The sequence below is a fragment of the Symmachiella dynata genome, assembly GCF_007747995.1.
In the GTDB taxonomy this organism is placed as follows: Bacteria; Planctomycetota; Planctomycetia; order Planctomycetales; family Planctomycetaceae; genus Symmachiella; species Symmachiella dynata.
In genome coordinates, this window is sequence record NZ_CP036276.1 from 2716665 (window position 1) to 2832007 (window position 115343).

General features: G+C 55.7%; 101 protein-coding genes, 1 tRNA gene and 2 pseudogenes (2 of these 104 cut by a window edge). 56 read left to right on the plus strand and 48 right to left on the minus strand.

Features of this window, described 5'->3' with window-relative positions:
- Positions 1-854: the 5' portion of a hypothetical protein gene (locus Mal52_RS10450; RefSeq protein WP_197534806.1), read on the minus strand. 226 nt of this gene lie to the left of the window's left edge; only the first 854 of its 1080 coding nucleotides appear in the window; it begins with the start codon at positions 852-854; its stop codon lies beyond the left edge, outside the window.
- 341 nt (positions 855-1195) lie between these two features.
- Entirely contained in the window at positions 1196-1522 is a 327-nt protein-coding gene (locus Mal52_RS10455; protein WP_145375992.1) for a hypothetical protein, read from the minus strand.
- Positions 1523-1530: 8 nt separating this feature from the next.
- Between Mal52_RS10455 and Mal52_RS10460 the strand changes: the two genes are divergently transcribed.
- Positions 1531-2493 (plus strand): hypothetical protein, encoded by a 963-nt coding sequence (locus Mal52_RS10460; protein ID WP_145375994.1) that lies wholly within the window; start codon positions 1531-1533, stop codon positions 2491-2493.
- 67 nt (positions 2494-2560) lie between these two features.
- On the opposite strand, the gene Mal52_RS10465 is transcribed toward Mal52_RS10460, so the two are convergent.
- The gene (locus tag Mal52_RS10465; protein ID WP_145375996.1) at positions 2561-3214 is read right to left on the minus strand and encodes a histidine phosphatase family protein; all 654 of its coding nucleotides are present in this window, start codon (positions 3212-3214) and stop codon (positions 2561-2563) included.
- Between the two features lie 190 nt (positions 3215-3404).
- Complete coding sequence (locus tag Mal52_RS10470; protein WP_145375997.1) at positions 3405-4118, minus strand: site-2 protease family protein; 714 nt, start codon at positions 4116-4118, stop codon at positions 3405-3407.
- 356 nt (positions 4119-4474) lie between these two features.
- Here Mal52_RS10470 and Mal52_RS10475 point away from each other — a divergent pair, with 356 nt between their 5' ends.
- The 6 genes and pseudogenes from Mal52_RS10475 to Mal52_RS10500 all read left to right on the plus strand — a co-directional run bounded on the left by Mal52_RS10475 (position 4475) and on the right by Mal52_RS10500 (position 8549).
- Positions 4475-4687, plus strand: coding sequence for a hypothetical protein (locus tag Mal52_RS10475; protein WP_145375999.1), 213 nt, complete (start codon positions 4475-4477; stop codon positions 4685-4687).
- Positions 4688-4716: 29 nt separating this feature from the next.
- Positions 4717-4986 (plus strand): annotated as a pseudogene (locus Mal52_RS30470) (type II toxin-antitoxin system RelE/ParE family toxin); the annotation flags it as partial.
- 276 nt (positions 4987-5262) lie between these two features.
- Positions 5263-6390: a Gfo/Idh/MocA family protein gene (locus Mal52_RS10485; RefSeq protein ID WP_145376000.1), complete on the plus strand. Its 1128-nt coding sequence runs from the start codon at positions 5263-5265 to the stop codon at positions 6388-6390.
- A 299-nt stretch (positions 6391-6689) separates the two neighbouring features.
- Positions 6690-7718: a Gfo/Idh/MocA family protein gene (locus tag Mal52_RS10490; RefSeq protein ID WP_145376001.1), complete on the plus strand. Its 1029-nt coding sequence runs from the start codon at positions 6690-6692 to the stop codon at positions 7716-7718.
- Between the two features lie 40 nt (positions 7719-7758).
- Positions 7759-8346, plus strand: coding sequence for an ATPase (locus tag Mal52_RS10495; RefSeq protein ID WP_145376003.1), 588 nt, complete (start codon positions 7759-7761; stop codon positions 8344-8346).
- Positions 8343-8549 (plus strand): hypothetical protein, encoded by a 207-nt coding sequence (locus tag Mal52_RS10500; protein ID WP_145376005.1) that lies wholly within the window; start codon positions 8343-8345, stop codon positions 8547-8549. Before Mal52_RS10495 ends, Mal52_RS10500 begins: the two co-directional genes overlap by 4 nt.
- A gap of 8 nt (positions 8550-8557) precedes the next feature.
- On the opposite strand, the gene Mal52_RS10505 is transcribed toward Mal52_RS10500, so the two are convergent.
- Positions 8558-9031, minus strand: coding sequence for a hypothetical protein (locus Mal52_RS10505; RefSeq protein WP_145376006.1), 474 nt, complete (start codon positions 9029-9031; stop codon positions 8558-8560).
- Between the two features lie 202 nt (positions 9032-9233).
- Between Mal52_RS10505 and Mal52_RS10510 the strand changes: the two genes are divergently transcribed.
- The gene (locus Mal52_RS10510) at positions 9234-12239 is read left to right on the plus strand and encodes a PVC-type heme-binding CxxCH protein (protein ID WP_145376008.1); all 3006 of its coding nucleotides are present in this window, start codon (positions 9234-9236) and stop codon (positions 12237-12239) included.
- 179 nt (positions 12240-12418) lie between these two features.
- Here the strand turns inward: Mal52_RS10510 and queA are convergent, their stop codons facing one another.
- The gene (gene queA / locus Mal52_RS10515; RefSeq protein WP_145376010.1) at positions 12419-13474 is read right to left on the minus strand and encodes a tRNA preQ1(34) S-adenosylmethionine ribosyltransferase-isomerase QueA; all 1056 of its coding nucleotides are present in this window, start codon (positions 13472-13474) and stop codon (positions 12419-12421) included.
- Between the two features lie 153 nt (positions 13475-13627).
- Between queA and Mal52_RS10520 the strand changes: the two genes are divergently transcribed.
- The 11 genes from Mal52_RS10520 to Mal52_RS10570 all read left to right on the plus strand — a co-directional run bounded on the left by Mal52_RS10520 (position 13628) and on the right by Mal52_RS10570 (position 26778).
- Complete coding sequence (locus Mal52_RS10520; protein WP_145376011.1) at positions 13628-14773, plus strand: glycosyltransferase; 1146 nt, start codon at positions 13628-13630, stop codon at positions 14771-14773.
- A 178-nt stretch (positions 14774-14951) separates the two neighbouring features.
- On the plus strand, positions 14952-15389 hold the full coding sequence (gene mraZ / locus Mal52_RS10525; RefSeq protein WP_145376013.1) for a division/cell wall cluster transcriptional repressor MraZ: 438 nt from the start codon (positions 14952-14954) through the stop codon (positions 15387-15389).
- Between the two features lie 421 nt (positions 15390-15810).
- On the plus strand, positions 15811-16713 hold the full coding sequence (gene rsmH / locus Mal52_RS10530; protein ID WP_145376015.1) for a 16S rRNA (cytosine(1402)-N(4))-methyltransferase RsmH: 903 nt from the start codon (positions 15811-15813) through the stop codon (positions 16711-16713).
- A complete protein-coding gene (locus tag Mal52_RS10535; protein WP_145376017.1) occupies positions 16710-18752 on the plus strand; it encodes a LysM peptidoglycan-binding domain-containing protein in 2043 nt (680 codons plus the stop codon). Before rsmH ends, Mal52_RS10535 begins: the two co-directional genes overlap by 4 nt.
- A gap of 99 nt (positions 18753-18851) precedes the next feature.
- Positions 18852-19154, plus strand: coding sequence for a hypothetical protein (locus Mal52_RS10540; protein ID WP_145376018.1), 303 nt, complete (start codon positions 18852-18854; stop codon positions 19152-19154).
- A gap of 124 nt (positions 19155-19278) precedes the next feature.
- On the plus strand, positions 19279-21030 hold the full coding sequence (locus Mal52_RS10545) for a peptidoglycan D,D-transpeptidase FtsI family protein (protein ID WP_231962597.1): 1752 nt from the start codon (positions 19279-19281) through the stop codon (positions 21028-21030).
- Positions 21031-21656: 626 nt separating this feature from the next.
- Positions 21657-21974, plus strand: a complete 318-nt coding sequence (locus Mal52_RS10550; RefSeq protein WP_145376020.1) for an MTH1187 family thiamine-binding protein — start codon at positions 21657-21659, stop codon at positions 21972-21974.
- A 65-nt stretch (positions 21975-22039) separates the two neighbouring features.
- Positions 22040-22534, plus strand: a complete 495-nt coding sequence (locus tag Mal52_RS10555; RefSeq protein WP_197534807.1) for a flavin reductase family protein — start codon at positions 22040-22042, stop codon at positions 22532-22534.
- A 47-nt stretch (positions 22535-22581) separates the two neighbouring features.
- The gene (locus tag Mal52_RS10560) at positions 22582-24045 is read left to right on the plus strand and encodes an FAD-binding oxidoreductase (protein WP_145376023.1); all 1464 of its coding nucleotides are present in this window, start codon (positions 22582-22584) and stop codon (positions 24043-24045) included.
- A gap of 46 nt (positions 24046-24091) precedes the next feature.
- Positions 24092-25342 carry an FAD-binding oxidoreductase gene (locus Mal52_RS10565; protein ID WP_145376025.1) on the plus strand — a complete coding sequence of 417 codons (1251 nt, stop codon included), beginning with the start codon at positions 24092-24094 and terminating at the stop codon, positions 25340-25342.
- A gap of 29 nt (positions 25343-25371) precedes the next feature.
- On the plus strand, positions 25372-26778 hold the full coding sequence (locus Mal52_RS10570) for a hypothetical protein (protein WP_145376027.1): 1407 nt from the start codon (positions 25372-25374) through the stop codon (positions 26776-26778).
- A 241-nt stretch (positions 26779-27019) separates the two neighbouring features.
- Here the strand turns inward: Mal52_RS10570 and Mal52_RS10575 are convergent, their stop codons facing one another.
- Positions 27020-28453 (minus strand): serine/threonine-protein kinase, encoded by a 1434-nt coding sequence (locus Mal52_RS10575; RefSeq protein WP_145376028.1) that lies wholly within the window; start codon positions 28451-28453, stop codon positions 27020-27022.
- Between the two features lie 350 nt (positions 28454-28803).
- Between Mal52_RS10575 and Mal52_RS10580 the strand changes: the two genes are divergently transcribed.
- Positions 28804-29976 (plus strand): CPBP family intramembrane glutamic endopeptidase, encoded by a 1173-nt coding sequence (locus tag Mal52_RS10580; RefSeq protein ID WP_145376030.1) that lies wholly within the window; start codon positions 28804-28806, stop codon positions 29974-29976.
- 25 nt (positions 29977-30001) lie between these two features.
- Here the strand turns inward: Mal52_RS10580 and Mal52_RS10585 are convergent, their stop codons facing one another.
- From Mal52_RS10585 to Mal52_RS10595, 3 genes are all read right to left on the minus strand, one after another.
- On the minus strand, positions 30002-30721 hold the full coding sequence (locus tag Mal52_RS10585; RefSeq protein WP_145376032.1) for a hypothetical protein: 720 nt from the start codon (positions 30719-30721) through the stop codon (positions 30002-30004).
- 62 nt (positions 30722-30783) lie between these two features.
- Positions 30784-32073 carry an ATPase, T2SS/T4P/T4SS family gene (locus tag Mal52_RS10590; RefSeq protein WP_145376034.1) on the minus strand — a complete coding sequence of 430 codons (1290 nt, stop codon included), beginning with the start codon at positions 32071-32073 and terminating at the stop codon, positions 30784-30786.
- 270 nt (positions 32074-32343) lie between these two features.
- Positions 32344-33546, minus strand: a complete 1203-nt coding sequence (locus tag Mal52_RS10595; protein ID WP_145376036.1) for an FAD-dependent oxidoreductase — start codon at positions 33544-33546, stop codon at positions 32344-32346.
- Between the two features lie 247 nt (positions 33547-33793).
- On the opposite strand from Mal52_RS10595, the gene Mal52_RS10600 reads away from it, so the two are divergent.
- Positions 33794-36559, plus strand: coding sequence for a CehA/McbA family metallohydrolase (locus Mal52_RS10600; RefSeq protein WP_145376038.1), 2766 nt, complete (start codon positions 33794-33796; stop codon positions 36557-36559).
- 39 nt (positions 36560-36598) lie between these two features.
- On the opposite strand, the gene Mal52_RS10605 is transcribed toward Mal52_RS10600, so the two are convergent.
- A complete protein-coding gene (locus Mal52_RS10605) occupies positions 36599-37174 on the minus strand; it encodes an RDD family protein (RefSeq protein WP_145376039.1) in 576 nt (191 codons plus the stop codon).
- 350 nt (positions 37175-37524) lie between these two features.
- Between Mal52_RS10605 and Mal52_RS10610 the strand changes: the two genes are divergently transcribed.
- Positions 37525-39120, plus strand: a complete 1596-nt coding sequence (locus Mal52_RS10610) for a hybrid sensor histidine kinase/response regulator (RefSeq protein ID WP_145376040.1) — start codon at positions 37525-37527, stop codon at positions 39118-39120.
- 23 nt (positions 39121-39143) lie between these two features.
- Here the strand turns inward: Mal52_RS10610 and Mal52_RS29710 are convergent, their stop codons facing one another.
- The 3 genes from Mal52_RS29710 to Mal52_RS10630 form a co-directional block, all read right to left on the minus strand.
- Positions 39144-39749 (minus strand): hypothetical protein, encoded by a 606-nt coding sequence (locus tag Mal52_RS29710; protein ID WP_197534808.1) that lies wholly within the window; start codon positions 39747-39749, stop codon positions 39144-39146.
- A gap of 193 nt (positions 39750-39942) precedes the next feature.
- Positions 39943-40515: a hypothetical protein gene (locus Mal52_RS10625; protein WP_145376044.1), complete on the minus strand. Its 573-nt coding sequence runs from the start codon at positions 40513-40515 to the stop codon at positions 39943-39945.
- Positions 40516-40618: 103 nt separating this feature from the next.
- Positions 40619-42043: a DUF1501 domain-containing protein gene (locus tag Mal52_RS10630; protein WP_145376045.1), complete on the minus strand. Its 1425-nt coding sequence runs from the start codon at positions 42041-42043 to the stop codon at positions 40619-40621.
- A 173-nt stretch (positions 42044-42216) separates the two neighbouring features.
- Here Mal52_RS10630 and Mal52_RS10635 point away from each other — a divergent pair, with 173 nt between their 5' ends.
- The 7 genes from Mal52_RS10635 to Mal52_RS10660 all read left to right on the plus strand — a co-directional run bounded on the left by Mal52_RS10635 (position 42217) and on the right by Mal52_RS10660 (position 47282).
- Positions 42217-42633: an acyl-CoA thioesterase gene (locus Mal52_RS10635; RefSeq protein WP_145376047.1), complete on the plus strand. Its 417-nt coding sequence runs from the start codon at positions 42217-42219 to the stop codon at positions 42631-42633.
- Between the two features lie 3 nt (positions 42634-42636).
- The gene (locus tag Mal52_RS10640; RefSeq protein WP_145376049.1) at positions 42637-43116 is read left to right on the plus strand and encodes a hypothetical protein; all 480 of its coding nucleotides are present in this window, start codon (positions 42637-42639) and stop codon (positions 43114-43116) included.
- Between the two features lie 301 nt (positions 43117-43417).
- Positions 43418-43762 carry an RHS repeat domain-containing protein gene (locus Mal52_RS10645; RefSeq protein WP_197534809.1) on the plus strand — a complete coding sequence of 115 codons (345 nt, stop codon included), beginning with the start codon at positions 43418-43420 and terminating at the stop codon, positions 43760-43762.
- 9 nt (positions 43763-43771) lie between these two features.
- Complete coding sequence (locus tag Mal52_RS30475; RefSeq protein WP_420824942.1) at positions 43772-44032, plus strand: DUF6966 domain-containing protein; 261 nt, start codon at positions 43772-43774, stop codon at positions 44030-44032.
- Between the two features lie 369 nt (positions 44033-44401).
- Positions 44402-45445, plus strand: a complete 1044-nt coding sequence (locus tag Mal52_RS10650; protein ID WP_197534810.1) for a Tle-like phospholipase domain-containing protein — start codon at positions 44402-44404, stop codon at positions 45443-45445.
- Between the two features lie 33 nt (positions 45446-45478).
- Positions 45479-46339, plus strand: coding sequence for a transposase (locus Mal52_RS10655; RefSeq protein ID WP_145376054.1), 861 nt, complete (start codon positions 45479-45481; stop codon positions 46337-46339).
- 226 nt (positions 46340-46565) lie between these two features.
- Entirely contained in the window at positions 46566-47282 is a 717-nt protein-coding gene (locus Mal52_RS10660) for an ankyrin repeat domain-containing protein (RefSeq protein ID WP_145376056.1), read from the plus strand.
- Between the two features lie 605 nt (positions 47283-47887).
- Here the strand turns inward: Mal52_RS10660 and Mal52_RS10665 are convergent.
- Together Mal52_RS10665 and Mal52_RS10670 are read right to left on the minus strand one after the other, a co-directional pair.
- Complete coding sequence (locus Mal52_RS10665; protein ID WP_145376058.1) at positions 47888-49510, minus strand: ArnT family glycosyltransferase; 1623 nt, start codon at positions 49508-49510, stop codon at positions 47888-47890.
- Positions 49459-50241, minus strand: coding sequence for a glycosyltransferase family 2 protein (locus Mal52_RS10670; RefSeq protein WP_197534811.1), 783 nt, complete (start codon positions 50239-50241; stop codon positions 49459-49461). Before Mal52_RS10670 ends, Mal52_RS10665 begins: the two co-directional genes overlap by 52 nt.
- Positions 50242-50431: 190 nt before the next feature.
- Here Mal52_RS10670 and Mal52_RS10675 point away from each other — a divergent pair, with 190 nt between their 5' ends.
- The 4 genes from Mal52_RS10675 to Mal52_RS10690 all read left to right on the plus strand — a co-directional run bounded on the left by Mal52_RS10675 (position 50432) and on the right by Mal52_RS10690 (position 54083).
- On the plus strand, positions 50432-51175 hold the full coding sequence (locus Mal52_RS10675; RefSeq protein WP_197534812.1) for a phosphatase PAP2 family protein: 744 nt from the start codon (positions 50432-50434) through the stop codon (positions 51173-51175).
- Positions 51172-53004 carry an ArnT family glycosyltransferase gene (locus Mal52_RS10680; RefSeq protein ID WP_197534813.1) on the plus strand — a complete coding sequence of 611 codons (1833 nt, stop codon included), beginning with the start codon at positions 51172-51174 and terminating at the stop codon, positions 53002-53004. The genes Mal52_RS10675 and Mal52_RS10680 overlap by 4 nt, the downstream gene beginning before the upstream one ends.
- 466 nt (positions 53005-53470) lie before the next feature.
- Complete coding sequence (locus Mal52_RS10685) at positions 53471-53758, plus strand: hypothetical protein (RefSeq protein ID WP_145376064.1); 288 nt, start codon at positions 53471-53473, stop codon at positions 53756-53758.
- Between the two features lie 40 nt (positions 53759-53798).
- A complete protein-coding gene (locus Mal52_RS10690) occupies positions 53799-54083 on the plus strand; it encodes a hypothetical protein (RefSeq protein WP_145376065.1) in 285 nt (94 codons plus the stop codon).
- Positions 54084-54369: 286 nt separating this feature from the next.
- Here Mal52_RS10690 and Mal52_RS10695 read toward each other — a convergent pair whose 3' ends face one another.
- The 3 genes from Mal52_RS10695 to Mal52_RS10705 form a co-directional block, all read right to left on the minus strand.
- Entirely contained in the window at positions 54370-55191 is an 822-nt protein-coding gene (locus tag Mal52_RS10695) for a glycosyltransferase (protein WP_145376067.1), read from the minus strand.
- 162 nt (positions 55192-55353) lie between these two features.
- The gene (locus tag Mal52_RS10700; protein ID WP_145376068.1) at positions 55354-58623 is read right to left on the minus strand and encodes a spermine/spermidine synthase domain-containing protein; all 3270 of its coding nucleotides are present in this window, start codon (positions 58621-58623) and stop codon (positions 55354-55356) included.
- A gap of 352 nt (positions 58624-58975) precedes the next feature.
- On the minus strand, positions 58976-59893 hold the full coding sequence (locus Mal52_RS10705; RefSeq protein WP_197534814.1) for a calcium-binding protein: 918 nt from the start codon (positions 59891-59893) through the stop codon (positions 58976-58978).
- 283 nt (positions 59894-60176) lie between these two features.
- On the opposite strand from Mal52_RS10705, the gene Mal52_RS10710 reads away from it, so the two are divergent.
- The 9 genes from Mal52_RS10710 (at position 60177) to Mal52_RS10750 (ending at position 67994) form a co-directional block, all read left to right on the plus strand.
- Positions 60177-61223: a TauD/TfdA family dioxygenase gene (locus Mal52_RS10710; RefSeq protein WP_145376070.1), complete on the plus strand. Its 1047-nt coding sequence runs from the start codon at positions 60177-60179 to the stop codon at positions 61221-61223.
- Positions 61224-61954: 731 nt separating this feature from the next.
- On the plus strand, positions 61955-62326 hold the full coding sequence (locus Mal52_RS10715; protein WP_145376071.1) for a hypothetical protein: 372 nt from the start codon (positions 61955-61957) through the stop codon (positions 62324-62326).
- 115 nt (positions 62327-62441) lie between these two features.
- Positions 62442-63044, plus strand: a complete 603-nt coding sequence (locus Mal52_RS10720; protein ID WP_145376073.1) for a YdeI/OmpD-associated family protein — start codon at positions 62442-62444, stop codon at positions 63042-63044.
- A 107-nt stretch (positions 63045-63151) separates the two neighbouring features.
- Complete coding sequence (locus Mal52_RS10725; protein WP_145376075.1) at positions 63152-63787, plus strand: DUF4304 domain-containing protein; 636 nt, start codon at positions 63152-63154, stop codon at positions 63785-63787.
- Positions 63788-64069: 282 nt separating this feature from the next.
- Positions 64070-64621 carry a hypothetical protein gene (locus Mal52_RS10730; RefSeq protein WP_145376077.1) on the plus strand — a complete coding sequence of 184 codons (552 nt, stop codon included), beginning with the start codon at positions 64070-64072 and terminating at the stop codon, positions 64619-64621.
- A 475-nt stretch (positions 64622-65096) separates the two neighbouring features.
- Positions 65097-65771: a TFIIB-type zinc ribbon-containing protein gene (locus tag Mal52_RS10735; RefSeq protein ID WP_197534815.1), complete on the plus strand. Its 675-nt coding sequence runs from the start codon at positions 65097-65099 to the stop codon at positions 65769-65771.
- A gap of 251 nt (positions 65772-66022) precedes the next feature.
- Positions 66023-66346: a hypothetical protein gene (locus Mal52_RS10740; protein ID WP_145376081.1), complete on the plus strand. Its 324-nt coding sequence runs from the start codon at positions 66023-66025 to the stop codon at positions 66344-66346.
- Between the two features lie 426 nt (positions 66347-66772).
- Positions 66773-67042 (plus strand): hypothetical protein, encoded by a 270-nt coding sequence (locus Mal52_RS10745; protein WP_145376083.1) that lies wholly within the window; start codon positions 66773-66775, stop codon positions 67040-67042.
- Positions 67043-67331: 289 nt separating this feature from the next.
- Positions 67332-67994: a class I SAM-dependent methyltransferase gene (locus tag Mal52_RS10750; RefSeq protein WP_197534816.1), complete on the plus strand. Its 663-nt coding sequence runs from the start codon at positions 67332-67334 to the stop codon at positions 67992-67994.
- Between the two features lie 438 nt (positions 67995-68432).
- Here Mal52_RS10750 and Mal52_RS10755 read toward each other — a convergent pair whose 3' ends face one another.
- The 11 genes and pseudogenes from Mal52_RS10755 to Mal52_RS10805 form a co-directional block, all read right to left on the minus strand.
- Entirely contained in the window at positions 68433-68930 is a 498-nt protein-coding gene (locus Mal52_RS10755; protein ID WP_145376086.1) for a hypothetical protein, read from the minus strand.
- Between the two features lie 478 nt (positions 68931-69408).
- Complete coding sequence (locus tag Mal52_RS10760) at positions 69409-70008, minus strand: PEP-CTERM sorting domain-containing protein (RefSeq protein ID WP_145376087.1); 600 nt, start codon at positions 70006-70008, stop codon at positions 69409-69411.
- A gap of 208 nt (positions 70009-70216) precedes the next feature.
- Positions 70217-70315 (minus strand): annotated as a pseudogene (locus Mal52_RS30480) (PEP-CTERM sorting domain-containing protein); the annotation flags it as partial.
- A gap of 746 nt (positions 70316-71061) precedes the next feature.
- Positions 71062-71694: a PEP-CTERM sorting domain-containing protein gene (locus tag Mal52_RS10770; protein WP_145376089.1), complete on the minus strand. Its 633-nt coding sequence runs from the start codon at positions 71692-71694 to the stop codon at positions 71062-71064.
- A gap of 249 nt (positions 71695-71943) precedes the next feature.
- Complete coding sequence (locus Mal52_RS10775; RefSeq protein WP_145376090.1) at positions 71944-72288, minus strand: DUF6122 family protein; 345 nt, start codon at positions 72286-72288, stop codon at positions 71944-71946.
- A 256-nt stretch (positions 72289-72544) separates the two neighbouring features.
- Complete coding sequence (locus Mal52_RS10780) at positions 72545-73231, minus strand: PEP-CTERM sorting domain-containing protein (protein WP_145376091.1); 687 nt, start codon at positions 73229-73231, stop codon at positions 72545-72547.
- A 338-nt stretch (positions 73232-73569) separates the two neighbouring features.
- Complete coding sequence (locus Mal52_RS10785; RefSeq protein WP_145376092.1) at positions 73570-73923, minus strand: cupin domain-containing protein; 354 nt, start codon at positions 73921-73923, stop codon at positions 73570-73572.
- Positions 73924-74277: 354 nt separating this feature from the next.
- Positions 74278-75474 carry an aminotransferase class V-fold PLP-dependent enzyme gene (locus tag Mal52_RS10790; RefSeq protein ID WP_145376093.1) on the minus strand — a complete coding sequence of 399 codons (1197 nt, stop codon included), beginning with the start codon at positions 75472-75474 and terminating at the stop codon, positions 74278-74280.
- An 82-nt stretch (positions 75475-75556) separates the two neighbouring features.
- Positions 75557-76537, minus strand: a complete 981-nt coding sequence (locus Mal52_RS10795) for a 3'-5' exoribonuclease YhaM family protein (RefSeq protein WP_145376094.1) — start codon at positions 76535-76537, stop codon at positions 75557-75559.
- Between the two features lie 445 nt (positions 76538-76982).
- On the minus strand, positions 76983-77645 hold the full coding sequence (locus Mal52_RS10800; protein WP_145376095.1) for a hypothetical protein: 663 nt from the start codon (positions 77643-77645) through the stop codon (positions 76983-76985).
- 216 nt (positions 77646-77861) lie between these two features.
- The gene (locus Mal52_RS10805) at positions 77862-78485 is read right to left on the minus strand and encodes a GNAT family N-acetyltransferase (protein WP_145376096.1); all 624 of its coding nucleotides are present in this window, start codon (positions 78483-78485) and stop codon (positions 77862-77864) included.
- A 349-nt stretch (positions 78486-78834) separates the two neighbouring features.
- Here Mal52_RS10805 and Mal52_RS10810 point away from each other — a divergent pair, with 349 nt between their 5' ends.
- Positions 78835-79803: a hypothetical protein gene (locus tag Mal52_RS10810; protein ID WP_145376097.1), complete on the plus strand. Its 969-nt coding sequence runs from the start codon at positions 78835-78837 to the stop codon at positions 79801-79803.
- A 150-nt stretch (positions 79804-79953) separates the two neighbouring features.
- Here Mal52_RS10810 and Mal52_RS10815 read toward each other — a convergent pair.
- The 3 genes from Mal52_RS10815 to Mal52_RS10825 all read right to left on the minus strand — a co-directional run bounded on the left by Mal52_RS10815 (position 79954) and on the right by Mal52_RS10825 (position 83135).
- A tRNA-Cys gene (locus tag Mal52_RS10815) sits at positions 79954-80027 on the minus strand.
- A 435-nt stretch (positions 80028-80462) separates the two neighbouring features.
- Positions 80463-81815, minus strand: coding sequence for a mandelate racemase/muconate lactonizing enzyme family protein (locus Mal52_RS10820; protein ID WP_145376098.1), 1353 nt, complete (start codon positions 81813-81815; stop codon positions 80463-80465).
- 135 nt (positions 81816-81950) lie between these two features.
- Complete coding sequence (locus tag Mal52_RS10825) at positions 81951-83135, minus strand: ATP-grasp domain-containing protein (RefSeq protein ID WP_145376099.1); 1185 nt, start codon at positions 83133-83135, stop codon at positions 81951-81953.
- 277 nt (positions 83136-83412) lie between these two features.
- On the opposite strand from Mal52_RS10825, the gene fae reads away from it, so the two are divergent.
- The 4 genes from fae to Mal52_RS10845 all read left to right on the plus strand — a co-directional run bounded on the left by fae (position 83413) and on the right by Mal52_RS10845 (position 87719).
- On the plus strand, positions 83413-83910 hold the full coding sequence (gene fae / locus Mal52_RS10830; protein ID WP_145376100.1) for a formaldehyde-activating enzyme: 498 nt from the start codon (positions 83413-83415) through the stop codon (positions 83908-83910).
- A gap of 219 nt (positions 83911-84129) precedes the next feature.
- On the plus strand, positions 84130-84993 hold the full coding sequence (locus Mal52_RS10835) for an NAD(P)-dependent methylenetetrahydromethanopterin dehydrogenase (RefSeq protein WP_145376101.1): 864 nt from the start codon (positions 84130-84132) through the stop codon (positions 84991-84993).
- A 296-nt stretch (positions 84994-85289) separates the two neighbouring features.
- Positions 85290-87182: an alpha/beta hydrolase family protein gene (locus Mal52_RS10840; protein WP_145376102.1), complete on the plus strand. Its 1893-nt coding sequence runs from the start codon at positions 85290-85292 to the stop codon at positions 87180-87182.
- A 111-nt stretch (positions 87183-87293) separates the two neighbouring features.
- Positions 87294-87719 (plus strand): hypothetical protein, encoded by a 426-nt coding sequence (locus tag Mal52_RS10845; RefSeq protein ID WP_145376103.1) that lies wholly within the window; start codon positions 87294-87296, stop codon positions 87717-87719.
- A 122-nt stretch (positions 87720-87841) separates the two neighbouring features.
- Here Mal52_RS10845 and Mal52_RS10850 read toward each other — a convergent pair whose 3' ends face one another.
- Positions 87842-88417, minus strand: coding sequence for a DUF447 domain-containing protein (locus Mal52_RS10850; protein WP_145376104.1), 576 nt, complete (start codon positions 88415-88417; stop codon positions 87842-87844).
- Positions 88418-88841: 424 nt separating this feature from the next.
- On the opposite strand from Mal52_RS10850, the gene Mal52_RS10855 reads away from it, so the two are divergent.
- The 3 genes from Mal52_RS10855 to Mal52_RS10865 all read left to right on the plus strand — a co-directional run bounded on the left by Mal52_RS10855 (position 88842) and on the right by Mal52_RS10865 (position 93304).
- The gene (locus tag Mal52_RS10855) at positions 88842-89498 is read left to right on the plus strand and encodes an RNA polymerase sigma factor (RefSeq protein ID WP_197534817.1); all 657 of its coding nucleotides are present in this window, start codon (positions 88842-88844) and stop codon (positions 89496-89498) included.
- Between the two features lie 153 nt (positions 89499-89651).
- Complete coding sequence (locus Mal52_RS10860; RefSeq protein WP_145376106.1) at positions 89652-90356, plus strand: hypothetical protein; 705 nt, start codon at positions 89652-89654, stop codon at positions 90354-90356.
- Positions 90357-90790: 434 nt separating this feature from the next.
- On the plus strand, positions 90791-93304 hold the full coding sequence (locus Mal52_RS10865) for a BamA/OMP85 family outer membrane protein (protein WP_197534818.1): 2514 nt from the start codon (positions 90791-90793) through the stop codon (positions 93302-93304).
- A gap of 237 nt (positions 93305-93541) precedes the next feature.
- Here the strand turns inward: Mal52_RS10865 and Mal52_RS10870 are convergent, their stop codons facing one another.
- The gene (locus Mal52_RS10870; protein ID WP_231962602.1) at positions 93542-94339 is read right to left on the minus strand and encodes a glycosyltransferase family 2 protein; all 798 of its coding nucleotides are present in this window, start codon (positions 94337-94339) and stop codon (positions 93542-93544) included.
- A 606-nt stretch (positions 94340-94945) separates the two neighbouring features.
- Here Mal52_RS10870 and Mal52_RS10875 point away from each other — a divergent pair.
- Positions 94946-96034: a TAXI family TRAP transporter solute-binding subunit gene (locus tag Mal52_RS10875; protein ID WP_145376108.1), complete on the plus strand. Its 1089-nt coding sequence runs from the start codon at positions 94946-94948 to the stop codon at positions 96032-96034.
- 12 nt (positions 96035-96046) lie between these two features.
- Positions 96047-98020 (plus strand): TRAP transporter permease, encoded by a 1974-nt coding sequence (locus tag Mal52_RS10880; protein WP_145376109.1) that lies wholly within the window; start codon positions 96047-96049, stop codon positions 98018-98020.
- Between the two features lie 132 nt (positions 98021-98152).
- Here Mal52_RS10880 and Mal52_RS10885 read toward each other — a convergent pair whose 3' ends face one another.
- From Mal52_RS10885 to Mal52_RS10895, 3 genes are read right to left on the minus strand one after another with little or no spacing between them, the layout of a single operon-like run.
- Positions 98153-99583: an ATP-binding protein gene (locus tag Mal52_RS10885; protein WP_145376110.1), complete on the minus strand. Its 1431-nt coding sequence runs from the start codon at positions 99581-99583 to the stop codon at positions 98153-98155.
- Positions 99584-99629: 46 nt separating this feature from the next.
- Positions 99630-100835 (minus strand): RidA family protein, encoded by a 1206-nt coding sequence (locus Mal52_RS10890; protein ID WP_197534819.1) that lies wholly within the window; start codon positions 100833-100835, stop codon positions 99630-99632.
- Between the two features lie 38 nt (positions 100836-100873).
- Positions 100874-102250 (minus strand): aspartate aminotransferase family protein, encoded by a 1377-nt coding sequence (locus tag Mal52_RS10895; RefSeq protein ID WP_145376112.1) that lies wholly within the window; start codon positions 102248-102250, stop codon positions 100874-100876.
- 314 nt (positions 102251-102564) lie between these two features.
- On the opposite strand from Mal52_RS10895, the gene serC reads away from it, so the two are divergent.
- From serC to Mal52_RS10910, 3 genes are all read left to right on the plus strand, one after another.
- A complete protein-coding gene (gene serC / locus Mal52_RS10900; protein ID WP_145376113.1) occupies positions 102565-103644 on the plus strand; it encodes a 3-phosphoserine/phosphohydroxythreonine transaminase in 1080 nt (359 codons plus the stop codon).
- Between the two features lie 109 nt (positions 103645-103753).
- Entirely contained in the window at positions 103754-104035 is a 282-nt protein-coding gene (locus Mal52_RS10905; RefSeq protein WP_197534820.1) for a DUF962 domain-containing protein, read from the plus strand.
- Between the two features lie 215 nt (positions 104036-104250).
- Complete coding sequence (locus tag Mal52_RS10910) at positions 104251-106566, plus strand: TolC family protein (protein ID WP_145376115.1); 2316 nt, start codon at positions 104251-104253, stop codon at positions 106564-106566.
- Between the two features lie 310 nt (positions 106567-106876).
- Here the strand turns inward: Mal52_RS10910 and Mal52_RS10915 are convergent, their stop codons facing one another.
- The 3 genes from Mal52_RS10915 to Mal52_RS10925 are packed head-to-tail and all read right to left on the minus strand — an operon-like array spanning position 106877 to position 108824.
- Entirely contained in the window at positions 106877-107344 is a 468-nt protein-coding gene (locus tag Mal52_RS10915; RefSeq protein ID WP_145376116.1) for a hypothetical protein, read from the minus strand.
- Positions 107345-107382: 38 nt separating this feature from the next.
- Positions 107383-108177 (minus strand): hypothetical protein, encoded by a 795-nt coding sequence (locus Mal52_RS10920; protein WP_145376117.1) that lies wholly within the window; start codon positions 108175-108177, stop codon positions 107383-107385.
- Positions 108174-108824, minus strand: a complete 651-nt coding sequence (locus Mal52_RS10925) for a MotA/TolQ/ExbB proton channel family protein (RefSeq protein ID WP_145376118.1) — start codon at positions 108822-108824, stop codon at positions 108174-108176. Before Mal52_RS10925 ends, Mal52_RS10920 begins: the two co-directional genes overlap by 4 nt.
- On the opposite strand from Mal52_RS10925, the gene Mal52_RS29715 reads away from it, so the two are divergent.
- Entirely contained in the window at positions 108823-108984 is a 162-nt protein-coding gene (locus Mal52_RS29715) for a hypothetical protein (RefSeq protein ID WP_197534821.1), read from the plus strand. The two genes, Mal52_RS10925 and Mal52_RS29715, sit on opposite strands and share 2 nt — an antisense overlap.
- Here Mal52_RS29715 and metW read toward each other — a convergent pair.
- From metW to Mal52_RS10960, 7 genes are all read right to left on the minus strand, one after another.
- Positions 108981-109649, minus strand: a complete 669-nt coding sequence (metW, locus tag Mal52_RS10930; RefSeq protein WP_231962122.1) for a methionine biosynthesis protein MetW — start codon at positions 109647-109649, stop codon at positions 108981-108983. The genes Mal52_RS29715 and metW overlap by 4 nt on opposite strands.
- A gap of 261 nt (positions 109650-109910) precedes the next feature.
- A complete protein-coding gene (gene metX / locus Mal52_RS10935; RefSeq protein WP_145376119.1) occupies positions 109911-111086 on the minus strand; it encodes a homoserine O-acetyltransferase MetX in 1176 nt (391 codons plus the stop codon).
- 162 nt (positions 111087-111248) lie between these two features.
- Positions 111249-112130, minus strand: a complete 882-nt coding sequence (gene prpB, locus Mal52_RS10940; protein WP_145376120.1) for a methylisocitrate lyase — start codon at positions 112128-112130, stop codon at positions 111249-111251.
- A gap of 66 nt (positions 112131-112196) precedes the next feature.
- Entirely contained in the window at positions 112197-112580 is a 384-nt protein-coding gene (gene acpS / locus Mal52_RS10945) for a holo-ACP synthase (protein ID WP_145376121.1), read from the minus strand.
- Between the two features lie 363 nt (positions 112581-112943).
- On the minus strand, positions 112944-113780 hold the full coding sequence (locus Mal52_RS10950; protein WP_145376122.1) for a hypothetical protein: 837 nt from the start codon (positions 113778-113780) through the stop codon (positions 112944-112946).
- 43 nt (positions 113781-113823) lie between these two features.
- Positions 113824-114798, minus strand: coding sequence for a tryptophan--tRNA ligase (trpS, locus tag Mal52_RS10955; RefSeq protein WP_145376123.1), 975 nt, complete (start codon positions 114796-114798; stop codon positions 113824-113826).
- Between the two features lie 95 nt (positions 114799-114893).
- Positions 114894-115343, minus strand: the 3' end of a protein-coding gene (locus tag Mal52_RS10960) for a dihydroorotate dehydrogenase (RefSeq protein ID WP_145376124.1). 468 nt of this gene lie beyond the right edge of the window; the window shows 450 of its 918 coding nt (coding positions 469-918); its start codon lies beyond the right edge, outside the window; the stop codon is at positions 114894-114896.

Sequence of the window (115343 nt, forward strand, 5' to 3'; positions counted from 1 at the left end):
AAGTTCCGAACCGTGTGCGACCGCAGTCCAGCAGGACCGCCGTACGGCAAGTGCGGAGGACCGGGCAATCCGATCGGCGTACTGGTCATCGGCTGACCCCAAATCGGAGTTCCGTTGACACCACTGACCGGATTGTAGGCCGGAACGCCACCCATAGCGCGGGGGGCACCCATCATCATCGCTGTCGGCACGCCATCGGCACCAATGTATCCAATCGGCATCGGCGGAGCGTGCTGATCGTTTTTACCGCTGATGTGGCGAATGTGCGAAGCGGGGAGGACTTGGCCATTGGCACCCGCAACGGGCATTCCATCGGCCATTTCCAGATCCATGTTCCCGATGCGAATCACAGCCATGATCGAACCACGACGGCTGGCTTCACGGACGGGATCAACACCCGGGTCAAGTCGCGTGGAGACCAAGGTTTCCACACCGGCAATCGCCAATTCTTGATGTTCCGCATCCGGCAAGTAGATGACTTTGGTCACGAAGTTGTTGGCATCGACTTGATCGATGTCTTCATCCGTGAGCTGGATCGGAATCGGATTGTGCGACAAGTACGCATCGGTGGTCGGCTGCGACATGTAAACTTGCAGCGTGGGATACAGCACCATGCCGGCGCGATCCGGAACGTTGGTCAACTTCAGGCGATAGGTCGCGCCTTGATTGAAGTTGTACCGTCCCGGAGCCGTCAACTGCTCTTCGGCGAATCCGCCGTTGATCTGCCAGCCAATGCCCATACCGGCCGGGCCAATAAAGCGGAGTTGCGAAGTCTGCGTCGAAAACGGTCCGCCGGCTCCCATGCCCATGCCACCCATCATCGGCAGCACGCCCGGGCCAGGGCCATCAACCATGGGTCCAGGACGCAACAGATGTTGGGCCGGGGGCGCGTGGTATTGGTTGGAATCGACCGAAGGATACCCTCCGGATCCTCCAGGTCCACCGCCATTACAGTCGTCTGGACATGTGTCGTAAGAGCTGCAGCCGACGCTCACGACGACCACAGTGCTTAATGCCAAAAAGTAGGATCTCATCATAACCCCCTCGGGTACTTAAGTAATGTGACTGGTGCCAACAGGATTCGTCTCAGTGAAACGTTTCCCAAACACCCCGCTCCCGCTGCGACTCAAGCGCCGGATCCAATCGTATTCCTGCGCCGTTGTCCCGATTTTGTTTCTTCTGGATTGCGGTCGACCTACCTGCGGCCTAGCGAATACACTAAAACCATCAAACAGATCGCCCAAAAGCGGCATACGTACCAACAGGCAGCATCACCGCCGATTTGTTCACGCAGTCGAATGGCAATTTCCGTACGGCATGCGATCACAATCAGTTTTTTCGGAATAACCCGCCCCGTTTCTTTGGTGAATTCAGTATTTTCGTAACATGACAAAAACCTTGCCCATTTTATGTGTGGCTGCAACTCTCGTTGCAGCAATGGCTTACGGTTATGCTGCACCGCCAGAGCTGCACCGAGCAATTCTTCCGGATTTGCCAACCGGGCCGCAAAATCAACAGCCACGAGCCGATTTGACGCTCGCTCAGGCGGAAACCGCGCCCGAAGAGTCCGCGGAAAAACCTGCTGAAACTCCCGCAGAAACCCCGGCGGAGAAACCGCCTGAGAAGGGGGGCAACAAAGCGACGGCGACCGATGCCCTCAGAAAATCACGGGAATTGCTCTCGCAGCACCAATCCATACGTGCCAACGTCATCGAGACGGTCGAAATCGGGAATCACGGATTTACAGCCACCGGACGCTACCTGCAGCGGGGCAAAATGAAGCTGCGTTTGGAATTCGACCTGCAAATCGGACAGACCATCGGTGCGATGATGGAAGTCTGTGACGGCGAGGTTTTGCATACTCGGCACATCATCGGCGAAGAGGTCCAACTCACGCGGCGCAATGTGCGTGAAATCTTAGAAGCCGCCAGCGCTAGCAAGGTCGCGACAGCGGACATGTTTATCGCTGAAATGGGCTTTGGAGGACTTCCCGGCTTGTTAGCAGCCATGGAACAGTCGATGACCTTCGACAACCTCAAGGACGATTCACTGGGCGACAAGAGCGTCTGGATGATTCAAGGGACCTGGAACCAACAATTTCGCAGTCGGTTCCTCCCACCGCAACAAGCCAACGCTGGTCCCCAAGGTGGGCAAAAAGAGGGACAGCAGCCCGCGCAGGCGTTGCCATCGCTGGTTCCCGATTTTGTGAAAGTCTACCTCGACCGGCAAACAGGATTTCCCCTGAAAATCCAGTACCTGAAAAAAGTGGCGGGACGCAATCACGCGCGGCCCATGCTCACGTTGGCGTTTCGCGATATTGAACTCAACGGCGTTATCGACGATAGCGAGTTCACGTTCATTCCGCCGGAAACACCCACTCCCGTCGATCTCACGTCGCTGTACAAAGAACGTATTCGCGCCGCCGAAGAGGCTGCGGCACAACGAAACGCACCCGGCGCGCCGCAACCCATTCAACAACCGCCGCAGAACTAGTGAGATGGTGTCGGTGGGAAGCACTCATCGCTTTCCGACTCCGAGCAGAGCCGTTCAAAAAGCGGCATCACCCAACCGTCAATCCATCGAGATGAAACGCGGCGTTCATCGTGGTGACCACCGTCTCCTGTGGATTGTGGCGGATAATGTTCACGCCGCAGTTCGCTTGCCGGATCGTGGGAGCCAGTTCCAGCGGAACGCCCAGCAGGGTCGCCAGATAGACGCGATTGACGACGTTGTGAGCCACCACGACGATCGATTCGCCCCGGTGTTTCTCTAACAACCCGTTGAGCACCGGCGTCACCCGGGCTGCGACGTCGCCGTACGACTCGCCTTCCAGATAGCCATGTTTGGCCGGGTTTTCGCGAAAATAGGCATACGCCTCGGCAAAATCCCGCTCGATCGAACCCCAGTCCAACCCTTCCCAGCGGCCCACGTCACATTCGTTAATGTCCCCGGCTGTCTGCACCGGCAACTGGTGCGGCTTAGCAATGGCCGCCGCCGATTCCTGTGCCCGCAGCATGGGGCTGGCGTAGACTTGTGAGAGAGGAAACTCGCTTAACAACGCGCTACACGCGGCAGCCTGTCGCACACCCAATTTGCTCAGCGGCCCGTTAATCCCTTGCCCTTGCAAGATATAAGGCTGCTGCAAATTGGCATCCGTCGCGCCGTGTCGTACCAAAAACAAATAGGTCGTGTCCGAGGGGGGAAGAGTTTTCATCGATGAAATGATGGAGAATCCATTCTGGGAGTAGGCTTGGGGCTTGAGGGGACTGGCTTGAGTGTTGGCAGGGGGACGCAGTGTGAAGTGGGGACGTCTAGTGTGGCTTGAAAGATAGGCAGGAGCGTTGATGAACCATCCGGTCCCTCTTTCTGCTCACGCCTGTCCCCTCACGCCTCACGCCTCACGCCTATTGAAGCAACGCTTGCACGTCGCCATAGGTTGCGTAAACCATCAAACCGAGGATCAGCACAATGCCCGCAATCGTCAAGCGTTCGTGCAACCATAGCAACCGACGGTCGATCGATTCGAGCAGATACATCATAATCTTGCCGCCATCCAGCGGAGGCATCGGCAGCATGTTGAAGACAGCCAGACTAATGCTCAACGCGTTCAGGAATTTCAGCATCCCGATAAATCCACCGGAGACAATTTTGTCCCCCACAGCCACGATGCCCACGACGCCAGATACTTCACCGGCACCTGTGAACAATCCCCCGATAGCGGCGATCATCGCCATGATCATATTGCCGATCTGCACGACCGGTTCGACTGAGATGGCCGACAGGCTCAACCCGCCCTGCAAGACGTTGTAGATCGCCAAGCAGACAAATGAGAGCAGGATATTGGCGACCGGACCGCCAAAGGCAAAGATCAAACGTCGCGACACGGGAATCTTCACAAACTCGTCGTGATCTTCCACCGCCGGCAGGACATAGCCTCCCAGCGGAATCGCAGACAGCCAATAGTCGGTCTCGCCCCGCCGCCAGCCCCAAACCTTGGGGCCGATCCCTACGGAAAACCGGGTGACCGGAATCTTGGTCCACCAAGCGGCGACCAAATGGCCCATCTCATGAATTAAAATCGCCAGTCCGATCAACAAGGCGCTAACAATATATCCCATCTCACAACTCCTAAACGAGTTTCAAAACCTGGTTGCGCTTGTTCCGGAAACTTACACATCAGTATCAGCGGCACGCGTCAGAGGGTTTTGAAACAACCTGTAGCGAGTATTTTGTCAATTTGATCCTCAATTATCACGCGCGGCCGATGCATGTAAAGGCGGGTTCATTGAATTCGGGATGAAGAGGGGTGTTGATTTCTCGAAACAAACCGGCGCAAACGTTGCCTTACGAAACCATTGCGGCAAGTTGCCTCTCGAGATTCCATCACTTACCAACAAATGCCCTCTTGGCGACCTATCTCTGGATACTGTACAATTGATTTGTTGTCCTTGGCGAAGATCATGTAGGGGATCGAATGTCACAAACACCGAATGAATTGTTAGATGCAATTTTGAAATTGTCCGAGCCGGAGCGACTAAAGATCGTCGAAAGGCTGATGGACGATATCTCCGAGGACGCACCCGGTCTCTCTTCGGACGATCCCGAGTTTACCGACGAACTCCGCCGTCGTTCCGGCGACTGGAATCGCGCCAAATCATGGGAGCATGTCCGGGAACAGCTTCGGTAAACGTTATGGTCGTCTAATTTCATCGCGACGCAGAGCGAGAGCTACGTGAGGTATGGGACTGGTATTCCCAACGCGATTCCGCAGTGGCAACACGATTCCTTCGCGCAGTGGACAACGCCGTCGAACGCATCAGGTCCAACCCACCTTCTCATCCGATCGAATTTGACGAATTTCGGTGGGTACGCGTACGGCAATTTCCGTTTCGATTGATCTTCGAACAGCCGGATGAGGATCGAGTATTGGTTTTGGCAGTCGCTCATTCCAGCCGTGAACCGGAATACTGGCAGGATCGCATTTAATTTGCTCGATGGCAGTCTGCGATGTCGCTTTGATTATCTTGTCGTCAGAAGAAAACCCGCCGGGTGCCACGACTGGCTTGTCCAGCAGTCTGTTTCCATCGCACAGTTTGCATCTGTCTGAACAAACCACAACGCGCGGTTTCGGCCCTCCCCGCAAAACCCATCGCGTTTGATTGGCGTTTGCCTGCCAAACCGTTATCGTGAAGCCGTTGTCCTAGCATTTTTAGCGGCAACATCCAAGATTTTCATCACTCACGACGCGAGAGGAAATAGACCATGGGTCGGCAACAGGTGAACGTCGCGATTATCGGCATGGGCTTTGGGGCGGAGTTTATCCCGATTTATCAACGCCATCCGCAGGCCAATATGTACGCAATCTGTCAACGGTCCGAGGCAAAGCTCAACGAAATTGGCGACGCTTTTGGGATCGAAAAACGCTATACCAACTACGACGACGTCCTCGCCGATCCGGACGTCGATTTCGTGCACATCAACACACCGATCCCCGACCACGCACGGCAATCGATCGCCGCCCTCAAAGCGGGCAAGCATGTCATGTGCACGGTGCCCATGGCGACCAGCATCGCCGAGTGCGAGGAAATCGTCAATCTGGTGAAAGAGACCGGCCTGAAATATATGATGGCCGAAACTGTGGTCTATGCCCGCGAATTTCTCTTCGCCAAGGAACTCTACGAAAAGGGCGAGTTGGGCAAAGTGCAATTCCTGCAGGCCAGCCATGTGCAGGACATGGACGGCTGGCCCGACTATTGGCCCGGATTACCCCCCATGCACTACGCCACCCACTGCGTCGGTCCCTGTATGGCACTGACCCGCGACGAGGCGGAATACGTCTCCTGTTTCGGATCGGGCACGATTCGCGAAGAGTTGATCCCGAAATACAACTCTCCCTTCGCTGTGGAAACCACGCACATCAAGTTCCGCAATTCGGACCTGACCGCCAGAATTCACCGTTCACTATTCGACGTCGCCCGCCAATACCGCGAAAGCTTCGATGTGTACGGGACCAAGCAAGCTTTCGAATGGCCATTGATCGAAGGCGAAGACCCGGTACTGCACACCGCTAAAAAACCAGAGCCGGAAATCCCCGAGCGGGTCAAGGTCCCCGACTACGCGCATCTCTTGCCGGAAGAAATCCAACCCTTCACCACCGGCGGTGTCTATGATGCGGATGATCACCAACACCTCTCCTTCACACAAGGAGCCGGCCACGGCGGATCGCATCCGCATTTGGCCCACGAATTCATCTCCGCCCTGATCGAAGACCGCGACCCGTATCCCAATGCCGTACAATCAGCCAACTGGACCTGCGTCGGCATCTGCGCCCACGAATCCGCCCTCAAGGGCGGAGAAATCGTCCGCCTGCCGGAATTCACGCTGTCTTAGTTACGCGGTGTGAGGTTTATTAAGCCACAGATTGAACACAGATTGAACACAGATCTAAAAAAATAACTGGTTCCCAAACTCTGTTTGGAACCCATTTTCCCGAAGCTCTGCTTCGGATCGTTGAACTTGTATGGGCCTCGCGTTTGGAATGCGAAGCAGAGCTTCGCTGAGGGCGTTCCCAAACAGAGTTTGGGAACGAGGGAAGCTCGTCTACTCTTTGAAAATCTGTGTTTGATCCGTGTTCAATCTGTGGCAAAGAATCCTAACCAACCTAACTAACAACTCCCACGGAACACCTCATGACCGCCGTTCGATTTGCCGTTGCCGGGTTGAAGCACTTTCATATTTTGACGTTCGTCAACGGCATGCGTGCTTTGCCCGATGCTCAGTTCGTTGGGTTTTATGATGACGACCCAAAACTGCGCGACCAATACAGCCAAGAGTTCGGCGTGCCCGCGTTTGCCTCGGTAGGTGAGTTGGTCGAGGCGACTGAACCGGAGGTCGTTGGGGTTGCTGTCGAAAACAGCAAAAAGGGAGCGGTGATTAGCGAATTGGCTGAGCGTGGCTGTCACGTCCTGGTCGATAAACCGTTGGTCACCAGCTTCGCGGATCTCGACGACGTCGAAGCGGCGCATGTCAAAACCGGTATGCAGATCGGTCTGATGCTGATGGAGCGTTACAACGGACCGACGCGGGCGGTGCGGGAGTTACTGCAGTCCGGCAAGTTGGGCCGGATGGTCAATTTCACCGGCCTGGCGCCGCACAAACTCAAACCGGCTGGGCGTCCGGAATGGATGTTTGATGCCGAACTCTATGGCGGCGTGTTGAATGACCTCTGCATTCACAACATCGATCTGAGCCGTTGGATGTGGGATGAGGAACCGGTCGCTGTGACCGCCGCCGAAGGTTGTTTACGATTCACGCAGTACGACCGGTTCACCGACCATGCGGAGGTCTTCTTAGAATTCGCCGACAGTTCAACAGCCATGCTCCGCGCCGACTGGCTCACCCCCGAGGGCTTTCCTGCGCACGGCGACGGCCGACAGTTTTTTGAATGCACTGAAGGAACCCTCGAAATCCTGGCTGCGCCCGACATCCATCGTTTGGGAGAAGGCACCATCCACTACGACGCTTGGGACGCCGAGCGGACCCAATTGGCCCCCGCGCCGCCGGAAAAATCCGCCTTCGCCGATTTCGTCGCCCTCTGCCGCGGCGCTCAGCAGGCGGAGTTATTCCCAGAAGACGGTTTCCGCTCCACCCGCATCACCCTCTACGCCCGCGAAGCAGCACGCACGGGGACGAAGATTGACCTGCGTGATAAACTGTAGTGTGGAAGAGCATTAATTCCTGAAGTAAGGATTTCATCTCGTGACAAGCGCGCCAAATGTCATCGTGGTGGCCGGTCCCAACGGCGCCGGAAAATCTACGGCGGCGCCGGCACTGTTGCGGGATTACATGGAGGTAACGGAATTCGTAAATGCCGACGTCATTGCGCAGGGGCTTTCGGCATTTCATTCAGAAGGAGTTGCCATAGAGGCCGGGCGCGTTATGTTGCGCCGATTGGATGAGCTTACCAGGGAGCGTCGTGATTTCGCCTTTGAAACCACTTTAGCATCAAGGTCGCTGAAGCGGCGTCTCATGCAATTGTCGAGAGATGGTTACAGAATCCATCTGATTTTCTTGTGGCTGCCTACGCCGGAAATGGCAATTGCGAGAGTATTATCTCGGGTTCAACAAGGCGGGCATGACATTCCCGAAGAGACGATTCGACGTCGGTATTTCTCTGGTTTGAATAACTTTATGAATTTGTACCTTCCTATTGTCGACTCATGGACAATGTTGGATAATACACTGCTAAACAAACCCGCCCTGATTGCATTTCAGAATCCCCATGGTCCGACGGTCATCAAAAATGAAACCGTCTGGAACTATTTGGTGGAGCGATTCCAGTCATGATTGATGATGCGAGAAGTCGATCTGAAAAACATGCGGAGATTTCCGCACGCGCACAGGACGCCGCGAAAATCGAACAAGTCCTCAACGAAGTTGCCCGCAAGACCGTTCAGGAACACGCCCGTGCGGGGCGGAAGATTCCCGTCTGGCGCGATGGGCAAGTCGTCTGGATTCTGCCGGAGATCGAAGACGACGGCGAGAAGTGAGCGGCGGTTTACACAATTTTCGTCCGTCGATGCGCGCGGCTGGGCCAGTTGATGACCAGGGCGGCGATCACGACCACGACCACAATGGTGGAATTGCCGTGTTTCGAGGCTTCATGCAACGAGCGAAACGCACCATCGAGTGTCCGGTCCGTCATCATTTTTTCTAGCGGGCGATACACCAAAAAGTAATCCGCAATCGCTCCCGCCAGCGCGAGTGCCACCAAGCCCAGTCCCAACCAGCTGCGGATCGTTCCCAGTTCACCATGCTTGCGGGCGAAGAAACCGGCTACCAGCGCGGTTCCCAGTAGTCCGAATTCCAACACGTAATAGTAGGGAAAGCGGATCAGCGACAGTTGCATCCGTAGCTCCGAATCAACCTCCGGTGACCGGGTCAGTCCGACCGTGATCAACACAAACAACGCAGCTGCCCCCGCCCATGCAGCGGGACACAGCCGGAATAACATCAAACAAAATCCCCACATCGTCGTCACCTTTCCGGTCACAAATCTCGTCTCGCCAACCGCTGGGCTTTGCCATTCTCCGCATCGGCGGCGATAATGGAAATCCGCCGACGGTGTTACTCAAGCCAGTGGTAACAGTGTACACGATTGTTGCCGAGGGATGCGATCGTTGGTTGGTGCTACGCAATTATTTCGCCATAGATAAAATACAGATCGAACACAGATGAACATTTATGTCGCCAAACTACTTCGTTTCTCACTGTTCGCTTGCGGCTGTTTATTCGTCGCCGCTCAGCTCGATTTGCTGCTGGCCACAGAAAAACCGGCTGCCACGACGCCCATCAAAAGTCCGCTGACGATTGCCGACTCACTGGCGAATTTTCAGTTGCATCCCGATCTGAAAATCGAATTGGCCGCCGCTGAGCCGGATGTGATTGATCCGGTTGCCATTCGTTTTGACGAACAGGGGCGGATGTGGGTCGTTGAAATGCGGGACTATCCCAACGGCCCGGGAGAAGGCGAGCCGCCTAGATCACGGATTTCCGTGCTCGAAGATCGCGACGGCGACGGCCGGTTTGAAACCTCACAAGTATTCGCCGACAATTTGCTGTTTGCCACAGGCATTCAACCTTGGCAGGGGGGCGTGATTGTCACCGTTGCCGGAGAAGTCATCTACCTCAAAGACACCACCGGGGATGGAGTCGCTGACCTGCGCGAGACGTGGTTCTCCGGTTTCGTCGCCAAGAATCCACAGTTGCGGGCCAATCACCCCACGCTGGCACTCGACAATCACGTTTACGTCGCCAACGGCCTGCGTGGCGGAAGCGTTGTCACAGAACGGCAGCAATGGGCCGGGGACGCCAAACCGGTTTCGATCAGCGGCATGGATTTTCGCTTCGATCCGTTGGCGGGAAAGCCCGAAGGGGTTTCGGGGGTGGGGCAATTTGGATTGTCTTTCGACGATTTCGGCAATCGTTTCACCTGCAGCAATCGCAACCCCTGCATCCACATCGTACTGGCCGACCGGTATATCAAACGCAATCCCTTCTTGGCGGTCGGGGCGGTGGTGAATGACGTTTCACCTGCCGGGACAATCTCGCGGGTCTATCCCATCAGCAATTTTTGGACGACCTCGACCCTGCACGAAGGGCAATTCACCGCCGCCTGCGGCGTGACCATCTATCGCGGCGATGCCTTACCCGCCGCGTTTCGTGGAAATAGCTTCACCTGCGAACCGACCGGCAACCTCGTCCACCGCGACGTGCTCACGCCCAGCGGAGCAACGTTTGCCTCGACGCCGGGGCGCGACAAAGTCGAATTCTTAGCCTCCCCCGACACCTGGTTTCGCCCCGTGAATCTAACCGTTGGCCCCGACGGTGCGTTGTATGTCGTCGACATGTACCGGGCCGTCATCGAGCATCCGCAATGGATGCCGGAGGAATTACGGGATCGCACCGACCTGGAGTACGGCAACGACCGTGGCCGCATTTGGCGGATTACGCCCAAGAATTGGAAGCGTCCGACCGAACAACCACAACTCGCGTCAGCAACGTCCGAGAAACTCGTCGAATACCTCACCCACAACAACGCCTGGTGGCGCGAAACATCGCAGCGACTGCTCATCGAACGCCAAGCCCGAAACGTACACCCACAACTCGAAAAACTCGTGAGCGGCGACGCAAAACCAACGGCTGCCGTGCATGCCCTCTGGACGCTCAACGGCCTCAGTCTACTGTCCGACGACGTCATCGCCACGGGGCTGGCACACAGTTCACCCCGTGTCCGCGAACAGGCGGTCCGGTTGTCGGAGTCGCGGCAGAGCAAGTCGCAGTCGCTACAAGCCGCCGTCATGAAACTGGCTGACGACGATGATCCCCGCGTGCGCTTTCAAACCGCGCTTAGCCTCGGCGATGCAACGTCGAACGAGGAACGTCTCACCGCTCTGGCCGATGCCCTGGCCGTTGGCGGGGCAGACCCTTGGACTCGTCTGGCCGTCTTCAGCGCCGCTCCGAATCACGAACAGGAATTGTTAAAACGCTTATGGACCAAATCCGTCGCTCCGGAAAAACTAGCGCCACTGGCTACAGAAATCGCCGCCTTAGTCGGTTCTCGCCAGAAGCCTGAGGAAATCGGCGGCGTGTTGCAAAACCTGACCACATTGCCTGCAGACATGCCGGACGCAGCGAAAAGGCAATTGCAAGCGGCGCTGATTAGCGGCCTCGGGCAAGGACTCGGGCGACGCGGTGTGAAATTGGACGCCATGCTCAACAAACTCCCGGCAGAATTCGCCGGCACACAAGCGGCAGTGCAGAATGTCTTCCAGCAAGCCAAGTCCACCGCAGCCAACGCGGAGCCAGACCTCGCTGCCCGCACCGCTGCCATCGAATTATTGCAGTACACAACCTTCGCGGACGCTGGTTCGACGCTGATGGAGCTGATTGAAAACGATCCGGCCCAAGCAATTCGCCTGGCCAGCATCGATGTGCTGGCTGGATTTCACGACGACTCGATTGGACCGTTTTTGCTGACCGGCTTCAGCGGACAGACCCCAGCGGGGCGGCGTGCAGTAATTAACGCGCTTTTGCGAAACGATTCCCGTGCCACGTTATTGCTCGATGAAATCGAAGCCCAAACCATCGCGGTCGCCGAGTTGGGAGCCACCAACGTCAATCGGCTGACCAAGCACAAAAACCCCGCACTGAAAACCCGCGCCGGGCAGTTGCTCGCCAGCGCGATCCCCGCTGATCGCAAAGAAGTGCTCGCCAAATATCAAGCGGCGTTGACACTCAAACCCGATCCCCAACAAGGCAGGGCGTTGTTTGAGAAGAACTGCAGCACCTGTCATCGCGTGAGCAATATCGGCGTGGAAATCGGCCCCGACATCGCCGACTCCCGCACACGGCAACCGGCCGCTTTGTTAACCGACATCCTCAATCCCAATCGCGCCATCGATGCCAACTACGTCAGCTATTCCATCGTGACAGAGCAGGGGACCACAGTGACCGGCATCATCGCCGCCGAAACCGCTTCGTCGATCACCATCAAACAACCCGAAGGCAAACATGTGACCGTCCTGCGGCAAGACATCGACGAAGTCATCTCCAACGGCATCTCGCTGATGCCCGAAGGCCTCGAGAAAAACCTCACCCTGCAACAAATGGCCGACCTCATCGCCTTCATCAAAAACTGGCGCTACCTCGACGGCAACGTCCCGCTGCGCGAACGTTGAAAAAAATCACCACGGAGGCACGGAGGACACGGGGAAAGAAAGAGGCTGTAGGCTTTAGGCCGTAGTCTGTAGGAATAGCACGGGCAGTCCAATCCTACAGTCTACGGCCTATGGTCTACAGCTTTTTGTACTCTGTGTCCTCCGTGCCTCCGTGCCTCCGTGGTGAATTCCTAAAAAAATTACAAAATCAACATCGCATCGCCGTAACTAAAAAAGCGATACCGCTGGGCAATTGCTTCGGCGTAGGCTTGGCGGATTAAGTCGTAGCTGGCAAAGGCGCTGATCATGACCAGTAGGCTCGACTTGGGGAGATGGAAATTGGTCAGTAGGGCATCGACCGCTTGAAAGGTATAGGGCGGGCGGATGAAGAGGTTTGTTTGATCCTGGTAGGCGGCGATTTCGCCGTTGCGGGCTGCTGACTCCAACGTGCGAACGCTCGTGGTTCCGACCGCCACGATGCGGCCGCCTTGCGATCTTGTGTTTCGCAACTGCTGTGCGACGGTTTCATCCAGTTCGCACCACTCCGCATGCATGCGGTGCTCGTCGAGGTTTTCGACGGAGATTGGCCGGAAGGTGCCGATGCCGACGTGGAGCGTTACGAATTCCTGCCCCACGCCTTGCTGTTGGCACTCCGCTAACAGTTCCGGGGTAAAGTGCAATCCGGCCGTTGGAGCGGCGACGGCTCCGTAGCTGCGGGCGTAGGTGGTCTGGTAGCGTTGCCAATCGTCGGAGTTCGCTAATTCGCGTTCAATGTACGGCGGCAAGGGAACGGTTCCAAATTGCCGCAAGATCTCGACCGGATCCCCCTCTCGCTCAGGGCGGGCGAACCACCCCCCCTCGTCATCGCGTTCCAACAGCGTCAAATGAAACTCGGTCGTCGATTGCGCGGGATGCGCTGGCAGTAAGGTGATCGATTCGCCCGGCTGCAATTTGCCACGCGTTTTGCTCAGTATCTGCCACCGCTGGTCGGCATCGCAGCCAAGATACAACCCCTCCCAGGCCCCTCCAGTGGCGGTCCGCTTGCCGAGTAATCGTGCGGGGAGCACTTTGGTGTCATTCAACACCAGCGTATCTCCGGCTCTCAAATACCGCGGCAGATCGGTGATGTGCGCGTGTTCGATCGTACCTGTACTGCGATCCAGGACCAACAACCGTGACCCATCTCGCTTTTCCGCCGGTTGTCGCGCAATCAATTCGCTCGGCAAATCGTAGTCATAATCAGAAAGCTGCTGCATGGATGGTTTTCGTATCTGTTGGTGGGCGGCCGGTTTGATCTCGTCTTTACCCGGTCTGGCTGCGACAGTATATACAGCGCCCCTTCGGCAAAAAATGCCCGCGCGAAGTTTTCGCAGTCGGAAAATGACTCCCTTCAAGACAAAGGCTGACACGTGTCGCCACCATCCCCACCGATTCGCTTGGCGTTTTGCATCACGGATCTTGATCCGGGAGGAGCCGAACGGGCGTTGGTGCAGATCGTGACCCGCTTAGATCGCACCCGCTGGGCACCGGTCGTTTACTGTCTGTCTCCCCCCGGCGATCTGGTTGCTGTCTTAGAAGCGGCCAATATCCCGGTGACCTGTTTCGGAGCCAGCGGCTTGCGAAGCATTGGTGTGATACGGCAACTGGCCCGCGCCTTGAAACAGAACCGACCCCAATTGCTGCAGACGTTCCTGTTCCATGCCAATCTCATCGGACGGGTCGCTGCACGCTGGGCGGGCGTTCCGCACATCGTTTCGGGCATCCGTGTGGCTGAGAAGCGGGCGAACCTGCATCTTCGTTTGGATCGAATGACCAACGCGCTCGTGGCGTGTAACGTCTGTGTCAGCCAAGCGGTGGCCGATTTTTCGATTCTTCGCGGCGGACTGTCGCCGGAAAAAACGATCGTGATTCCTAATGGCGTGGACTACGAAAAGTTCGCGCACGCGCAACCGGTGTCACTGACTCAGTTCGGTATCCCATCGGGCAGCCGCGTTGTCGTAACGGTGGGACGTTTGGATCCGCAGAAGGGTTTAACGTTTTTGTTGCCGGCGTTTTCAGAAGTACACGCGCAACACCCCGATGCGCATTTGCTGTTAGTGGGCGAGGGACCTCAGCGCGAGGAGCTTCAAACATTGACAAGCGAGTTGGGTTTGAACGCGTGCGTGCACTTTGCCGGATGGCAGGCGGATGTGCCGGGGATTTTGAAGTCGTGCGACTGCCAGGTGTTGGCCTCGTTGTGGGAAGGGATGGCCAACGTGGTTTTGGAGGGCATGGCGGCTGGGATTCCGATGCTTGCCACCGCTGTCGAAGGCGTCGCCGAGCAAATCGCCAGTGGGGAAAATGGAATTGTGGTCGAAGCTGGATCGGCCTCGGCATTGGCTGTGGGGCTAAATCAATTGCTTGCCGATCCCCAAGGCGCACAGTCCATGGCTGAACGCGCACAAGTGGTTGTGGAGGAAAGGTTTACGTGGGACAAGGTTGCCGCGGAGTACGACCGTTTGTATGCGGAGATTGTGGGCATTCCATCGCTCGCAGAGAGTGAAGCTGGGAAGTAGACAGGTGGTTTTTCCGGTTATTGAGAAATTTACATTTGCCGCAACTTATGGTTTAGCAATGTTTTAGGAGCAGTTCTTGATTTAGGAGTTATAAAACTCACCAAATTTCCCTTGACCAATGAGATTCCCTTGGTAGATTTGGCAACCGATGGGGACGAGTGGGGAAAAGTGGTGAAAAATGCCTCTGACCGGGACTTTTAACAGAAGCATGGATGACAAGAGTCGATTCGCCGTCCCCAAGCGTTTGCGTGAACAATTTGGTGAGGAGGAACTTCGCAGTATCTATGTGGCTCCGGGAACAGAGTGTTCCTTGGATCTTTACTCAAAGATAGCGTTCGAAGAATTAGCGGATCGAGTTGCTACCATGTCGCCAACGCGGGCCGACATCCGCAATTACAAGCGGTTGTTTTATGGGCGAGCGGAAAGAGTCGACCTCGATTCCCAGGGACGGATTCGGATTCCCGAACGTCTCGTGACTTTTGCCGGTCTCCAAAAGGAGGTTGTCCTGATTGGTGTCCACGACCATGTTGAGGTCTGGGACTCTGCGATCTGGCAACAATTTTTGGAGAAACACAGTACAGATTTTGACAGCATGGCGGCTGGCGTGTTCGATTGATCGACAATGGCATGGATGCCAATTTCAAGATCAGGGAACAGAACCCGGCAGCTCGCACCCGCATCACTGGGAACAACAGGCTTGGAGCTTGCTGACCCCAACGATGCACATGGAAACTCCGCTGGCTACCGGGCTGTGCGGAGAACGGTCGACAAGGATGCATGACCGGCGTGGGACGGCGTGGTTTACGAGACTGAGCCCTACTGCGGATCATTCGCCTCACTAGGGTAGCATGGATGCTGCCCGAGGGGATGATTCCTCGAACTTGCCGAGGAATTTGGTTTTTAAACCTATTGGCATTATAGCCACCCTCGCTGCGCTAAGGAACATCTGCTCAGGTTTTTCCCTAGTTGGCCGTATTTGCTCAGCGGCACCGCTTCACGACTTGAGATCGCCAGCGCTGCTCCCCATACTGCACAGCATGTCCAGCTCCTCTTCTTCCGACTCAACGCCGCTATCCGTCCATCTCCCCGTGCTCATGCGCGAAGTGCTTCGTGCGCTCGATCCGCAACCGGGGCAAATCATCGTCGATGGCACCGCCGGTGGCGGCGGGCATAGTCGCGAGATTCTCAAACGCATCGGCGACACCGGAACGCTGATCGGCTTGGATCGCGACCCGATGATGTTGCAGTTGGCCGCCCAGAAGGTCCAAGGCGACAATGTCCATCTGATCCACGCGTCCTACGCACTGCTGCCGCAGGTGTTACAAGATTTGGGGATCGCCCAAGTCGACGGTATTTTACTTGACTTGGGATTGTCTTCGGATCAATTGGCCGATCGGCAGCGGGGTTTCGGGTTTGCCGCCGAAGGCCCGCTGGATCTGCGGTTCGATACCTCCGCAGGGGAACCGGCTTGGCAACTGTTGGAGCGGCTCAACGAAGAAGAGCTCGCAACGATTTTTAAGGAATTCGGCGAGGAGCGTTTCGCCTCTCAAATTGCCGCACGCATTGTCGAGACCCGGAAACGAAAACCGATCCTCACTGCGCAGGATTTGACGGCAGTCGTCACCGCAGCGGTTACCTCAAAACGCTCCGACCGCCAACCGGCGACGCGCGTGTTCCAAGCGCTGCGAATCGCTGCCAATGAGGAGCTGGGGCAATTGGAGGTTTTTCTCAAATCGCATCTCCAAGATTTTTTAAAAACTGGCGGCCGAGGAGCCATAATTAGCTTCCATTCGCTGGAAGACAGGTTGGTGAAAAACGCGTTTCGTGATAAACACCGCTTTCGTTTATTGACACCGAAACCGGTGATTCCGGCGGCTGTGGAGCAGAGGGCGAATCCGCGGTCGCGATCGGCCAAGTTACGAGCGGTGGAAAGATTATGACGGATGACAATCAACGGCAGGATGCCGACGAACGCCCCGATGAAGATATGGATTTTGAAATGGACGACGATCAGTCGACCAGTGCGGCGGCCGATTGGGGTTTAAAAAAGCCCAAATCCGGCATCGGCAAGGAAATCAAAATCGGTGGAGCGATCTTACTACTGATTTGCGGAATCTTTTGCTACGTGCTGTATAAGAAATCCACAGATGGGATCCCTGAAGTCGCAGTTGAAGGCAAGCAAAAAACAGACGAGGAAACTCCGCCTGTTGCCAAGGGAAGCGGTATTGTCCAAGCGAGTCGTACGATTCCGCCCGAAGAGACATCCCAAGATCCTGCAAATACAGTCGCGGGTGCGCCTGGTGAATTTCCAGCAAGCAACTCTCGTCCCGCCGCACGGCAACCCGCTGCGTATGCCGCGAATCCTCCTGCGCAAAATCACCAGCAACCGCCCGAAGACGATTACGACCTGATGGCCGAAGCGGATGCACTGGCCGATGAGCGCAATGCCAGCACCGGCCTGCTGGAAAACGATGAATGGGAGACCGATCCGGCTGCGGGACAGTTGTCCGACAATGCGGACCTTGCCGCTGAGACCTATAACGAATTTCCGCCTGCCCAGGATTTTCCACCTTCTCAAACCGAAGAGTTTCCTGAACCGAGCGCAGACGAAATTACGAGCCTGGACGATACGACGAATCCATATGAAGTGACAGGCAACGACAGCGAAATCACCTCGTTCGACGATGATTCGTCAACCTTCGCCGATCCAGTCGCTGAGCAATTTACTCAGGATGAAACGCAGCTCGACGAGTTCTCGAGTCAAGAATTTGCAGAGAGCACGGAATTCTCCGGCGATCAAGAATTCGCCAACGAACAAGAATTTGCCGAAACTTCAGAATTCTCCGACACGCAACAGTTCGTGGATGAACCGGCTATGGGAAATCAGGAACCGCTTGTCGGCGAACTCGAAGAGAGTACCGAGGAATTTGGTGAGTTGGCTGAGCCTCAGGTCGCTGAGATGAACGATTACCGCACACCGGTGAATGAGGAATTGGGCGGTCAGCTTGAAGAAATGACCGAGACCGATTTCGGTGAGCCACAGCAAGCCGATCCCCGTGCCGGTGAATTTCAGAATGTGACGCAACACACCGGACAGGCAAGTAGCACGACGATGGTGCAGCGGACCGATGAATCGCCGTTGGAACCGGAACAGTCGTTTGATAATCCGGCACCGGTCCAAGACCGCGTGAACGGGTACCATGCTGTCGGCAGTTACCAAAACGAAATCGAAAGCACCAACCGCGCCGCCGCTCCCGATCAATTCACGGTCGAAGAATCCGAGTTTGATGAATCGGGATACGTCGGATCGACCGATGAGGCGCCCCCCATTCCACAGGACAACCAGACCTATGGTTTCGACCAACGGCAACAAGTCGAGGAAACTTTTGACACACCGGTTTCCAACAATAATCCAAGCTACGTCGTTGAATCGAACGACAGTTTTTGGTCGATCGCTCGGCAGACCTATGGCGATCCCAAATATTTTCAAGCATTGGCCAAATACAACGAACGAACGATTCCCAATCCCAAAGCCATGCGGCCCGGTATCGAAATAGCGACACCTACAGCCGCTGAGCTGGAACAGTTGTATCCCGAACTGCTCGGCAAGGTCGAACAGGCATCACAGCACGTGCCGGCGGTTGAGACCCCGATCGCCTCGGGCGACTTTTTGGAAGATGAGGAATTTCGCGGTCGCGTCGGTTACGGAACCGGCGAAACCATTTCTCGCGCAGCCGCCAATGCCTCGGGTTACTCGATCGCCAGAGACGGTCGTCCTCAGTATCGAGTCTCTTCGGGCGACAACCTCGGCACGATTGCACGACGGCATTTGGGGAAAGCTTCCCGTTGGGAAGAGATTTACCGGCTGAACCAGGACCGCCTCGCAGACCCAAATCGCCTCAAAATCGGCACAGTCTTGCGACTTCCCGAAGATGCCCGCCAGGAAGCGGTCGTCAATCGCCCCACATTCAGTCGATAACCCTAGTGGGGTTCGTGCGATGAATTCAGCGCCGACCGTCTGGTCGTCGCTGCGCGCGTACCGCCGTTTTCTTCCAAAATGGGCGGTTTCGGAGGCGGCATGTTTGTTCGATTCGCGGGCGCCATCGTGGTGATCGTGCTGATCGCGTTGGCCGGGATTCGTCTGGAAAAAGAGAATCTCGAACTGCGCCGCGCAGTGAGTCTGCAGCACTACCGGCTCGAGGTCTTGGAGCGACGCCATGCGCTGCACCGTTTGAAGGTCCAGCAATTGGGGGCTCCGGCGCGAATGATTGAATCGTTGGAGTCGGGGGAACTGCAAGTCATGGTCCCCCCGCGCAAACCAACAAAATCGGCCAACGAGCTTATCGCCCGCGACCCGGAGCAGGCACGGCGATTGCACTAACTGTGATTCGAGGGTGCCACTGGCTTTGCCAGTGCTGAACGAAATCTCGAAAGTATTTACAAAGCACTGGCAAAGCCAGTGGCACCCAGGTGGTCTGTTTTGTGTGTGAGGGAAGAAGATAGCGATGTCTGAAGACCGACAACACAACGCCGCCCACGATCCTGTGCGTGCCAGTTGGCGGGAATGGCTGTTGCGCTCGATGCTTGTCAGCGTGTGGTTGGTGCTGGCTGGGCGGTTGGTCTTCTTGCAGATGATTCAAGGCCCGCGGCTCAGGCATCAAGTCGAAAAGCAATGGGCCGCGCACGAAGTCTTGCCGGCGCGACCGGGCGATATTACCGATCGCAACGGCCGGCTGTTGGCGACAACGGTCTCGGTGCGGAGCCTGTTTGTCGTTCCCGCGCGGATCGAGCAGCGTTGGCAATTCGCCGCCCAATTGGCCGATGCTCTAGGACGCGATCGTGACGGGGTGTTCCAGCGCATCTCCGCACACGGCGACAAGCAATTCCTTTGGATGGCGCGGCGATTGACCGATGAACAAGCCGCCGTCATTCGCGATTTGGACCTGCCCCGCGATTGCTTCGGATTTCGCGACGAATTCCTCCGCGTCTATCCCCAAGGCGAAATTGCCGCTCAAGTATTAGGAATACGTGACATCGACGGCATCGGTCGCGGCGGGTTGGAGGAGCACCTCAACGAGGCCCTGCGCGGCCGCGATGGCCGACGCTCCGTGGCGCGGGATGCGCGGGGCCATGTGGTCGAGGTCAGCGAACGCATTACCCGCCCGCCGCAGCACGGCCAAACCGTTCGGCTCACCTTAGATGCGGTCATTCAGCTGCATGCGCAACGAGCGCTGCAAAAAGTCATGCAGGACTGGAAACCAAAGTCCGCTTGCGCCATCGTCCTCGAACCCCATACCGGCGGCGTGTTGGCAATGGCCAATTGCCCCACGTTTGACCCCAATCAACTCGACAACGTTCCCGATGAGGCTTGGAAAAATCATGCGATTGCATCGATCTATGAACCGGGATCGACGTTCAAACCATTCATCGTCGCCACCGCGCTTGAGCAGGGATTGATTCAGCCCGACGAAATGTTTGATTGCGAACATGGCGAATACCGCATGGGACGTCGGGTTCTGCACGATCACCATGGCTATGGCGAGTTGAGCGTGACGGACATTCTGGTGAAGTCCAGCAATATCGGCATGGCCAAAATCGGTGAGCGGCTGACAAATCCGGGAATCCATGCCACCGCTGTGAAATTCGGATTCGGCCGCAAGACCGGCATTGAACTGCCCGGCGAACTGAAAGGGATGTTGCGTCCGTTGCGAAAGTGGAACAGCTACTCGACCGGTTCCGTTCCCATGGGGCAGGAGATCGCCGTCACACCGTTGCAGCTCATCTCAGCCATGGCGGGATTGGCCAATGGCGGACGGCAATGCACACCGCACTTGGTGGAAAATCAGCGATCAGGAATCGCGGGGCCGGCAACTGTGATCGTCTCGCAAACGGTCGATGCCAATGTTGCGGATTGGATCGTGCAAGGTCCCATGACCGAGGTGGTGCGACGCGGCACAGGCCGAAACGCAAAGTCGAAGGATTACACCGTCTTCGGAAAAACCGGCACCGCCCAAAAACCCGATCCGCAGACCGGTGCGTATTCCAACAAGTTGCACGTCAGTTCCTTCATCTGCGGCGCTCCTGCGGAGAACCCGCAAGCGCTGGTGTTGGTCGTCGTCGATGAGCCTTCCGTCGGTCCCAACCATTACGGCGGAACCATCGCCGCCCCCGCCGCAGCTCAAATCCTCAAAAAAACGCTCGAACAATTGCGCGAACGCGAAGTCGAATTGGCCACCCAACCCCGCCAGTATCGCTAGCGGCACAGCCGCTTGGTGCGAGCTTCCGCTCGTTGGGGTTAGGCCGCTCCCGTTGGTCGCTACACACTGCAAGTACGGTCGCCGGGAGGGCGAGGCTCCTGCCGAGCCGCGCGCTAGCGCAATACGCCATTTGCCCAACACGTTGCCAGCCATCCTACAGGTACCGATGCGGCTCAGCGGGAGCTTCGCCCTCCCAGCGACCGTGTTCACAATGCGTAGGAGCCGCGCGCGGCAAATAGGTTCCGTAGCAAAATGTAGGGTGCGTCGCGACGCACCTTTCGATGTAGGACGGGAGACGAGCCTCTAAAAAAAGCCTCGCGCAGAGACGCGGAGCCGCAAAGAAAGGAAAAGAGAAACCATTTAAAATCTTGAAAATAAAACAATAATACCCGTTTCCAACCAAGCCGCACGCGACCAATCAGCGTCATACAACACGACACGTTCTCAAGACAACTCTTCGCGGCTTGGCGTCTTTGCGCGAGGCCTTTCTTTCGTAGGGCGTTTCGCGACGCTCCACATTTTATCGGCAACTCCTCGCTCAGCGAGTGTGGATCATTGCAAGGTGCGGCTGCCTCCCTAGAATAGAAGCATTGCGGTTACCGTTTATTCTTCGGGGAATCCTCAGCGTGGTTTTATTAGAATTCAGCATGACGCCGTTGGGCAAAGGCGAAAGTGTGAGTCCCTATGTGGCGCGGTCTGTGGAAATCATTTCGCAGAGCGGTCTGGACTATCGCTTGCACGCCATGGGGACGGTCATCGAAGGCGAATGGGACGAAGTGATGGCCGTTGTGACCAAGTGTTACGAAGCCATGAGCGTCGACTGTGACCGCGTGACCTGTTCAGTCAAAATCGATGCCCGTCGCGGTGCCAGCGGTCGGTTGGTCTCCAAAGTCCGCAGCATCGAAGATAAAGTCGCCGGCGATCTCAAGACCTCCGAATCCTAAACCCAATCGACATTCGACATCTTCTCCCGGCATGGCCTGGAGCGATGCGTTTCTCAAGGAGTATCATGGCAGACGAAAAAAACAGCGAACTGGCCCAGGTGTTGGGGAGAATTCCCAGCGGGGTCTTCATCCTCACTTGTGGCGACGACAACGGCAACACAACCGGCATGCTGGCCAGTTGGGTTCAACAGGCGGCCTTTGAGCCGCCCATGATTTCCGTCGTCGTCAAAGAGGGACGCTACGTGAATGATTGGTTGGGGCAAACCGGTCAAGCGGTCGTGAATGTGATCAGTGAATCGCAGAAACAATTGCTGGGCCATTTCGGTCGCGGTTTCGAACCGGATCAACCGGCGTTTGAAGGTTTGGAAATCACCACCGGCGAAACCGGATTGCCGATTTTGACCGACGGCCTGGGGTATCTGGAAGGCGAAGTCGTCGAGAGCCTTGCCGCTGGAGATCATCGCGTCTATCTGTTGAAGGTCATCGCCGCTGGCAGTGGTCCCCGCCTGGCGGATGAGTCGCCGATGATTCACATCCGCAAAAACGGTTTCAACTATTAACAGCGGCGGTTCGTCCAGTTCTTGAGTTTGTGTCTGCGAAAAACAATATGCCTGAAACAGCAACGATATCGACAATCCCCGCCGAAGCTCTAGAGGCCCTGCGTCGCATCGTGGGAGAATCCAGTGTGCTCAGCGCCCACGAGCAAGTGCTGGTCTACGAGTGCGACGGGTTTGTGATTGAGAAAAACACACCCGACTGCGTTGTCTTTCCCGAGACGACAGAGCACGTGGTCGCCATTGTAAAACTGTGCAACGAATACAAGATTCCCTTCGTCCCGCGTGGTGCGGGAACCAGTCTCGCCGGCGGCTGCCTCCCCGTGGGCGGCGGCGTGATGATTGCTTTAACGCGGATGCGGGGAATCCATGACGTCAATTTGCGGGATCATTACGCAGTAGTCGGTCCCGGCACAGTGAATGTGCATTTGACGCAGCACCTCAAGGGAACCGGATTTCATTATGCCCCCGATCCGTCCAGCCAAGGGGCATGTACGATTGGCGGCAATGTCGCCACCAATTCCGGCGGCCCGCACACTTTGAAATATGGGGTGACAGTCAATCACGTCCTCGGCGCCGAAGTGGTCTTGCCCGATGGTGAGGTGGTGCAATTCGGCGGATATACCGAAGACAATCCCGGCTTCGACTTAACCGGCCTGTTCGTCGGCAGCGAAGGAACATTCGGCGTCTGTACCAAAGTCATCGTACGGCTCACCCGCGATCCGGTCGCCTATCGCACGATGTTGGGGGTCTTCGAAACCGTTGAAGATGCGACGCAAGCAATCAGCGGCATCATCGGGGCGGGTATTGTGCCGGCGGCGTTGGAATTGATGGACCAGGGAATCATCGAAGCGGTCGAACCCGCATTTCATTTTGGATTTCCACTCGACGCCGGAGCAGTTCTGCTGATCGAAGTCGACGGTTTAGAAGTCGCTGTTGATGGTGAAGCGGAGCAGATTGTCGCGTTGTGCGAACAAAACAACGCCCGCGAAGTCCGTAAAGCCGATTCGCCGCAGCAACGCGATTTGTTGTGGAAGTGCCGCAAAAAAGCGTTTGGCGCAATCGGCCGGCTCAGCCCCAGTTACTGCACGCAAGATGGTGTGGTGCCGCGGACGAAACTGCCGGAGATTTTAAAGTTCATCACCGAAGCAAGTGCCCGTCACGACATTCGTATCGTCAACGTGTTTCACGCGGGCGATGGCAACATCCATCCCATTTTGCTCTTCGACGAACGCGATGCTGAGCAAATCAAACGCGTGCTGTTGGCCAGTGACGAAATCCTCAATCGCTGTATCGAACTGGGCGGCAGTGTGACGGGCGAGCATGGAATCGGTGTCGAGAAGATCAACTTCATGAACAAACTCTTCACCGAAGCGGATTTGGAAACCATGGAATCCGTGCGTCTCGCCTTCAATCCCACGGGATTGTGCAGCCCACAAAAAATGCTTCCCACGGCCGGTGCCTGTGGGATGGAACACATCGAAAAATCGCATCCCGCCCGTCGGGCCGCTCTTTAAACACAATACTGACGATTGACCCCCATTCCGGAATTTGCTGCTGATCATGACTACGACCGAGTCGTCCGACGAATTCACACCCGCGACAACCGATGAGGCCCGCGACTTTCTCGCAGAAAATGCCGCTGGGGCAGGGCGGGCGATTTTTCCGGTCGGTGGCCGGACAGCGCTGCATTACGGTTATGCCTCCACGCAACCCGGGATCGCCTTTTCCACATTGCGGTTGAATCGCACCATCGATTACCCAGCGCGGGACATGACAATCACCGTCGAAGCCGGGATTCGGATGGACGAGCTGACCGAGATTCTCAAAGCCGAAGGGCAGCGATTGCCGATCGACGTGCCGCAATCCTCGCGCGCCACATTGGGAGGCGTCTTGGCCACCAACACCAGTGGGCCGCGACGATTCGGTTTTGGCACGCTGCGCGACTATCTGATCGGCATCTCATCGATTGACGCAACTGGCAAGACGTTCAGCGCCGGTGGACGCGTTGTCAAAAACGTGGCGGGTTACGATTTGTGTAAGTTGATGATCGGTTCGCTCGGGACCTTGGCGGTCATCACCCAAGCCACGCTAAAAGTGATCCCGCAACCGGAAGCGTCAAGAATACTGTGGTGTGCGGCTGCGGATTGGCAGGCCGTGGAAACCGCGCTCGAAAACCTGCTGACTTCTGCAACCCGACCGGTTGCCTTGGAGGTCCTCAACGCCAACGCTGCTCACGAAATTGCCGCCGAAGCCCGCTTGGACTTGCCGGCCGACGGACCGGTCTTATGCATCGGTTTCGAGGGAGCGACGCGCGAAACGGAATGGGAAACCGAAACCATGACGGCTGAGTTGCAGACAGCGGGGATTCGCGACGTGGCCGTCGTGGCCGATGCGGAACCGCTGTGGTTCGCACTGACCGATTTCGCCACCTCATCCGACGAACCGCTCACATTTCAAGCCAACTTGCGACCGTCGCGGCTGGTCGAGTTTGCTGAATTGGCAACCTCCGCTGGAGTCTCGCTCGCCGCGCATGCCGGCAATGGAATTGTGATAGGCCATCTTCCCGACACCGTGACCACGCTCGACGCGGCAGTAAAGATTTTGTCTCCACTACAGACGTTGGCGCATGAGGCAGATGGCAATCTGGTGATTTTTGATTGCGATGAAACGTGGAAACAGACGATCCCGGTGTTCGGCCAATCACGGCAAGATCGGGCGTTGATGCAGCGGATCAAACAGCAACTCGACCCGCGGGATATCCTAAATCCCGGGCGAGTGTTTACAAAAAACGCAGTGTCCGCCGCCCAATGACGGGCGGCGCTAATTAGCGGGGAAGCACGATGCAGCATCAACGGACCGCGGGGACAGAACAACCGGGCTGGCGTTGGGGACCCTTTACGTTTCGCCTGCCGTTTTATCATACGGGCATCTCGTGGCCGGAATTTTGGCAAGGCATCTTCGTCGCCGGAGCCACCGGCTTAGGACTGGTCCCGCTGTTGGTTGGTTATTTCGGCCTCTCTTTTGAAGAGGCGGTCGCTTGTATTTTTATCCAATCGATGCTCATCAGCAGCGCGCCGATTCTATTCGGTGAGCCGTTCGCGCCGGGCTGGATCACCCCCGCATTGCCGCTGGCCATCGCCTTTATTTTAGCAGTCGATAGCGGCGGAAATCCGGTTTATGGAACTCCCGAAGCGAAGTTCCAAATGATGACGGCGGTCTCGCTGAATTTTGCGGCCATCCTCTTATTTATGGGTGCCACGGGGCTAGGCCATCGATTCATCCGCTGGCTACCCGATGCGCTAAAGAGCGGCATCATTTTGGGCGCTGCGATCGCCGCTTTAATGCGGGTCTTGATGGATGAGAAAAAAGAACTGCTGCTGAAACAACCGATCACCACCACTGTGGCGGTTTCGATCTGTCTGATTCTCACGTTTTCGCTGCCCGTGCAGCAACTCAAATTGCGCTGGCGGTGGTTGGCGAAATTCGCGGGGTTGGGTTTGCTCCCTGGATTCCTCATTGCTGCTATTGTCGGTCCCTTGGTCGGCGAAATTAGCTACAAAGAAGCGATTGATTCGATCGGAACCAACTTCGACGACATCATCTTGATCCCGCCATTTGCCGAGCTGTACCAAAAGGTCTCGCCGTTCGCCATCGGTTGGCCCAGTGCCGAGATGTTTCTCGACGGGCTTCCACTGGCCATCATGGGCTATGTGATTCTGTTCGGCGATCTGATCACCGGTGCGGAAGTCCTGCAAATGGCGCAGCCTGACCGGCAGGATGAAAAGATCGTGATCGACGTCAACCGCAGCCACTTTTCGTTGGCCATTCGCAACGCTTTGATGGCGCTGTTTTCACCGTTTTTTCCAACGCAGGGCTGCCTGTGGACCGGGGTGCATGTGATCATCGTGCAGCGTTGGCGAGAAGGGCGACAGGCGATGGACTCTCTGTACACCGGCATCTCGTCGTACTACGTGTTTGGCGTCCCGCTGTTGTACATGATCCTGCCGCTGCTGTACGGACTACGGCCGTTGATGGGCATCGCCCTATCGTTGACCCTGGTCCTCACCGGATTCGCCTGTGCGTATGTCGCCATGGGCATTTCCAAAACACCCATCGAACGAGGCGTCGCCCTGCTCACCGCAGTCGCGCTGGTGGTGTTTCCCAATCCCTGGGTCGGCATGTCCGTAGGGATCGCAGCAACATTATTACTAGTCGGCCTACCCAAACGCGATCCCGACCCAGCGTAGGATGCGTCGCGACGCACCTTTCTAGGTAGTCCGAGAGATGCGCCTTTGAAAAAAAGACGCGCGCAAAGACGCAGAGCCGCAAAGAAGTAAAAGAGGGAACCGTTGAAAACCCTTGGCAATCAAACAGGAAAACTCGTTCCTCGCCAAGCCGCGTCACACAACAGCGTTCTTTCAGAAAAAACTCTCTGCGCCTTCGCGTCTCTGCGCGAGACCTTTTCTTTCGTAACCGAGATCGATCCGCTCAGTGATGGTCTTCCCCGGTGAGCCGGTTTTCGATTTCATCGGCGCGGGTGGAGACTTCGAGGATGCTGCGGCGGATTTCTTCGACATCGACCGTGGAGCGTAGGTGTGAGTTGACCATCACAAACATTTCTCGCCCGTCGACTTCGCGAATCGCCAAACTACCGTGTGGAATTTGCGAATTGAGCCGCAACGCCGTTTCAAAAAATTCCGGATCGGCCGGGCAACAGATGCTGTAGATCAATAGCAAACATTCCCCGGCATGATGGTCGCTTGGTTCGACAAACAACACCTGCCGGCGGCCATCGGGCAATTCATGATCGATACGATACCGCAGGTCTTGTCGCGTCCAACGAATCGACGGATCGTTGAGGAAAGCATCGGTCAGCAACGATTCCAAATCGCGCGTCTGACCTAAAACCGCCTGCAGCAATTGCGCCGCTTCGATCCCGTCGCAAGGCCGGTTGCGCGGGCTTTTGGCCAACAGCAAGCTGAGCACTTCGCCCATGACCAGACTGACACGGGGATTGAAATCGCGAATGTTCGGCAACGCTTCAGTCGCAACCTGTGCCATCAATTCATCAATCGACTTGGCCACATAAGGCAGGCGGCCGCTGAGCATCAAAAAGTAACAGACCCCCAGCGCATAGACGTCGCTTGCGGGGCTGGCTGGTTCGCCGTGGAACAATTCCGGCGCCATGAAGTTCGGCGTGCCGGCCAAATCTTTGGGAAATTTCCGGAGTGTGGATATCCGTTTCGCCAATCCAAAGTCAGCAAGCTTGGCAATGCCTTGATGGTTCAGCAAGATATTGTCGGGCTTGAGGTCGCGATGCACGATCCCTGCGCGATGCGCCGTTGCGAGTCCGTTGGCAATTGTCGTCGCCAAAGCGGTGGCCCGAATCGGTGTCAATCGTTGTTCATCGCGGAGCAATCGTTGCAACGAGCGCCCGGCGATAAATTCCATTTCTAAAAAATGAAACCCGTTTTCTTGTCCAATCGCGTGAATTGTAACCACATTGGGGTGGATCAATGACGCCGTGGCGCGGCCTTCGTTGACGAAGCGTTCAACGTAGTCTTGATCGATTTCCGCGGATTTGGGAGACAGAATCTTCAGCGCGCAGTACCGATCCAAATCACGGTGCTTCGCCAGATAGACCCGTCCCATACCCCCACTGCCAATCAACGATTCCAATTCGTAGACGCTCAGCGCACTGCCCAACAGGTCGTCGAATTCTTCCGAGGGCTCCTTGTAATACGTGCCGTTGCCGTGCCAGTCGTGAATCAGCAATGTTTCCTGCAGCTGATCACCCATGATATCGGGCAGGGCCGCGCCGCATCGCGTGCATTCGCCATCCACAGTGGCCAGCCGCTCATTGCAGCCCGGGCAAAAGACGACATTGGGAGCGGCATCGGATTGTTCGGTGATGGAATTCACGAGTCAGTCACGGTTGGGGAAGCAAAAGTGTGCCAACGATTAAGGAGCGCAATTCGTTCCATTTCAACAAGAATGGACGGCAGATTCCAATAAACGGACAATTTTGGCGAATCACGAGTGTTGCTTTATGGAGTGATTCGCCGACGAGGCGAGAATCTTGAGGAGTTTCATCGCCATCGGGCAATGGTTGCTGAGAGACTAATTGACCCCATTTGGATTGCGCGGTATACCAGACGCGCAGCGGAGAGACTGCCACCTTTTGCTGCGCGGTACTCACCTTAATTTACTATGTCCCGTCCCGGAGTACAGCGCCGGAAACGGTCATTTTCCCGGTAAGGGGCCCAGAATCTATGTCGCACACACCGCCCGAGGGTACCGATGAGCCGACACCGCTGGTGAATTTTGACCCGCCGGTCGAAGAAACCCCAGGCGCTGCGGGCGAGACAGAGGCGGCGTTGACCGATCAGGATCAAAAGGTCGAAATCAACGTTGCGCCGCAGCCGACATGGTTCATGCGGACCGTTTTTCCCGGTCTCGAAGCCGTTGGCTGGATGGTGGGTACGCTGATTGCAATATTCACCGGCTCTATTGCAGCGGCCATAGTGGTGAGTGTGGTTTGGATAGTGGCTCACCCCAACAGCGAGTTCTCACCCACAATTATCGAACAACAGGTCATGTTGCCGGCGTTGGTTGGCTCACAAGTCTTTTTGATCGGCTTTGCGGCGTTGGGTGTCTTTGTGCGGTTCGGCACAAAATTTCCCCGCACGTTGGGACTGCGGGGCTTGTCGCTGGGTCATTTGCTGGTCGTGCTCGGATTGACGTTGCCGGTTCAGTTTCTCGCGCATGCTTGGTCGAGCTTGGCCAGTGGCCTGTTGGAGTCGGTCGGCATTACCATCTCCTCGCAAGAGTACATGGAACAAATGCAACAAGTCCTCGGCGCCGGTCCGCTCGTCATCATGTGGCTGTTGATGGCCGTTTGCCCAGCGGTGGGTGAAGAGTTGGTCTTCCGCGGCATCATCGGAAACACGCTCGTGCGCAATTGGGGGGCATGGTGGGGCGTGCTCGCCACATCGGTGCTCTTTGGCGTGATACACCTCATCCCCATTCAGGCGATTGCCGTCATCCCATTGGGCATGGCGATGCATTACGTCTACTTGATGACCAAGAGCTTTTGGGCACCGGTCCTGTTGCACCTTGCCAACAACTCCTTGGCGCTGCTCATGATGGAAGCCACCGGCGAGTTGACCGCGGCGGAAGCAGAGTCGCTTGAGGAACCGTTGTCGGGGGGGATCCTCGCCGCTTCACTGCTGACCGCTGCCTGTCTATTCGGTATCCTCTGGCAAACCCGCCGCCTGTCGGGTAGCGCGAGCGCGGTGGAGGTTGACGATGCGGCACACATCGACACGGTCACAGGCGGCGAAGGGAAATTGACGTCAAACCCCGCGACGCCCATGACCTATCTGGCTGCTGCAGTCAGCCTAGCCGGAGTGGGTGTGCTGACATATTTGATGATCATGGAATAACGGTCGGCACAGGAATCGCCACTCGCTATTGCTTGGGTTTGTCGACTTTCTTGCCGTACAAGAGGATATCGTCGAAATTCCCCGTGTCGTCAAACGAACCGATGCCGACTTGGCCCCAAGTGAAGTTCTTGTCGACGGCCGTCATCACGGGCGTTTCCATGTCATCGAAATAAATATCGATCGTGCCCGATTCGACATTGCGAATCACGCGGGCGTGATGCCAATCGTCATCCCAGTTTGTCCCGTCGGTCGTTTTGGTGGAAATCGATTTTCGGTCGGCGTCGTTGACGATAAAGATGTTGTTGGCGTGCGGATCCATCTTCTTGCCCAAGTGCACATAATACAGATGCGACGGATCTTGGTATCCGAAAAACATGCACAAGTCGCGGTGGCCATAATCCTTGATCGTCGATTGCAACTGCACATCCAGCACGAAGTCGCTGACGTATAAGTCCTTGATAAACGCGCGGTTGTAGGGCGAACGATAGGGCGTCTTGAGCTTAATGCTTTTATGTTGGCTATAGACGTGGTTATCCCCTTGGTGCGTAACCTTCCAACCTTCAGCGTTCGCCGGCAACCAACGCTTGGCCTCACCTGTTTCAAAGTCATCTTCAAAGATCAGCGGCAAGCCATCGAGCGTTTTGGCCGGTTTCGCTTTTTCATCGGCCAAGCCCCATGAGGCGAGCGCCGCAGTGACGACGAGCAAAGCAGTGGAAATCCGCGTGAGAGATTTGGGCGATATCATGTGATGTTTTCCTAAGTTAAAAGTCTGTTGTCGTCAGCGGTTGTTCATACTCTTGTGGCGGATCAGCGCCGTGCGCGAAACGCCCGCTGTAATTCATCCAAACTGGTCACGCCTTCGGCTACCAGCCGCAAACCGTCCTTTTGCAGGCTGTGCATGCCTTCTTTTTTCGCTTGGGCGCGGATCGCTTCGGTTGTGGGGTTTTCGAGAATGACTTTTTTCATCCCCTCGGTCATTTCAATCAATTCAAACAACCCCACCCGTCCCTGAAATCCCAATGCATCGCATTCTTCGCAGGGATCGAACTCCTCTCCTTGCGGCGCCCGTCGACACAATTGCGTCAGATCCTTGGGCAAACCCGCTTTGGCCAGGAAGGTCGGATTGGGACGAAAGACCTGTTTGCAGTCGTTGCACAAGCGACGAATCAGCAACTGGCTGACAACGCCGCGCACCGCATCGACGACCAATTGTGGACTCTGGGTCCATTCAATCAATTGCACCAGGCCGGCGGCAGCATTAGCGGCGGGGAACTCCGAAACCAGTTTTCCTTCGTTGTGGAAACTGAGGAACGTTTTCGTGGTTTCCGCATCGGTCAATTTGTTGAGATAGATGATGTCCGCTTCTTTGCGAAAGCAACGCGTCATTGCTTCCTTTAACGTTTCGTCGGGGTTGAATTCGAACGGCGTAATGTTCGGCAATTCATCGCAGCCCAGGTCACCCATGGAAAACATCTGATTCAAATACGGATCCAAGCCGCTCATCACGCCGTGTGCGGTCGTGGTGGTTCCGGAATTCGGTGGCCCAGCGATACCCAGGAAGCCGTTGGAAGAGAGAACTTCTCGGAGTTTCAGTTTGAACTCCTCGTCCCCTCCCAGATCTTCGATCGTGATCAGTTCGTGCGACAAATCTTGCACGCGGATCACTAACCGTTCGCCGCTGGCTGTCGGGGTGACGGCGATGTCGAGGACGTACTTAAACCCCTCCAACTCAGCTCGCAGACCGCTGGATTGTTTTTTGTCGCGGACTTTCACGTCCAGCCCCGCCAACATTTTCAACATCTGAGTGATGGCGTTTGCTTCCTGTTTACCCAAGCGTCCGCCGGAGTAGGGCAGGCCGTCAATATATAACGTCAACTGCGACTGAGCACCTTTGGGATCGATCCGCATCATTTCCGCACGCCTTAGCAAGGCGTCGGTGACCAGTTCTTTGGCTGGAATCAGACCCACGTCGACTAACCGCTGGGCTTTGGCCAAGTTCGGATTCTTGTCGTTGGTTGCCCCTTTGAATTTGACGTAGTCATACTCTTCGTCAACTGTTGGTTCATCGTCGTCTTTTTTTCCAAATCCAAAAATCATTGCCGGCTCCCGGCTGCTAGCAGCCTCAATCGTCGAGTACGGTCACGGGTCTTCGAAAACGGCACACCGCGATCCATTCCCTGGCGGAGAATGAAAGGACACGACGTGCGCACCCTGACCGTCTGTTCGTCTTCTTTATGTCTGACTCCCTGCCCACGGCAGAGATGTAGCAAATCCCAAGCGGATTTCCTCTAAAATACCCTTTTGTGCGCCCGACGACAACGCTGTGCCATTGGCAAACCGGCCGTCTCAACGGTTGGAATCCGCAAGTTAGCCCTTCGACGCCTCATTGGGGGGCAAGGAGTCCGTATTGGCCGCTTTTTCCGGCAGCGGGGCGTCAACTTGGTGCAGCTTCATGAATTTGCGATCCAGGTAATCCTTCCATTTCCAGGCCCAGCGGCTGTGGAAGGCTCGGCCGTGGTATTGTCCGATCGCTTTGCCATCCCCGGTCGCCAGCAATGACAAAAAACTGGACTGCGGATGAAACTCCTGCAACGGCTGGTTTTGAAAAGACCGCCTAAGATTCTCCCAAAGCACCGGCCCTTGCCGGACCGCATAAACGCCCGCTTTAGGAACGGGGTTGGCGGGAAATGTCGCCGTATCGCCCACGACAAACACGTTCTCTGCGCTTGTCGATTGCAATGTCGGGCGCGTCGCCAGAAATCCGTCGTCCGCCTTGGCCAAATCGAATCCGCTCAACACCGGCGGCGGCGCTGCTGTGGTGGCGGTAATGATGATGTCCGCGGCGAGACTCCGGCCGTTTTCCAAGATCAATTGACGGCCATCAAAATCCGCGACGCGTTGTTGCAGATGGGGCACAATACCACGTCGCTGTAATTCCTCCCGAGCGAGTTGCTGAGTTTTGGGCAGGGAACCTCCAAGGATTGTCTCGCCTCTCTCAATCAAATGCAGCTGGGCCGAGATCAATCGCTGGGCCAGATATTCATGAAGGCAAAACGAAACTTCCACCCCCGCCGCGCCGCCACCGACAATGACGACGGACACCGTCGCTGTTTCATTTCCATCCTGCGTCACCTCCGCGAGCCGTTCCTGCAAACGATGGTGAAACGTCGCCATCGGTTTGATGCTCAGTACCGCAGGCTGTTGCCGCAACGGGTCTGGAATCTTCGGCACCGAGCCAATGCCAATCGCAGCCACGTCGTACCGCAGCGGCGGACGGTTGGCCAACAGGACGTGTTGTTGTGCGGAATCCAAACCGACCGCTTCTTCATAAACCACGCGCACACCGCTCGCCGCAGCAAGCCGATCGAGGTCGATTTCCATCTCTCGCGGCTCATACAACCCCGCCAAGGTACCCGGCAACATTCCACTATAGGTCGCGCGGTTGAAGGCGGAAATCAAGGTCACGCTCACACACGGAATCGGCTGTTCCCGCCACATGCGCACAATATGCAGATTCGTATGCCCCGCGCCAATCAGCACCAGATTTTGAGCAGGTAACGTTTCTTGCATGACAGTGCCAGCGATTGGATGAACTGTGCGTAGTGGGTCTTAACCCAACGATCATCCCACAATCAAAGCAGCGCGGCAATCGATGGCCTTGAGGAGACTACAAGGCAATCGCCAATCCAACACCCTCAAGCCTCACCCCTCAAGCCTCACCCCCCCCGGCGACTTGCCGTGAGGCGGCCGATGTGTCACGATTTCAGTATCAAAGAATCCCCCAAGCCCCAACGCCCCTTAGCGAGGAACCCTCCTCATGCGTGCTGTCATTGCCGTCGTTTGTCTGGCGATCATGATCGTCGTGATACTGCTTGCACCCTCCAGCAAAGCAACGGACGATGGTCCGGCGACAATCACAGTCAAAATTGTCTTCGGCGCTGATGAACAGGCCGCTGTCTGGGATGGTCGACTAGAAGTGTCTGGCGGCGAAATTCTAGACGTATCTGCGGCGATGCTGGAAGTGGCTGATCAACTCAACGCCGACACACGCAGTTGGAAGATCAAAACCGGCGTCAGTCAAGGAAAACGCGTTTCATTCGCTGAACCGCAGCGAGAGATCTTCGTCAAATTGCAGTGCACCCCCGAGACGCTGCTGCGAATCACAACTGAGCAGGGGGATTTCGAGGTCGCGCCGTCGACTCTCACCGCTGGCCGGCCGGCGTCTTTGCTTGACGGGCGGGCTGAAGTGCATCGGTTGGGCAACGAGAAAATCGTTGCGAAAACAGAAACCGATGACGACTTCACTGCCATCGCCCTCGACGCCAACGGGCAGCGCCACGTCGCCTGGATCGCGTTCGACACAACAGCACAGACCGACCGACTGTGGATTCAAAACATCGACAAACCGGGGGAAAAACCGGAGTTGATTACCGATGCCGTTGAAGTCGCTGACCTGCAACTGCTCAATATCGACGGCACGCTCAACGCGTTCTGGAGTTCCTCCGGGACCGACAAGAACTGGGACCTTTACACAGCTGTCCGCGAAGAACGGGGTTGGCGCTCCCAACGATTGACCACCGCAACGGGAACCGATTTTCAACTCTCCGTCGCTGCGGGAACCGACGGGAGTGTTTGGATGGCCTGGCAATCCTTCCGCAATGGCAAGGGCGATATATACGCCAAGGTCCGCAACGGCGAGACCTGGTCTAACGATTTTGTCGTGGAGGACAATCCGGCCAATCAATGGCAACCATCGATCACTGTCGATACCGAGGGCCGGGCGTGGGTTGGTTTTGATTCGTATGAAAACGGCAACTATGACGTCTATCTGACGAGCCTGACCGCCAGCGGCGACAAAGTTTCTGTCGGCGAACGCATCGCCATTGCGCAGTCCGCCGACTTCGAAGCGCATGCGAATGTTTTGGCCACCCGTGACGGCCGTGTCTGGGTGACGTATGACGCAGCGGGGCCGAATTGGGGCAAGGATTTTCGCAACGGGCCGACCATCGAAAACGGCCGCTACGCCGAACCGCTGCACGCCTCGCGCCGTATGGAATTACGCTGTGTTCACAACGGGCAACTTGAACAACCTACCGAGCCGCTGCCGCAGATATTGCCGCCGGAAAAAATCGCCCTCATCGACCGAGATCCAACCAGCAAACCGTCGCGCTATTACGACTTGCCGCAGTTGGCGACCGATGGCGATGGTCGTCTGTGGTTGTTGTTCCGCATCTGCCGCCAAGGCTTTTGCCGACATCCTCCGCTCGGAGCGCAGTGGAACATTTATGCCACCACGTATACCGAGCAGGGTTGGTTAGAACCGATACAATTGCCACACAGCCAAGGCCGACAAAACCAACACGTGGCAACCGCTGCCGGAACCGCCGGTCCGTTGCAATGCGCCTGGGCCGAAGGAAATCGCTTTGCCTCCGTCAATCGCAAATACGCCGTCCGTGCCGGTGCACTTCCCCCGATCACTGAAGCAGCCGCCGGGATTCCCTGTGAGCCGCTCCAACTCGACCCGCCCGGCACTGCCGAACCCGCTCCGCAAATCGATTGGACGATCACCCGCGGCGGCGATGAGTTCCGAGTCTATTTTGGCGACCTGCATCGTCACACGAATATCAGTCGTTGTATGCCCACGCTGGATGGCTGTCTGACCGACGCGCATCGTTATGCATTGGACGCGGTCGAGCACGACTTTTTAGCAGTCACCGATCACACCCGCGACGTCGACGCCTTCTCCTGGTGGCGGACGCAAAAGGCATCCGATCGGTTTCATATTCCGGGTCGCTACGTGCCAATCTATGCCTACGAACGTAGCAACATGACGCACGGCGGCGGGCATCGCAACGTCTTTTTCCTGACCCGTGGAGCCCAGGTGAGCCGCAGCGATCACTGGTATGCCGGTCGCAAACTGAAACGTCCCGACAACAACCCCACCGACACGCTCTACCCCTGGCTGCGCGAACGCGGCGATGCCCTCACGGCAGCGCACACCCCCGAATACGATCGCAAAGCCAATCTCGGCACCTGGACCTACAACGATCCCCAAGTCGAACCGGTAGCGGAGATCTTTCAAGGACTCCGCGAATCGTACGAGCGTCCCAATTCGCGTGTCAAAGAGGAAGCCTCGTTGCAATATGCCCTGCATCAGGGATACAAGCTCGGCTTCATCGCCTCCAGCGATCATCTTTCCACGCACATGTCCTACGCCTGTGTTTGGGCAAAAGAAAAAACACGGGAAGCACTGTTCGACGCCATCCGCGCGCGACGCACCTATGCCGCCACCGACCGCATCGGTTTAGATGTCCGTATTGGTGAAGCCCTGATGGGAGAAGAAACGCAAGTCGCGGGGGAGACCGTGACCCTTTCGATCCATGCCGAAGGGACGGCTCCGATCACCGACATTGAAATCATTCGCGATGGCCAAGTCCTCGACACCCTCCGCCCCGGCACGCCGTTGGTGGAAACCACCTTCAAAGACCCCGCGCCGCTGCCGGGCAAGAGTTATTACTACGTGCGGTTGCTACAAGATAACGGCGCAATCGCCTGGGCGTCACCGATCTGGGTCTCAAGGTGATGTCGCACAAAGGGCACGCGAAAGAGTCCTCCACACAAGTCATGGAGCCAGCTGCGCCGCTTGCGCTTTCGGGCGGATGTGCGACACGTGTTCATAGGCAAAGTTGTAGCCGAGCACCGTGTAGCGTGCGATGTGGATCTCGCCTTTTCCGATCGGTTCAGCGCCGGCTTTGACAACGTACGTTCCTGCAAATCGGTCGCGTAATGTTTGGCTTTCATCGTCGACGGTTGTCCACAGCAAGTCGTAGAGCAGATTAAATGGACCCAAGATCCACAGGCTGCTTCGTAGCGTCATCCGAAATATCGAGGGCTGTTCCCCGCGGAGCGTAATGATTTTGGCCCCGACCGCGCGATATCCAAGCGTCCGCGTGGGAGACGCCTTGATGGCGGTCAAGTACAGCCAGATCCAAATCAAACACGCCAGCACGTAAAGTGGTTCGACATCACCGAAAAATAGGGAGGCAATCACTCCCATCAATAACGATGAAACAATTGATGCAGCCACGACAAGTAAATCAACGACCAAGATCACCAGCCGTTTCCCGAGTCCGATGTAATCCTCGGACTTGAAATAAACGCCGGATCCTAAACTTGTGTCGCGCGGGCGAGGGCTCATTGCGGCGATCTTTAAATGGGATGTCGTATTGGGGATTGGCAAAAAACAGTCAGGCTTATATCACAACAAAAAAACTTGCCAATGTCCAACTTCTACCACGCAACCAGCGGGATTGGCAGACTGTAGCAGGACCGATGCGATTCAAACTGCGCGAACGCCCCCGCGCCGCTGCCGGGTAAAAGCTATTGCGATGTAAGCCTAATGTAAGACAACGGTTCAATCGCTTGGGCTTCACCAATTTGGGTTCGCTGTGATGTCGGAATGTTGTGGTCTTCAGAATATCGTGTAAAGTCTGGGGAAACCAATTCGGCGCTCGAGTCATTTAGCGGGATTAATACAAAGTTCAAAACATGAGTTCGACGAAACAGGATACTCAATTCGCCTGGAGAGCCATGTGCATCTTCCTGGCCTTGGGAGGTTGGATTTGTTTGCTCAAGTCCATCGAGCGATTTGGGCTGATATCTGCGATGAACGTCAGCCTGTTGCGGTTGATTTCCAGCGTGGTCTGTTTTGCCTGGCTGGCGAAGAATTCGCTCAATCGTCGTATTTCGACAGCGATTCGAGCCACATTTCTGGTGTTTGTTGTCAGTATCACCCTGGAAATGTTCTTCGGAGTCACTGAGGATGTTGCCGCTTGGAAGGAGGTGGCGATTGTCGGGCAGAATAGCGAAACACGTCGGTTTTTCGAGCAAATCCTTTCCGGGCTGTGGTTTGGCAGCGGCTTGTTTTTAGTCTATTTGATGGTCAGGTCACTCGAACAAACCACGCGAAAACTCGAAGCGACCGTCGTCGAATTGCACGAGTCGCAAGAACAAAATATTCGCCGGGAACGCTTAAGCGCTTTAGGCGAAATGGCCAGTGGCGTGGCCCACGATTTAAACAACACACTGGCCCCGGTGGTCGCCTACACCGAATTGCTTTTGATCGATACGACACTCTCGTCCGAGCAACGCCGCCGTTGCGAGTGCGCACTGCGAGCAGCCACCGATGCGGCTGCTGTGATCAAACGGCTGGGACAATTTCATCGGGGGCAGGACGCGCCCGCGGAGAATAAACGGGTCCATCTCAAGGAATTGGTCTCGCAAATTCCACTACTCACCCGGCCAAAATGGCGAGACGAGGCGCAACTCCACGGTTGCACGATCAATATACGGCTGGATTTAGAAGAGGTGCCCCCCGTGCGGGGCAGCGCCGCTGAATTGCGGACCGTGCTAACAAATCTTGTCTTCAACGCCGTCGATGCCATGCCCAACGGCGGCCTGATTACGCTCAGACTCTTCGGGCAAGGGGAGTGCGTCGTCATGGAGGTCATCGATACCGGCATCGGGATGGACGCTGAACAGGCCGCACGCTGTTTTGAACCGTTTTATAGCACCAAGACCGAAAAATCCGGCCTGGGGCTCAGCGTCTGCCATGGCATTGTGGTGCAACATGGCGGGCAGATCGAAGTCGCTGCCAACGCCGGGGCCGGTTCGATCGTTCGCGTGTCGCTGCCGATTGCCGATGTGGATCAGCTTTCCACCATCGTTACACCCGTCCCCCAGGAGCAGGGCACGCCGCTGCGTTGTTTGTATATCGAGGACGATGCCGTCGTCCGCGATGCATTTGCCACAATGTTCGAAGCAATCGGTGTGAATCTGAACGTCGCTGCCACCGGTGCCGACGGTTTGAAAATGGCGCAAACGAATCACTACGACGTGGTCTTCACCGATTTGGGAATGAAAGATACGGATGGCGCCGACGTCCTGGCAGGTATTAAAGACCAAAATCCAGAAGTACCGGTCGTGATTATTTCCGGATGGCCGCGCGAAGAGGTCGACGCTTGGTTTACCGGCAATGTGAAACCGGACCACATCCTCGAAAAACCGGCAACCCTCAAGAACATTCAACGCATCCTAGCAGCGATCAAAGCACCGACCCGCAGCGACGAATCGGTCAAAGTGTGATGCAGATGTCGCTTTCAGTGCAATCACTCCTGCGACGTTTCCGCTTTCCAGTTGACCGTCTTCGCCAACTTCCGGTCTAGAGTCGCCCACTTTCCGGACTGAGCACTGAACGTGGAAACGAAATCTCCATGGATAAACGTGATGTATTCCATACCAAATGACTGATTTATTCCGTCGCCAACCGGGATTTTGAGTTCATCCCAATTTCCGGTCACCGCGCTATAGGCATAAACCCGTTTGCCAACAGCTAAGCTCACCATATTTAGACCGACTGTGGGAGTGATCGGCCCTTGCTCACCCTTTTCAATCTCCAACGGTTGAATGCTCCAAAGACCAAGCTGAGAACTGTACGCGGCAATCCGTGCTTTATCCTCGGAAACGACCACCGCTGTCGTCAGCGACTGAATCATGCTCCCGTTTTGGATTGGCGGAGCCCCACCAAAACCACCGCCGCCGAATCCACCGCCACCGCGACCACCAAAGTCGCTGCCGCGACCGCCTTGAGCTGGATTGCCTTGTAATCCGTTCGCCCCCTTGCCACCAAACTGCGCATTCGCCGGCAGCATGGCCCAGGTCACTATCACACCCATCGCAGCAATGGCCGTCAAACCGTACGCGAGTCGCTTCATCGTCTTCTCCTTACCAAAAAAGAGGCCGGCGCAATCCGAGCGTTGCGTCCTGGAGAATGAAACGCGATTTCGGCGAGGAATTCACTTTGAAATTGCGAAATGAGGGGGAGGGGGTAGAGAAATCGCCCTCGATCGGGTCAGCTTGCGTTACTAAGTGCGCATGTCAGCTAAACTGATCCAACACCTTCCGGTATTAGGCTTCCTGTGCGTCCGACGTGTTGTAAGTGCGCTGGCGTAAAAAGAACTTCCAGTACGTGTAAATCATATATCCGCCGACGCAACCGGGAATTACCCAGGAAACTGGTTCGATAGCGCTCATGTACCACGGCGGTTCGGCAAGGTCGGCCAACAGAAGCATGAAAGACATGCTCAGAATCATGAGCATGAATGACAATGCGAAGACGAACATCAACCAACAAAAAACGAATCCGTAGAGGAAGGCGTGCGAAAACTTTTCAGGCTGCGGATAGCGGAGATGGCAATAGCCGAGCACGGTGACCATCGGCCACCAAAACCAAAACACGACAGCTGCCAAATACCCGTGCGGGCGATGCCCAAACATATCTAAGAACGTCGCGGTGATCGAGGGATATGTGCTATACCCGAAACGTGCGTGAATCAGCGCCGGGAATTCCCAAACAACCACTTGCAGAAACAGGCCAACAAGAAACAAAGTCAGCCCGCTGACAGCGACCATTGCAATGGCCGCATCGCGCCGTTGATGGAAAGGAACTGCCTGTAGGAGCGCGTTTCTAGCTGTTTGCATGCGACCAGTCCATGCGCGAGGAGGTGGTGGTCCATGGGGGAGCTATGATCAATAACGCGAACGCTCAGCGTTATTCACTCCGCACAGAGAATTCGCCAGCAAATCACCCAAACAATTCCACCACCGGATGGCCTTCACTAATGCGCGTCGGGCGGCCCGCTTGGCTGTAGACCGCTTCGTCCGGTGAGAGTCCGAACGCGTGGTGAATTGTCGCCCCCAAATCGTCCGGGCTGACCGGGTGGTCTTGCACATAGGCGGCATGCGCATCGGTGCTCCCATATACCTGTCCGCCGCGCACTCCGCCGCCGGCCAAGACCGTTGATTGGCAACCGGCCCAATGATCCCTCCCGGCCAGCTTATTGATCTTCGGTGTTCGTCCAAATTCTCCCGTCACCACCACCAACGTTTCGTCCAACAGACCGCGATCGTCAAGGTCGTCCAACAAAGCAGTGAACGAACGGTCAAACGACGGCGTGCAGTACTCGTGCCGCAACATCGTATTGCCCCGATTCGGCCCCCCGCAGACCGGCCCGTCGATGCCGTGATTGTCCCACAAATTGAATTGACAACCATCCGGCCCGAAGAAGGTCCAAAACAGATTTACCATCCGCACACCCGCTTCGACCAACCGTCGCGCCATCAAAAAACTTTGCCCGTATTCATTGCGCCCGTAACGTGCGCGCGTCGCGTCCGATTCGAGCGACAGATCAAACGCTTGTTTAGCTCCTTTGTCCGACAGCAACGAAAACGCGTTGCGGTAATGTTTGTCCAGATCGGCACCTGCGGTCGAATGCTGGTGCAGGTCCGTTGTCCCCTCAATTTGCTCAAGTAGCTTTTGCCGTCCGGCGATGCGTCCCGCGGGGACAATCGGTTGAATCGCATCCACCTGGAACAACTCGTGCGACAGCGAATCTTGCTTTGGTTTGTTGAGCATGAACGGATCGAACGCCGGTCCCAAAAATCCGCCGGTTTGCCCTTTGAAAAATACCGAGCCGGTCGTAAATGGCCGCGGAACCGTAACCCACGCCGGCAAATCCCCGCAGCCTCCCAACAGATTATGCAAGATCGCACCAAACCCCGGATGATCGCTGCGGGTGGGGAAGGTCTCATTGGGACGCGGGTTCTTTTGCCCTAACAACGAGTCCATAATCGCCACGCCATGCGCTGCGGAGTAGGCGTACTGTGAGCGGAGGATCGCAAATTTATCCGCCCGTTGCGACGTCAACGGCAACAGGTCGCCGATCTGAATCCCCGGCACATTGGTATCGATCGGCTGATATTCGCCGCGGATTTCCAACGGAGCATCCGGTTTAGGATCCCAGAGATCAATCTGCGAGGGCCCCCCGCACAAAAAGATGTAGATACAATTCTTAGCGGTCGCTGCCGGACGGGGGTGGGCCGATGGCGTCTCTTCGGCCCGCAGCAACTTCGGCAGACTCAGCCCGGCCACGGCGAGTGGACCCATCCGCAATAGGTCTCGACGCGATATCCGCGGCAGACCGCCAACAGCCGGGAACAGATTCAGCATCGCGGCCTCCCTTAAGGCTTGAGGCTTGAGACGACAGGCTTGAGAAAACGTGCAGGCCGGCTCGGCAAACGCCCCTTGCCACACCTGCGGCCGACAGCCTAAAGTCTACAGCCTGAGAGAATTCGCTGTCAAAGCCAAGCCCGGCGGACAGTTGTCGCATATGGAGATCGAACATGCCGGCCGTTTATGAACATCATCGCACTGTGCTCGATGCGGAAATCGATGGATTGGGACATGCCAACAACGTGGTCTACCTGCATTGGATGATTGATGCCGCCGTCGCCCATTCCGCTGCCCAAGGTTGGACCGGCGAGCGGTATCAGGAATTGGGGACCGGCTGGGTCGTGCGTCGTCACGAGATCAACTACCTGCAACCCGCATTCGCCGGTGAGGAAATCGTCGTGCGCACCTGGGTAGCCGATATGCGGCGCGTGCAATCGCAAAGACGGTTTGTCATCGAACGCATCCATGACGGGGTGAAACTGGTCGAAGCGACGACGAATTGGGCGTTCATCAATTTCAAAACCGGAGCCCCGGCACGCATCCCGGCCGAAGTCACCGACTCGTTCGAGATTGTAAAGGCCGAGTGAACCATGCGGGTGCATGTCGAATCCCAACTGGACTGCTCCGCCCAGACCGCTTGGGAGCACGTGAAAACCAGCGCCATGCTGGTCGCCGTCTCGCAGCCGATGGTGGATCTGCGTCCGTTGCCGGGCGAGGAGTTCCCGGAAATCTGGCAACAAGGCATGACCATCCGCTGCCGGTCGTTCTTGTTCGGTTTTTTACCGCAAGGCACGCGGGAATTGTATTTCGAACGGGTGGATGACACGGCTCGCGAAATCCAGACCCGCGAACACGATGCCATGATTCGCCGTTGGGACCACCTGATTCGCGTCCAATTCGTTAGTGAGGAGGCTAACCAAAAATCGACCTGCCTCTATTCCGACACAGTCGAAATCAACGCGGGCTGGCTGACACTGGGCGTTTGGCTGTTTGCAAGCTGTTTTTACCGTCATCGCCAACGTCGCTGGAGACGGATGGCGGCGACTTTTTCGAGCGGCGAGAATTCTTAAACAACTCTTTTTTAATTTTCTGTGAAAAATTTGCGAAGAAATTGTTGTTTTTTGATTTGGCCTGCCTATGATTTAACTGACCCGGCTAGAGCAAACAGTCCAGTTTAATCACTGGAGCGAGCGCCTGTTTGTTCGCCGGGTTATTTTTATGCGCTGACCGCGGGGCTGTGTCAGCGACGCCGGACAACAGTTGTTCGTTTGAAAAATCTCAACCCCCAATGTAGACGTCACACTGAGGCCGCCCAGCACACAATGTGTCAGCACCGTCCGTCGCAACGGCGTCGACCTGGCCACAGCGGAGGTGACGACCTACAGCTACGATCTCGTCGGAAACCTGTCCCGCGTCGATTACGCCAACGGCATGATCACCACCTACGAGTACGACGCGCTCAATCGGCTGGACGTGATGACGCATTATTCGCCGGACGAAACGCCGGAGAACCTGGCCGACAACGAGAAACTGGCCGAGTACGACGATACGCTCTTAATCGATCGCACACTATTCATGGGGAAGTCCACTCACGTGTATGTTGGAGAAACCGGTACACAGGGTGGCTTTTACGTTGGTGGAACACAACAGATAGCGATTCCTCGATCGTGGGCGATTCCCAGATCTGAAGTAGTTGTTAACAATCCCCTTCATTGAGAGTTCAATATGACGATAGAATCATTGCTCACGAACATCGCCAACCTGCTAGACGCCCATGGACAAACCGAGTGGGCTCAGTCCTTTCGCCGGCTTCACTCTGACTACAAGTACGATCCAGAAATGACAAAAGGTCGAATACGTTCCATCTACGGCGGGTCGGGGTCTTTCAATGACATCGTCCTCCATGACCCGAATGGCGTCCCTTTGATCGATGAGAACAATGAATTAGACCAGATGCGGTCACAGTTGTTTCAGTCGTGTCGATGACGCTCAAGTACTTTTACGACAGCCACAACAACGCGGGTGGCCCCGAAAGATTCTGCTTTCGGGGCGGCGAAGCCGCAGGAGATGTTTGAGAATAGGCAGCAACGTTACGGCAAGACCACCCACCGACTTCGTCACCCAGCAAGAATCGACCTGGGCCACCCGGGACGACAAGTTCGCCCGTACTGCAGACAACGAGCCGCTGGACCCTGTTGTGACGACCGGTGAGAGGGGATGTGACTGAAGCCGGTCCAGCGGTTCGTTTTCCCCACAGCATCACACATAAGACGCCCCCCAACAACCAGCCCGTGCACGCTCCGCCCCAATAGCCACGGCAGCACCCACACCGTCCTCGACGCAACAGCGGCGTTCGTGCAGCACTACGCCTACACCGCCTACGGTATAGCGATCGGCTTCGACGAAGCGCAGGCGCTAACAACCCTACTCTACAGCGGCGAAGCGTTCGACAGCCGCGTGGGGCTGCAATTCCTGCGGGCCAGATGGTATGATCCGAATGCCGGGCGTTTTAATCGCCTCGATCCGTTCTCTGGCAATTTGAGTGACCCGCAGTCGCTGCATAAGTACTTGTATACGCACGGCGATCCGGTGAATGGGATTGATCCTGGTGGCCGTGAGTTTACCCTTCCCTCAATGTTGGGCGTGCCTGGTGGAGCAGCTATGGTCGGGTCAGTCACAGCCTCAAAATCGGCCAATCGCTGGAAGACTGCGGAGTCTTGGCTGGATTTTCTATTTCCCGATGCTAATCTGAAAGTGTTTGGTCTATATCGTGGTCCAAGTGAGCCACTTCTCCGTAAATCACGGGAGCATGCTAAACTGGCAGAGGCTGTGTATGAAGAAACTCGTCCATTAGCTGGAGTTGATGGATGGAAGTATTTAGTAGACACGAACGCATCAATTGTTGATGACTTTACAGGATTCAAGTCAGGGCTATTTCACAAAGATGGAGAATATGTTTTGTCCTTTGGTGGAACAGATGGTCCCGACTGGAACGATATTATCAACAACGTTAGTCAAGGCGTCCTTGGGATTTCAGCGCAGTACACACAGGCAATTGAGACTGCAAAGTATGTGATTGACTCCTACGGAAAGAACGGAGAGAATGTGATATTCGTTGGTCACTCGCTCGGAGGCGGGCTTGCTACCGCTGCTTCAGTAGTTCACAGTAAAACTGCATCGAGATTCAACGCTGCAGGGGTCAATGAACATACGGTAGCAGGCCATGATCTCAGTATGGCGACACACTTGGTGAACGCGTGGCGGGTTCGTGGTGAACCGCTTACAACACTACAGGATTATGGTGGCTCTCCTGCCCCAGTTGGCTGGCTGCTTGGTAAGATCCCTTATGTTGGAAAATCGCTTCAGATCTTTGATTGCTTTGTTGAAAACACCGCTTGAATTGTTGTTAGCGGCGCGCTAAATGTACCTGCTATGAGCAAGACACATCAACCAAACGTGCTGTTGGAAGTCGCCTCGCTGTCGATGCGACTATCTACGAAATTCGTCCAACCTTATTCGCACCCCAAAAGCCCGCAGAAATTCACGCAGTCGCAACTGCTGACGATCCTGATTCTCAAAGCCTATTTGAAGACGACCTATCGCGGCATCATCGAAATCCTCGGCGCATCCGACCAACTGCGAGAACGGATGGAACTCACGCGCTTGCCGCACTACTCGACGCTGAAATACTTCGCGGATCGCTCGCACGTTCTGGAAATCACCGACGCCATGTTGGCGGAGATCGTCAAGGAATATGCTGCCGATGCGGACGAGGCGTCGATCGATTCGACCGGTTTGGAAACATCCTCCGCCAGTGCGCATTTTCGTGTGCGGAGCGGAAAAACGCGAAAGAAATACGTGAAACTCTCGGTCTGCATCGTGGCCGGTTCGATGTTGCCAGCCGGCCTGGTAGTGGGTTGGGGGCCGGGCAACGACAAATGCGAAGCGCCCGAATTGCTCGAAAAGGTGCGGCACGTCACGCAGCCCAAACGCCTGTTCGCTGACGCGGGTTATGATGCCGAGTGGATTCATATGTATTGTCGCGAAGGTTGGGGCGTGCAAAGTTGGATTCCGCCGGCGGTGCATCGTACGGACGGCAGCGTTGGCGGCGAGTATCGCCATCAGATGACGAAACGGCGGCTGAAGAAAAACGGTTACGGTCGGCGTTGGCTGGTGGAATCATTCATGAGTGGCTTGAAGCGAACGATGGGCTGTGCGCTCGCTGCCCGCTCCGAAAGCAGCCTATTCATCGAAGCCGGCCTCAAAGTCCTGGCATACGCCCTGCGGCGTTAGCTGGCGGTGAGACATAATTAGTCAGTTTTCAACAAAGCAATCTTTGATAAAGTACTGAATCTTATAGGTGAGCTCGCTCCCGACTCGAACGGCACAACGTATTGGTTGGAAGACTATGGCACACCGTTCTACGGAAGACACAGCATTGGGGATTCAGTCATCCCTGCAATGGAACGACTTTATGATCGGTTATACACGTGACCATGCTTAATCTGGAGGAGTGTACGTGCGATTTCTACAATTGTTGGCTCTACCTGTGATCTCTATTGGAGCTTTTTCAATGATCGGATGCGACGCCAGAAGCGGAGGTGTAGACATCTGGAACGCAGTCGCAGCTGACAGCATCGATGACGTGCGGGTATTTGCGCAGTCTGGCGGCAATCTCAACCAAAAGAACGCCAGCGGGGAAACTGTGTTAATGCATGCGTTGGAGAAGGGAAGTCTCGCGAGTTATGGAGAATTATTGGCACTGGGTGCAGACCCCAATATTCCCATGAGCGACGGTAGAACAATCACGGCGTGGGCTATTTCGAAAAAGGAGACTGACTGGTTGCGACTGGCATTGGAGCATAAAGCAGATCCAAATATGCTGTCGATGTCGCGAGCATCAAAGTTCGATCTTCCGCCACTGCGATTCGCAACGAGCAGTGGCACTCTTGCCCATGCTAAATTGCTTGTGGAGTACGGTGCCGACGTAAACTACCTTAATGCGGCCAAGCAACGGCCTTTGATTTTCGCAATGGGAATGGGACGCTACGATGTCGTGATTCTACTGCTCGACGCGGGCGCTGATTTCAATGCAGCAGACACCGAACCCCATTCATTCCTAGATGAAGTTCGAAGATTGAGCGAGGACAAGGAAAGTTTGCTTGTAGTTCCGAAGTTACGGCAGCAATTTGAAGAAGTCGAGGCATGGCTAAATGCTCACGGCGTAAAATTCTAGTCCGTTATCAGTTTTCGAGGTTTGTCACGAAAGATTCTTTCGGCGCACCAGAATCGCGGGAACAGTTTGCGAATAGCCTGCTACGCTCCGGCAAGACCACCCACCGACATCGTCGCCCCAGCGAGAATCAACCGGGGCCACCCGCGACGACAAGTTCGCCCGCCCTGCAGACAAGGAGCCTCTGGACCCTGTTGTGACGTCCGGTGAGACGGAATGTGACTGAAGTCGGTCCAGAGGCACGTTTACTCCACAGCATCACACGTAAGACGCCCCCCCAACAACCAGCCCGCGCACGCTCCGCCCCAACACCCACGACAACCCCCACACCGTCCTCGACGCAACAGCGGCGTTCGTGCAGCACTACGCCGACACCGCCTACGGCCGGGCGATCGGCTTCGACGAAGCAGCCGCCCTGACAACCCGACTCTACAGCGGCGAAGCCTTCGACAGCCGCAGACCATCCCGCGTGCCGATGCCGTATTGACCTCCTAAAAAGGCCGCCAATGATTTCAGGGATCCAAGAGTCCCCCCTTCTCGACGCAATTTCCTGAGAGCGATTCCAGACCTTGCCAAATGGTCACCCCCGCTCGCCTTTGGAAAGCCGGTTACCTGTGGGCGATTGAATCTTCTGCTTCCGTAGCCGTCACCAGCGGCGTCGATTCCACCCGGTACAGCGTTGCATCGATTTCGCGTAGGCCGTGGAAGCTGAAACTTCGCTCTGGGGTTAATTTCCACCGCGTCCAGCTTTCGATGATCGGAACCTCCGGTGCCGGGGCGATCAGCCATTGCGGGCGTCGCTCCAGCAGGTCGCGGGGGTCGGGGAATTCTTCGTGCAGGTCGAGTTCGTAGGAAATCAGCGGATGCGAATGATAGACCAGGACCGGTTGCCCGTCGGTCTCTGTTTTCACATCTCGCACGAAGGTGGCGAATTCTTGGTAATCCACGCGCGGTCCGACATTCGCGTAGTGATAGTACAAGCCGTGCGCGCCGAGAAACGCCAAGGCCATCACCGGCATGGCCAGATCGCGCCGCCAACGGATCGCGGCAATCGTCAACCCGCCCGCCACTGCTGTGGCTACGGCAATCGCGATCGCCAACTTCCCCTCCGCCCGGAAAGAGACGACCAAGCCGCCAATCGCCAAAACCGCTCCGGCCGCCAGTGGAAACCAGGCCCTCTCGCGTCGCGCGAGCAGCACGGCCATTTGCTCCAGGGCCAACCCGGCCAACATGAACATCACCGGATAAACCGGCAACAACAAGTCATGTCGCTTCGAGGGGATTGCGCTGAAGAACACAAAATACGCCGCCGCCCAGATCACTAAAAAACGAATCTGCGTCCAGTTCTCTTGGCGACGATACGCGGCAATCGCTGTCAGCACCCCAATGAGCGACCAGGGGGCGATCCGTGTGAATAGGTGGCTGATGTAATAATAAAACGGCTGCGTCTTGACCGACGAACCGGGCAACCGCCGCGCCAATTCGTTATTGAGTACCGATTCCCGAAACTCCGGCAGGCGCATCACAATCAGCAGCCAAGTCGCTGTCGCAATGGAAAAGATAATGAGGCCCGGCAGCGCCACACGCAGCTTGGCCACCGACGGACGTTGCCCTTCACGAACCGCCCAGAGCACCAGAAAAATCCCAAACAAGCACGGTCCAACCGGTCCCTTGGCCAGCACCGAGGCAGCCATGATGATTCCCAGCACCGACGATTTCCACCACACATCCTTCACCGCCACCAAGACATAAATCGCGGCATAGACCGTCGCCGTCATCAGCATATCGGTCCGCGCGAACCACATCAATTTGGTGAAATGATGCGAAGCAATGCAGGCCATGCAAGCGAAGAACGCCGCCGGCTGTCCGAGAAATTGCGAGGCCAACCGGTACAGTAACACCAGCAACAAACCCGCTGCCAACAGCGAGGGCAGTTTGATCACCCACGGGGCCGTCGATCCGGCCGCGCGGCAGAAACCGGCGGCCATCCAGTTGTAGAGCGGCGGTTTGGTGGCGATCAGGCCGTTGACTTCAAATTGGGTCTCCCAATGTCCGTGATGCAACAGGTCCATCACGTAGCCGACCTGCTTGTTTTGATCGCCTTCGAAAAAATCATTAGGAGCGGACAGGCGCAGCATCGCCGCAACCGCGAATAACAGCACCAGCCAATAGGGATGCGTCAGTCGTCGCAACTCTTGATGTGGTAACTCAGTCGAGCCGATCGCATCCATCGTACAGCCAACATGTCTAAAAAAGGGCCGATAAGACGATTGAAAAAGCCGTACTTACTTTGGCCCGCCACGCGCGGGCGGTCCGTCACATCGACCTCCACCACGCGATAACCTTCAATCGCAAACAGGACCGGCAAAAAACGATGCATGCCGCGATACAGTTTGACCGACTTCAGGCAGCGGCGGCGAAAGAGTTTGAATCCGCAATTCACGTCGCGCAACGTATCGCCCAGCACCGCGCGGCGAATGGCGTTGGCGAGTCGTGACGAGAACCGCTTGCTGAGCGTATCGCGGCGGCGCATTCGGCGGCCGCAAACCATGTCGGCGGTCGCGGCTGCTTCGACCAAGCGGGGAATGTCCCGCGGATCGTTCTGGCGGTCGGCATCCATCATGATGACCCACTTGCCGTTGGACAGCGTAAAACCGGCGTGCAGCGCGGCGGTCTTACCGCAATTGGTCTCCAGCCGCACAACGCGGACCGTCGGGTCGGCGGCGGTTAACCGTGCTAGAACCGAACCGGTGTAATCCCGGCTGCCGTCGTCAACAAATACGATCTCAAAAGTCCCTTCGACCTCCTGCATCGCCGCGATGATTTCGGCGTAAAGCGGCTCGATATTGTCCGCTTCGTTGTAGGCGGGAATCACAATCGAATACGCAGTCATTTGCGCATCGAGCGGCGTCGCCCGTGCGAAGGGGCGTTTGATGTCGGCGGTTTGTGAAGAGTCGTGCATGACGTCCGCGGCCTTGTGGGAATCCGTTCCGCAACCGTTTTGAGGCGGTAAGTCCAACAGAGTTTCAAGATCGTGTCAAGGTGAAATCCATCGACCCCGGAACTGCGGTTGTCCCTCTTGGAGAGAGTGTGTATATGGTCGTCTCCAAACCGCTATTGCCGACTCTTGCTGAGCCAATGATCCTATGAGTATGCCCGTAGAAAGTGACATCGTGCGGCCGGTTCCCGGTGCGTCAGCATCACCGGTCTCCCTCTCAAAAGAGCAGGGGGGCACTCCGTTATGTTCCGCGCAGTTCCTGCGCTGGTTCCTCGTGCCGGCCACCTTACTGATGGCAGGAGCGGCTGCGTTCTACGTCGATATGCCGTTGGCCAAGTTCTGTTACGCGCGCGAATATCCCGGTTTTATACGACATATTCTCGATAATGCTGAACCGTTTGGAGATGCGTACGGGTTATTGTTGATTGTTTGCGGCTTGTTCCTGCTGAATCCCGCTGGACGCTTTGCCGTGCCTTGGCTGATCGCCTCGGGGCTTTGTTCGGGATTAGCGGCCGATGTCGTCAAATTGCTCGTCAGCCGCACGCGGCCCCAGAGCTTCAATCTGAACATCACCAACGTTGCCGCAACCTTTAACGGCTGGTTGCCCGAGATGGGGGCCAAGTCCGAATTTCAAAGCTTTCCTTCGGCTCATACCGCGGTCGGAGTCGGTTTTGCCATCGCTCTGTGCCAGTTTTATCCCCGCGGCCGCGTGTTGTTTATCGCCATGGCCGTGATGTGTGGGATGCATCGCGTGCAAAGCTGTGCCCACTTTCTCAGTGACGCCTTCATCGGCGCCGCTGTTGGTTGGCTCATCAGCCATCTCATTCTTCATTCCAAATGGTGTCCCGCCGGACCTGCGCCGCTGGGGTTATCAACGACGGAACACGCCACAACATGAAACGCATTTTTCGCCACGAGACGTGGATTCTCATCGCCGCCCTGATTGCCTTCTTTACCAACCTGGGCGCCACGCGACTGTGGGACGAGGATGAGTCCTTCTTTGCCGCCACCGCTGCTGAGATGCACCAGCGCGGGGAATGGACTGTGCCGTATTTCAACGGCGAACTCTTCTCGCACAAACCCCCCTTCATGTATTGGATGATGCTCGTCGGGTACGAGCTATTCGGCGATAGCGAATTCGCCGTTCGCTTCTGGTCCGCGATTTTCGGGACCGCAACCGCTCTGTTGACCTATTACCTGGGTCGGCGGCTATTTAATGCCGAAGTCGGACTCTGGGCCGGACTGGCGATGACGTCGTCGTTGATGTTCGATGTCGTCGCCCGCGCCGCTACCGCCGATAGCTTTCTCGTCTTCTTTTCCGCCTTGTCGCTGTATGCCTTCGTCGTGGGTAGCCAACAGCGAAACCCGGCGGTCTGGTCCGGCGACGATCCCGAAACGCCTAGCGACGGACCGCACCCATTGTTGCCAAGCACCTGGTGGACGTTCGCCGCTATGTACGCCGTCATGGGCCTGGCCGTGTTGGTCAAAGGGCCGATTGGTGTCCTGCTGCCGACCGCGACCATCGGATTGTTTCTGCTCTGCACATCGCCCGGCAAACCACTCAGCGAAAGCTCCTCCTGGATTTCTAAACTCGGCGCCGCTTTGGCGATTTTTCATCCGCGACTGTTTTTTAAGACCATTTGGCAGATGAAACCGCTCACGGCCATCGCCATGGTGACGCTGGTGGCCGGGCCTTGGTTCTTGGCTGTTAGTATGCAAACCGGTGGCACGTTTGTGCTGGAGTTCTTAGGCATTCACAATTTCGGCCGGTTCATGAATTCAATGGACGGCCACAGCGGACCGATTTTCTATTACCTGCCGGTGATCATGATCGGGTTTTTCCCCTGGTCGATTTTCGCCCTGCAAACCTTGCGGGATACCGCGCAGCGGATTGGCAGTCGGGACCACTGGCGGATTCCGTGCCTGTTTTTGGCTTGCTGGGCCAGCGTGTTCATCGGCTTCTTTTCGTTGGCAAGCACCAAACTGCCCAACTACACACTCACCGCTTATCCCGCCTTGGCGCTGCTGACAGCCGTATTTTTGCATCGCTGGATTCATCAAACCGCAACGGTGCCGGTCGGTTGGATTCGCTCGGCGTTGGGCACCTTCACCGCCGTCGGTGTCCTGTTGGTCGTGGTTTGCCCCGTGTTGGGCCTGTGGCGCGTCGAGGGTGTGCCGCTGCTGACCACGGTCGGTGTTTCCACAGCAGTGAGCGAACAATTGCCGCTGGCCGGTTTGATCCTCGGCATCGGCCCACTGGTTGGTGGGATTGCCGCAATGATGTTGGCCAAACGGGGCCGCCCACAGCAGGCAGTCGCTAGTATCGCAATGGCCTCGGTGGTCTTTGTCACCTGCGTGCTGGCCGTTGTCGCCGTGCGTGCGGATCGCCATCAGACCAGCGCCGAAATCGCCGATACGATCAAATTCTTAGACCGGCAAGGGGAAGTTCCCGTCGCCCAATACAAATACTTCCGCCCCAGCCTGATCTACTACACCCGCCGCCCCGTAGCTCCCTGCAAGACCCCCAAAGACATCCGGGATTTCTTCGCCAGTTCCGAGCATGCGGTCATGATCACCACCGCCAAAAAGCACGAGTCGATTAAAGAACTCTTGCCGGCCGACGTGGTCATTCTCGAGCAACGCCCACAGTTTCCCAAGCAGGGAACCGTCCTCCTGTTGGGCAAACAACCCCAACGCCTCGCCGGCCGCAACCGCCCCACGTATTGACGCGACCTCTGCGTGCGTCATAATTTGAAGATTCAGCAGTTGGCCTCCATTCGGTACACGCACTGAACGGGGACGCTCCCTGTCGACCCGCCAACTTCAAATTCGTACGCCGCTCCGAGGTAACCCATGACAACGGACAAGCCGAAGTGGTGGCAGGATTGGATTGTGTACGCACTCATCGGGCTGTTGCTAATACTGCCCGCGTACGTAGGGGGGTATTATTTATTGGGCGACTGTAGGTCTTATCTTATGGAAGGCCCTAGTATTGTTGAGCCAGATCTGGAGATATGCCATTTTCGTCATTTCGATTCCGGCTTTCTGCGGATTGCGTTTGGTCCGTTGGGTTGGGCGGAAGCTAAACTGCGGGGCGAGCGTGTCAGGCTCTCGTCGCCCGGTGCCTCGAATGACTACGAAACCGGCGGGTGAGAAAGTCCATTCAAAGTAGCACGCGACCCCGAGGTACCCCATGACAACAGACAAGCCGAAGTGGTGGCAGAGTTGGATGGTCTACGCGCTCATTGGGCTGCTACTGACGCTTGGTCCGTATGTGGGCGGGTATTTTCTGTTGGGGGAGCACGAGTTTTTCTCAAGGGAATTGGGTTGGCACTTTCGTGATTTTGAATCTGTCGTATCGCGAAAGTTGTTTGGCCCAATGGGCTACGTTGAAGCCCAGATTCGTGGCGAGACCGTCATAGTTTGGGGACCAGGTGGGTCCGGCCTCGGCGATCTTGATATTTACGAACCCGGCTGGTGAGAATGACCATATAAAATAACACGCTGCACCGAGGTAACGCATGACAACAGATAAGCCAAAGTGGTGGCAGAGTTGGATGGTCTACGCGCTCATCGGGCTGCTACTGACGCTCGGGCCGTATGTGGGCGGGTATTTCTTGCTAGGACGATATGATTCGGTCCCAGAAAGTCCATTTGACACTAGCCCCGTCACTGTCCGTCAATTCGATTACCAAATACTGGGGATTGTATTCGGTCCGTTGGGCTGGGCGGAAGCTAAAGTGCGGGGCGTGAGAGTCAGTCTCTTTACGCCCGGTGAATCTGATCTCTACGAACCCAGTTGGTGAGAAAGCCAATTCAAATAAGCACACGCCCCAGACCACTCCACATCAACCGGGCGCTCCCATGCTAAGAGTGTGTCCTCAAAATGGGAGGGCGAGGCTCCTGCCGAGCCGCGCTGAACCCTATCGCTTGCCACCGGCACGAAAATCTTCAATCGCGGGACCAACTGAAAGCGGCTCAGCGGGAGCTTCGCCCTCCCGTGACGCGGGATAACAATTGCGAAAACCTATTTTTGTAGGCAGGCTCCTAGGTGTGACGAAGCACAAGCACCCCGTTTTTGCACAGGCATCCCTATGCAGCCCGTCGTGGGGCCTGGGACGGGCGGGGTTGGGCGACCGGTTTCTTGGCCGGTTTCCATTTGGGCAATCCGGGACGTAGGTACCGCCAATAGATCGCTGCCAATTCGCCTGCTGCTTTGAAGAAATCGGCCGGTTTCACGCGGGAGCCGGCGACGTCTTCCCAATGCTCCAGCGGTTGCTCGTAAATCAATTCCTTCACAGCGGGCTGCGTGCCGCGGCGGCGGTCGATCAGTCGCGCCAAGATCTCAACATCGAAGATCCACCGCGAAATGAACGCATCCTGCAGGACGTTGGCCAATTCGGGCGAGGTGCGAAACAGCTTGGCTCCGCACTGGGTGTCGTAAATGCCGATGCCCAGCGCCAACGACGCCACATTGGCAAAAACGCGGCCGAGAAACTTGCGTTTGGCGAGTCGTTTGATCGAGCGTCCCAGCAACGGAATCCGTGTGCCGACGACAATATCGATGTCATCGCGGCGGAGCATTACAAAGCGAAACACCGGAATCGCCTCCAGCGGCGTCGCCAGATCGGCATCCCAAAATCCCACGAAGTCCGCCTCGGAGTCGAGAGCCGTCAGCAGCCCCCGCCGCACCGCTTCAGCTTTGCCGGAGTTCACATCAAGGTTGAGGACGTCAAAATGCGCCGGCTCTTCCTCGTGGAGTTGTTGCAAAATCTGCAACGTGCGGTCACTGCTGCCATCGTTGACGAACAAGAACCGCAGCGCATGCTGATTGACGGCAAAACGCCGAAACCGTTCGACATCCAACCGCTCAGCTTCATTAAAACAGGGCACGACAATGGTAGTATTATTCACGGGGTCATCCTTGACTATCCGTGGTGAGTCTCATCAGTTTTCAGATCGAGGCGGGAGTGTATGGGAAGGGCATTTTTGCAGCAACCGGACTTGTACCGGGTCTTCATAGCGCCGTTTTGATCAGCTTTCGGCCGTGCTTGAAAGGCGCTGTCTGCCCGTGATTCATTCCCCCGCGCCACCTTCCACACGGTCACGAATCAATTGCCCGGTCGCTTTCGCCTTTTCATATTCCGGTTTCAGCGCCGCTCGATAATCGCGTAGCGGTTTGACCAACGTCCGTTTGAGCACCCGTTCGCGCTCTGTCCAGACTGCGGGGTCGAGACCAGCGTCGGTCGTTAAAGTCCGCATCGCCTTCAGTGAGCGGTCAGCAGTCAGGAGCGTTTCAGAAACATCGCTGATCATCACCGTAAACGATTTCGGTTGCACCGAGCCGCGATCGTACCAACGAGTTTGTAGGATCTGTAACAGTCCGTTGATGTGGTCCCAACGCGCCAGCGGATCCGGCGCGGCTTCGGGGTGTTCGATCAACAGGTTCAAGGCATCCACAATGGTGCGGACCGAACGATCGCCCGGAACGCTGTAATAGGTGGAGTACAACCGGTGTCGCAGTTCATTCGCCGGGACACGCTGCTCGCCGGCGCGGGAGTACAACTCGGCCGCTTCGCCATGCAAGAAGTACGTGATCATCGGATCGTACGGAAAGGCGAAGTTCTCCAACTGCCGAATATCGGACGGCGATTTGGTTTTCTGCGCTTGGCCCAATGCGGCGAAATAACGCATGCGACGCTGGTCGCGAGGATGAAAGTCGTGCCCCGCCAGTTGATGTTTGACCTGCTGAATCACCGACCGCCCGGAGGCCCCGGCAGTGACTTGTTCACGGACCGAAGCGCGATAGGCCCAGTATTGGTCGGGATAATCGCGAATCAATTTTTGCTTACCGGTCACCTCTGCCAGATGCTCTAACACTTCGGGATTGTCGGCATCCTCACCCATTTGCTCCAGCAACCGCCCCGTACGGGGCATCAAGGCGACGCCGACTTCTTGCATTTTATTCGCCCAACGAATCACTTCCCGCGGCAAAGTGCAGTGGAAATGGCCGCCGGAAATTGTATTGGCCACGGTGGGGGTATCGGACACGAATTCTGTTAGTTGTTCTTGGCTATGCGTCGAGAGATTCAATACGATCGACCAATCCCAACCACAGCCCGCCAATGCCGCTTGCACGTGGGGCCGATCTACACGCGCCAGCAGACCAGGACGTACCAAACCCGCCTCGGAGTTGCTACCCAACAGCAGCATTTCTCCCGCAGCTGTTTGCAGAAACATCACATGCGAAAATGCTTGCGAGAGCGTTTTGGCGGCAACACGCAACGGTTCAGCACCGTAATCGATGTAGCGAAAACGTTGGGCAAAAATTCCGTCCGCCGTCAATTGACTGGCGAAGTTTTGATAAAACTCAGCGGTGAAATAAGCCGCGTTGTACGGCCGGGAACTGTATCCCGGTTCGGAGACAATCACGTCATACAACTTGCGACCGGCCAGCGCGACTAAGGCCGGGTCGGCCTGCCGCAGGGACACGCGGTCATCGTCCAGCGGGTTTTCAGTGGTTGTGGGCAGAATCTCATTTTGCATCAGATCCAAGTAGGCCCCGTCCGCTTCGACACAGACGATTTCCGTCAAGGGAAAGTGCAGACTACTCGAAAGAGCACCACTGCCCCCCATTCCTAAAAAGAGTGCCGTCTGGGGATGTTCATGCAGCAGAAACGGTACAATGCCCGGCAGAACCTCTGCTGAAAATTGCGGGTGCAGTTCCGTATCGCCAGGCAGGACCGTATTGGACAGACCATTTTCACGAATTTGCCATTGCGACCCCCGCCGTTTCCACAGCGTATAGGTCCCTTGTTTTCCTTCCACAAGTTTATGGAGCCGCGCGTCATCAAATTGGCTCAACTCGTCAATCGCGAATTTGCTGCGATACGCCATAAAGATTTCGGTCGAGAACAACGTCCGCGCCGCAAGAGCCGGATCGTAGGCCGCTCGCCAAACCGGACTGATGGCAATAACCGCCAGACTGGTCACCATGATGCCGCGTCGCCACCACCCGGCGAAGAGATTTCCCGCCGAAACAGCAGCGATCCCAGCTGCCAGCCAGAGCAATCCAGCCGTGAAAGTCGCCAAAACCGCCGGACCCAGCTCCGGGAGATCCAACCAGCGATAACAACAAAATCCCAGTGCGGCGGGAATCAAGGCGAAACGTTTCATCAACAACGCCGTCCGTGTGCTGCGGGTCAGGGCCGGGGCGGCGATGGCCAAACCCCAGGTCAGCCCGGCCGGCAGACAGAACAGCCAGAGAATGCCGCCGCGACCGGCCGTTAACCAGAACCGCGACGATTGATAAGCGTTCATCCACAATGAGCCTTTGACCAACAGCGGAAACGCCGCCGTCAAACAGACAGCCCATGCAGCAAACAGAAAACAAGCATGTACGCCGAGACGACTTTGACCCGCCTGTCGACGGCTGTGCCAAATGCCCAAGCCAACTCCCGAGGCCAACCCCAGGGCGATTCCACCCCAGGCAATGCACTGCATTTCAGCGGAGATCAAAAACAACTGCCCCGTCATCCGCATCCAGTTCGCCGTAATCAATCCAAACACCGCCAGCGCAATCCAGGTGGCGACGCGGACTAGGTTGAGTGTCAGAAACGTCGGAGCAACATCGGCATCATGTTCCGTGGTCGCCTCATTATTGAATTCGACCGGATGGACCGATTGCCACAGGCAGTACAATCCGGCCACGCCCGCAAACACGGCAGCCGTCATGGCGGTGGTTTGAATTCCCAGCCAAGGCGCCAATCCGCAACCTGCCACCAGCAATCCACACCCAAACCCACCAACCTGCCACGCCAGCGGCACCCGGCTGTAACCGACAAATTTCAATTGGCCCGCCTGTTTCACAAACGCCGCATCACTGCCGGCTGATTCGGCCAGAATGGACCATGATTTGGCCAAGGCGAGACAGGGAATGCCCAATGCGACCAGCGCCGCACAAAAAGTGAAGGTAAATGCCGCTGTCGGAGAATCGATCAACGACGTTCCCCAGCGATGCCCCGCCCAACCAATCCGCTGGATGAGATAGGGAAAGGCCCACGCCCAAGTCGCCGTGGCGAACAACAAAGTCCCGGCCACGGTTAACAGTTTCGTATCCTGCGCCGGTCCCGTTTTGAGACGAAACCCAATCGCAATCGTGATTGCGGCGGCCAACAACACGGCCGAGGAGACGGCGGGGGTATTTCCCAAGAGTGCGGCAAACTGTGCCTGCCAAGCCCACAGAAAAACCCCGGAAATGCCACCGACGAGGAGACACGCTCCTTTGAAGAGCGAACCCGGCGAGACGGCGGCGCGAGCGAACTTCTTAAGATGACCGATGATCATGGCGTCCTTGCCAACTGAGAATTCGGCGAATGTGCAACGTGCGGCACGACTGGTCTAACAGTATCACCAGAGTGAAAGCCCCTGCCTGCACGGATTTTAAGATGATTTCAAAACGTTCTGAGTCAGATTTTGAGAGCGGTGTTGTAATCGATCGGCAGATTTTGCCGCAAGAGCAGTCTTTCGGGCACAATTGGCAGGGGCCAGAACGACAAAAAAACCGCCCCAGTGCCGCGTAATGCGGGCGACCGGGACGGTTCGGTTTTGCCTGGTTTGTCATGAAAAATCAACGCCCCGCCACCGCAAGGCACGGGGACGAGGCGTCGGAAACGTCAAATCGAGTTGCTTTGCAGATCTAATACTTCAACTCGATGCTGTAAATCCCCTCAAAGTACCAGTCGCGGGCACGGTCGAAACCGCTACCGCCGTGGAAATAATCACGGCCGGCTCCTCCCCACATGTTGTCGTTGCCGCTCCCGCCGGAGAGGTAGTCGTTTCCGCTATCTCCATACATGTTGTCGTGACCGGCTTGGCCATACATCACGTCCCGGTCAGCGCCACCACGCATGAAGTCGTTGCCGTCACCCCCTTGCATGATATCGCTTCCGGCATCGCCGTACATGTTGTCGTTACCGTCCTGGCCCCACATCTCGTCGTCGCCGGACCCGCCAAACATGTTATCGTTGTGATCCCCTCCGACGAGGTAATCGTTACCGTACCCTCCGTAGAGCGTATCGTTACCGTTCGATCCGTAGATGGTGTCGCTTCCGGCAGCGCCATACATCAAGTCGTTCCCGGTTCCACCGACCAGTTGGTCGTCACCGGAGGCACCGTAGATGGAGTCGTTACCGTTTCGGCCCCAGATTCTATCGTTGCCAGCATCGCCGGCGAGCATATCGACATTAAATCCACCGACCAGGGTATCGTTTCCATTCCCCCCGTAGGCGTACGAACGGATGCTCGTGTCATTACGGAAGTAGTCGTTGCCGTCACCTCCCACGAATTGAACGAGATCAACGTCGGAAGTTCGAAAATAGCGGGTATGCGTATGTCCGCTATGTGTCCTCATGACCAGGATATAGTTGCTGTCGTTTTCGTAATACTGAACTTGAACCGTATCGTTGGCCGAAGTTCCTTCGATTCGTAGCGTACCACCCTCGAGGTCGACTGATCCGGCCATCAAGCGACGGTCTTCTAGGTTTTCAAAGCCCAGGTTGGCCTTGGTTTGCTTTTTCGATAATTTTCTGTCGGTCTTGTTCCCAAATAATTTCATCCGTAGTACTCGTTTCATTTTGAATCTGAAACCGATTCCCACCGTATTACTCCGGCTGGGACGCGTCTCAGATCGTTACCGTGAATGGCGAAAGTGTCACACAGACATTTCGCTCGCACGAACCCAAGCGCGAGAACCGCAGATCTGTTACACCCTTTCCTCAGAAAAAACGAAATAACGTCCAATTGAGTGAAAAACAGCCAAAAACAGGGAAATACAGCGAATTCCAGCAATGTTACAATGAGCACAACATGAGAGGCATTCGTTACAGAGGCTTACTGAAATGAACAGCAACCGCAGTCCGCAGCCCGGGGAATTGCCGGGGCCATTCACCATTCCAGCCGCTTGGCGCGGCGCAGAGCTCTTGCAGCGCGACGACTGGCTGATCGAATTGACCGCCGGCCACATCGGCGAAATCGAAGCGGCGCTCAGCAGTGCGGAAGCGAGCGGACGTCCCGTTGAGCAGGGGACGATCGCAGAATTCCCGCTGCCCGAGTTAGGACAACTCTTATCCCGCGTCCAAGATCAACTCGAACACGGGTCGGGCGGGTGCATGATCCGTGGCTTGCCGGTTAAGAAATTCAGCGAAGAACAACTCCGCCGGATCTTCTGGGGCATCGCCCTGCATTTGGGGACACCGGTCTCGCAGAGCGCCGCGGGAGAACGGATTTTCAGCGTTCGCGATGAGGGTTTCAAAGTTGGCCAACCGCAGGCCCGTGGACCGAATACCAAAAAGCGGCTCAGCTTCCACACCGATCGTTGCGATGTCATCGGATTCCTCTGCCTGCAACCAGCTGCACAGGGGGGCGACAATCAACTAGTCAGCTCGGTGACGTTGTACAACGTAATCCGCGAGAAGCGTCCCGACCTAGCACGGGTGTTGATGCAGCCGTTTTACTACGCGCGGCACAATGTCGATCAGGGCAATGAACTCCCTTATTGCCGGCAACCAATCTTCGCCTTTCACGAGGGATATTTCGCCGCCGCCTATCTACGCGTATTGATCGACCGCGCCTACGCACTGCCCGAATTACCCGACATGACCGACGAACAACACGAAGCGCTGGCCTATTTAGAGGAGACGGCCGCCGACCCACAATTGCACGTCACGTTCCGGCAGCAAGCGGGCGACCTGTTGTTCTTAAACAACTGGGTCACATTTCATCGCCGCGACGAGTTCCAGGACGCAGAGGAACTGGAATTGCGGCGGCACCTACTAAGAATCTGGCTCGCCGTCCCCAACAGCCGCCCCCTCGACCCACTCTTCGAAGCCAACTACGGCGCCACCGCCGCCGGCGCTATCCGTGGCGGGATGAAACCCAAGGGGTGAAGTTCAGCGACGCTGCCGCCCAAACGAAAAATGTTTTGCTGCAATATGATCTGCCAGAATCGAGTGATTGCGCGTCGGGCTGCATGCCTATAGTATACAAGTGATACGTTGATCATTTTAAAAACAAGTTATGCCACCAAGCTCACTTCATGATACGCTCATGCCCTCAATGTGAAGTCACGCTCAGCAAAGTCTGGTGGCATGGCGACAGCGAGATGGGGTATTGCAAACACTGCGGAGTATTATCATTAGCAACGGTGTGCGACGTAGCACAAGAAGAGATTGCCTATGAGACGGAGTTTGAAGCGACTGCGGTCAATGACAATTCCAGTGATTTCCTCCTGCGACTGTCGCGACTCGTCTCAGATTACAATGTCATTCAGTTGAAAAAGATGGAAATAACTTCGAACGATCGTCGTATCGTGCCTCTTGGAATTCGGACGAATACGGTTGACCTTCACAGATTCATGGACCGAGTGAATGATCTCCGCCTCACGATTGAACTTCGGCCTGTCAATGAGGATTGAGGCTCACGAATCGGCTATCCACGCCTGCGAACGAACTGCGTAACAATCGCATGCACCGCTGCCGGGGCCATCCGTGGCGGCATGAAACCCAAGGGGAGAGGTTAAGCGACGATCGAGTGGCTGCGCGTTGGGCTGCGTACCTAACGCCTTCAAGTGAGACGTCGATTAATCTAAAATGACGTTATCCAAACCGGAGTTCGCACGATGAATCCGCGAACGGAATCAGACTCCCGCCTCATTGCCTCGCAATGGGCGGCCGAACTACTCGACGCCGATCAGACATGTCGTTTTATTGTCGTTCGATACGAACGTCGATCGTCGGGTGGCAAATGCTATCGAAAAGATCTTCACGCTGCAGACCAAGCATTGTTTGCTGCCTGCAAAGAGGGTGATCTACCTGTTGCCGCTGCGATCGCTCAATCTCTATCTCACTACGATGACTCTGGATTCGCATTTGCCGACACCGTTGAGACCTTAACCGAAGCACTTATTCCACGCGTTCAGGCTCGGCAAGACTGCTACGATCTTGCTGATTGGGGTGGCGGCGGCGCAGTGCTCACCGTGTGGTCGGATTAAACGGCGGAACACCACGAATTGCACCGAAGCACGCGATTAAGGTAAATTGGCTATGACAACGTTCACCACGCGTGCCCGGTGAATTCAACCGTTCCGCCAGAGCATATCTAGATTCATGCCTCAACCCGATCCAGCAAGTATCAAGACCTTTGCATCGCCGAAAGATCTCGGCCGGTGGCTCGAGGTGCATCACGCCACCGAAAGTGAATTGTGGGTGAAGATCTTCAAGAAGAAGTCTGGGATTCCGAGCGTGACTTGGGACGATGTCGTGATTGAGACGCTGTGCTGGGGCTGGATTGACGGCATCAAGAAGTCAATCGATGACCAAGCCTATCTCCAGCGGGTCACTCCCAGAAAAACGCGAAGCAACTGGTCAAAAAGGAACAGAGAGCATGCGGAGCGTTTGATCAGCGAGGGCCGGATGAGGGAGTCAGGACTCGTGCATGTTCATGCCGCCCAAGCGGATGGCCGGTGGGAGAACGCCTATACGGCCAGTGAAATGAAAGTACCAGCGGATTTCCTAGCAGCACTGCAGAGCAATCCGCAGGCGAAACAGTTTTTTGAAACGCTCAATAAATCGAGCCGTTATGTCATCGCCTACGGATTGACAAGTGCGAAGAAATCCGAAACCAGACAGAGGCGATTTGAAAAATTCATGAACATGCTAGCCTGCGAAGAAAAGCCGGACGTTGGCTTCAAAAAGACGAAAAAAGCATGATAATGCAATGCGTTGCATAGGAGCTGCGGGCCGCGCGGGGTCTAAATTCAATGTCGTTCGCCGCGGCCCGGTGAACGAGGACGTTCTGCGGTAAGGTCGCGTCTCATATGGCTCGTGAAAAATCTCCAGCACAAACACGTTTCGACGACATCATCAAAAGTGCGGTGACATCGGTCCTTAAACCACTGGGATTCCGCAAGTCCGCGCTAAACTTTCATCGCCGCCACAATGACGTCGTTCAGGTTGTCAACTTTCAATCCAGCCACAGTTCGTCCTGGGACGAGAAGCTATTCTACATCAACGTTGGCCTTGCGTTCGACGCTGTTTGCCAACTGGCCAGTATCGAGATCCTCGAAAAGCCCAAAGAATACGAATGCGATTCCCGGGGGACGCGAGAGCGTCTCGAAAGACTCTTGGACAATGTGCCTGACCGATGGTCAGTACGCGCCAATGAGGATTCGAGTCCCATTGCCGAGCACCTGAATTCGGCGATTGAACAACTGGCCAAAGACCTTGAGTCAATTGACGGCCTTCAGGCATACCGCACTCATCGGTGGTTTAATCAGTTTCGCCCAAAGCCAGTGAATGCCCAGATCCTCTACATCCTGGGTGATCTGGATGGCTCGTGGAACGAAGTGACTCAACTCTGTGAACACTTCGCTGATCGGCAGGCGATCAATCAGCCGAAATGGTGGATCGAAGAATTGGGACTTACAAAACTTGCGGCAAAGTGCTGTCCATAGAACCGCCTAACAATCCGCTGCACCGGAGCCGCAAGCCGGTGAACGGGGACGTTATCTACCACAGACTCAGGACGTGTCATGGATGAAAGCTCGTTGATCGCAGCGCTTAAGGAATCCCCATTTCACCAAAATCTTCTTGTGTTCCCGGGCGCAGCAGCAGACAATCATCAATTAGTCAGGTGCCTGAGAAGATGCATAAGCGAATGATTGCCCCTGATGTGACGACAATGAGGAAGCCAAAACCCCGTTAGCCAAATATCGTAATTTCAGAGCAACAGTCATATGTCAGACTTCAGTGATTTACCGCAGAATCGCCGCGAGACAGCCATACCACCTCGACGGTCGCGTGCGATTTGGTGGCTCTTGGGTGGGGGCGCTGCCGTCACGTTTCTTTGTTGCGGCGGCGTCATTGCATGCATTGCCTATCTGGGGGTCTTCGCTCCAGAAACATCCGTCTATACCGGCAACCGAATTCCGTCTCAATTCTTGCAGACAATCGAAAGCGTCGGCGCTTTGGACGATGGTGAGACAATTCTCTTTTTCTATTCCGACGGCATCACGGACATTCGCAATGGTTTCTACTTTGTCAGCGATAAAAAAGTCGTCATCTATTTGCAGGCTGCCCCCGATACGCCACTGACAAAAATCCCGTTTGAAGACATTCGTGAGGTCGAACTCTATCGAAACGAGTCATTTTTTGAGGACAGCGAAATCACGCTTTCCTTAGAAGACGGCCAGGTGCTCTCGTTCCCGGTTTCAAGTGAATTCGATCGTGATCAAAAGTTCTTCGAGGCGATCAAAGACCGTACGGACAAGGCATCCAAGAGTCAGTAAGTGTCGGCCAACCAGGCAAGGACGCAAGACAGTCACAACCACGCGCCCTCGTGACTAACGATCCCAGCGAATTTGTATCACCACCGTATCGGCCGGGCGAGGTTTTTGGCAATGTCACATACCGACCGGATTCTCAGACCAAATGGGGTCTAACGGACGAAAGTCTAGGGAGTGGCCAGATGAAAGAGGAAATCACTGCTTTGAGTCAGTCCCGCGATTGAAGATATTTGTGCTGGGGGCAAGCGATAGGGTGCAGCGAGGTTCGGCCGAAGCCTCGCCCTCCCAGTTTGAAAACAAGCCCTCAGCTGCAAACTAACCGGAGATCAGTGTTTCGGCGAATCATTCTTGCATCCCCAACGAGAGAGTCGGATAATCAGGCGAATATGACGTGTCTGAGAAGACGCACAACCGGATGGTCACTCCTCTCTTTACGGCACTTTGTCTGCCAAAACACTGTTGTCCGCTCGAAAATAACATGCATTGCCCATCCTGCGAAACTCCTTTGGAACGCTCGTTGTTTCAGGGAGTAACCATCGACAGTTGCACCACATGCGACGGAATGTGGTTCGACCCTGACGAACTTCGTACTGCCCTCCAGCGGGCAACCTCGCCGCCGCCCGCTGGACCAAAATCACAAATCAACGCAACGCCCCTGCCGTGCCCGAAATGTCAGACTGAGATGCCTGTCGTTGATTACGCATACCACTCGGGAATCGATATCAACCGCTGCAACCGTTGTTTGGGAGTCTGGCTTTCACGCGGCCAATTCGATCAGATTGCGCAATATGGTGTGGGCACCCCGACCGTCAATCGATTGGCTGCGAACCACATCGATATCATCAAAGACGCCAACCGAAGGCTATTCGGTCGCGAACTGCTCCGCTCCCGTTTTGTTTCTGGTTTTGTCGCCGTCCTCTACTTGGTGAGCGCGCTTGTTTTTGGCACCCCTGAGGTCGCTCTGAAGTTGGTCCGCTTCTTGCTGTTACCCCTCTTGTGCATTTGGTTCGCGGATGGAATTGGCAACCTCACCGGCATTTCATTAGGCCTTGGGCGGCCAGTCATCACCGAGAAGACGCCCGGCGACTTTGTTGCAATTGGCGGCTGGCTGTTGATGCTTTGTCCTGCCTTTGTGGCGCTTGTTGCTTGGTAACGACGGACAACATGACTTTACGCAAGGTCCCTTCGGGATCATCTTTGCTCTTTTGCAGCGGACGATCACGATGGTACACTGCTTGGGAATTCAGTGGGACTCGCTTCGGTTGCGGCGGTGACGTAAAAACTTCCCGTTCGATGGCTGGTCGTTGTGATCTTCAACAACCGGCAGGCGAGCGCGTCCTGTCGCGACGCGAGTTGAATTCTTCGGCATGGAGTCTAACGGACGAAACTCTAGGGAGTGGCCAGATGAGTGAGAAAATCACTGTCGAACTTGACTCGAAGTGGGAGCGCCGCGTGAACTCACCGCTATTCTGGGTAGTGTCAGCACTAACCGGCGTCTCGATAACCTATGCCCCGTTTTACCTCCATTGGGCTGGCCAAGGCGGTGATTCCGAATCTTCAGGGTGGCTGGTTCCGGCCTGCTTTGCCGTCATCTACTTGGTTCCACTCTTTTACATCAAACTTGGCGCTGAAGTCATCAAATCGATTCATGCAAAACGGGATCAAGACAAAGTCGACTGGTTTCCCTTGATGATGAATCGCCTTGGTCGTTTGTTTCGGCATCGCTGAACTAGGGCATGCCCACCGTTCGCTTCTTTCATCGCCGACGTTTAGAAGTTCCATTGAGCCAAATCGCGCCCATGGCACGGGACGATGGCACGTTGATTGATAAGCTACGTTTTTCGCACTTCTCACTGTGCCGAATGGCAATGTGATCAGCCGACGCGCGATGAGATCACGAATGGAAAGTTTTGTGACATACGAGGTTTCACCTTCAGCTCCCCAGTTGTTCAATGTTATAAATACCTATCTGCAATATGAAAATTTACGGTTATATAGTAGTTCACCGAGGTCGAAGCAGCCTTGGTCCTTGATTGACCGTTCGGTCTATTAAACATGGTTTTTGTCTGGTAAACTTATTGAACGGTTGTTCGACGTTTTCCGCCTCATTGAGGGGCGGCGTCGGGTGTGTTGTACGAATCGACGAGGTTGAAGATGGCTTCCCAAATTCATGCGGATGTTGACCCGACGCGAACTCCCCAGCGTCTTGGTTCCGCGAATTACCTTCTCTACATCGTGTTCGGCATGGTCCTGTTCGGAGCAATCGCGAGTGCTTTTCAGGATGCCAGTTCTCAGACACAATTATGGCTCATTATACTGGGACCAACCATCTGTTGCTTGGGAGTGTATGTCATCAGACTCGAAAGTCGGATTGCCGGTTTGGAGTCGCAAATGGATCGTCGCCAACCTGTGGACGACGCCTAACGTTGACTGCCACGCGGAGTCTGAAGACTTGAAAATGGGGGCAGCCAAAATACGTCGGCAGTCCGCTCTGCTCCCCATGCCGAAATGATGGTCTCTCAACGAGTGACAGCGGCCTTTTGCGAGCTTTCATCCGACTCGCTAACGTGCTTTCGAGCGCGTAGGCGTGCTTGTGGCTCTCAATAAAACGTTGCGCATGAGACACGCCAGAAAACACACGGATTCTCGGACCAAGCCTCATCGTACCCAATCCGAATCACGTTTCGGCTGTTACACCATGAGGTTTCGTATCATGCGCACCAACTACGAAGCTCACGACATTCCCTACAGGCGTAAGAAAGCTGCCGGTTGGCCTGGGTGGAATTCTGCGGAAGAAGTCCACGATTGCATTCAAACACTCAATGGGCTGTTAGAACCGCTTGAGGTTGCTTCAACAGCGGACGTCTGCGAGATCGGCTGCGGAGCAGGAAACCTGACAGATACTCTCGCCGATCGCGGCTGGTCTGTAACCGGTGTCGATGTGTCGAATGTGGCAATTCACTGGGCTCGGGAACGGTGTCGACAACAAAACGTGACATTTCTCCGAGGGAACATCTGTGAACGGGAGTTGTTCGCTCCCGCGTCTTTCGACTTAATCATTGACGGTCTCTGTCTGCATTGCATCATCGGAGAAGACCGTGATCGCGTGATTTCTAATCTTAGCTACTGGCTGAAGCCGGGCGGGAGAATCGTTGTCTTCACAATGTGTGGTGAGCCAAAAGGAAAAGATCGTGCTGGGTACGATCCAAAATCACGTTGTGCATTCTCGGGCGATATTGCAGTCAGGTATTTCGCGAAAGCGGAAGAGATCATCGATGAATTCCGCAAGGAATCGCTCCAGTGCACATTTCAGCAGGTCGTGGACCCGCCCAACGAGCAAGCGTCCTTGCGGGCGCTGTTCGAGAAACCGAGATAGACCGGAGAGCCAAACCCCGCCGACCGCGTCTGACTGCGGGCAGGGAAGTAGCTTTTAGTTGAGCGCACAAAAAAAACCGCCGACGTATGCACGTCAACGGTTTCCCTGCCCCACAAGGTTCTTTGACCAGCTATTCTAGACGGACTGCTGCCGTTTGCGTCGCCAGCCAACTCCGGCCCGAGCCAAGCCGCCTATTTAAACTAGACGTATAAAGGTACGGCGAGCGTATGCACAATCTTCCGAAAATCCTTGAGTTTCAGAAAATAGCTGAATGCGCACAAAAAAACGCCGACGCTTCACGCCGACGGTTGGAAATTTAAGTTGCAATCTGTTCCGCGCAGTCTGACACCGGTTGTGCCGCCACGAGCAGTGATACGCCGGCGGAGCCCGGGAGACCGGCCAAGGGGTTGGCTTTCAAGTCGGGCCTGCAGAATCAAGTCATTCGCCCGGCAGGGAGTCCACGATCCCCAGAAACTTGCCGCCACTCATCAGAAACTTTCCACAACCGGGGAAGGGCTGTTCCCAGCCCGCAGCTGTCCAGCAAATTTCCAACAACAGCGAAATGCTTTCTTCCTCAGCCGGAGCGTAGGTGAGGACGGCATGTGACGTTTGCAGCGGCTCGGAGTGGAGAAAACTGATCCCCCGTAAGGTCACGTCTTGCGAGTAGACTTGGATATCGCCCAGCGGGCAATCGACGTACTCAATCACGCCTTCATCGAAATTCACCGGCAGCACTTCGATGGGCCAACACAGCGGATAGCGATCCCGAGCACGACGTTCATCCTGTCGCAATTGGTCATTCGGGCAGCGCCGCTTGAAGAGGGACAGGTCGGCGAAACGCTCGTCGTGACGAATGCGTTTGAGCAAACGTTGAATAGCGGGCACATCCTGCCGCAGAACCTGTTTGACGCCATAGCTCAGCGTTGAAATGACCATCGCCTTGCTTCCCGTATTTGGTTGGGGATGGAATGATGAACCGCGGATTGGGAACCCTCAGCGCCGCAAGATCGTGGTCACCACTTTAGCCCAGGCAGCGTGACCGGTCTGTCATCGAAAGGGCCAGTCGGTTTTCGAACGGCCCAGTCGGTTTTCAAAAGGCCCGGTACAGTCCATCTTGAACGACCAATACAAACGTAGTCCACGGATTTCCACGTGTCAAATTTACTCAATACGCAGGGATTCCCTGAGGCTTTGAACCGGTTTGCAAAACGGGTGATGCTTGGACCAAAGGCTTGCAATTTTGTGTCCGCAGACCACGTCTCAGGGATGTATCAGCAGGTTTGGAAACGATAAGTAGGAACTATCCCTTAGCTGACCAAAAATTCCCGGAGATTATTAAAAAAACAACAGCGCACGAAAAAACCGCCGACGTTTTTACGCCGACGGTTGGAAGGTCAATTGAGCGATTCAAACCTCAAGCAGCTTGTTGCCGCTTACGCCGCACTCCGTATCCGACCAAGGCCAAGCCGCCGATGCCAAGCAGGGCAAACGTGCTTGGTTCGGGGACGGTCTGCACGACGATATTGTCGAACTGGTGGCCTTCTTCGTTATGTGTTCCCTGTACCCAGGAGACCGAGGTCAGATTGGAAAACGTGCTGTTGAAATTGAATTGCGTAAAGCCGAATACCGTTGGCGTGAAGGTCTGCATCGTTGTACCCCCGCCTGACAAGTTGCCAGTAAATGTGACCGGCGGTGAAGTGCCTAAAAAATGACCAAATGAGAGTTCGATGCTTAATAAATTAAAGGGCATGTTGTTGACATTCGACAAAGTCGCTACTCCGCCATCTATCGCCTGAAGAAGACTGGCCGACCCTGCATAGAAAACGTTTGCTGGTCCTCGAGCACGTAAATGGGTGCCCACAATTTGGAATCCGTCTTCGACGTATGGGCTGGGTACAATAATGCTATCGGGATCGGGGGTCTCAAAAACATCGAAGTCAATCGTGACCATCCCCGCCTGAGCAGAGGAAACCAAAACAAGAGTGACCAAACCGGCAATAAGAACGTGTTTCACGAGAAAGAACCTCTGAACCGAATGTGGTGATGAAAATAATCCACTTGCCTATTCCTAGTCACCATTGTGCCCCAGGAAAACCGGCATATCAAGCAGAAACGTCCCAAATCCTATAATTTCCCCAAAACTGACCAGCGGCGCTCGCGCACGAAAAAACCGCCGACGTTTTCACGCCGACGGTTGGAAGGTCAATTGAGCGATTCAAACCTCAAGCAGCTTGTTGCCGCTTACGCCGCACTCCGTATCCGACCAAGGCCAAGCCACCGATGCCGAGCAGGGCGAAGGTGGACGGTTCAGGGACGACGACGTGATCGTCGGTCCATGTTGCTTCAAAGGCGATGACAGAAAGCGGCTGAGAAAAACTGACATTCACAAAGAAGTTTTGCCCCGGCTGTAGAATCAGCGAAGGATCGGGAGCTTCAAACCAAATCGTGTTGCCGTTCATGACGGTCATGTCCCAATCATCTTGCCCACCGCTGAATGGAGCGAGTCGAAAGACGTCATTGAATCCAGTTTGATCAATGACAACCCCCGTCGGCAGGTCAAATGTGATATGAAAATCACTGACCGGCACATTGCCTCCCCAAGGAATATTCCCTTCGCCAACACCGGGCATTCCCCAACCATCTGAATTCAATAACCAGGGATTTCCAAAAGGATCCGTTCCGGATGTTCCAGCTCCACCCCAAGCTGAGACCACACCGGCGTTGGCAGTCGCTGAGGTGAGAGACATTGCAATCAGAGCGAGACTTAAAAGAATGAGTTTTTTCATGAGCTACCTCTTGGGCTGATGGGAGTCGAAACCGTTGTTACAGCGCGCTCTCCTCTTTCAATTTGCCATTGTGCCCCGCCACAATCAGAATATCAAGAAAAATCGGCATGATCCCTATAATAATTCCAAAGTGAGTTATCCGGACGGATGAGTCGGAGGAGAGAGGAAGTTGGAAACAATCGAATCCGGCCCGCGCATCAACAACCACCCCCACAGCGCACGAAAAAACCGCCGACGCACCCGCGTCGACGGTTTGAAGTTCAATTATAGCAAATCAAGTTTCAGGCTGCTTGTTGCCGACTGCGACGGACTCCGTATCCGACCAAGGCGATGACACCAATGCCGAGCAGAGCGAAAGTGCTCGGTTCGGGGACGGCAGCAGTATTGCCGAAGCTAAGATTGTCCATGATAAATAAATCATTATTAGTGGTCGCGGTCTGATTGTGATCCAGAACGAAGCTCGAAAATGGTGTGTCTGAAATAACGCCAAAGAATTGGACTCCAGAATCAGTAGGTACTGTGACTGTCATGCCACCAGCAGTCAGAGTTGATCGTTCTGCACTAGAGAAATCAGCACCGACTGCCGTCACCGCACTAGGAAGTCCAAACGTGTGCGGTCCTGTTTCTGAAGTTCCGCCTCCTGAGGAGACACTCCAAACATCACCTACGAACTGATTTGAACTCACTTGAGGAAAACCCTGAGAGCTAACCCCCGGGTAAGAGAATGTCACAAGCCCCAACGTATGTGTCACATTTGCGGCAAGCGTTCCGGTATCGGGGAGGGTGAAGCTTTCTGTTTGGAATGCGGAAAGTTGTGCTTCCCAAGTCGCACGGTCGGTAAACGTAATCAGTCCCGCCTGAGCAGACGTAACGAAGCTAAGACTGACCAAACCGGCTAGGAGAATGTGTTTCATGGGGAGAATCTCAGAATTAAAGGTAATGGTGAAATTGAGTCGCTTGCCTATTCCAAGTCACCATTGTGCCCCAGGATTACCCGCATTTCAAGAAAAAGCATTGCAATTCCTGCAAACTTCCCAAACAACATATGCTGGCCAGCATGTTGGGAAATGTCGTGCAGCACAGAAACAGCCCGCGAATTGGCAGCCGTTGCCAGCCGTCACTCAACCAGACGTAAACGTTGATGTGGAAAATCGCACGCAGCGCTAAATCAGGCAGTCGATCCCGTCCAGCGCCATGTGAATCAGCAGACCAAGTCCCACGAGATGCACCAAGTCGATTGCACGTCGCCAACCCGAAGAGCTTTCCTTCTGTGCCACAAGCAGAGGAAGTGCAAACATCAAGGCATAGACCACAATCGCGGGGATTGAGTGCAGTGGATGGAAGCCGATTGAACATCGCTCGGGATCGTAGATGGGATCGGCCAGCAAGTGATCCAAGTCGACCAGCATCGTCGCGATGAGAATCAGAAAGACATATCGCCAGCGGCTGCGATAGAAGGTGAGCGCTACGATTAACGGCACAGCGAAATGGGAGGCCAAGTGCAACATACCAGCAAATTACAACCTTCGATTCCGTCCTTCAAGCAGAGGAACGGCGGGCAAACGTATTTGCGAAAGAAATGGTCGTGTCGTCCTCAGTACGACTAGGGCAACCGCACAGGACGTTTGGTGGTTTGGTGGCGCAGTGTCCCACTCGCTGGCCCATTCATAGCCATAAGACGACGCGATGGTTTGCACAACAGCCAATAAAAAACGCCGACGTTTTCACGCCGACGGTTGGAAGGTTTATTGAGCAGTTCAAGCCTCAGGCCGCTTGTTGCCGCCGACGCCGGACACCGTATCCGACCAAGGCTAGGCCACCGATGCCGAGCAGGGCGAAGGTGCTGGGTTCGGGGACGGCGACCATCCCGTTGACGACCAGGTTGTCAAAACCAGCGTTGTTGCCAAAGCTACCGGGGGTGTTGCTGGCCGTGATGCGTAGGATGTAGTTCGTATTCGCGGCGAGTATGTTCCCCGACAAGTCAAAGGAGACCGGTTGGGGCTGAACTGGCGGATTATCGTTTTGTGGATAGATGTTGTTGACCGAGTCGGAATCAAGAATCCCGCCGTTCAACAGATCAATCCGCAGGTCCAGATCTCGGTTTTTCGGCTGAAAAATCCCGTTCCGATCCAGAATGTAAGCATCGAGTGTCACCGTGTCCAATTGCAACGCGGACGAACCCACGTTGAGTGCAATGTCGACTGTCCATTGCCCCGCAGGAGCAAAGTTTTTATTCACGGCAAAGATGTTTTGAGCATCAGGCGTGTCAAACAGGTTGTCGGAGGCCGTCAGTGACCCAGGATCAGCGACACCGTTGACCGTCCAGGTCAGATTCGAAGCGGTTGCTCCGCTGACCGTACGTCCGTCAAAATCCGTGGAAGCAATAATTCCAGCCTCGACGTTTCCTACCAAACCAAGCGCGACCATGCCGGCAAGAAGAAGGTGTTTCATTCGTGGGTATCCTCGGGGCAATTCTTATCCAAGTTAACTTCTGAGGCACTTAGATTAACGCATGGCAAAACGAGTTGTTATACAAATTCGCTGCAATTCGACAAGAATTCCAAAATAGTACAGCTGCCGGTCCCGATTCGAGTTCTCCGAGCGGCAATACGGCACAAAAACGGCCCGCAATTCGGCACACAGCGCACAAAAAAACCGCCGACGCCCCCGCGCCGACGGTTGGAGTTCAAATTGCCGGTCAAAACTCTAGCCGCATGTCGCTGCTTGCGACGGACTGTATCCAACCAAGGCCAAGCCACCTACAGCAGATCACCCTGATCCTACCCAAATCACACCGGCGGAATGTACTTGTTAAACAACTCCGCATAGTCCTCGCGGACCGGGCTAAAGACGTCCAGCACCACGGCGGGGCCGTTCACCGCGACGGCTTTGTGCGGTGTGTTGGGGGGAATGATGAACAGCGAACCCGCTTCGCAAATCCGCGTCTCGTCGCCGATCGTCAGTTCCACTTGCCCCTTGATCAGCATGCCCCCTTGTTCGTGCGGATGGTCGTGCAGCGGGACAACGGCGCCCTCGTCCATTTCCAGATACGAGAGCATCAGCTTTTCGCCATAAGGCGTCCGCATACGGCAACCGGGGACCGGTTCGATGGCCTCAATGGTATTGATGTCAATAAACGGCATGGTATCCCTTTCCGGCGTGCTACTTTCTATCCCTAAAAAAATTAACCACGAAAAAGACGAAAGACACGAAAAAAGAAACTGCGTTGTTTTCATCCCAAGCTGTTGTATTGAGTTGAAATACAGCGCCGCAAGTCTTAGTCGTTGGCATTGGGATATTTCGTGTATTTCGCTTCTTTCGTGGTGAGTTTTATCTGCACCCGCTTCGCAGTCAGGGGATTAGCCACAGAGTTCACAGAGGACACAGAGAAAAAAGGCTTTAGTCCTTAGGCTTTAGACTGTAGGGTTGGGAATTCGGAAATTGGGCGTTTTCCTACGGTCTAAAGCCTACAGTCTAAAGTCTCTGTGTCCTCAGTGTTATAACGCATCGCGCAATGCGTCGGCCAAGGCATCGATGTCGCGAGCGGTGGTGTAGAGGTGGCAAGAGACGCGTAACATGCGTCGCCCGTGCCAATGGATCACCGGGACTTCGATGCGGTGTTTCTTCCAGAGCAATCCTTGTAGTGGATCGCGGACCCCTTTTTTCATTGGGGGTTCATCGCCCGCGGGGAGGGGCAGGGCGATCATCGAACCGTACCAAGCGGGGCTGTCGGGTAGGTCGCAGGACAATCCCGTTACTTCGGCGATGCGATACCGCGCGTATTGAGCCAGATCATGCGAACGCCGGCGGAAATTGCAGACACCTGCCCGGCACAGAAAATCGATGGCTGTGGGAATCGTCAATTGCGCTGCTGCATCGCGGGTCCCCGGCCAGTGGAATTCGTCCTGCCACCGCGCCTCGGCCCCCGCCAAGCTGCCGCCCCAACTGATGACCAACGGCTCGAGTTGTTTTTGAACCCGCGGATGGGCATACAGAAAGCCGGACCCGAACGGTGCCGCCAACCATTTGTGCCCGCTGGCAACGTAATACTCACAACCCAACGCATCGAGGTCCAGCGGTAACATGGCCAACGCGTGCGGACCGTCGATACAAACCGGCACGCCCTTTTTCTGCGCGCGGTTGCAAATCTCTGCGACGGGAAAAATCACCGCTGTCGGCGAGGCAATGTGGTCCACGACCAACAACCGCGTCTTCTCCGTGACGGCGGTAAACAGCGAGTCGACCAGTTCTGTGGTGTCGGTCAGGGGATCGGGCAAGGTGTGGACGATGAGTTTCGCGCCCGCTTGTTTGCAAATCGTCCGCCAGATTCTGAGCACCGCGCCGTAGGCATGATTCGTGGTAAGGACTTCGTCGCCCGGTTTCAGGTTCAACGACTTGGCCACGATGTTCATTCCGGTCGTCGCATTGTCGACGAACGCCAAATTGTCGGCCGAAGTCCCGACGAATTCGCCCAGGTATTCCGCCGCATGCATCAGTTCCGATTCCATCTGCCGCACGAAGAAGTCGAACGGCTGAGCTTCCAATTGGTCGGTCCAACTGTGCCGCACGTTTTGGACTTCGCGGGCAGCGGGACCGAAGGAGCCGTGATTCAAATAGATCACATCGGGCGGCAACGACCATTCCCGCCGCCAATGCCGCCAAGCAATATCGTTCTCAGCTGAGGTGTAGCTCATGGAAGACTTCGGAAATATCAAGGGGATGTAGGAATCGTTTGTGGATAGCTCAGTGGGAAACAACGGGACCGGCGACCGGGAACTATTCGTTCGCCTCGTCCGTGGACCCCTTAAACAATTTGCGTCCCAATCGTTGATTGTAGGCCGTCCAACGGGATTTGACGTTGGGATCGTCGTCGATGTCGCGGAGAAATTCGTTCACCTTGGCATCAAGGTTGTCGATGTGATGTAGCACGACCGCTTCGGGCGTCATCGGGACTTTGGGGCTGCCAAACTCGTGCGTGCCATGATGGCTGAGAATTAGGTGTTTGATCCGCAGGGCGGTTTCTTCGGGGAAGGGAGTCTCGTTTTCGGCGTTCCATTCAGCCAATTTTTCATTCAGCATCTCGACACCGATGACCAGATGTCCCAGCAGTTGTCCGGCGTCGGTGTAGAGAAAACTGTCCTCGTAACCCAGTTCACGGATTTTTCCCGAATCGTGCAACAGGACGCCCGCCTTGACCAGATTGAAGTCGACATTGGGGTACAGCGGGGCGATCCGGTCGGCGACCTCCATCATATTGACCGCATGTTCCAGCAATCCCCCCAAGTACGCATGATGCGCTTTGGTGCCGGCGGGGGCTTGCGTGAAGCCTTGCATAAACGTTTCGTCCGCTAGAAAACGTTGGAGCAGCGACCGCACGTTCTCATCGTCCAAGTCGGCGACCAGTTCCGTCAACCGGACGGTGAGACGCTGGACGTCGCAGGCTGCTTGCGGGGCGAATTCTTCGGGGTCGAGTCCGTCGGCCGGGACGCCTTCGATCTTGGTGAGGATCATTTGCAGCGTCCCTTGGAACATCTGCACTTTGGCCTGCACTTTGACGAAGTCACCGGAATCAATGTGAGCCATCGCCGGTTCGTTGACATTCCACATCAAGCCGCTGATCGCGCCGGTTTTATCGCGGAGATTGGCTAAGAGGTAGGTATTGCCGTTGCGATTGGCCCGCAACTGTTTGTCGGCGATGACATAGATTTCTTCGACGGACTCTCCGTCAACTAATTCACGAACGGTACGGCGTGACATACGGGGGACTTTCTTGCGGCGATGATCCGCCTGGGATAAGAGAATGCTGATATCGACGAATCGACGGCGGCGATTCTAATGCCTTGCCCAATCCCCCAACAAGGCAACAGCAACATTGGTGTGCCAATGGTCTCGCCCAGCCCGTAGGAAGCATCGCGACGCACCTGTCTCGCGTAGGACGATTGATGATCCCCCGGACCAATACGCCGCACACGCTTGGGCGAAAGGGATTAGCCACAGAGCGACGCCCCAAGTCTTTGCTAAGGGCCCCATGAATTATTCTGCTACAAATGAACTTCCAGCCGGATTCGATTCTTCCCATTGCGATGAATGACGTGGAAACCTGACATGTTCCGATTTGACAGTCATTAGAGATGACAAACCCACGCGGTAACGCATTCTCGATGAAAATCGCAAGCGGGTCGCCACTTCAATTCGCTCGACTTCACTGCTTGGAGACGTCAGAGGATTCGCCGTTCGTAGGTGTCATGATCGAGATCTTCTTCGAATTCGCGACAAGTGTCAGCAAACCCGAATGTTCACCAAACTCTCGTAATGTTTTACCGTAAGTTTGTTTCGGAAAGCTGAAGATAGACGTGTTGATTAAATGGGGCGTTAATCGATCAGCGTCCCAAACGAATACCTGCAATTCGGTAACAACCTCTCCTTGCTTGTCGGGCAGGGACAAGCCGACTAAGGCGTAGACATCGGCGAGCATAAATTGCTTGGAACCAGCGAGAATTGAGATTGTATTCGAAGTTTTGTTCAATGACAGCAACGGACTCTGTCGCACAAGGTAGTTGAGTCTTAGCTTGTATGCGATCACCGGCCCAGTAATCGCAAGCACCCCGGCTAATCCGATCCCTCCCCAGATCAGTGGCTCCAAACTCTCACCTTCATTTTTTGTGACAATGAAGGCGACCATTGCCAAGAAGATTGTTGAATTCAAGACGGCCAAGAAGGCAAGTGACCACCATGGTGTTTTGGGTGGGACGATTCGAATTTCATCCTCGACCGATTCGACCACCAAGGGAAAATCGGTAGAATAGAAGCTGCCGAGCAATTGTAAATCATCGGTTGCAATTGCAAGTGGTTCGTCGTCGATCACCGTTTGATACCTTGCGCGTGAGGTGGTCTGCAGGGTAATTATGATCGTTTGAAGTGAATTGTCAAAGAGTCAGGTTCTAAGTGTAGTGGCCCAGGGTTAATGGCTCATCGACTGCTTCAAATTATGAGGCGTCGGACCGACGTTGCAAAAACACTGCTGGACAAGCCAGCAGTGGCACCCAACAATCGAGTACTTTCTAGTTTTTCAACCGCTCTACTAGCGCGGCTTACGCCACATCAGCCACAGCGGCGGGCCGCCGTTGGGGAATTGAATCTGCTGTGTGACCTCGAAGCCGTGCCGTTCGTAAAACGGTAGGTTCTGTTCTTTGCTGTTCTCCAAATAGGCGGGCAGGCCCTCGCGGTCCATGCGCTCGAGCATCGGTTGCATCAGTTTGGAACCGATCCCTTGGCCGCGCAGTTCTGGGAGTGTGCCGATGGCGAAGAGATAGTAGTGCGGCTCGTGCGGATGGTTTCCGTCGACGACCGCTTGCACTTGCAGCAGCCGCCGCAAGCCCCGCCAACGGACGGTGCGCAACACCGCGGGGAGTTGTTGGAGCGTTTCCAGCAAGCCGACCTGCGTGCTGATCCCCGGCGGCAACCACATCGTCGCCCCGGTGCCGTCGCTCATGAGGTAGTTTTCATCGTGCCGCACATAGAGCGTATCGGCCATCATCTGAAAAAACTGACGAACCGCCGCCGCCCGCCGATGATCCTGCCGCACAAACCAATTCACAGCCGGGTCATCATCAAAGGCACGAGCAATGATATCGATCACGGTCGAAGTCTGAGCAGCGGTCGCCTTGACCACCGCATCGCCAGTTTGAGAATCAGCTATGGTCATGGGGGCTTACAAATTTGACGCGGATGGTTTTAGGGCATCCACAATTTAGAAGATTGCCCGCTGGCACACCAGGAAGCTGGGCGCGTTTCTCGCGTAGAAGGGTGGTCAGCACTTGGCGAAATTGGTTGACGGGAATTCATGTGATTGGGGTAAATGAACATTTGACGGAACGCCGTGCTTTTAGTGGTCGGTTATACTGGGGCAAGTTAGAATTGACTGAACCGTCTCGTAATAGATGTTAACGCAGGTCCAGACGATTAGATGGATCATTTCAGATTAGGCGATTTCCTGATACACCAAAGTATTTCCCCAGCAAGTTACTACCCCATATTGGACTGAGATTGATTGGATGACAGACGCGCACATCCTGCTCGAACACGTGTCGATGGTTCGACGGCTGCTCGTGACGAGCAATGATTCGGAGGTTGTCCGTGTCGGCAAACTCGGCGAGATCACCTATCTGGTTGAAGAACAGATCACGAAAAACACACTGGAAGTTATCGATGTTTTTTTGACCTCGGGAAAGCTGCCAGACGCCGCAAGGCAATGGTGGCAGTCGAAGCGTGACGCTTTTGAACCCTATGTGGGAAAGCGGCTGTTGAAGATCGGCATGTCTTGTGGCCCGCGTCACCATCACCGTGAAGTGTATGTCGATTCAAAGGCCGAAAGCATCGTGTTTTTGGTGGGCTTTGATCGCCCTGAAATGCTGCCGGAAGAACTTGAGGATGCAACACCAGCGGACCGCGTACGCTGGATATTCGATCATTCGTCCAGTGACACAAGGGCAGAAGGGCAACGGGTCGTGGAAGTCCTGTTGGCCGGTCGTGATGCCTCGGAACTATCATCCGAGGAGTTGCTCCTGCTTGCCAAGGGCTACAACTGGTGGGGGCAGAACGAAAAGGCATTGGAGACGGCAAAACTTGGACTCACGCGTACACCGCACAGTAGCGAGTGGCTCTCCGATGCTCGCCTATACCTTCATAACGCGCACTTTGACGACTTGCCACGGTTCCTCAGTTCGTGTGATGCGTGCATCGCCGAAGCGATCGGGCCGGCGGCCTTTTGGCATCTCCTGAAAGCGGGTGCATTCATTAAGATCGCCTCGGGCGAGCAGGAAATAGAAGAGTACAAGTGGATTCCAGGTGATCCAATCAAGCATCCGGAATTACTGCGACCAGCAGCGGATGCAGTTCAGGCAGCCCTCGCCTGCGATCCAGGATTACGAGACCAGGCAAAGGCACCGGATTGGGTTGGGGACTGGAACTTGAGATTTGCGGCTTTGTTGCAAGAGCCAGCGTACAGCCATTTGAAGCAATAGTGAATTAGGTGCTGAGGCCACATCGGTCGAGGGCACCGCTGGATTTCGCGATTCGATAGAGACACGCATTTGGGTACGCACGGACGATATCAGCCGATACAAAAAAACAAACCCCTGCCGCAAAATGAATTGCAGCAGGGGTTTAAGTAGAGGCGCCGGTCGGATTTGAACCGACGAATGGCGGATTTGCAATCCGCTGCCTTGGACCACTTGGCTACGGCGCCTTGTTGAATCGTTCTGAGTCGTTTTTTTCTTGGGTCGTCTTCTCTTCAGGGCGATCTGCCGAGCAGGATAGGAACTCTTCCCGTTTTGGGTCAACCCTGTTGCAGGCAAAATTTTCTGAAAACGTTAGCTGCGAAACCTGGGTAGTTTAGAGGGCTGTTTCTGCCCCGTTCTTCACCGCAAAGTCCGCTGCCGGTATCAACAGTTCTCCAGGAACAGTAAGGACCTGGGTCACACGGTTTCGGTTCGACCCGTGTCGAAGTCACCGTTGCTGACAGGAACATACTTCGTCATTCTCGCGAGGGGACTTTAGGGATTGCGACACTTTCAGGGGTGGAACTCGTTGAAACGAATGCGCTTATTGCGGCGCGGATTCGTGGCGCACGGTCACCTGCAATGATGCCCTTCTGCCTAATACGTAGCAGCTAGAGGGTCTCTCAAAACCCCAGTCCCAGACCGTCCAGCTCGGATGTGGCTACTGTGCCGTCGGTGATTTTGAACATGGCGGGGAAGAGTTTTGCCCAGCGTTTGTTGCCGGCGGGGCAGTATTGGCGGCCGTTGCCTTCGATGGCGGCGACACCGGGGATGCGGGCGGCCAGGCTGGCGGAGTGCAGGAAGGAGAAACCTGGGCAGGTGAGATCCTGCACGCAGAGGAACATCTCCATTTTCTGTGCCGCTGCGGCCATCAACAGGGCTTCGGTGTGCCCCTTACAGGCTTTGAGCGCGACGCCGGAATAACCTTGTTCGCGGCTGAGCAGCAGGGCATCGTAGTCGATCAGCGATTCGTCGATGACGACCGGCTTGAGTTTGGCCGCTTCGTGCATCCGATTTTCGGGATTGGCTTTGAGATCGCGGTGCGTCGGTTGCTCGATGTATTGCACGCGGTCCCAGGCTTCGCCCCGTTGGTCGCGGATGCGGGCCAGGAAATCGAGCACGTATTGCACGTCGGCGCATTTCTCATTGAAATCAAGCGAGTAAAACCACTCGTTGCAACCCCGTGCTGCTTGCGCCTGTGCCGCCACTTGATCGATGGCGGCCACGCGGGCGACGTCCCAATCGAGGTCGTCGCCGTTGAGTTTGATTTTCAGATGCGTCAACCCGTCGGCGGCGATCCATTCCTCAAGGGTTTCCGGCAGATCATCGCCGATCGGTTCTTGGACGTCGGCTGTGGTCAGCGGATCGAGAGCGCCCACGAGATGGTACAGTGGCATCTTGGGTTTGGGTGTGCGGAGCGTGTATTGATCCAGATACTCTCCCTCGAACTGCTCGTCGAGATATTCGGCGAGGTCGTAGTTCATGAACTCTTCGGAGAGCATGTCGTAGCTATTCATGTCCGCCGCACGGCCGTAGGCATCATGCAAGGCGGCATCGAGCGGGCTGGCAGCGACCATTTGCGCAAGCTCGGGGAATTCGCCGGCGATGTCCATTTTCTTGACGATCTTGCCGGCCATGTGCGAGTATTCGCCGGACAGACGGTAGATCGTGTCGAGCGGATGATCGAACTCAGGATAGGCTTCGGCCAGTTCGACGGTTTGTTGGGCCATTTTTTTGATGGCCGCCGCCGATTGATCCGGCGTGACCTCAGCCGAAGGCCAAGCCCAGATATTGCCCAACGGCATGCTGCCGAACCCGGTGGCCACCCGGCCGTCCCGGCTTTCCACGTCGACCTCGACATTGATCAACTCAGTCGATTCCACGACGCGCCCGCCGAATTTCAGCGGCGTGCGGAAGTCCAATGATTCGAATGTACAACGGGCTTCAAGAATCCTGACGTCGGTGGACTTTGACATGGTTCCTATGCGGGTGAAATCAAACTCAGCGAGAATTGGGGAAATCGGACTGTCTGATCTTAACCACAGGCGCGCGGATGATCAAGAAATGTTAACGGAATCAGCTATTTCCGCCTGACTTAGGTGCATCGCTCGTTAATAGATTGCTTTCGAAAGGTTCACAAGTTGCGCGAAACCATCGTCATCGTTTGCCCCGTCGGCGAAAACGGTACAAATAGGATGCCCCGCCTCGACCGTGCTACCCGGTGCTGGGATGTCGGCGATTTGGGGTGACCAGGGAAGTGGCGAAACGGCGAAACGGCTTTCCAGGTCGGGGACCGCATAAGCATTCGGGGCAAAAACAATTGCCTTGGCGGCGACGCCCGTTTGTTCAACGCGGGACACGGCAACCTGCCGGCGAAAATCGTCGCGGGTCGTTTTCTCCGTTTCAGCAGAAGCTGCGTCCGCACGGCAGACCTGGCAATGCCATCCCAGCAGGGGGAGGTCCCAACACCGCTCAAAGACCTCGACCGAGGCGGTGTAACGGGGATTCACTTCCGTCAGCCAGGCGGTGGCTCCATCGCATAAAAAATCGCAGCCAAACAAGCCTCGCATTTCTCCAAACTGCGCAATCGTTTGTCCCATCTCTTGGATTTGTCGTTCCACGGCGTACGGCAGCGTGGTGGGGCCGATCGAGCCGCAATAGGCAAAGGGTGTGGCATGAAACTCCGCCACGCCGACCAATTGCCGTGTGATGCCAATCAGTTCCGCTCCGCTGGGAAACGCCATAAACAGTGCGGAATAGGCCTCTCCGTCAGCCCGGCGTTGAAAATAGACCGGGGGGTGCCGTAACAACGAAACAGCGGCAGCGATGTTCCAACGTCTGATCCGTGTGCCGCCGGCGCTGAACAGCGGTTTGCAGACCCATGTTCCGTCCGGCTCCGGTTGATCTCGATGAGCGCGGACCTGAAGCACGGGGAAATCCTGTTCCTGCAAGTGGTGCGACAAGGCGAGCGGATCGCGCACGCGGGCCAATGTGGCGGGGCTGTTGCCGAGCAGCGTCCGTTGCGCAGCGATGTCGGCGACGGTTTGGGGAAAGTTTTCCAATGCTCCGGTGTAGAGCCAATCTGCCGGCGGTAATTGGGCAACGGTAGCGGCGATATCATCGGGGTAACGGGGAATGCGCACCACCGTGGCGGCGCGGGCCAGATCGGTGTCGGCAAACAGGTCCGCACAGACCGGCCCGATGCCCGCGCGGAGAGCCGAGAAAGCGGCTGCACGGGTACTGGCGCCGCAAATCAGCAGCGGCTGTGGATTGGTTGGGGAACGTTCTTTGGGCATCGGTGTGGTTTTGGCGGTCTGCGATACTGGAATTCCGGGGTCTGAATTGGTATAGATGCCGGAGTAACACTGCTTTTTTTGTGATTCATGTCAGGTCGTCACTGCGTTAGCAGAAGATTTTGCTTTCTTTCGAAAGCCCGGTCTCGCCGGATTGTGGTTGTCACCACAGCTGTTTTCGTTTGTCGAACGCAAGATTGGCGCGCCATGCTAGGATTATTGTTTCTAGTTGTACGAAACTGATGATACGACGCCACAGTCAAATTTAGGAGAGAAGCTTATGTCGATGTACGTTGGAGAATCGCTGGTCGGCGAAGGAAATGAAGTGGCCCATATCGATCTGTTGATCGGTGACAAAACCGGTCCGGTCGGTGCGGCGTTTGCCAGCGCATTGGCTGATCAGTCGATGGGACACAGCAACTTGTTGGCCGTGCTCGAACCGAACTTGGCCGTCAAACCTTCGACCGTAATGATCACCAAGGTCACGATCAAGGGTGCCAAGCAAGCCGTGCAAATGTTCGGCCCCGCCCAATACGCCGTCGCCAAAGCTGTGGCTGATAGCGTCGAAGAAGGTGTGATCCCCAAAGATCAATGCGAAGATCTGGTGATTGTCTGCGGTGTCTTCATCCACTGGGAAGCCGAAGACGACAAGAAGATCTACGAATACAACTACGCCGCCACCAAGGAATCGATCGCCCGCGCTATGAAAAATGAGCCGAGCGCCGACGAAATGGTCGCCAAAAAAGGCGCCGCCAGCCATCCGTTCTCGGGTGTGTAACGCGGTCACGGCGTAAATTGGAAAACTCTGCGAAGCGGAGTATCGCCTTGGCGCGGTGCTCCGCTTTTTAATTGCGCGGTCAAAGACGAGTGGATTCCATTCACCGTGTGCCACTGCTGGCTTGTCCAGCAGTGTTTCATTTGGCCGTGCGTATTGCACTGCCGGACAAGCCGCCAGTGGCACCCCTTTTCGACTCGACAATACGATTTGCTATTCACCATGAAACGCATTCTGATCCAACTTGATACCGACCCGCAGCCGAGTACCTTTGACCGCGTGGTTGCCGTTGATTCCGAGGTTGACCAGCTGTTTAGTTATGGCGGCATCACCGTCGACAATGCCGAACCACTCGTGCATGGGGCGATGTTCACTCGTGGACCGAAGGACCTGAAGAGCACGGCGATTTTTGTCGGCGGCAGTGACGTGTCCGCCGGAGAAGCGGTGTTGGCCAAGGTGCAAAAAACGTATTTTGGGCCGGTACGGGTCTCAGTGATGATGGACTCCAACGGCTCCAACACGACCGCCGCCGCCGCCGTGCTGTGTGCCCAACGGCATTTGAACCCCGCAGGCAGTGAGGCGTTGGTCTTGGGCGGGACCGGTCCGGTGGGATTGCGGGCGGCACAAATTTTGGCTGGCTTGGGGGCGAAGGTTCGTTTAGCATCGCGCTCGGTCGAACGGGCTGAACAAGCGTGTGCGGCAATTCGCGCGCAGGTTGAAGACGCACAACTCACGCCGGTCGCTACCGGGAACGATGCGGAAACCATACAGGCCTGCGACGGGGCCGGACTGATCATCGCCGCTGGGGCAGCAGGCGTACAATTCCTTTCCGCCGAACAACGCGGTTCGCTCGATGCGCTCAAAGTTGCCATCGACCTCAACGCCGTGCCGCCGGTCGGATTGGAGGGCGTCGACATGATGGATACGGGCAAAGAAGTCGACGGCGTGATCTGTTACGGCGCGATCGGCGTAGGCGGCCTCAAAATGAGAATCCACAAAGCCGCTGTACGACGGTTGTTTGAATCCAATGCTCACGTGTTGGATACGGCGGCGATTTATGAAATTGGACGAGAACTCGGGCAGTAAAAGGTTTCGGGACGGCGCGTTCTGCTAATTCTGCTAAGGAAAAGGCCTCGCGCAGAGACGCCAAGGCGCAGAGAGTTGGCTTGAGAGGGGAAGGTGTTGTTTAACGCTGGTTGGTCGTGTGCGGATTAGTTGGGAACTGGTACTGCTGATTCATAATCGCGGGTTTACGATGGTTTCCTTCTTTTCTTCTTTGCGACTCCGCGTCTCTGCGCGAGGCCTTTTTTTGCAACAGATGCGTCTCTCGTCCTACATGCAAAGGTGCGTCGCGACGCATCCTACAACAGGGGAACGTGGTTATGCGATTGACTTTGTTGGTACTGCTGGCTGTGGCTTTGGAATCTGTTCACGTTTGTGCGGCGGATGATCTGGCAACGGCGCTCAAGCAGCCGATTCTTACGTCGGAGCAATCGGCAAAGCAAGCAGCAGATTTTGTAGTCAAACGCATTCCCAAGTTACAGCAGGCGGATTCCGCTGAGGCTTGGCAACGCGATGCCGAGGCATTGCGGCTAAAGGTGCTGGAGGAGGTCGTGTTCAAAGGGGTGCCGGCCAAGTGGCGGGAGGGCCAGCCGCGGGTGGAGTGGCTGGATGTGATAGAAACGGGCCACGGTTATAAAATCAAAAAGCTCCGCTACGAAGCATTACCGGGGCTGTGGATCCCGGCGTTGTTGTATGAACCGGACAAGTTGGACGGAAAAGTGCCGGCGGTGCTCAACGTCAATGGGCACGACAGCAACGGCAAGTCGGCCGACTACAAACAGCTCCGCTGCATCAATCTGGCCAAACGGGGCATCCTGGCGCTGAACACCGAATGGCTGCGAATGGGAGAGCTGCGGGGTTCGGCCTATTCGCACGACGATCTGGCGACGCTCGATTTGTGCGGCGTGAGCGGGTTGAGCGTGTTCTATTTGGCGATGTCGCGGGGCTTGGATGTGCTGACGAGTCAACCGCACGCTGATCTCGATCGCGTTGCCATGACGGGGCTGTCTGGCGGCGGTTGGCAAACGATCATCCTCAGTTCACTCGACACGCGGATCAAAGTCTCGATCCCGGTTGCCGGATACAGTTCATTGACGCAGCGCGTCATCCACCACGACAGCATCGGTGATTTGGAACAAAACCCGACCGATCTGGTGAAGTATGCTGACTACGTGCACCTGACCGCCTTGCTCACGCCGCGGCCGGCGCTGCTGATTTATAATCGCACCGACAATTGTTGCTTCAAGTCCCCCACCGTCCGCCCAAACACGTATGAACCGGTCGTCCCGTTTTATCAGCAGGCGGGGGCCGCAGATGCGTTTGAGTATTATGAAAACACCGACCCCGGCACACACAATTATGAACTCGACAACCGGCAGCAGTTGTACCGATTTTTGACCAAACATTGGTCGCTGGAGAACGGCGACGCGGCGGAGATTGCTTCGAACGATGAAATTATGACCGCCGAGGAACTGACCGTCGGTGTGCCGGCGAACAACACCAATTTTCGCGTCTTGGCCGAAGAGGTCGCGCAGCGACTGCCGCGCGAATTGACCGGCACAGCGGACGAACGACGGCAACTGCTCAAACAAATTCTCCGCTGGGAAGATCGCAATATTTCGGCTGAACCTCAGGGGGAACCGACAACCGTGGGCGAACTGACTGTCAGCCGTGTTTTGGTCCGCGACGATGACTGGAGTCTGCCCGCTGTCATGGTTGCTCCGGAAAACTTCACCGAGTCGGTGATGTTCATCGCCGATAGCGGGTTTGCCAATCATGCGGACGAGATTGCAAAATTAGCCGGCGAGGGCAAGCGTGTTGTCAGTTTCGATCCGGTGCTGATGGGAGCGGCGCAGCCGCCGGGTTCGCTTTATCAACATGCTCAGTTGATCGCCACGGTCGGCGCGCGGCCGTTGGGTATCCAAGCGAGTCAGATTCTGGCTGCCGTCCGTTTAGCGAATCAGCATTTCGAAACCCAAAGCCTCCAAGTGCTGGCCCGCGGCCCACGCAGCAGTCTTGCCGCACTCTGCGCTGACGCGTTGGATGCAGAGAACCAGATCGCCGCCGTGGAGGCCGCTGAATTGCCGGAAACGCTCAAAGCCTATCTCCGCGAAGGCCGCAAATACAATCGCACACCGGAGACGTATTGCTTCGGTTTGCTGGAGTACTTTGATTTGCCGCAGTTGCGGGCAATGGGGCAGGCGGAGAAATAATCGCCTTCGTGCAGAATTAATTTGCGTTCGGGAGGCGGATCTTGAAGAATACGGTCATCGCCGTATGCACCGATGCTGGCGGTCGCGTTTCTTTTCCGCGGAGGTCACTTGATGACGGACTTACGATTAGCGATTGGCTTGGTCGCGTTGATGAGTGGTCTGATGGTCATGTCCAACATCTTGGCGATCGTCTTCGGCCTCCGACTCAAGCGATTGTTGCGTGACGTGCCTTGTATCGAGTCCTACGACGATTTGTATGATCTCAAGGCTGAAGTGCGCGTGCAGATGCATGGGGCTTTGCTGGGTTTAGCCTTGATCGGTCTGACGCTGCTGACCACGGTCGCCGGCACCATTCTCTACGGGCGGATTTTTTTCTTCATCGCGATGCTCGTCTGCTCTTTGTACGGCGTAACCGCGTTTTGGCTGACGAATCTCGAAAAAAAGGTGCGCGCGATTCCTGTGACCAATGATGAGTTTCAAAAGGAACGCGACCATATCGCGCATGTATGGGTCAAGAAGGCGTTCCCCGATTGGTAAGCCCGTGTGCTGTCTCCGCAGTCCTAGTAGGTCATGCTGTGCATGACGATGCTTGGAGAAACGTCGCTCTTTCGCGATTCGTCATGCACAGCATGACCTACTGGTCGCTTACACGCCGCTGATCAACTATCCTCGGAGACTTCCGCCCCTTCGATGTAATCCCGCAACAGCGTAAAGGCCGTTCGTTCTCGGTCGCCGCCGGTCTTTTCGACCAGGATGGCCAATGCGTCCATCTGTGTGGCGATTTCTGCTGCCGGCAACAGGTGTACGCGGGTTGCCAAAATTGCTGCTTCTAAAACCGCATGTTTGGCGCGGTTGAAGCCGAAGAAATCGCGGAGGCGGCCTGTATGCACGACCCGCGCTCGGAGAGTGGTCCGCTCTTGGGAATCGTCGAAGTCGTCGATTTCGAATTCATACCAACGGCAGGCGTCTTCTAGGATCGTTCCCTCGATCACCTCGGCCGGTCGCGTGACGAGCGGAGCGGTGGGGAGTCCGATGGCGGCTTCGGCCAGCAACAACACATCGTCGACCACATGGAACACGCCTTGCGGGCGTTGGCGGAGGTTTTGATAAGTCTGCGACGTCTTGAAGGGCCGCAAAACGAACGAGGACATCGCCTCATCCACAATCGGCCCCATCGGAGCCACATTGAGTCGCCCCGCCTGATCCAACGTCGTAACAATACCTTCCAAAATCATCCGCGTTCCACCGGTCCGGTCTGTGGTTATTTGTCGAAGAGGAGGGTAATCATCGCACAACCTCTGTCGCTGCGAAAGCCTGACGTTAGCCGAGGGGTTTTCTTAGCCACAGATTGAACACAGATGAAACACAGATTCCGAGATAGAAAAAATCTCACGTCAATGAGCGGGCAGGTTCCAGTCCGAAATGCAACGACACCGGCTTCGTCATTCGTCAAATTGAAAGTTTGTATTTTTGTGTTGGATTTCATTCTGCGACTTTTGGCGTGGATTGCTGTGTACGACGGCAAGCCGTCGGTTTGGGCTTTCTTTTCCGACCTCCCAGGATCTGTGTTTGATCGGTGTTCAATCTGTGGCTAATTTCCGAGAAACCACTGTCACGGCGGCTTCGGCTGGCGGGGGGGTGGGGGGGATGTTAGACTGGATGTGTTGTGGAATTGACAAATATCCAAGCGGTGCGGGTGTGGCTGTGCGACTTGATGATGCGGAAATCATGCAGCGGGTGAAAACGGGTGACGTCGCCTTGTTTGACGAACTCGTGCGCCGTTATCGCGAGCCGCTGTTGCATGTTGCTTGGAGTAAACTGGGGCATCGCGAGTGGGCTGAGGATGTTGTGCAGGAGGCGTTTCTGGCCGCTTATGCCGCGCGGGCGACCTATAATCCTGATTTTGCGTTTCGGACGTGGTTGTGGACGATCCTGCTGAATCTTTGCCGCCGGCAATGGAAACGCCGTGCTGCGAAGGGGCAGGAACTGACACAAGCGTTTCAGTCCGAACGGGGGCAAAGCGAACCAGGGACCGCCGGAGTTCGGGAACCGGTTTCGCACGACTGCGGATTGGCACAGATGTTGGAGACGGAGCAACGTCAAAATGTGCTACGGATGATTGCCCAACTGCCCGAACCGCAAGGAGACGCGATCCGTTTGCGGTTTTTTGCCGGTTTGAAATTCGACGAGATCGCCGCGGCCATGGAGAGTGCAGTCAGTACAGCCAAGGTGCGTGTCCGCAATGGCCTGCGGGAATTGACGCGGCAATTGCAAAACGACGACGAGGGTCCGCCGAGGCGCGGGCCTTTCAATTGAATAGAACCAGTTTCAAAACCCGGTTGTGCTTGTTTTCGAAACGTACAGATCAGTGTCAGTGAAACGCGTCAGAGGGTTTTGAAACGACTTGTAAGAATACATCTCGAAACAGATAGTGCTTCCCAACCGAAATCATTGAGCGGTGTAAGAGCGATGAATTGTGACCAAGCCTTTGAATGTCTGACCGATCCTGAAACCGGCGACGATTCCGCATTGCAGGATCATCTCGATCACTGTCCGCGTTGTCGTGACATGGCGGAGATTCTCGAACCGGCGCTGCGGTTTGTCACGGGCGATGCCGCGCAAGATTGGTCGACGTCGGCATGGGAGTTCTCCACAAACGTCACCAACCCGGCGACACAGTCGCAGCCGTTTTTGACCGAGCAGGCGGTGCGTGTGGCGGAAGAGGCGGCGAGCGGGTTATCGGCGCGCAGCAATCGGCAGCAGCGGACGCGTCGCAATCGCTGGTTGGCGGTCGCCTTGTTGGCACCGATGTTCGCCCTGGCCATGTTCCTGGCCGAACAAGACGACACCTCGAATGCACAACCTCCACGGCAATACCGTGCCAGCGGCCCGGCACTGGGGACCTGTACCCGGACCAGCGTGGCCATGCTCGCTAAACGAGATGAAACCAACCGCGAGATCAGCGCCTACGAAGTGGTGCTATCTTGCAACGTCTGCCATCTATTGGATCGTCCGGTCCGCCGCGACGCGCAAGATCCTCTCAAATTGCAACCGGCCAAACCGGTGGAAGCGGGAGGTCATTGGGAGACGACGCCGGGGGCTGCGCATGTCTCGACCGGCATCTCATTTCGCTGGCAAATGGCGGCCCGCGCCTCTCAAAATCGTGCGTGCTGAGTTCGCACAAACCGATTTGCCTATCTCAGTTCGCAATCTCGAATTGAGACGCAAAAATTGGCTCAGCTAGCGCCGATTTCGGCTTGCCGGTATCGTCCGATTCGAGTATTTACCTTCCACTCTCCGCGGTTTGATGCGCGGGGCCTGTGTGCAATTTGCCATGACGGCTCGGTCCGCATGGTGAAATGGACGCGACGGTCTCGCATTTTTCAAGCCTCGCGACAGTCTGATTCTCTCAACACTTCTGCGATTTCACATCGAGTTCACATCTTCACAAGCATCAGCGGCATCATCATAGCTAGGTTTTAGCTACGGTGCGGTCTCTGCTCGTTTGGTTGGCGGCTAGTCCGCCCTGTGGGAATATATAGCAAATGAACGGTGTCCACATTGACACCCACGGCAGGCGAACTTTAGGGCGCCGACGGTGCGCTGGGTTGTGCGCTCTGGCTGTGCTGGTGTTTGTTACGGCGGGTTCGGTCTCGCCGGATTTGGGATTGCGCGTCGCCGCCGCACAAGAAGAAGTGGTTAGGACCGTGGGTGGCGAAACTCTGCTCAAGATTCGTCGCGTGGAAGTGGAAGGCAACCGCACCATTCCCGTCGACGCGATCGCCCGCAAAATTAAGATCCGCCCGGACCAAGAGGTCACCGCGCAACAAATCCGCGCCGAAGTACAATCATTACACAAAACACGCTGGTTCATCGATGTGAAGGAGAAACTCCGAGAGACAGACGATGGCGATGGTTACGTGTTGGTGTTCAATGTCCGCGAACGGCCGATCTTGCAGGACGTGGTCTACAAAGGCAACGAGGAAATCAAAACCAAGCAGCTTGCGGCGATTACGAATCTGCGCAAAGGAAGTGCCTTCGACGTTAGCTTGAACCGTGATTCGGTGCGGGCCATTGAATCATATTACCATGAAAAAGGATTCATTCACTGTAAAGTGACTTTGGAGAAGGGGGACCACGAGGATGACCGCGAAGTGATCTTTCTGATCGATGAAGGTCCCAAGGTGGTTGTCACCAAAATCAAATTCGAAGGAAACGATTTCTTTTCCGGACCGTTGTTGAGAACCAAAGTCGTGACCAAAACACGTAAGTTGGGATTCTTCGGCGGCAAATTTGACCCGGCCACCATTCCCGACGATATCGTCGCCCTGAAGGAATACTATTTCAGCCTGGGATTCTTTGATGTCAAAATCGAAAACGACGTCAAGCAGTCCAAGGATGGCTCGAAGGTGCAGCTCACTTATACGATCGATGAAGGCATTCGCTACAAAGTCGGCGAAATCCGCTTCAACGGACCCCGCGTGATTGCTGAGGAGACCTTTCGCGAACAACTGAAACTGCGCGAAGGGGATGAGTTCGACGAACGGAAACTGAACGCCGACATCGCCATGATCAAGGCGGCCTACGGCAAGTTGGGCCGGATTTTTGCCGTCGTGAATACCGGGTCGAAGTATTACGACGAACCGGGCAAGATGGATTTGGTGTTTGACGTCAACGAAGATCAGCCGTATCGCATCAATAAAATTATTGTCAAATTCAAAGGTGAGTATCCGACCACCAAGGAATCGACCGTCTTAGATCGCATTCCGATCAAACCGGGCGACTTGGCCGATCCGGCCGTGTTGAAATTGGCAAAAAGTCGATTAGAAGGCTCTCAGTTGTTTGCCGGCCGAGGCCAACCGGGGACTCCTCCCTCGTTGGAAGTCAAACAAATTGACGATGAACAGACCGAAACCGCTGCGCGGGAGGTGATTCGCGCCCAATACACCGACGCGCCGGCGCAGAATCCAATTATCAACAACAGCCCCCAAGGGGATCCCTTTGGCGAATCGTTATCACTTCCCCCGGCAAACTGGGTCAATCCTCGGATGTTGGACTTGGAAGTGGGCGTAGAAGAGGCACAGACCGGCCGGTTGATGATCGGTGCTGGTGTGAACAGTGACAGCGGATTGGTTGGATCCGTGGTGTTGGATGAACGCAATTTCGATATTATGCGTCCCCCCACCAGTTGGGATGACATCTGGTCCGGACGGGCCTGGCGGGGAGCGGGTCAGCAATTCCGTTTGGAAGCTGTGCCTGGTACGGTCGTGAATCGGTATTTGGCCAACTGGCGTGATCCTTATGCGTTTACGTTTCTGGACCGTGATGTGAGCTTTGGAGTCAGCGGATTCTTCTTCAATCGGATTTATGACGACTGGGATGAACAACGTTTAGGGGGCCGCGTCACACTGGGGATGCAGCTCGATCGCGAATGGTCCCTGGGGACGGCGTTTCGTTTGGAAGATGTGGAAATCTCGAATCCCGACGTACCGACACCCCCCTCGTTGGAAGAAGCAGTGGGCAACAATTTTCTGTCGACCGTACGCACAAGCATTTCACACGACACACGTGATGCGGCATTCTTGCCGAGCGAAGGGCACTTTGTCGAAGCGGCCTATGAGCAGGCGTTTGGCGATTACAGTTACCCGAAATTTGAACTCGAAGGGAGTCAGTACTTTCAAGTCGGATCGCGTGCCGATGGCAGTGGTCGTCAAATCGTGACTCTGCGGGGCCAATTTGGATACACCGGCGAAGATACGCCGATCTTCGAGAAGTTCTATGCCGGTGGTTACCAAAGCTTTCGTGGTTTCCGTTTTCGCGGCGTTTCACCACGTGAGTTCGACGTAACGGTCGGTGGCGAGTTCCTGACGTTGGGAACGGTGGAATACATGGTGCCGTTGATGGCCAACGACAGCGTGCAAGCGGTCGTCTTCTCCGACTTTGGTACGGTTGAAGAAAACGTCACCTTCCGCCACTTCCGAGCCTCGGTCGGTGCCGGTCTGCGAATCACAGTTCCCGCCTTGGGCCCCGTGCCGTTGGCCCTCGACTGGGCTGTACCTGTGGCCGACCAACCGTACGACGACCGACAGCTGTTCGCGTTCTACTTCGGTGTGTTTAACTAATGCGACAGCGCCGGGTTAGTACGCTCTTCGTTCACGTTTAGAGTGCCACTGCTGGCTTGCCCAGCAGTGCGTTTGTCGATTGTCGTTTGTCGTCGATTCGCATGGACAACTCGCCCTTCCACCGCACTGGCGGACGAGCCGCCAGTGGCACCCCACGATTTTGGTGTGCTCATTGACTTATTGCGAATCAACCTATTCGACACAGTGGAAATTCCGATTCTGCAGGCTGCGGGCGGTCTATACCCGATCGGTTGGTTGAAATAGCGGGTTGCGGCTGAGTCGTAGTTTGTGCGCCCAATACTGCGTTAAGACGCCCAACGTAGTGATGCCGTATTTGAGGCTGCGCTGAAAGTTAATGCTTGAGGCTTCGGCAAAGTAGCGGACCGGAACCGGGATGTCTCCCAGTTTGAATCCAAAGCGGACAGCCTGCGCGAGAAATTGGCTGTCGAAGACAAAGTCATCGGAATTGCGCTCAAACGGGATGGTCTCCAGCACTTCGCGGCGGTAGGCGCGAAAGCCGCTGTGGAAATCGCCCAGGTTCTGCCCCAGTGCGATATTCTCAACAATCGTCAGCAGCCGATTGGCGAAATACTTGTACGGCGGCATGCCCCCATCCAGAGCTTCTTTTCGCGTGCGAATCCGCGAGCCGAGTACGCAATCGCAGATTCCCAGCCGCAGAATCTCCACCGCCAGCGGGATCACGCGGCTGTCGTATTGATAGTCGGGATGGATCATCACGATAAACTCAGCCTGTTGTTCTAGGGCGTAGCGGTAGCAGGTCTTTTGGTTCCCGCCATAGCCCAGGTTGTGTTCGTGCTCAATCACCGTCAGCCCCAATTCGCGGGCGAGTTCGACGGTGTTGTCGCTGCTACAGTCATCGACCAGCACGATCTCGTCGACGGTCCCGGCGGGAATATCGGCTAAGGTTTTGCGAAGCGTCGATGCGGCATTGTAGGCCGGCATCACGGCGACAACGCGGCCTGTTTTTTCGTCAGGCGCAGTCTGGGGATTACTCATGGAAGTCTGTGTGGGCATGGGGGAGTATTTCGGGCAAATAGAATTGAATGGACCCGCGAACAAGATGTGCGGAAACGAGAAGTCGGACGTTTCGATCTGTATCCTATAGTCACCGTGCTCGAAAGGCTACCGCCGCAGCCACCCTGAGTGCGGTAGAACCCCAACCAGGCGTGGCTGTTTTTTCTCTAGCCACAGATTGAACACAGATTAAACACAGATTTTTTCGGGGTGAGATCAAAAATCCCAAACCGACCGCTTGCGGTCGCACTGTGCGATCCCGACCGGACAACGTGCCCGTGTGATTTGTGATACGAAACAATATGGTTTTTTGTGGGAGGGCGATTTGCCTGGGTGGACGTATTTGGGTGGATCAACAGAAGTCTTTGCAATAATTTCGTACATCGCAGACGCGCTTTGACCGTTTGCAGTGCAGGGGAGAGGACGGGCGGCAATCGACAGAAGCTGACGGCGGAATCTGGGCAGGACTTAATGGCAAACGAGGCGCCTGGGAAAACACGTTGCGTGGCGAACTCGACTGCGGGTTGCTGGAAAGTCGCACGGGGAGTTGCTAGTTTAAAGCGGTCGAATGAACGAAATTTCCCTTAAAAAAATACGGGCGGCTGTATGACAGATCATAAACGTATTCTGACCCAATGGTGCGTCCCGGTCGGCGCTTGTCTCACGATGGCGGCGACGCTCTTTATGGCTGGTTGCGGAGGTGGTGGCAACGGCGATGGGACGGGCGGAGGAGATGGCAGCGGGGGCGGACGTCAATTTTTGGATATGGGCACAGCCCCGGCCGGCGGAGCATTTTTCACCGTCGGCAACGCGCTGGCTGAAGTGCTCAATTCGCAAAAAGGGGACAACGACTGGAAAGTCACCGCCAAAGGGACCAAAGGGACACAGGAAAACATTCGCGGGATTGATTCCGGCAAGTTAAAATTGGGACTGGCCAATGCCGCGATCACCTATTTTGCCGTCCGCGGCGAAGAGGGGTGGGACAAAAAATATCCCATCAAATCGGTGATGACGCTGGCCCCCAACGTGGCCATGTTCATTTCCAAAGAAGATGGCGGGCCCCAAACCATTGCTGATCTCAAAGGCAAGCGCGTTGTGGTTGGTCCCTCGGGGGCGGGATTTGAATTCTTTATCAAACCGCTGCTGGAAGAGCACGGCGTGACTTACGACGATTTTATTCCCTCGAACAACACCCAATCGGCCGCTGTGGACGAACTGGGCGACGGCGCTGTCGATGCAGCCTTCTTGGGCGGAGCAGTTCCCACATCGTCGATCACACAGGCTTGTTCGACGCACGACATTCATTTCATCCCGTTTGACGAAGCTGCCAAAGCAGCGCTGATTGAAAAGTATCCCTTCTTCCATCCGGCGACCATCAAAGCGGACGTTTACTCCGATTTGACGGAGGATTTTGAAGGCTTGAACGTCGGCAGCATGCAACTCATCACACACGCCGACGTCGATGAGGACATGATCTATCAGGTCACCAAGACCATCTACGAGAACGCCGCTGAAGTGCAAAAGAAGCACGCTGCGGGGAAAGCGATCAATCCCAAGGTTGTGGTGCGGAACACCGGCACGGAGTTCCACCCTGGAGCGATTCGCTACTACAAGGAAATCGGCATTTGGCCCAATGCGGACGCTGCTGAGCCTGCCGGTGAAGAACCCGCTGCCAAAGAAGAATCCGCTGAATAGGAAACGCACTCGATGATTGAGCGGATTAAGGGCGCGCTAATTCCGACATTAGCCGTCGTGTTGTGTCTGTTCACGTTGCTGGAAGTGAACAGCTTCACGCACTTGTTACAGCAGGAACAATCCAAGCTGGCCGTCTTTGCCATGCTGGGAATGGTGCTCTGTTTCCTGACCTTTCCACTGCACAAAAAGCTTGAACATTCGAAGATCTCGCAACTGTTCGACTTCGTGTTGGCGGCTGGGACCGTTGCATGCTGCGGATATGTGGTCGTGCAAATGGAGCCGGTTTTCGAGAGTTTGTGGATCGACGGACAGTCATTGGGCAATCGCGCCGGCATGAATCTTCCGGTCGATATGTACGTGGGACTGGTCGGTCTGGTGTTGGTGTTGGAAGCGACCCGTCGCTCGATCGGTTTGGCCTTGCCGATTCTCGCCATCGCATTTTTGTTGTTCGCGTATTACGGCCGCGCATTGCCGGATTGGGCGTTTCCGCACTCCGGTTTGGACTTGGACGGATTGGCCTCCAGTACATTCCTGCAAAGCACCGGTATTTTCGGCGTGGCGCTGAACGTGATGTTCAAGTATGTGTTCTTGTTCGTGATCTTCGGCGCGTTTCTAGAAATCACCGGCGGCACGCAGTTCATCATCGACTTTTCAGAGAAAGTCTTCGGCGGCAGCGCGGGTGGTCCAGCCAAAATCGCTGTGTTGGGCAGCGGATTGATGGGTTCGTTGTCCGGCAGTGCGGTTGCCAATGCCGTCACCACTGGGACATTCACGATCCCCATGATGCGCAATGCTGGATTTAAGCCGCACATTGCCGGTGGCATCACGGCTGCCGCTGCATCGGGCGGAGCATTGGTCCCGCCGATTATGGGGGCGGGCGCTTATATGATGCTGGAGATCGTCAATCCCGAAGGGGGATTCGTCTCGATCATGAAGGCGGCCATTGTGCCGGCGATCCTGTACTACTTCTCGATTTTTATGATCGTACATTTCTCAGCCAAACGCATCGGTGCACATGAGGTTAAGGACTCTGAAAGCAAAGACCGTACAATTTGGCAATTGCTGTTTTCGTTTGAAGGCATGATATTCTTCGGCGCTTTGGCATCGCTGATCGGGTTTTTACTTGTCCCCTTCTCAGCATTCCGGTCGGTCACGTATACACTAGGCGTCATTCTTGTCTTGGGGGTCATTCACCCCGGCAACCGGATCACGTTAGGTGAGATTCGCGATGCACTGGTGAAATCGGCGCGCGGCGGTGTTTCGCTGATTGCCGCTAGTGCCTGCGTGGGGATCATCATCGGGATTGTTCAAGCCACCGGTGTTGCCGGCGACTTCAACAGCCAGATCGCCAAGGTGGTCGAGCACAATCTGTTTTTCGCGCTCGTGGGCATTATGACGGTCTCGATCATTTTGGGCATGGGAGTTCCCTCGGCCGTCTGTTATTTGCTGATGGCGACGCTCATGGGGCCGCTGTTGGGGGAATTGGGCGTGCCGTTGTTGGCAGCTCATATGTTCATCTTCTATTTTGGCATGATGTCCATGGTCACCCCCCCGGTGGCATTGGCTGCCTATGCCAGTGCTTCGATCGCCGGTTCGACGATCATGGAGACGGCCTTTGCCGCATTTCGATTTTCTCTCATCGGGTTTGTGCTCCCCTACATGTTCATCTATCGCCCGGAATTGTTGCTGATGAATATCAACGGCGGTCCGGCAAACTGGGGGCTGGTGGTGGTCGAAGTTGGGATAGCCGTGCTGGGAACGGTTGCCCTGGCAGCGGGGATTACCGGATTCATGTTTCAGCGGTTCAACGACCCAACCCGCGCAGGCGTCTTAGCGGCGGCGGTGCTATTATTGGCCCCGCACAAAGTCGAAATTGCCGCCGACGATCCCGCCTTCAACACCGTCCGTATTTTGATGACCACAGCCGGGGCGGCGTTGTTTCTTATCTTAGCAGTCACCAACCACATGTCGGGTAAGAAGACTTAAGCTGCTGGATGCCGTGGTTTGGTTTGGCGGAGGCTTTGCTTTTTATTATGAGTCGCTGTTTTCGCTCGCACTGCTGGACAAGCCAGCAGTGGCACCCGGTCTTGTTGAGACCGAACGGGTCTGGCTGAGTGCTTACGAGGGTTGTGCCAACGGAAACCGTAACGTGAAAGTTGTGCCGCGGCCGACGGTGCTGGAGATCTCGATTTGGCCATCGGCCGACTGCACCATGTGCTTGACGATCGCCAGTCCCAGGCCGGTTCCCCCCTGGTCGCGCGAACGGCCACGGTCGACGCGGTAGAAGCGTTCGAAGATGCGGTTGAGATGTTTTTGCGGAATGCCGATGCCTGTATCCTCGACCTCGATCACTCCTTGCGAATCGTCAGCGTACCAAGAGACCGTCACGGAACCTTCTTCCGACGTGTATTTGATGGCGTTGTCGACCAGATTGGAAAGGATCGTATCCAGGGCTTCGTCGCCAATGGCAACGATCACCGGGGTTTCGGGCGCGTGCAGCGTGACAGTCACACTCTTGCGGTCAGCGGCCGGGCGATGGTGTTCTTTGCAGCGCTGGGCGATATGAGCAATGTCGGTGGGCGCGGGAGTTGGATTCGCATCATCGGCTTCAATATGAGCCAAGGTCAACAGGTCCCGCACGGTCGCATCCAATCGACCCGCTTGTTCGTCGATGGTATTCAAAAACTTGATGCGATGGTTCTCGTCATCAATGGCTCCATTGAGCAACGTTTCCACATAGGCTCGTATCGAGGTGATTGGCGTTTTGAGTTCGTGGGATGCATTGGCGACGAATTCCTGCCGGACTTTTTCTAAGCGACGGATCTCTGTGATGTCGTGCGCGACGACCACCGCTCCCGGTGCCGGCTTTCCGGCCAAGCGAGCGACGCTCATCGCCAAGATTCGTGTCTTGGGGGTATGGATTTGCATCTCGCCATGAATGGGAGCTGATTGTTTGAGCGCAGCTGCGATCCATTCCTGCAATTGCGGATTGCGAATCAACTCCCAAATCGGACGGCCCAGCGCGGTTCCTTCGGTCAGTCCGAACATCCGGCACGCCGCACCGCCGGCAAGAATAATCCGTTGTTCCGAATCGACTGCGATCACACCTTCGGCCAGACTGTCGATCACAATCCGCAACTGGTCCCGTTCGGTCTTCAGATGTCGCATACGACCGGCGACGAGCATCGACATCTTGGCCAAAGATTCCGCCAAGCCCGGATAGGCCACCGCTGTTGTCGCGGGAAGCGGCATATCGAAGCGGCCTTCGGTCATTTTTTCCAGCACCAGCGCCAAGTCTTGCAGTGGTTGGCGCATGCGGCGCTCCACCAAAAAATGGACCAGCCACGAGATGACCATCAAGATGCCAATTGCCGCAGCGGTGCTCCACAGGACGGCACTGATGTGGTCCCGCAATGTGAAGGAAACGACAAGAATCAACACGCCGATGACCGCGATCCCCAATCGGTAAACGGCGGTCCATCCGCCCCACGGTGAAGAGGCGTTCGTGGCCAAGGCGTTTTCAGTTGTCGATGAGCGGGTTGCATTCACGGCTGTACGATCGGCGAAGAAGGCCTACGGACCGAAGTGGTATTGGTTAGTTGGGAAGGACGGCAATCATGTCGAGCGTGATCGTTCGCCCCGTACGGCCCACGCCGCGGACTGCCGCCTTCGAAGCCGCGGGCGGACGCTGGGGATTGTACACCTGGGGACGGTATTCGTTTAATGCCTTGCTGACCGCCGCATCCGAGACGTAATACGTCGCCTTGGCCAGATGGTCGAAGTCGCTCTGTGATTTTTCCAGAATGCTCGCTAAACGTTTGAAGATTGCAGGCACCTGCGCTTCTGCACTGTCTCCGTACAGCCCGGAAATGTAGACCCGCCGTCCAGTTCCGACTGTTGCAACGCGGCTAAATACCGGCGAGGAGGTCATCCAGGACGGTGTGGAGAATGTCAGCGGCGCTTGTTCCGCATCGCCTTCAACTGCGGGGAGATAAGCGATCAACTCGATTTCGATGCTATCGGTCGCCATCCATTCGACCGGGACATGCGCGGGAATGGGGTCGCCTTGAAAATGAGCGGCGATTTCTCCGTCGACGACGGCCAGGTCGGTCATGGGATTTAAGAATGATTTGAGCTGAACGACGTGTGCGCGTTTCAGGCCCAGAAACTTCAGGGTCTTCTCAAGATTCACCAACGTGTTACGCGTGCGTGCAGCTAGGTCGTCCCCTTTTTCTGCTTGTCCCGAGATATAGACCACACCGCCGCGCGGCAGGATCGAAACCGTTGCCGGGTGTTCCTGTGTAGCGCCGGGAAGGGAACGGTGTGAAACCTGTGGCGGGCCGTCGCCGGGAATGGCTGCGACGGCATCCAGGGCGACTAAGACGCCCGGTTGTGCCAAGGTCCCCGAGACAAACGTGACCGCCGGTTGGGCATGGGGGGCGAGTTGTTTTTTTAGCACCGTTTGAACCGCATCTGCCTGGGCGTCATCTGCGAGATAGAAATTCAGTTTGACAACGTGCTGAAGGTCCGTGTCGGCCAGTTTGAGGACGTCCGGCAGTTGGGCGAGCAGCGCCTGTGTTTGGGCTGCCGCATCACCTGGACCGATCAGTTTTCCGTCGTTGTCCAAAGGCAACAGTTGTGAGGTGTGGGCCAACGCCACGTCGTCGATGCTGACGGCAACGGCAAGACCGGTTTGCGGATCGGTTTCGATCACCGAGATGCGGCTGTCATCCGCTCGGCATGGGGAAACAGACAACGCGGCCACCACCATGCTCGCCGTTAGAATTCGCCAGTTTGTCATATCGTTCCTCTTCGCACTCATTCGTGGTCTTATTTCGGTCACACCAATGTTTCTAAGGCTTCGCCTATTCCAGCAATTCCATCAACCACAGCTTCGGGGGGAATGACCAACGGTGGACAGACCTTAACGGTTTCGCGATTGGTATGAAATAACATCACTCCTCGTTTGACTGCTTCCCAGACCAAATCGCGTGCCAGTGCCTTGTCCGGTTTGCCGGTGGCCGGATCGCGGAGGTGAATTGCGTTGAGCAGGCCCAATCCGCTGACCCGGGCGATGTGCTTGGGAAAGCGTTGCTGCAGTTTCCGCAGTTCCTCGCGGGCGATCTGTCCGGTTCGGTCCGCTTTTTCGATCAATCCTTCATCAAAAATGACATCCAAGTTTGCCAATGCCGCTGCACACGAGAGAGGATGTCCGGCGTGTGTGGTGGTGATGTCGGCGGGGTTCAGCGTATCCAAAATCGCCGCTGGTCCCAACACCGCCGCCAAGGGCAGCGACGACGAAATTCCTTTCCCCACACATAGCAGATCGGCGCGGACATCGTAATGTTCATGGGCGAACAGTTTACCCGTTCGTCCGAATCCTGTTTGGATTTCATCGAAAATTAATAGAATGTCATGAGCATCTGCCCAGCGACGCAGAGCTTGCATATAGTCCACCGGAAAGGGGAGAGCGCCCCAACCTTGCAGGGTTTCGATGAACACGGCGGCGATCTGACCGGAGTGGACGTCACGTTCGGCTAGTGCGGCGATTGATTCGTCGAGTTGCGTGGGTCCGTCCCGGTTGTCGGTCGGGAAGGGAATGTGGTGGATCGCCGTGTCGGGATGTTGCAGCCAGGGTTTCGCCGCCGATGTGCCCGAGAGTTGGTGCGCTCCCAGCGTCCATCCGTGAAAATCGCCGCTAAAGGCGAGGAGATGATATTTGCGTGGATCCCGTTTCTGTCCCCATTCCCGCGCCACTCGCAAAGCGGCCTCGATGGCTTCAGAGCCGACCGTCCACAGGTAAGCTTTGTCCATGCCGGGTGGGGCCAATTCCACCAAGCGACGGGCCAGTCGCACGCGGATTTCGGATGCAAAACTGAACTGCGCCAACAAGCCCTCTTCCACATGTGCTGCCAAGGCGGCCCGAATGGCCGGGTGTCCGTGGCCGCTGTTGCAGGCGACGGCGGTGGAGCTGAAATCAATCCAGCAGTTCCCGGCCGCGTCGAAAACCTGATATTTTTCAGCACGGTCCCAGACAATCGGCGGCTGATAGCAATTCACCTGCGGAAAAAACCGTACCGCATCGGCCAGAACGGGAGCTGTTTCGGGGGCAGGCAATGCGGTGGTGATCCGTCGAAACGGCGTCTCGACCGGGGTGCATGCCTGGGGTGAAAAGGTAAACGCATTCGGCAGACCGCTGCTTTCCCGCTCTGTCATGGTTTTCCTGACTCAAATTCAATATATTTTCGCCAGTGGTCTGGCGATGAGGCGAATTTTTCTGTTGAGGCGTCAATCCTCAGTGCTTGCCTGCAGAATTGCAAGTCTTTGGGCGGCCGTGGCAACATGGGCGAACCATTGACGAGTCGCCCTGTCAATCGCTATACGCAATGGGCTGTTTTTTAACGAGACATTTTGGCATTTCGCGCGCCGCTTGAATCAGGCGGGCTCAATCACCCCCTGTACGCGTAATTTACCGTCGAAAACCGACTCCCGCCGGGAGTGGGACTCTATATCTTTAGGAAGCTGTACTGATGACCAAACGTGTCTACAATTTTTCCGCCGGTCCCGCGGTTCTGCCGGTGGAGGTTTTGGAAGAAGCCCGCGAAAATCTGCTCAGCTTGGGCGATACGGGTGTGGGGATCATGGAGCATTCCCATCGTGGCAAGGCGTTTGTGGCCGTGTATGAAGAGGCGGTTTCACTCTGCCGGGAGTTGGCGGCGATTCCCGACAACTATCACGTCCTGTTCCTACAAGGGGGGGCCTCGTCGCAGTTCTTTATGCTGCCGATGAATTTCCTGCCCAAGGAGAGCACGGCTGATTATTTGGTCACGGGGTCCTGGGCCAAAAAAGCGGTCGCCGAGGCGCAGCGATTTGGCAATGTGCATGTCGCCGGCAGCAGCCAGGATCGCAATTTCTGTTATATCCCCAGCGATTGTTCCTACAGCGACGATGCCGTCTACACGCACTACACGTCGAACAACACAATCTTCGGGACGCAATTCGCAACCGTGCCGGATGTCGCCTGCGAGACGCTGGTGTGCGATATGAGCAGCGATATTTTCTCCCGGCCGATCGACGTCTCAAAATATGGCGTGATTTATGCCGGTGCGCAGAAAAACCTCGGCCCCAGCGGCGTGACGTTGGTCATCATCCGCGACGACTTAGTGCAGCAGGGACCGACCGACATTCCGACGATGCTGCAATACCGCACGCACGCCGACAACGACTCGATGTTCAATACCCCCCCGACGTTCGGGATTTATATCATGGGGCTGATTTTCAAATGGATCAAAGCCCGCGGCGGCTTGGCAGCAGTTGGTGAACAGAATCGTGACAAGGCGGGCAAACTGTACGAGTACCTGGATCACAGCCGTCTGTTTAACGGCACCGCTGATCTGGAAAGCCGGTCTCAAATGAACGTGACATTCGTCACGGGCGATGCGGATTTGGATGCCCAGTTCATCTCGCAATCCGAAGCGGCGGGATTTAGCGGTCTGAAAGGGCACCGCAGCGTGGGCGGCATGCGGGCCAGCCTGTACAATGCATTTCCCACCGACGGCGTAGACGCGTTGATTGAATTCATGAAGCGTTTCGAAGCCGAGCAAGGGTGAGACGATGTTTGTGCTGCTGCCATGTTGAAACGTTGTGAGACGAGGCTTGGCAGTGGGTAGTCGAAGTGGTCGCTGGTCGAAATTCTTCTGAAGGACAGGTGAGCCGATCGTGAATTTTTTCAAGAATTATCTCGAAAGGCACCAGCATCCCGGTAACCAATTTCTGCATCTCATTGGGTTGCCGATCACATTCGCCCTGCCGGTGTACTTTTTAGTGCATCACAATTGGCAGTGGGCGTTGGGGGCATTTATTGCCGGTTATGCACTGCAATTCCTGGGTCATGCCATCGAAGGCAACGACGCGGGGGAGATGATCGTCGTCAAAAAACTTTTGGGCAAGCCGTACATTGCGGTCGTGCCTCGTTCAAAAGAGTCAAAGTTTGACGATTAGTGCGCCGATACTGCTTATGACGGTTTTAGCGCGCCCGATGTGTCGTTTTATTGAGACGCATGCGCGGACCTCTCCGTATTCCGGATCGTCATCCGGGATGTGGCGGGGCTTTTCAACCGTCAGCGACGAGATGGTCCTGATTGCTTTGGGGGACCTGGCTCGTTCGCCTCAACTGAGAAGCAGATTCATCGGTACTTTTGCGGCAAGGACGCACCATGCGAAAGCAATCTTTCCGGCAATTTGTCAGCCTGTTGTTAATCAGCTGCCTATTCACCGGCTGTGCGAGCAACCCCACGTTGTCCTACCTGGGCAACGCCCAGTTGACAGATTATCGGGCCGACGCCGAACGGATTGCCTATCCTGATTCGTGCGAGGTCCCCCCGGAATCCGCAACGTTTGCCAATCCGCCCCGCAACGTGAGGGACCGGAACCATGATGAAGCCTGGGATATGCCATTGGCTGAGGCAATTCACTTGGCGCTGCTGAACAACAAAATTGTACGAACATCCAGCCGCACAGCAACCGGCGCCATCGCGGCTGGCTCGGCTGGGGGCACATCCACCAGCACGATCGTGAGCTCACCGCAAGCAGTGGCATCGGTCTATGATCCAGCCATTCAGGAAACGGGCGTGCTCTTTGGCAGTCGCGGTGTTGAATCCGCCCTGTCCGAGTTTGACACCCAGTTTACGACTAGCATGGTCTGGGGCCGTGACGAACAAATTCAAAACAACCTGTTCCTCGCCGGTGGTATTCCCGACGGGGCGACCTTGCAGTCCGACACCGCTCAGATGCAAGCGGAGTTGTCGAAGGTTCAAGCAAACGGTGGACAACTGTCGTTGAGCCACTTGGTGAACTACAACTACAACAACTCTCCCGGTAACCTGTTCCCGTCGGTGTATACCGGCAACGTGCAACTTGGCTATCGTTTGCCGATGTGGGCTGGTTCGGGGACGGAGTTCACGCGGATCGCTGGTCCGGTTTCGGAAAACATTACAGGGATCGGCGGTGTGAGCCAAGGTGTGGTCATCGCCCGGATTAATAACGACATCACGATTGCCGACTTCGAAATCCAAGTCCGCAATATGATCAAAGATGTTGAGGATATTTATTGGAACCTGTATCTGGCCTATCGCCGTTACGACGCTGAAGTCGTCGCCCGGAACAGTGCCCTGCGAACTTGGCGGGAAGTCAAATCCAAATTCGAAGTCGGAGCACGAGGGGGGAGTGCCGCTGACGAAGCTCAAGCACGCGAACAATACTTCGACGCCAAAGCCCGTGCCGAAGTGGAGCTGAACAACATCTACTCCATGGAGCTCGAATTGCGGCGGATGCTGGGGCTGCCGGTCAATGACGGTCGCATTATTCGTCCCTCCGATGTACCGATTACCGCCGAATTCATTCCCGACTGGTACGTGGCCTTGGCTGAGGCACTCACTCGTCGGACGGAATTACGACGACAAAAATGGAATATCAAGAGTCTCGACCTGCAGTTGATTGCCGCAGAAAACCTGGCGAATCCACGGCTGGACTTTGTGTCGGCCTACCAGGTGAATATGTTTGGTGACAACCTCTTCGGGAACAATGATAATGACAGTGTTGGAACGGCCCAGGGACTCAACAGTGCCTATGAACGTTTGACACAAGGCAGCCAAACCGGTTGGCAACTCGGCTTCCAATTCTCGATGCCGCTCGGTTTACGGCGTACCTTGGCACAAGTCCGCAACATTGAGTTGCGATTGGCTCAGGCCCGCGAATTGTTGGCGACGCAGGAAGTTGATATTAGCCACGAACTGGCCAACGGCTTCCAAGCGTTGAATCTCAATTACCAAACGGCCCAAACTCGCTTTAACCAAGGCCGCGCTGCTCACTTGCAGTTGCAAGCCTTCGAAGCGGAGTACAAGGTCGGTACCAAAACGTTGGACTTGTTACTTCAAGCTCAAACGCGTTTGGCCCGCGCCCAAATCGAATATTACAGTGCCATCATCGAATACACGAAGTCGATCACCAACATTCAATTCCGCAAAGGAACCTTGTTGGAATACAACAACATTCACTTGGCTGAAGGGGCCTGGAGTCCTGAAGCTTATGAAGAAGCCCTACGTCGTGCTTGGGCTCGCAGCTACGCCTTTGAGTCGGATCTGATGCACACCGAACCGGCACCGTTCGTCAACGACGGTCGTGTGATGGGACCGGTGGAATTCACCTCCGAAGCGGTCAACATGCCCGGCCCGGCCAACGGAAGTGAGTCGATGGAGATTCCGCTGACCGATCCGAACGGTATCGTCCCGCCGCCGCCCGCCCCTCCGCTGGATGGGGAACTGGAAGGAGCCGGCTCTAGCGATTTTCGCGAGCCTGTCCCGGCCCTGCCGCCCGCTGAGGGAAGTTATGACGGCGATGTCAGCATCGACTGGAACGCGGATTTCGACGAAGAGCAAGCCAAAGCCTTGTTCGAAACGGAAAGCGACCAGGAGACCGCGGGGTACGAGAAGGTCAACTTCTCCGACGCACCCGTGATCGACAACGGATATTAAGCCAGGTTGCAAATAAACGCCCCTCACACGAACGACTTCTCCCTCTCCCTCTGGGAGAGGGCCGGGGGTGAGGGTTTTCAAGCTCGATCAGGTTCTCACGTTCTAAGTCTTTTAGCGTGAGGCCTTTTCCGATGGTGGGCAGCAATCGTTCTACAACCAGTTTTAAAACCCGGTTGCGCTTGTTCTAGAAACATTCAGATCAGTTTCAGTGAGACGCGACAGAGGGTTTTGAAACTACTTTTACGCAGAATGGTGCGTCGCGACGCACCCGACGGCAACCGTGGCTAGTTTGTTTGTTGGCAGAGACGTGCTATGGGAGCGTGGGGCCTAAGCCGACGATGGAATCCCGTGGGATCTTGGCATCGAGCAATGCCTGCTCCAGATTTTCTTCTGCACGCGCACGAGCGGACGGGGCGCGGATGACGCGAACGCGAATTCCATTTTCATCACCTGTGGTTGCGGTGGCCAATTCCACGACCTGCTCTAAGGTGATTTCCTGAAGCGTGCCATCCGTCTCGGCAGCAATCCAGTATCCACGGTCTTTGATCGTAATCTGTAGATCGCTGAGCGGACTCACCGGGGTGGTTTGGGGGTCCGCTTCGGCGGGGGGAGGTTCTTTCTCGTTGAGGTCTGGTTTGGAGCCTTGCACGGGAATCACGCCATCGCCGCCATCAAATTTGGGGAGCCAATTGCCGAGGAACGTTCCAGCAACGACTCCCAACAGAACCAATCCGCTACTGATCTTTACACCGCGGGTGACTTTCTTGGTAATCGTCATCGGACTTTGGCCTCAATCCAACTTTTCAAATGAAGGCGTTATTGCAGTGGTGGTGAAAACCCTAGGATTGCGTATTCAAAACGAGTGCGACGATCACTGTCATCGTACATCTTTTGCGTGACCTCGGCGACGCCCGTGATGGCTGCCTGACGCACGGAGAACTGCGCGTCGGACCATGAGACGAGTAAGATGACCAGATTTTTTGGCTGTGGCAATGCTTTATAACGGGCGTAGATTTCGGCGCTAAAACGCTCGGGGGTTTCGGCGCGAAATTTAAACGTCTTTCCGGCAGCGGTCATGGTCGTCAAGTTGTCGTCGCCGATATGAATGTCCCACACGTCACAACGTTTGAGTAATTCCCGCCAAGTCCGCAGGTGTTTGACCATCTCTGCGGCGCGACTGCCGGCCATGGTTTCGATTTCGCGGCGCAGTTCGTCGCGTTCCACCTCGGACCGGGCTGCCAAGACGCGTTTGATGGTTTCCTGCGGCAAGCGAAAGAGCCGCGACAGGATTTCCCCCAGTTCTTGGATCTCCTCCCGCGATTGTCGCAACTCGTCGCTGATTTCTGTTTCGCGTTCTTGCATGGTCGATTGCAACCGGTTGCGTTCGATCTGCAATTGGTTCCGCTCTTGCTCGGCAACTTCTAGTTTGGCCAAGAGTTGCAAACGGGCCAACTCCGCCGTGTCTTGCGCTGCATTCAGTTTTTGAGCAACTTCGACCGCCTGCGTTTCGGCCGTCTCTTGGACTTCCATGTACTGCGCAAAGATCACGATCAACAGCAGATCCAGCAGCGGTGTCAATTGAAACGAGAGTTTGCGTCGCGACAACTTCATGCCGGTTCCTCCGGCACGAGCGAGAGTTCCCGTTTGGCGCGGACGATCGTATCCCGCACATGCTCGCGGTTTTCCGCCAGACGTTCGAATCGCGTTTCCAGCACGCTGTTTAAAAACATCAGCAAAATTCCGGCTGAGAGTCCGGCGAAGGTCGACCAAATCGCGTCGCCGAAGCGGCTGACGATTGCGCCGACGGTGTTGGCATCGCCACCGGATTGCAGAGCGGCGCCGATGGCGAGGATCGTGCCCAACACGCCCGCCAACGGATAGGCTTCGATCATGGTGCGGCAGATGTTGTAGGAAGTTTCAAATGCCATCGAATGCAAATACCGCCGACGTTCATCCAAGACGTTGATCCGCGCAATCAACATCCGCCGGTCCGCATCGCCATTGGGGTCTTGTAACACTTCGTCGACGTCCGCCAAAAAAGCTTCAATCTGATCCGACAGATGACTGGTGCCGTCGAAGAGACTGCGGTGTTTGAGACCCCGCGTGAATTCGTCTAAGGAGGCGGCGATTTTTTTCAGATCGCGGCGAAACCAGATCCACAACAAAATGAAAAACACAACGTGCACCGCGCAGGCAACTGCGATGACGAACGTCGACAGGGCAGAAAGATTACCGAGGGCAGCCGTCAATGGGTTCATGAATGCTCAGATTGTGTTGATGATCCGCAAAGGGCAAGACAGCACCGGACGTTCCGGCGCACCGCTGAATGCGTCTGTACAACAATTCCGCACCCACGGTCCAGGTCATTCTGGCATTTCCGGCGTGTGCGGACAAGGGGACCTGACAACCGCGGGCTAGGGCAGGGGGGCATGCGCGTCGGCCGACTTGCGTTCCAGAATGTAGACAGCGCTATCTGCACGGACATTGGCCGCCCAGGCCTGTTCGACGGCGCGGCCGCGGATAATCGCCAACTCCTTGACGATCCGCCCCTCAACCACATCCACCAGATCACGAAAATCGGGCATCGACATCAAATGCAAATTCGGCGTGTTGTACCACTGATACCGTTCCGAGGAGGAGACCGGCGCGCGGCCCCACAGCAATTGATTCCAGCGGACACGCCAATGTCCAAAATTCGGCACCACCACTAATGCCCGGTTGGCCACACGCAACATCTCTTCCAAAATCACGTGCGGATGCCGCACCTGTTGCAACGTTTGGCTGAGCACAGCGAAGTCGAAGGATTGGCTGGGAAAGTCTTCCAAACCGAGATCCAAGTCAGCTTGGATGACCGGCACGCCGGCGGTCATGCATTGAATCATCGCCCGGCGGCTCATTTCCACGCCCAATATCTCGGCGCTTTTGATCCGCCGCAATTCGGAGAGCAGTAGCCCATCCCCGCACCCCAGGTCCAACACACGACTCCCTTCGTCGATGTGCTCCATGATCACACGGTCCGTCAGCGCAGCCGAGGGACTCGGCATCTTGTAGCGACGTTTTTCTTTGGGGCGACTTGTGGACATCACGGGGTCTCTACTTGGCTCGGACTTTTGCCGCAACCATGGACAAGCTATCGGGAAAAAAATTAACCACGAAAGACACGAAATACACGAAATTAAAATATAGAGAAAACGACAAAGACCTACCGCGTTAAACTCGAAATCAAAAACAATTTGAATGAAAACAACTTAGTGTTTTTCGTGTGTTTCGTGTCTTTCGTGGTTTATCTTTTAGGGCAAAAATTCCGACGTTCGTCGTACAGGATAAAATATCAAAATGTCGCGTCATTTGGTGGCGTACGCTTCGGCCAAAAATGGTTTGAGCATCTCTTCCAGTTGGTCGACTTCCAATAAGAATGAATCGTGACCGTAAGGGCTTTCGAGTTCCACCGCTGTGACATGCCGCCGTGCTTGAATCAACGCGCTGACGATTTCGCGGCTTTGCGCGATCGGAAACAACCAATCGGTCGTGTAGCTCGTCACCAAAAACCGCGATTGTGTGGCGGAAAATGCTTCGGGGAGTGAGCCGTAGGATTTGGCCAAATCAAAATAATCCATCGCCCGCGTCAGGTACAAATAGCTGTTGGCGTCGAACCGCTCAACAAAGCGTTTTCCTTGGTGATGCAGGTAGCTTTCGATTTGGAATTCCGTTTCACGCATCAATTCATAAGCAAACTGGTCGCTGTGTTGCAGGCGGCGGCCGAATTTCTTTTCGATGGAGGCTTCGGACAAGTACGTGATATGCGCCACCATTCGCGCTAGCGCGAGTCCAAAATGTGGATCGTCGTCTTGGTTGTAATAGTTCCCTTTGTAGAAATGTGGATCCGTCACAATCGCCCGCCGCCCGACCGCGTTGAAGGCGATGCCTTGCGCCGAGAGGCGCGGACCGGATGCCAAGATGACCGCCGTGCGTAACATGTCGGGAAAACGTGCGGCCCATTCCAAGGCTTGCATCCCACCCAGGCTACCGCCGATCGCTCCCAACAATCGCTCGATGCCTAAGTGCCGGACCAGTGCGGCGTGCACCTCGACCATGTCGCCAATCGTGACAAACGGAAACTCCAAAGCATAGGGGGTCTCTGTGCCCGGCTTGGGGGACATCGGTCCGGTCGTCCCTTGGCAGCCACCCAATACATTCGCGCAGATCACAAAATACTTGTTGGTGTCCAAGCCCTTGCCCGGTCCAATCAATTCATCCCACCAACCGGTTTTCTCATCCTTGGCCGAATGCCGTCCCGCCACGTGGGCATCGCCGGTCAAAGCATGGCAGACAAAGATGGCGTTGTCCCGTTTTTCCGACAGCGTGCCGTAGGTCTCATAGGCGACATGGACCGGCCCCAGAAGATTTCCTTCGGCCACCTTCAAGCTGTGTGGGGGGACAAACAGGTCGACGTACTGCGTCGAGACCAAGCCGACCGACCGCTCATCGGCGTCTTTGTGTGGAGTATCTTCAGTGCTCATCGCCGCATTCGTCACAGCCACGACCAGTTCAATTTCAAGGTCTCAAAGAATTAAAAAGGAATCCGGGAGGGCGAGGCTCCCGTTGCGTTTCGCGTGGTATCATTTTCGCCGAGTTGGCGGGGAATTCAAGCGGTGCGGGAAATGAACGGTCTGGTTTTTTCGTTATTCCGTCGCTGAACCGCCGAAGTAAGAGCGATCCCGTTGATCGTAACCCTCGTACTCCAAAAGTTCATAAAGCTTCGCCCGCGTTTGCATCCGGTCCAACAGTCCCTGTTGCGTCCCCTCTGCAGCTAGTTCCCGCAGTCCCGATTCGACCGCATTCATGGCGATACGGAACATCGACACAGGAAATAGCACTGCCCGGTAGCCGATTTGTGATAATTCTGTGAAGGACAACAGTGGACTCTTGCCAAACTCCGTCATATTGGCCATCAATGGGACTTCGACCGCTTCGGCAAATTGGGCAAATTCTTCCGGCGTTTGCAGTGCTTCGGGGAAAATCATATCGGCCCCTGCCTCGACATAGGCCCGTGCGCGGGAGACCGCTGCATCAAATCCTTCGGTGGCCCGTGCATCGGTCCGGGCGATCAACACGAACGACGGATCATTGCGGGCCGCTGCGGCTGCTTTGATTTTTCCCGCCATTTCCCGCTCGCTCACCAAGGTTTTTCCGCTCAGGTGTCCGCAGCGTTTGGGAAGTTGCTGATCCTCCAGATGAATTCCCGCAATCCCGGCCGATTCAAAACAGTGCACGGTTCGCTCCACGGAGAGCGCTTCGCCGAACCCCGTATCGGCATCGGAAATCACCGGGATGTCGACCGCCTGCGCCAAGTAACGGCCTTGATCAACAAACTCCGTCAGCGAAATCAAACCGACATCCGGCACCGCCGCCAACCCCGCCGACAACGCAGCGCCGGATTGATAGGCTGCCGCAAAACCCGCCTGCTGCGCCATCCGCGCAACCAGCGCATTGAACACGCCGGGAATCATGATCGGACTGTTTTCATAGGCTTGTCGAAATCGCGCGCCGGGAGTTGTTGTCATCGCGTCCATTGCTCCGCAGTCTGTTGTATTTTGTTAGGAGGGAAGGGGGCTGTCCCGATTCGCGCGTTATCCTTGCACGGCAATTGCCGTGGCTGTGGCATAGGCGCGGCAGTGGGAGAGCGTCACCATCACTTGCGTCACGCCGAGGCCGTCAGCGACTTCTTTCGCGCCGCCGCTCATAAGGATGTCCGGTCGACCGGACTTGTGGTTGCTGACTTCAATGTCTCGCCAACTCATGCCACGGACCCAACCGGTGCCGAGTGTTTTCATCACAGCTTCCTTGGCTGCCCACCGCGCGGCATAGTGCTGCAGGTATTCTTTGCGGCGCTGGCAATATTGAATTTCGTTTTCGGTATAAACGCGATTCAAAAACAACTCACCATGCCGTTCGATCATACGTCCAATCCGCACGATTTCGGTGATGTCCGTTCCAATGCCCAAGATGTTCATAGCTTGTGTCGGTCATGCTGTGCATGACGTGCCTCAATGGTAATTCGTTGCAAGTCGGTCTCTCGATGGACATCACGCGTCCCGGGAGGGCGAAGCTCCTGCGGAGCCGTTTTTTATTTTTGTGATCCATACCCATCCAAAACATACCCCCTCTCCCTCTGGGAGAGGGCCGGGGTGAGGGTTTTCGCATAACCAGCGATCATCCACTTCACTCAATCTGTCCGACACGTTGAAACCCCTGCGGTATACCCGGGGGGGCGATGCTTTTGCGGATGCGTTTTTTTATGGTTGCGAATCGTTCGTACTACTTAGAAAGGTGCGTCGCGACGCACCCTGCGGGGGATAGTTGTCCCCTCTTTTAGCTTACTGTGCGTTGTCGTTGCCGTCCAATAGGGTAGTCAGTTGCGCCAACGTTTCTCGATTGGGTTGGACGGTGACCACGACGCTGGTTGCTTGTCCTGGTTGTTCGCGGGTACAGCGGATGACTGGGATGGCTGAGCTACAGCGACAGGACGTGTATTCCAAATGGAGTCGGCCCCCTTCGGGAATCGCCGGCTGCTCTTTGTTGGTGAGCAACTGCAAACAACGGTTTCCTGCTGTCGATCCCAGTACGACCGACCGTTGCGGTTCATGCCACGATTCGCACGTCACGCAAAACGGGGCGCTGACCAAACGTGCTGCTACGAATGCGCCGGCCAGGCCGCCCAATAAAACTTCCAACCCCAGCAACAGTCGCGGCCAGTTTGCTGCCGACTGCAACAGGGACCATGAGGATTCTGTGAGCGGCGAAAAGCGGAGGGTCAGGTAATCGTTGAATGTATCGGTGGGAGGTGGGGTTTCGCCGAATGCGGGGTTGTCGAAAATCAGGGCCGCCTGGGATTGCTCGGCCAGCCTATCGCGTTTTGAATTGCGCCACACTCGGTAGCTCTCGCCGATCTGGCCGGACAGGGCGATGATGGTCATGAGTAGCGCGGCTGGGAATAAGACGCGCCGATAGTGCATCCGGCATTGGCGGGCGATTTGTCCGATCACCCAACCGGCAGCCAAGCCTAGGACAATGCTATACAGGCCGAGCAATTTTAGTCGTGCGGGTACGTAAGCGGCTGCGACCATCAACACCGACAGCGCGACGACGCACAGCATCAGCCACGTCGTCAAACGCCCGGCGATTGTTGTCGCCGACTCGCGAGGCTTGTCCATGGTCCATCTCCCTTGTCAGGTCAAGGAGTCGCTGGCGGGGCGATCATTGATGCGCGCTGAGCCCACAAGCGGATCGCACGCGTTCCAGCACCTCTTGTCCCTTGGCCCGCGCCACGATCGCGCCGTCGCGCAGAATGTCGCGGACCGTGTCGGGGGTTTTCTCCAATTCTGCGCGGCGCTCACGCGCCTCGGCAAAGTAAGCCAAGGCTGCTTCGTACACCGCTTGTTTCGCATCACCGTAACCCATCCCCCCGGCGCGATACCGCCCAGCCAATTCCGCTTGTTGTGCTTCCTCGGCGAAGAGTTTGTACAAGGCGAACACCGGGCACGTCTCGGGATCCTTGGGCTCCTCGACCGTCTTCGAATCGGTTTTGATCGACATCACTTTTTTACGCATTTTCTTAGGCGCTTCGAAGACTTCGATCGTGTTGCCGTAACTCTTCGACATCTTTTCGCCGTCCGTGCCGGGAACTTTGGCCGTGGCGTCGAGTGTTTGCCCGTTGGGCAGCGTCAAGGCTTCGGTGCCGTAAATCACATTGAACCGCTGCGCGATATCACGCGTGACTTCAATATGCTGTACCTGATCGGCTCCGACGGGGACCACATCGCTGTCGTAGAGCAAAATGTCCGCCGCCATCAGCACGGGATAGTTGAACAGCCCCGCATCGGCGGCCAGCCCCTTCGCCTTTTTGTCTTTGTAGGCGTGGCATTTTTCCAGCAGGCTCATTTGCGTGACCGTCATCAGCAACCACGTCAGTTCCGAGACCTCGGGAATGTCCGATTGCAAAAACAACGTTGCTTGTTGGGGATCAAGGCCCAGTGCCAACAAGTCAACGGCGGCGCTGTGCGAATTATCCCGCAAGACCTGCGCATCGCGAATCGTCGTCAGCGCGTGCAGGTCGGCGACGAAATAAAATGACTGCTCGTTGTTTTGCAGGGCGATGTATTGAGCGATGGCGCCGAAATAATTACCCCAATGAGGGCGGCCGGTCGGTTGAATTCCGGAGAGAACTCGCATGAATTACGTCTCGATGTCGTGTGCGGTGGTGAATGTTTGAAATCGGCCTCCAGCATCGCCGGTGGCTGGGAAAGAATGGTTCGATGCCGATACGTTTAACGCGCGGGAATCTGCAATGTGCCAACGATGTCGCCGACGGATTGGCAGTTTTGCTCGGTCAAGATTTCGGATAATTCGGTGACCAATTGCTGAGCCAGTCCTGGATTGTAGAAATTAGCTGTGCCGATTTGAACCGCCGTTGCTCCAGCGATCAGGAATTCCATGACGTCGTCGATCGATTGAATTCCGCCGATGCCGATGATGGGAACATTAACGGCTTGCGCCACCTGCCAGACGATCCGCAGCGCCAGCGGCTTAATTGCCGGGCCGCTCAGCCCGCCGATGACATTTCCCAGAATCGGTTTGCGACGCCGCCAATCGATGGCCATGCCTTGAAAGGTGTTCACCAACGAAACCGCATCGGCACCCGCCTCGGCGGCGGCTTGAGCGATTTCGACGACACTCGTCACGTTGGGGGTCAATTTGGCAATCACTGGCAAGTCACA

Coding starts and splice junctions, on each gene's coding strand:
- Mal52_RS10465 (WP_145375996.1), bottom strand. CDS start 3,214: ATGAAAACTCTTCCCCCCTCGGACACGACCTATTTGTTTTTGGTACGA.
- Mal52_RS10470 (WP_145375997.1), bottom strand. CDS start 4,118: ATGGGATATATTGTTAGCGCCTTGTTGATCGGACTGGCGATTTTAATT.
- Mal52_RS10475 (WP_145375999.1), top strand. CDS start 4,475: ATGTCACAAACACCGAATGAATTGTTAGATGCAATTTTGAAATTGTCC.
- Mal52_RS10485 (WP_145376000.1), top strand. CDS start 5,263: ATGGGTCGGCAACAGGTGAACGTCGCGATTATCGGCATGGGCTTTGGG.
- Mal52_RS10490 (WP_145376001.1), top strand. CDS start 6,690: ATGACCGCCGTTCGATTTGCCGTTGCCGGGTTGAAGCACTTTCATATT.
- Mal52_RS10500 (WP_145376005.1), top strand. CDS start 8,343: ATGATTGATGATGCGAGAAGTCGATCTGAAAAACATGCGGAGATTTCC.
- Mal52_RS10505 (WP_145376006.1), bottom strand. CDS start 9,031: ATGTGGGGATTTTGTTTGATGTTATTCCGGCTGTGTCCCGCTGCATGG.
- Mal52_RS10510 (WP_145376008.1), top strand. CDS start 9,234: ATGAACATTTATGTCGCCAAACTACTTCGTTTCTCACTGTTCGCTTGC.
- queA (WP_145376010.1), bottom strand. CDS start 13,474: ATGCAGCAGCTTTCTGATTATGACTACGATTTGCCGAGCGAATTGATT.
- mraZ (WP_145376013.1), top strand. CDS start 14,952: ATGCCTCTGACCGGGACTTTTAACAGAAGCATGGATGACAAGAGTCGA.
- rsmH (WP_145376015.1), top strand. CDS start 15,811: ATGTCCAGCTCCTCTTCTTCCGACTCAACGCCGCTATCCGTCCATCTC.
- Mal52_RS10535 (WP_145376017.1), top strand. CDS start 16,710: ATGACGGATGACAATCAACGGCAGGATGCCGACGAACGCCCCGATGAA.
- Mal52_RS10540 (WP_145376018.1), top strand. CDS start 18,852: ATGTTTGTTCGATTCGCGGGCGCCATCGTGGTGATCGTGCTGATCGCG.
- Mal52_RS10545 (WP_231962597.1), top strand. CDS start 19,279: ATGTCTGAAGACCGACAACACAACGCCGCCCACGATCCTGTGCGTGCC.
- Mal52_RS10555 (WP_197534807.1), top strand. CDS start 22,040: ATGGCAGACGAAAAAAACAGCGAACTGGCCCAGGTGTTGGGGAGAATT.
- Mal52_RS10560 (WP_145376023.1), top strand. CDS start 22,582: ATGCCTGAAACAGCAACGATATCGACAATCCCCGCCGAAGCTCTAGAG.
- Mal52_RS10565 (WP_145376025.1), top strand. CDS start 24,092: ATGACTACGACCGAGTCGTCCGACGAATTCACACCCGCGACAACCGAT.
- Mal52_RS10570 (WP_145376027.1), top strand. CDS start 25,372: ATGCAGCATCAACGGACCGCGGGGACAGAACAACCGGGCTGGCGTTGG.
- Mal52_RS10580 (WP_145376030.1), top strand. CDS start 28,804: ATGTCGCACACACCGCCCGAGGGTACCGATGAGCCGACACCGCTGGTG.
- Mal52_RS10585 (WP_145376032.1), bottom strand. CDS start 30,721: ATGATATCGCCCAAATCTCTCACGCGGATTTCCACTGCTTTGCTCGTC.
- Mal52_RS10590 (WP_145376034.1), bottom strand. CDS start 32,073: ATGATTTTTGGATTTGGAAAAAAAGACGACGATGAACCAACAGTTGAC.
- Mal52_RS10595 (WP_145376036.1), bottom strand. CDS start 33,546: ATGCAAGAAACGTTACCTGCTCAAAATCTGGTGCTGATTGGCGCGGGG.
- Mal52_RS10600 (WP_145376038.1), top strand. CDS start 33,794: ATGCGTGCTGTCATTGCCGTCGTTTGTCTGGCGATCATGATCGTCGTG.
- Mal52_RS10605 (WP_145376039.1), bottom strand. CDS start 37,174: ATGAGCCCTCGCCCGCGCGACACAAGTTTAGGATCCGGCGTTTATTTC.
- Mal52_RS10610 (WP_145376040.1), top strand. CDS start 37,525: ATGAGTTCGACGAAACAGGATACTCAATTCGCCTGGAGAGCCATGTGC.
- Mal52_RS29710 (WP_197534808.1), bottom strand. CDS start 39,749: ATGAAGCGACTCGCGTACGGTTTGACGGCCATTGCTGCGATGGGTGTG.
- Mal52_RS10625 (WP_145376044.1), bottom strand. CDS start 40,515: ATGCAAACAGCTAGAAACGCGCTCCTACAGGCAGTTCCTTTCCATCAA.
- Mal52_RS10630 (WP_145376045.1), bottom strand. CDS start 42,043: ATGCTGAATCTGTTCCCGGCTGTTGGCGGTCTGCCGCGGATATCGCGT.
- Mal52_RS10635 (WP_145376047.1), top strand. CDS start 42,217: ATGCCGGCCGTTTATGAACATCATCGCACTGTGCTCGATGCGGAAATC.
- Mal52_RS10640 (WP_145376049.1), top strand. CDS start 42,637: ATGCGGGTGCATGTCGAATCCCAACTGGACTGCTCCGCCCAGACCGCT.
- Mal52_RS30475 (WP_420824942.1), top strand. CDS start 43,772: ATGACGATAGAATCATTGCTCACGAACATCGCCAACCTGCTAGACGCC.
- Mal52_RS10655 (WP_145376054.1), top strand. CDS start 45,479: ATGAGCAAGACACATCAACCAAACGTGCTGTTGGAAGTCGCCTCGCTG.
- Mal52_RS10665 (WP_145376058.1), bottom strand. CDS start 49,510: ATGGATGCGATCGGCTCGACTGAGTTACCACATCAAGAGTTGCGACGA.
- Mal52_RS10670 (WP_197534811.1), bottom strand. CDS start 50,241: ATGCACGACTCTTCACAAACCGCCGACATCAAACGCCCCTTCGCACGG.
- Mal52_RS10675 (WP_197534812.1), top strand. CDS start 50,432: ATGCCCGTAGAAAGTGACATCGTGCGGCCGGTTCCCGGTGCGTCAGCA.
- Mal52_RS10680 (WP_197534813.1), top strand. CDS start 51,172: ATGAAACGCATTTTTCGCCACGAGACGTGGATTCTCATCGCCGCCCTG.
- Mal52_RS10685 (WP_145376064.1), top strand. CDS start 53,471: ATGACAACAGACAAGCCGAAGTGGTGGCAGAGTTGGATGGTCTACGCG.
- Mal52_RS10690 (WP_145376065.1), top strand. CDS start 53,799: ATGACAACAGATAAGCCAAAGTGGTGGCAGAGTTGGATGGTCTACGCG.
- Mal52_RS10700 (WP_145376068.1), bottom strand. CDS start 58,623: ATGATCATCGGTCATCTTAAGAAGTTCGCTCGCGCCGCCGTCTCGCCG.
- Mal52_RS10705 (WP_197534814.1), bottom strand. CDS start 59,893: ATGAAATTATTTGGGAACAAGACCGACAGAAAATTATCGAAAAAGCAA.
- Mal52_RS10710 (WP_145376070.1), top strand. CDS start 60,177: ATGAACAGCAACCGCAGTCCGCAGCCCGGGGAATTGCCGGGGCCATTC.
- Mal52_RS10715 (WP_145376071.1), top strand. CDS start 61,955: ATGAATCCGCGAACGGAATCAGACTCCCGCCTCATTGCCTCGCAATGG.
- Mal52_RS10720 (WP_145376073.1), top strand. CDS start 62,442: ATGCCTCAACCCGATCCAGCAAGTATCAAGACCTTTGCATCGCCGAAA.
- Mal52_RS10725 (WP_145376075.1), top strand. CDS start 63,152: ATGGCTCGTGAAAAATCTCCAGCACAAACACGTTTCGACGACATCATC.
- Mal52_RS10730 (WP_145376077.1), top strand. CDS start 64,070: ATGTCAGACTTCAGTGATTTACCGCAGAATCGCCGCGAGACAGCCATA.
- Mal52_RS10735 (WP_197534815.1), top strand. CDS start 65,097: ATGCATTGCCCATCCTGCGAAACTCCTTTGGAACGCTCGTTGTTTCAG.
- Mal52_RS10740 (WP_145376081.1), top strand. CDS start 66,023: ATGAGTGAGAAAATCACTGTCGAACTTGACTCGAAGTGGGAGCGCCGC.
- Mal52_RS10745 (WP_145376083.1), top strand. CDS start 66,773: ATGGCTTCCCAAATTCATGCGGATGTTGACCCGACGCGAACTCCCCAG.
- Mal52_RS10750 (WP_197534816.1), top strand. CDS start 67,332: ATGCGCACCAACTACGAAGCTCACGACATTCCCTACAGGCGTAAGAAA.
- Mal52_RS10755 (WP_145376086.1), bottom strand. CDS start 68,930: ATGGTCATTTCAACGCTGAGCTATGGCGTCAAACAGGTTCTGCGGCAG.
- Mal52_RS10770 (WP_145376089.1), bottom strand. CDS start 71,694: ATGAAACACATTCTCCTAGCCGGTTTGGTCAGTCTTAGCTTCGTTACG.
- Mal52_RS10775 (WP_145376090.1), bottom strand. CDS start 72,288: ATGTTGCACTTGGCCTCCCATTTCGCTGTGCCGTTAATCGTAGCGCTC.
- Mal52_RS10780 (WP_145376091.1), bottom strand. CDS start 73,231: ATGAAACACCTTCTTCTTGCCGGCATGGTCGCGCTTGGTTTGGTAGGA.
- Mal52_RS10785 (WP_145376092.1), bottom strand. CDS start 73,923: ATGCCGTTTATTGACATCAATACCATTGAGGCCATCGAACCGGTCCCC.
- Mal52_RS10790 (WP_145376093.1), bottom strand. CDS start 75,474: ATGAGCTACACCTCAGCTGAGAACGATATTGCTTGGCGGCATTGGCGG.
- Mal52_RS10795 (WP_145376094.1), bottom strand. CDS start 76,537: ATGTCACGCCGTACCGTTCGTGAATTAGTTGACGGAGAGTCCGTCGAA.
- Mal52_RS10805 (WP_145376096.1), bottom strand. CDS start 78,485: ATGACCATAGCTGATTCTCAAACTGGCGATGCGGTGGTCAAGGCGACC.
- Mal52_RS10810 (WP_145376097.1), top strand. CDS start 78,835: ATGACAGACGCGCACATCCTGCTCGAACACGTGTCGATGGTTCGACGG.
- Mal52_RS10820 (WP_145376098.1), bottom strand. CDS start 81,815: ATGTCAAAGTCCACCGACGTCAGGATTCTTGAAGCCCGTTGTACATTC.
- Mal52_RS10825 (WP_145376099.1), bottom strand. CDS start 83,135: ATGCCCAAAGAACGTTCCCCAACCAATCCACAGCCGCTGCTGATTTGC.
- fae (WP_145376100.1), top strand. CDS start 83,413: ATGTCGATGTACGTTGGAGAATCGCTGGTCGGCGAAGGAAATGAAGTG.
- Mal52_RS10835 (WP_145376101.1), top strand. CDS start 84,130: ATGAAACGCATTCTGATCCAACTTGATACCGACCCGCAGCCGAGTACC.
- Mal52_RS10840 (WP_145376102.1), top strand. CDS start 85,290: ATGCGATTGACTTTGTTGGTACTGCTGGCTGTGGCTTTGGAATCTGTT.
- Mal52_RS10845 (WP_145376103.1), top strand. CDS start 87,294: ATGACGGACTTACGATTAGCGATTGGCTTGGTCGCGTTGATGAGTGGT.
- Mal52_RS10850 (WP_145376104.1), bottom strand. CDS start 88,417: ATGATTTTGGAAGGTATTGTTACGACGTTGGATCAGGCGGGGCGACTC.
- Mal52_RS10855 (WP_197534817.1), top strand. CDS start 88,842: ATGTGTTGTGGAATTGACAAATATCCAAGCGGTGCGGGTGTGGCTGTG.
- Mal52_RS10860 (WP_145376106.1), top strand. CDS start 89,652: ATGAATTGTGACCAAGCCTTTGAATGTCTGACCGATCCTGAAACCGGC.
- Mal52_RS10870 (WP_231962602.1), bottom strand. CDS start 94,339: ATGCCCACACAGACTTCCATGAGTAATCCCCAGACTGCGCCTGACGAA.
- Mal52_RS10875 (WP_145376108.1), top strand. CDS start 94,946: ATGACAGATCATAAACGTATTCTGACCCAATGGTGCGTCCCGGTCGGC.
- Mal52_RS10880 (WP_145376109.1), top strand. CDS start 96,047: ATGATTGAGCGGATTAAGGGCGCGCTAATTCCGACATTAGCCGTCGTG.
- Mal52_RS10890 (WP_197534819.1), bottom strand. CDS start 100,835: ATGACAAACTGGCGAATTCTAACGGCGAGCATGGTGGTGGCCGCGTTG.
- Mal52_RS10895 (WP_145376112.1), bottom strand. CDS start 102,250: ATGACAGAGCGGGAAAGCAGCGGTCTGCCGAATGCGTTTACCTTTTCA.
- serC (WP_145376113.1), top strand. CDS start 102,565: ATGACCAAACGTGTCTACAATTTTTCCGCCGGTCCCGCGGTTCTGCCG.
- Mal52_RS10910 (WP_145376115.1), top strand. CDS start 104,251: ATGCGAAAGCAATCTTTCCGGCAATTTGTCAGCCTGTTGTTAATCAGC.
- Mal52_RS10915 (WP_145376116.1), bottom strand. CDS start 107,344: ATGACGATTACCAAGAAAGTCACCCGCGGTGTAAAGATCAGTAGCGGA.
- Mal52_RS10920 (WP_145376117.1), bottom strand. CDS start 108,177: ATGAAGTTGTCGCGACGCAAACTCTCGTTTCAATTGACACCGCTGCTG.
- Mal52_RS29715 (WP_197534821.1), top strand. CDS start 108,823: ATGAATGCTCAGATTGTGTTGATGATCCGCAAAGGGCAAGACAGCACC.
- Mal52_RS10925 (WP_145376118.1), bottom strand. CDS start 108,824: ATGAACCCATTGACGGCTGCCCTCGGTAATCTTTCTGCCCTGTCGACG.
- metW (WP_231962122.1), bottom strand. CDS start 109,649: ATGTCCACAAGTCGCCCCAAAGAAAAACGTCGCTACAAGATGCCGAGT.
- metX (WP_145376119.1), bottom strand. CDS start 111,086: ATGAGCACTGAAGATACTCCACACAAAGACGCCGATGAGCGGTCGGTC.
- prpB (WP_145376120.1), bottom strand. CDS start 112,130: ATGACAACAACTCCCGGCGCGCGATTTCGACAAGCCTATGAAAACAGT.
- acpS (WP_145376121.1), bottom strand. CDS start 112,580: ATGAACATCTTGGGCATTGGAACGGACATCACCGAAATCGTGCGGATT.
- Mal52_RS10950 (WP_145376122.1), bottom strand. CDS start 113,780: ATGGACAAGCCTCGCGAGTCGGCGACAACAATCGCCGGGCGTTTGACG.
- trpS (WP_145376123.1), bottom strand. CDS start 114,798: ATGCGAGTTCTCTCCGGAATTCAACCGACCGGCCGCCCTCATTGGGGT.